The organism is Burkholderia multivorans ATCC BAA-247 (assembly GCF_000959525.1).
Lineage (GTDB): Bacteria > Pseudomonadota > Gammaproteobacteria > Burkholderiales > Burkholderiaceae > Burkholderia > Burkholderia multivorans.
Window position 1 is genome coordinate 683924 of sequence record NZ_CP009831.1, and the last position, 112938, is coordinate 796861.

The 112938-nt window shown below is 66.8% G+C and carries 107 protein-coding genes, 1 tRNA gene and 1 pseudogene (2 of these 109 only partly in view); 64 read left to right on the top strand and 45 right to left on the bottom strand.

Features of this window, described 5'->3' with window-relative positions; genetic code table 11:
* The 3 genes from NP80_RS05355 to NP80_RS05365 form a co-directional block, all read right to left on the bottom strand.
* Positions 1-144, bottom strand: partial view of an MFS transporter gene (locus NP80_RS05355; protein ID WP_035947079.1) — the 5' portion only. It extends 1290 nt beyond the left edge of the window; 144 of the gene's 1434 nt are visible here — the first part of the coding sequence; its start codon is at positions 142-144; the stop codon falls past the left edge of the window.
* A gap of 170 nt (positions 145-314) precedes the next feature.
* Positions 315-1085: an AraC family transcriptional regulator gene (locus NP80_RS05360; protein ID WP_035947081.1), complete on the bottom strand. Its 771-nt coding sequence runs from the start codon at positions 1083-1085 to the stop codon at positions 315-317.
* A 31-nt stretch (positions 1086-1116) separates the two neighbouring features.
* A complete protein-coding gene (locus NP80_RS05365; RefSeq protein ID WP_012217466.1) occupies positions 1117-1458 on the bottom strand; it encodes an FKBP-type peptidyl-prolyl cis-trans isomerase in 342 nt (113 codons plus the stop codon).
* Positions 1459-2026: 568 nt separating this feature from the next.
* Here NP80_RS05365 and NP80_RS05370 point away from each other — a divergent pair.
* Both NP80_RS05370 and NP80_RS05375 read left to right on the top strand, forming a co-directional pair.
* Positions 2027-2938: a metal-dependent hydrolase gene (locus NP80_RS05370; protein ID WP_035947086.1), complete on the top strand. Its 912-nt coding sequence runs from the start codon at positions 2027-2029 to the stop codon at positions 2936-2938.
* Positions 2939-3371: 433 nt separating this feature from the next.
* Complete coding sequence (locus NP80_RS05375; RefSeq protein WP_035487925.1) at positions 3372-4853, top strand: sigma-54 dependent transcriptional regulator; 1482 nt, start codon at positions 3372-3374, stop codon at positions 4851-4853.
* An 812-nt stretch (positions 4854-5665) separates the two neighbouring features.
* Here the strand turns inward: NP80_RS05375 and NP80_RS05385 are convergent.
* Positions 5666-6448: an ABC transporter substrate-binding protein gene (locus NP80_RS05385; RefSeq protein WP_006410400.1), complete on the bottom strand. Its 783-nt coding sequence runs from the start codon at positions 6446-6448 to the stop codon at positions 5666-5668.
* A gap of 246 nt (positions 6449-6694) precedes the next feature.
* Here NP80_RS05385 and NP80_RS05390 point away from each other — a divergent pair, with 246 nt between their 5' ends.
* On the top strand, positions 6695-7114 hold the full coding sequence (locus tag NP80_RS05390) for an MbcA/ParS/Xre antitoxin family protein (RefSeq protein ID WP_006399412.1): 420 nt from the start codon (positions 6695-6697) through the stop codon (positions 7112-7114).
* Entirely contained in the window at positions 7111-7812 is a 702-nt protein-coding gene (locus NP80_RS05395) for an RES family NAD+ phosphorylase (RefSeq protein ID WP_006404160.1), read from the top strand. Before NP80_RS05390 ends, NP80_RS05395 begins: the two co-directional genes overlap by 4 nt.
* Before the next feature lie 82 nt (positions 7813-7894).
* On the opposite strand, the gene NP80_RS05400 is transcribed toward NP80_RS05395, so the two are convergent.
* Positions 7895-8626, bottom strand: coding sequence for a metallophosphoesterase (locus NP80_RS05400; RefSeq protein ID WP_006410393.1), 732 nt, complete (start codon positions 8624-8626; stop codon positions 7895-7897).
* 358 nt (positions 8627-8984) lie between these two features.
* On the opposite strand from NP80_RS05400, the gene NP80_RS05405 reads away from it, so the two are divergent.
* Complete coding sequence (locus NP80_RS05405) at positions 8985-9638, top strand: DUF1345 domain-containing protein (protein WP_012467817.1); 654 nt, start codon at positions 8985-8987, stop codon at positions 9636-9638.
* Between the two features lie 42 nt (positions 9639-9680).
* Here the strand turns inward: NP80_RS05405 and NP80_RS05410 are convergent, their stop codons facing one another.
* Complete coding sequence (locus NP80_RS05410) at positions 9681-10385, bottom strand: class I SAM-dependent methyltransferase (RefSeq protein ID WP_006410294.1); 705 nt, start codon at positions 10383-10385, stop codon at positions 9681-9683.
* A 450-nt stretch (positions 10386-10835) separates the two neighbouring features.
* Here NP80_RS05410 and NP80_RS05415 point away from each other — a divergent pair, with 450 nt between their 5' ends.
* On the top strand, positions 10836-12479 hold the full coding sequence (locus NP80_RS05415; protein WP_035946950.1) for a DUF3459 domain-containing protein: 1644 nt from the start codon (positions 10836-10838) through the stop codon (positions 12477-12479).
* A 51-nt stretch (positions 12480-12530) separates the two neighbouring features.
* Here NP80_RS05415 and NP80_RS05420 read toward each other — a convergent pair whose 3' ends face one another.
* The 5 genes from NP80_RS05420 to NP80_RS05440 all read right to left on the bottom strand — a co-directional run bounded on the left by NP80_RS05420 (position 12531) and on the right by NP80_RS05440 (position 17238).
* Positions 12531-13115: a thiamine phosphate synthase gene (locus NP80_RS05420; protein ID WP_006410292.1), complete on the bottom strand. Its 585-nt coding sequence runs from the start codon at positions 13113-13115 to the stop codon at positions 12531-12533.
* Between the two features lie 22 nt (positions 13116-13137).
* Positions 13138-14481, bottom strand: coding sequence for a hemolysin family protein (locus tag NP80_RS05425; RefSeq protein ID WP_006410293.1), 1344 nt, complete (start codon positions 14479-14481; stop codon positions 13138-13140).
* 78 nt (positions 14482-14559) lie between these two features.
* On the bottom strand, positions 14560-15336 hold the full coding sequence (locus NP80_RS05430) for a sensor histidine kinase (RefSeq protein WP_006410289.1): 777 nt from the start codon (positions 15334-15336) through the stop codon (positions 14560-14562).
* Positions 15337-15407: 71 nt separating this feature from the next.
* On the bottom strand, positions 15408-16331 hold the full coding sequence (locus tag NP80_RS05435; RefSeq protein ID WP_006410288.1) for a DMT family transporter: 924 nt from the start codon (positions 16329-16331) through the stop codon (positions 15408-15410).
* Between the two features lie 49 nt (positions 16332-16380).
* Positions 16381-17238, bottom strand: coding sequence for a LysR family transcriptional regulator (locus NP80_RS05440; protein WP_006399423.1), 858 nt, complete (start codon positions 17236-17238; stop codon positions 16381-16383).
* Between the two features lie 110 nt (positions 17239-17348).
* Between NP80_RS05440 and NP80_RS05445 the strand changes: the two genes are divergently transcribed.
* The 3 genes from NP80_RS05445 to NP80_RS05455 all read left to right on the top strand — a co-directional run bounded on the left by NP80_RS05445 (position 17349) and on the right by NP80_RS05455 (position 20502).
* Positions 17349-17732: a tautomerase family protein gene (locus tag NP80_RS05445; RefSeq protein WP_006404148.1), complete on the top strand. Its 384-nt coding sequence runs from the start codon at positions 17349-17351 to the stop codon at positions 17730-17732.
* A 121-nt stretch (positions 17733-17853) separates the two neighbouring features.
* Positions 17854-19620: a CHAD domain-containing protein gene (locus tag NP80_RS05450; protein ID WP_006408778.1), complete on the top strand. Its 1767-nt coding sequence runs from the start codon at positions 17854-17856 to the stop codon at positions 19618-19620.
* 45 nt (positions 19621-19665) lie between these two features.
* Positions 19666-20502: a TOBE domain-containing protein gene (locus tag NP80_RS05455; protein ID WP_006408770.1), complete on the top strand. Its 837-nt coding sequence runs from the start codon at positions 19666-19668 to the stop codon at positions 20500-20502.
* A 122-nt stretch (positions 20503-20624) separates the two neighbouring features.
* Here the strand turns inward: NP80_RS05455 and NP80_RS05460 are convergent, their stop codons facing one another.
* The 4 genes from NP80_RS05460 to NP80_RS05475 all read right to left on the bottom strand — a co-directional run bounded on the left by NP80_RS05460 (position 20625) and on the right by NP80_RS05475 (position 23717).
* The gene (locus NP80_RS05460; RefSeq protein ID WP_006408771.1) at positions 20625-21326 is read right to left on the bottom strand and encodes a sulfate/molybdate ABC transporter ATP-binding protein; all 702 of its coding nucleotides are present in this window, start codon (positions 21324-21326) and stop codon (positions 20625-20627) included.
* Positions 21327-21408: 82 nt separating this feature from the next.
* Positions 21409-22086 carry a molybdate ABC transporter permease subunit gene (gene modB, locus NP80_RS05465; protein WP_006399428.1) on the bottom strand — a complete coding sequence of 226 codons (678 nt, stop codon included), beginning with the start codon at positions 22084-22086 and terminating at the stop codon, positions 21409-21411.
* A 10-nt stretch (positions 22087-22096) separates the two neighbouring features.
* Positions 22097-22897, bottom strand: coding sequence for a molybdate ABC transporter substrate-binding protein (gene modA, locus NP80_RS05470; protein ID WP_006408776.1), 801 nt, complete (start codon positions 22895-22897; stop codon positions 22097-22099).
* Positions 22898-23018: 121 nt separating this feature from the next.
* Entirely contained in the window at positions 23019-23717 is a 699-nt protein-coding gene (locus NP80_RS05475) for a phosphatase PAP2 family protein (protein WP_006408775.1), read from the bottom strand.
* Positions 23718-23964: 247 nt separating this feature from the next.
* Here NP80_RS05475 and NP80_RS05480 point away from each other — a divergent pair, with 247 nt between their 5' ends.
* Positions 23965-25074 carry an extracellular catalytic domain type 1 short-chain-length polyhydroxyalkanoate depolymerase gene (locus NP80_RS05480; protein WP_006404142.1) on the top strand — a complete coding sequence of 370 codons (1110 nt, stop codon included), beginning with the start codon at positions 23965-23967 and terminating at the stop codon, positions 25072-25074.
* 72 nt (positions 25075-25146) lie between these two features.
* The gene (locus NP80_RS28865) at positions 25147-25323 is read left to right on the top strand and encodes a DUF3563 family protein (RefSeq protein WP_006399432.1); all 177 of its coding nucleotides are present in this window, start codon (positions 25147-25149) and stop codon (positions 25321-25323) included.
* A gap of 104 nt (positions 25324-25427) precedes the next feature.
* Here NP80_RS28865 and NP80_RS05485 read toward each other — a convergent pair whose 3' ends face one another.
* From NP80_RS05485 to NP80_RS05505, 5 genes are all read right to left on the bottom strand, one after another.
* Positions 25428-25847, bottom strand: coding sequence for an organic hydroperoxide resistance protein (locus tag NP80_RS05485; protein ID WP_006399433.1), 420 nt, complete (start codon positions 25845-25847; stop codon positions 25428-25430).
* 149 nt (positions 25848-25996) lie between these two features.
* Positions 25997-26449 (bottom strand): MarR family winged helix-turn-helix transcriptional regulator, encoded by a 453-nt coding sequence (locus tag NP80_RS05490; protein WP_006408772.1) that lies wholly within the window; start codon positions 26447-26449, stop codon positions 25997-25999.
* Positions 26450-26659: 210 nt separating this feature from the next.
* Entirely contained in the window at positions 26660-27466 is an 807-nt protein-coding gene (locus tag NP80_RS05495; protein WP_006404140.1) for a BPSS1780 family membrane protein, read from the bottom strand.
* A complete protein-coding gene (locus NP80_RS05500; RefSeq protein WP_006399436.1) occupies positions 27457-28455 on the bottom strand; it encodes a homoserine kinase in 999 nt (332 codons plus the stop codon). The genes NP80_RS05495 and NP80_RS05500 overlap by 10 nt, the downstream gene beginning before the upstream one ends.
* Before the next feature lie 105 nt (positions 28456-28560).
* Positions 28561-28956, bottom strand: coding sequence for a hypothetical protein (locus NP80_RS05505; protein WP_006399437.1), 396 nt, complete (start codon positions 28954-28956; stop codon positions 28561-28563).
* 129 nt (positions 28957-29085) lie between these two features.
* Here NP80_RS05505 and NP80_RS05510 point away from each other — a divergent pair, with 129 nt between their 5' ends.
* Together NP80_RS05510 and NP80_RS05515 are read left to right on the top strand one after the other, a co-directional pair.
* Entirely contained in the window at positions 29086-30612 is a 1527-nt protein-coding gene (locus NP80_RS05510; protein WP_035945715.1) for an AMP nucleosidase, read from the top strand.
* Positions 30609-31211, top strand: coding sequence for a CHAT domain-containing protein (locus NP80_RS05515; protein ID WP_006408779.1), 603 nt, complete (start codon positions 30609-30611; stop codon positions 31209-31211). Before NP80_RS05510 ends, NP80_RS05515 begins: the two co-directional genes overlap by 4 nt.
* Before the next feature lie 115 nt (positions 31212-31326).
* On the opposite strand, the gene NP80_RS05520 is transcribed toward NP80_RS05515, so the two are convergent.
* From NP80_RS05520 to NP80_RS05530, 3 genes are all read right to left on the bottom strand, one after another.
* Complete coding sequence (locus NP80_RS05520; RefSeq protein WP_045593188.1) at positions 31327-31818, bottom strand: 2-thiouracil desulfurase family protein; 492 nt, start codon at positions 31816-31818, stop codon at positions 31327-31329.
* Between the two features lie 249 nt (positions 31819-32067).
* Complete coding sequence (locus tag NP80_RS28870) at positions 32068-32337, bottom strand: hypothetical protein (protein WP_006404136.1); 270 nt, start codon at positions 32335-32337, stop codon at positions 32068-32070.
* A 356-nt stretch (positions 32338-32693) separates the two neighbouring features.
* Complete coding sequence (locus tag NP80_RS05530) at positions 32694-33452, bottom strand: LOG family protein (protein ID WP_035946257.1); 759 nt, start codon at positions 33450-33452, stop codon at positions 32694-32696.
* Between the two features lies 1 nt (position 33453).
* Here NP80_RS05530 and polA point away from each other — a divergent pair, with 1 nt between their 5' ends.
* From polA to NP80_RS05545, 3 genes are all read left to right on the top strand, one after another.
* Positions 33454-36207, top strand: coding sequence for a DNA polymerase I (polA, locus tag NP80_RS05535; RefSeq protein WP_035946255.1), 2754 nt, complete (start codon positions 33454-33456; stop codon positions 36205-36207).
* Between the two features lie 282 nt (positions 36208-36489).
* Entirely contained in the window at positions 36490-37824 is a 1335-nt protein-coding gene (locus NP80_RS05540; protein ID WP_006404131.1) for an NAD(P)/FAD-dependent oxidoreductase, read from the top strand.
* Positions 37825-38052: 228 nt separating this feature from the next.
* The gene (locus tag NP80_RS05545) at positions 38053-38928 is read left to right on the top strand and encodes a dienelactone hydrolase family protein (protein ID WP_006409474.1); all 876 of its coding nucleotides are present in this window, start codon (positions 38053-38055) and stop codon (positions 38926-38928) included.
* A 55-nt stretch (positions 38929-38983) separates the two neighbouring features.
* Here the strand turns inward: NP80_RS05545 and NP80_RS05550 are convergent, their stop codons facing one another.
* Positions 38984-39853, bottom strand: coding sequence for a sulfurtransferase (locus tag NP80_RS05550; RefSeq protein WP_006404128.1), 870 nt, complete (start codon positions 39851-39853; stop codon positions 38984-38986).
* Between the two features lie 103 nt (positions 39854-39956).
* Complete coding sequence (locus tag NP80_RS05555; RefSeq protein ID WP_006399450.1) at positions 39957-41063, bottom strand: aromatic ring-hydroxylating oxygenase subunit alpha; 1107 nt, start codon at positions 41061-41063, stop codon at positions 39957-39959.
* Between the two features lie 270 nt (positions 41064-41333).
* Between NP80_RS05555 and NP80_RS05560 the strand changes: the two genes are divergently transcribed.
* From NP80_RS05560 to folE2, 4 genes are all read left to right on the top strand, one after another.
* The gene (locus NP80_RS05560; RefSeq protein WP_006399451.1) at positions 41334-41615 is read left to right on the top strand and encodes an exodeoxyribonuclease VII small subunit; all 282 of its coding nucleotides are present in this window, start codon (positions 41334-41336) and stop codon (positions 41613-41615) included.
* Positions 41612-42496, top strand: coding sequence for a polyprenyl synthetase family protein (locus NP80_RS05565; RefSeq protein WP_006399452.1), 885 nt, complete (start codon positions 41612-41614; stop codon positions 42494-42496). The genes NP80_RS05560 and NP80_RS05565 overlap by 4 nt, the downstream gene beginning before the upstream one ends.
* Positions 42497-42578: 82 nt before the next feature.
* Positions 42579-44483 (top strand): 1-deoxy-D-xylulose-5-phosphate synthase, encoded by a 1905-nt coding sequence (gene dxs / locus NP80_RS05570; RefSeq protein ID WP_006399453.1) that lies wholly within the window; start codon positions 42579-42581, stop codon positions 44481-44483.
* Positions 44484-44638: 155 nt separating this feature from the next.
* Complete coding sequence (gene folE2, locus NP80_RS05575) at positions 44639-45448, top strand: GTP cyclohydrolase FolE2 (protein WP_035487909.1); 810 nt, start codon at positions 44639-44641, stop codon at positions 45446-45448.
* Positions 45449-45553: 105 nt separating this feature from the next.
* Here the strand turns inward: folE2 and tsaD are convergent, their stop codons facing one another.
* A complete protein-coding gene (gene tsaD / locus NP80_RS05580) occupies positions 45554-46594 on the bottom strand; it encodes a tRNA (adenosine(37)-N6)-threonylcarbamoyltransferase complex transferase subunit TsaD (RefSeq protein WP_006404126.1) in 1041 nt (346 codons plus the stop codon).
* 130 nt (positions 46595-46724) lie between these two features.
* On the opposite strand from tsaD, the gene NP80_RS05585 reads away from it, so the two are divergent.
* The 8 genes and pseudogenes from NP80_RS05585 to NP80_RS31665 form a co-directional block, all read left to right on the top strand.
* Entirely contained in the window at positions 46725-47945 is a 1221-nt protein-coding gene (locus NP80_RS05585; protein ID WP_006404125.1) for a BaiN/RdsA family NAD(P)/FAD-dependent oxidoreductase, read from the top strand.
* A 75-nt stretch (positions 47946-48020) separates the two neighbouring features.
* Positions 48021-48233 carry a 30S ribosomal protein S21 gene (gene rpsU, locus NP80_RS05590; RefSeq protein WP_004190342.1) on the top strand — a complete coding sequence of 71 codons (213 nt, stop codon included), beginning with the start codon at positions 48021-48023 and terminating at the stop codon, positions 48231-48233.
* A 172-nt stretch (positions 48234-48405) separates the two neighbouring features.
* Positions 48406-48852, top strand: coding sequence for a GatB/YqeY domain-containing protein (locus NP80_RS05595; protein WP_006404124.1), 447 nt, complete (start codon positions 48406-48408; stop codon positions 48850-48852).
* Between the two features lie 67 nt (positions 48853-48919).
* Complete coding sequence (dnaG, locus tag NP80_RS05600) at positions 48920-50785, top strand: DNA primase (RefSeq protein WP_006404123.1); 1866 nt, start codon at positions 48920-48922, stop codon at positions 50783-50785.
* 89 nt (positions 50786-50874) lie between these two features.
* Positions 50875-53289: an RNA polymerase sigma factor RpoD gene (gene rpoD / locus NP80_RS05605; protein ID WP_080596176.1), complete on the top strand. Its 2415-nt coding sequence runs from the start codon at positions 50875-50877 to the stop codon at positions 53287-53289.
* A gap of 129 nt (positions 53290-53418) precedes the next feature.
* Positions 53419-53494: transfer RNA gene (locus tag NP80_RS05610), tRNA-Ile, on the top strand.
* Between the two features lie 767 nt (positions 53495-54261).
* Positions 54262-54708 carry a MerR family transcriptional regulator gene (locus tag NP80_RS05615; protein ID WP_035946253.1) on the top strand — a complete coding sequence of 149 codons (447 nt, stop codon included), beginning with the start codon at positions 54262-54264 and terminating at the stop codon, positions 54706-54708.
* 1 nt (position 54709) lies between these two features.
* Positions 54710-54912 (top strand): annotated as a pseudogene (locus tag NP80_RS31665) (acetoacetate decarboxylase); the annotation flags it as partial.
* Positions 54913-54946: 34 nt separating this feature from the next.
* Here the strand turns inward: NP80_RS31665 and NP80_RS05620 are convergent.
* Positions 54947-55855 carry a LysR family transcriptional regulator gene (locus NP80_RS05620; protein ID WP_035487900.1) on the bottom strand — a complete coding sequence of 303 codons (909 nt, stop codon included), beginning with the start codon at positions 55853-55855 and terminating at the stop codon, positions 54947-54949.
* An 86-nt stretch (positions 55856-55941) separates the two neighbouring features.
* Here NP80_RS05620 and NP80_RS05625 point away from each other — a divergent pair, with 86 nt between their 5' ends.
* From NP80_RS05625 to NP80_RS05705, 17 genes are all read left to right on the top strand, one after another.
* Positions 55942-57564 carry an ATP-dependent acyl-CoA ligase gene (locus NP80_RS05625; RefSeq protein ID WP_035487898.1) on the top strand — a complete coding sequence of 541 codons (1623 nt, stop codon included), beginning with the start codon at positions 55942-55944 and terminating at the stop codon, positions 57562-57564.
* A 111-nt stretch (positions 57565-57675) separates the two neighbouring features.
* Positions 57676-59031, top strand: a complete 1356-nt coding sequence (locus NP80_RS05630) for an MFS transporter (protein ID WP_006404116.1) — start codon at positions 57676-57678, stop codon at positions 59029-59031.
* Positions 59032-59055: 24 nt separating this feature from the next.
* Positions 59056-60222: a thiolase family protein gene (locus NP80_RS05635; protein WP_006404115.1), complete on the top strand. Its 1167-nt coding sequence runs from the start codon at positions 59056-59058 to the stop codon at positions 60220-60222.
* Between the two features lie 38 nt (positions 60223-60260).
* Positions 60261-60524: a PhlB family protein gene (locus tag NP80_RS05640; RefSeq protein ID WP_236698870.1), complete on the top strand. Its 264-nt coding sequence runs from the start codon at positions 60261-60263 to the stop codon at positions 60522-60524.
* A gap of 117 nt (positions 60525-60641) precedes the next feature.
* Positions 60642-62132 carry a 2-hydroxymuconic semialdehyde dehydrogenase gene (locus NP80_RS05645; protein WP_006409483.1) on the top strand — a complete coding sequence of 497 codons (1491 nt, stop codon included), beginning with the start codon at positions 60642-60644 and terminating at the stop codon, positions 62130-62132.
* Positions 62129-62554 (top strand): RidA family protein, encoded by a 426-nt coding sequence (locus NP80_RS05650; protein WP_006404112.1) that lies wholly within the window; start codon positions 62129-62131, stop codon positions 62552-62554. The genes NP80_RS05645 and NP80_RS05650 overlap by 4 nt, the downstream gene beginning before the upstream one ends.
* 48 nt (positions 62555-62602) lie before the next feature.
* Positions 62603-63136 carry a 3-hydroxyanthranilate 3,4-dioxygenase gene (locus tag NP80_RS05655; RefSeq protein WP_006409478.1) on the top strand — a complete coding sequence of 178 codons (534 nt, stop codon included), beginning with the start codon at positions 62603-62605 and terminating at the stop codon, positions 63134-63136.
* Positions 63137-63161: 25 nt separating this feature from the next.
* Positions 63162-64196: an amidohydrolase family protein gene (locus NP80_RS05660; protein ID WP_035946250.1), complete on the top strand. Its 1035-nt coding sequence runs from the start codon at positions 63162-63164 to the stop codon at positions 64194-64196.
* Positions 64186-64899 carry an SDR family NAD(P)-dependent oxidoreductase gene (locus NP80_RS05665; protein ID WP_006409489.1) on the top strand — a complete coding sequence of 238 codons (714 nt, stop codon included), beginning with the start codon at positions 64186-64188 and terminating at the stop codon, positions 64897-64899. Before NP80_RS05660 ends, NP80_RS05665 begins: the two co-directional genes overlap by 11 nt.
* A 52-nt stretch (positions 64900-64951) precedes the next feature.
* Complete coding sequence (locus NP80_RS05670) at positions 64952-66190, top strand: dienelactone hydrolase family protein (RefSeq protein WP_006409479.1); 1239 nt, start codon at positions 64952-64954, stop codon at positions 66188-66190.
* Positions 66191-66342: 152 nt separating this feature from the next.
* Positions 66343-67428, top strand: a complete 1086-nt coding sequence (locus tag NP80_RS05675) for a porin (protein WP_035946264.1) — start codon at positions 66343-66345, stop codon at positions 67426-67428.
* A gap of 154 nt (positions 67429-67582) precedes the next feature.
* Positions 67583-68368 (top strand): indole-3-glycerol phosphate synthase TrpC, encoded by a 786-nt coding sequence (gene trpC, locus NP80_RS05680; protein WP_035946248.1) that lies wholly within the window; start codon positions 67583-67585, stop codon positions 68366-68368.
* A 62-nt stretch (positions 68369-68430) separates the two neighbouring features.
* A complete protein-coding gene (locus NP80_RS05685; protein ID WP_006409470.1) occupies positions 68431-69228 on the top strand; it encodes a 2-keto-4-pentenoate hydratase in 798 nt (265 codons plus the stop codon).
* Positions 69225-69992: a 2-keto-4-pentenoate hydratase gene (locus NP80_RS05690; protein ID WP_006404104.1), complete on the top strand. Its 768-nt coding sequence runs from the start codon at positions 69225-69227 to the stop codon at positions 69990-69992. The genes NP80_RS05685 and NP80_RS05690 overlap by 4 nt, the downstream gene beginning before the upstream one ends.
* Before the next feature lie 133 nt (positions 69993-70125).
* Entirely contained in the window at positions 70126-71088 is a 963-nt protein-coding gene (locus NP80_RS05695) for an acetaldehyde dehydrogenase (acetylating) (RefSeq protein ID WP_035946244.1), read from the top strand.
* Positions 71085-72128: a 4-hydroxy-2-oxovalerate aldolase gene (gene dmpG / locus NP80_RS05700; protein ID WP_006409488.1), complete on the top strand. Its 1044-nt coding sequence runs from the start codon at positions 71085-71087 to the stop codon at positions 72126-72128. The genes NP80_RS05695 and dmpG overlap by 4 nt, the downstream gene beginning before the upstream one ends.
* A gap of 79 nt (positions 72129-72207) precedes the next feature.
* Positions 72208-73146 carry an MBL fold metallo-hydrolase gene (locus NP80_RS05705; protein WP_006404101.1) on the top strand — a complete coding sequence of 313 codons (939 nt, stop codon included), beginning with the start codon at positions 72208-72210 and terminating at the stop codon, positions 73144-73146.
* A 215-nt stretch (positions 73147-73361) separates the two neighbouring features.
* Here NP80_RS05705 and NP80_RS05710 read toward each other — a convergent pair whose 3' ends face one another.
* The 6 genes from NP80_RS05710 to NP80_RS05730 all read right to left on the bottom strand — a co-directional run bounded on the left by NP80_RS05710 (position 73362) and on the right by NP80_RS05730 (position 79432).
* Positions 73362-75011, bottom strand: a complete 1650-nt coding sequence (locus NP80_RS05710) for an ATP-binding protein (protein WP_006404099.1) — start codon at positions 75009-75011, stop codon at positions 73362-73364.
* Between the two features lie 330 nt (positions 75012-75341).
* On the bottom strand, positions 75342-75590 hold the full coding sequence (locus NP80_RS05715; protein WP_006404097.1) for a hypothetical protein: 249 nt from the start codon (positions 75588-75590) through the stop codon (positions 75342-75344).
* 239 nt (positions 75591-75829) lie between these two features.
* Positions 75830-77260 (bottom strand): cryptochrome/photolyase family protein, encoded by a 1431-nt coding sequence (locus NP80_RS05720; protein WP_006404096.1) that lies wholly within the window; start codon positions 77258-77260, stop codon positions 75830-75832.
* Positions 77261-77265: 5 nt separating this feature from the next.
* Positions 77266-77502: a hypothetical protein gene (locus tag NP80_RS28890; protein WP_006404095.1), complete on the bottom strand. Its 237-nt coding sequence runs from the start codon at positions 77500-77502 to the stop codon at positions 77266-77268.
* Positions 77503-77517: 15 nt separating this feature from the next.
* A complete protein-coding gene (locus NP80_RS05725; RefSeq protein ID WP_006404093.1) occupies positions 77518-78687 on the bottom strand; it encodes a zinc-dependent alcohol dehydrogenase in 1170 nt (389 codons plus the stop codon).
* An 85-nt stretch (positions 78688-78772) separates the two neighbouring features.
* Positions 78773-79432 carry an O-methyltransferase gene (locus tag NP80_RS05730; protein WP_006409468.1) on the bottom strand — a complete coding sequence of 220 codons (660 nt, stop codon included), beginning with the start codon at positions 79430-79432 and terminating at the stop codon, positions 78773-78775.
* A 332-nt stretch (positions 79433-79764) separates the two neighbouring features.
* Between NP80_RS05730 and NP80_RS05735 the strand changes: the two genes are divergently transcribed.
* From NP80_RS05735 to NP80_RS05750, 4 genes are all read left to right on the top strand, one after another.
* Positions 79765-80496 carry a TetR/AcrR family transcriptional regulator gene (locus NP80_RS05735; protein WP_006409486.1) on the top strand — a complete coding sequence of 244 codons (732 nt, stop codon included), beginning with the start codon at positions 79765-79767 and terminating at the stop codon, positions 80494-80496.
* Between the two features lie 163 nt (positions 80497-80659).
* Positions 80660-80899, top strand: coding sequence for a hypothetical protein (locus tag NP80_RS05740; protein WP_006404087.1), 240 nt, complete (start codon positions 80660-80662; stop codon positions 80897-80899).
* A gap of 199 nt (positions 80900-81098) precedes the next feature.
* On the top strand, positions 81099-81284 hold the full coding sequence (locus NP80_RS31670) for a hypothetical protein (RefSeq protein WP_223852662.1): 186 nt from the start codon (positions 81099-81101) through the stop codon (positions 81282-81284).
* A 190-nt stretch (positions 81285-81474) separates the two neighbouring features.
* Positions 81475-81687: a hypothetical protein gene (locus NP80_RS05750; RefSeq protein WP_006404084.1), complete on the top strand. Its 213-nt coding sequence runs from the start codon at positions 81475-81477 to the stop codon at positions 81685-81687.
* Between the two features lie 13 nt (positions 81688-81700).
* Here NP80_RS05750 and NP80_RS31675 read toward each other — a convergent pair whose 3' ends face one another.
* Positions 81701-82000, bottom strand: a complete 300-nt coding sequence (locus tag NP80_RS31675; RefSeq protein WP_035946240.1) for a hypothetical protein — start codon at positions 81998-82000, stop codon at positions 81701-81703.
* 180 nt (positions 82001-82180) lie between these two features.
* Between NP80_RS31675 and NP80_RS05760 the strand changes: the two genes are divergently transcribed.
* Entirely contained in the window at positions 82181-83152 is a 972-nt protein-coding gene (locus tag NP80_RS05760; RefSeq protein ID WP_035946262.1) for a chromate resistance protein ChrB domain-containing protein, read from the top strand.
* A gap of 13 nt (positions 83153-83165) precedes the next feature.
* Entirely contained in the window at positions 83166-84380 is a 1215-nt protein-coding gene (locus NP80_RS05765; protein ID WP_006409471.1) for a chromate transporter, read from the top strand.
* Between the two features lie 258 nt (positions 84381-84638).
* Here NP80_RS05765 and NP80_RS05770 read toward each other — a convergent pair whose 3' ends face one another.
* The 3 genes from NP80_RS05770 to NP80_RS31680 form a co-directional block, all read right to left on the bottom strand.
* Positions 84639-85790, bottom strand: a complete 1152-nt coding sequence (locus NP80_RS05770; protein WP_006409473.1) for a DUF4382 domain-containing protein — start codon at positions 85788-85790, stop codon at positions 84639-84641.
* A 175-nt stretch (positions 85791-85965) separates the two neighbouring features.
* Positions 85966-86919: a LysR family transcriptional regulator gene (locus tag NP80_RS05775; RefSeq protein WP_006404078.1), complete on the bottom strand. Its 954-nt coding sequence runs from the start codon at positions 86917-86919 to the stop codon at positions 85966-85968.
* 169 nt (positions 86920-87088) lie between these two features.
* The gene (locus NP80_RS31680; RefSeq protein ID WP_226823163.1) at positions 87089-87454 is read right to left on the bottom strand and encodes a pirin family protein; all 366 of its coding nucleotides are present in this window, start codon (positions 87452-87454) and stop codon (positions 87089-87091) included.
* A gap of 444 nt (positions 87455-87898) precedes the next feature.
* Here NP80_RS31680 and NP80_RS05785 point away from each other — a divergent pair, with 444 nt between their 5' ends.
* On the top strand, positions 87899-88801 hold the full coding sequence (locus tag NP80_RS05785; protein WP_006404075.1) for a LysR family transcriptional regulator: 903 nt from the start codon (positions 87899-87901) through the stop codon (positions 88799-88801).
* A gap of 241 nt (positions 88802-89042) precedes the next feature.
* Here NP80_RS05785 and NP80_RS05790 read toward each other — a convergent pair whose 3' ends face one another.
* The 3 genes from NP80_RS05790 to NP80_RS05800 are packed head-to-tail and all read right to left on the bottom strand — an operon-like array spanning position 89043 to position 93235.
* Entirely contained in the window at positions 89043-90527 is a 1485-nt protein-coding gene (locus NP80_RS05790; protein ID WP_006404074.1) for an efflux transporter outer membrane subunit, read from the bottom strand.
* 7 nt (positions 90528-90534) lie between these two features.
* Complete coding sequence (locus NP80_RS05795; RefSeq protein ID WP_006404073.1) at positions 90535-92124, bottom strand: MDR family MFS transporter; 1590 nt, start codon at positions 92122-92124, stop codon at positions 90535-90537.
* On the bottom strand, positions 92117-93235 hold the full coding sequence (locus tag NP80_RS05800) for an HlyD family secretion protein (protein WP_006404072.1): 1119 nt from the start codon (positions 93233-93235) through the stop codon (positions 92117-92119). The genes NP80_RS05795 and NP80_RS05800 overlap by 8 nt, the downstream gene beginning before the upstream one ends.
* A 91-nt stretch (positions 93236-93326) precedes the next feature.
* Here NP80_RS05800 and NP80_RS05805 point away from each other — a divergent pair, with 91 nt between their 5' ends.
* The gene (locus NP80_RS05805) at positions 93327-94157 is read left to right on the top strand and encodes a CerR family C-terminal domain-containing protein (RefSeq protein ID WP_006404071.1); all 831 of its coding nucleotides are present in this window, start codon (positions 93327-93329) and stop codon (positions 94155-94157) included.
* 43 nt (positions 94158-94200) lie between these two features.
* On the opposite strand, the gene NP80_RS05810 is transcribed toward NP80_RS05805, so the two are convergent.
* Entirely contained in the window at positions 94201-96684 is a 2484-nt protein-coding gene (locus NP80_RS05810) for a mechanosensitive ion channel domain-containing protein (protein ID WP_006404070.1), read from the bottom strand.
* Positions 96685-96963: 279 nt separating this feature from the next.
* Entirely contained in the window at positions 96964-97923 is a 960-nt protein-coding gene (locus NP80_RS05815; protein ID WP_006404068.1) for an LLM class oxidoreductase, read from the bottom strand.
* Positions 97924-99122: 1199 nt separating this feature from the next.
* On the opposite strand from NP80_RS05815, the gene NP80_RS05820 reads away from it, so the two are divergent.
* The 4 genes from NP80_RS05820 to NP80_RS05835 all read left to right on the top strand — a co-directional run bounded on the left by NP80_RS05820 (position 99123) and on the right by NP80_RS05835 (position 102715).
* Complete coding sequence (locus NP80_RS05820; RefSeq protein ID WP_172488730.1) at positions 99123-100025, top strand: NAD-dependent protein deacetylase; 903 nt, start codon at positions 99123-99125, stop codon at positions 100023-100025.
* Positions 100022-100663, top strand: coding sequence for a DUF938 domain-containing protein (locus tag NP80_RS05825; protein WP_006404065.1), 642 nt, complete (start codon positions 100022-100024; stop codon positions 100661-100663). The genes NP80_RS05820 and NP80_RS05825 overlap by 4 nt, the downstream gene beginning before the upstream one ends.
* A gap of 95 nt (positions 100664-100758) precedes the next feature.
* Positions 100759-102171, top strand: coding sequence for an NADP-dependent phosphogluconate dehydrogenase (gndA, locus tag NP80_RS05830; protein WP_006404064.1), 1413 nt, complete (start codon positions 100759-100761; stop codon positions 102169-102171).
* A gap of 199 nt (positions 102172-102370) precedes the next feature.
* On the top strand, positions 102371-102715 hold the full coding sequence (locus NP80_RS05835; RefSeq protein ID WP_006404063.1) for a DUF4148 domain-containing protein: 345 nt from the start codon (positions 102371-102373) through the stop codon (positions 102713-102715).
* A 96-nt stretch (positions 102716-102811) separates the two neighbouring features.
* Here NP80_RS05835 and NP80_RS05840 read toward each other — a convergent pair whose 3' ends face one another.
* Positions 102812-103132, bottom strand: coding sequence for a hypothetical protein (locus tag NP80_RS05840; RefSeq protein ID WP_006404062.1), 321 nt, complete (start codon positions 103130-103132; stop codon positions 102812-102814).
* Positions 103133-103489: 357 nt separating this feature from the next.
* Between NP80_RS05840 and NP80_RS05845 the strand changes: the two genes are divergently transcribed.
* Positions 103490-104230, top strand: coding sequence for a peptidoglycan DD-metalloendopeptidase family protein (locus tag NP80_RS05845; protein ID WP_006404061.1), 741 nt, complete (start codon positions 103490-103492; stop codon positions 104228-104230).
* 49 nt (positions 104231-104279) lie between these two features.
* On the opposite strand, the gene NP80_RS05850 is transcribed toward NP80_RS05845, so the two are convergent.
* On the bottom strand, positions 104280-104918 hold the full coding sequence (locus NP80_RS05850; RefSeq protein WP_006404060.1) for a Pr6Pr family membrane protein: 639 nt from the start codon (positions 104916-104918) through the stop codon (positions 104280-104282).
* 212 nt (positions 104919-105130) lie between these two features.
* On the opposite strand from NP80_RS05850, the gene NP80_RS05855 reads away from it, so the two are divergent.
* The 5 genes from NP80_RS05855 (at position 105131) to NP80_RS05875 (ending at position 110796) form a co-directional block, all read left to right on the top strand.
* Positions 105131-105667, top strand: a complete 537-nt coding sequence (locus NP80_RS05855; protein ID WP_012217332.1) for a cytochrome b — start codon at positions 105131-105133, stop codon at positions 105665-105667.
* A gap of 176 nt (positions 105668-105843) precedes the next feature.
* On the top strand, positions 105844-106212 hold the full coding sequence (locus NP80_RS05860) for a DUF2946 domain-containing protein (RefSeq protein WP_006404058.1): 369 nt from the start codon (positions 105844-105846) through the stop codon (positions 106210-106212).
* A gap of 81 nt (positions 106213-106293) precedes the next feature.
* A complete protein-coding gene (locus tag NP80_RS05865) occupies positions 106294-108426 on the top strand; it encodes a TonB-dependent copper receptor (RefSeq protein WP_006404056.1) in 2133 nt (710 codons plus the stop codon).
* A gap of 219 nt (positions 108427-108645) precedes the next feature.
* The gene (locus NP80_RS05870) at positions 108646-109740 is read left to right on the top strand and encodes an esterase/lipase family protein (RefSeq protein ID WP_035487881.1); all 1095 of its coding nucleotides are present in this window, start codon (positions 108646-108648) and stop codon (positions 109738-109740) included.
* A 3-nt stretch (positions 109741-109743) separates the two neighbouring features.
* The gene (locus NP80_RS05875) at positions 109744-110796 is read left to right on the top strand and encodes a lipase secretion chaperone (protein WP_035487878.1); all 1053 of its coding nucleotides are present in this window, start codon (positions 109744-109746) and stop codon (positions 110794-110796) included.
* 24 nt (positions 110797-110820) lie between these two features.
* Here the strand turns inward: NP80_RS05875 and pdxR are convergent, their stop codons facing one another.
* Positions 110821-112356, bottom strand: coding sequence for a MocR-like pyridoxine biosynthesis transcription factor PdxR (gene pdxR, locus NP80_RS05880; protein WP_006404053.1), 1536 nt, complete (start codon positions 112354-112356; stop codon positions 110821-110823).
* A gap of 109 nt (positions 112357-112465) precedes the next feature.
* Between pdxR and NP80_RS05885 the strand changes: the two genes are divergently transcribed.
* Positions 112466-112938, top strand: partial view of an ABC transporter ATP-binding protein gene (locus tag NP80_RS05885; protein WP_035487876.1) — the 5' end (the start) only. Its footprint extends 682 nt past the window's final position; only the first 473 of its 1155 coding nucleotides appear in the window; the start codon lies at positions 112466-112468; the stop codon falls past the right edge of the window.

Consider the following 112938-nt stretch of genomic DNA (forward strand, 5'->3'; position numbering starts at 1 on the left):
GACCGACAGATGCAGCGCGGCGGCCATGTGCGCGAGCGCGATATTGACGATCGTCACGTCGAGCTGCGTGACGACGAAGCCGACGCTGACGGTCGCGACGATGCGCGCGAGTGCGCGAGGAAAGGCAGGTGTGGCAGTGTCCATGCGTTCATCGTAAGCGGCAGCGTGCACGGACGTTTCAGCGCTACGCGAAGCGTCGATGCGGCGCGTGTCGTGCGAGGCGATGGACGGGAAGTGTGAAGGGCCGATTGAAGCGATGCGTGCCGCACCGGGGCGTCGAATACGATGCGTGCCGCGGCCCGCCCGTTCGTCGCTTAATGCCGTTCGCCGCGCCAGCGGCCCGGCGCGACGCCGAAGCGCTTCGTGAACGCGTGCGTGAACGTGCTCTGATCGGCGAAGCCGACGAGGCCGGCAATATCGACGAGCGGATGACGGCCGTCTGCGAGCAGCACGACCGCGGTATCGAGCCGCAGCCGCAGCAGATAGCGATGCGGCGTTTCGCCGAATGCCTCGACGAACAGTTGATGAAAGCGCCGCATCCCGTAGCCGCAATGCGCGGCGAGATCGGCGATGCGCAGCGGCTCGGCGAGCCGTGCGCGCAGCCACCGGTCGATGCGCGCGAAATCGAGGCCCGACGCGGGCGCGCCGATGTCGGCATCGTCGAGCAGCGCGTCGCACAGCCGTGCGGCGGCCTGCCATTGGAAGCGACGGGCGTGTTGCGCGTCGGCGGCTGGCGCGTCGTCGAGCTGCGCGGCGGCCGCCGCCACGCGCGCGACGAGCGCGCTCAGCGACGGATCGATCGCAACGGCGCGTGCACGATCGAACAGCCGCTGCGGCACCGCGAGCGATGCGGCAGGCAGATCGAGCACGAGCTGCCGATTGTCGCCGAGGCCTGCATAGTCGTGGCGCGCGCCGGCCGGGATCAGCCACGCCGCATGACGATCGATGCGCCGGCCGACGCCGTCGACGGCCATCACCATCGCGCCGTCGACGCCGAGCACGATCTGATGGAAGTCGTGCACGTCCGACGCTTCGCACGCATCGTAGCGGCGCAGCGACACGGCGGGCGAGGCGATGCGTTCCATCGTCACGGAGCGGCGGCCGGCGGCGCGTGCGTCAGACGGCGAGCAGTTCGACTTCGAACACGAGCGTCGCGTTCGGCGGAATCACGCCGCCCGCGCCGCGCACGCCGTAGCCGAGTTGCGGCGGAATCGTCAGGCGACGCACGCCGCCGACCTTCATGCCTTGCACGCCTTCGTCCCAGCCCTTGATGACCATGCCGCCGCCGAGCACGAACGCGAACGGATCGTTGCGGTCCTTGCTCGAATCGAATTTCTGACCGTCGGTGAGCCAGCCCGTGTAGTGGACGCTGACGGTCTGGCCCGCTTGCGCTTCCGCGCCGGTGCCTTCGGTCAGGTCTTCGTATTTGAGGCCCGATGCGGTCGTGATCACAGACATGACTTCTCCTGAAAAGGGATGGGATAAAGCCGATATTGTAGGCGAGCGCGGCGTGCGCCGTCGCACGCCGCCGGCGGCGCGGGCGGCGACGATCGCCCGCGTGCATCCGACGCCGGCCCGTTGCACGCGACACCACCGATGGAACGCGCGTTTGAATCGCGCGTCGGCGATGCGCGCGCGTGGCGCTCGCTTCAGCGCATCCTCCGTATGATTCGGCACGGCAGCCGCGCTCGGCCGCGTACCGGGCGATGCATCGCCGATGGCGCAGAGGCCCGACGCACCGGGCTTCGGCGCGGTCAGGCGGATCGCGGGGCCGCGCGCCGACGTCGTTCCCGCACGCGCGTTCGCGTTCGAATCGATGCGATGCGCACCGCTGTTCCAACGGCTTTTTTTCCGCGTTTTCGACCGTGCCCCGTTTGGAAGCGCGCGTCTACCGCGCCGCTTGCGCGCGCAGATGCGCGGCACCTATCTTTACAGTTATCGATGTCAGGATTCGGGCGCCACGGGCGCGTGCGTGCGGCCGTCCCGCGCGTGGCGCCGAACGCCGTGCTGCAAGGAGAACGATGAAATGAAGTCAGCCGCTGCCGCGATCGCCGCCGACGTGATGCCGGTGCGCCGCGACCTGCGCTTCGACCTGCCGGTCGAACGCGCGAAGGACTGGCATGGCCTCGGGTCGCACGTGACCCACTTTTTCAACGCGCTGTCGCTGCTGTTTCCGGCCGGCGAGCGCTTTTTCATGGATTCGGTACGCCACTACCGCGACCGGATCGACGATCCGGTGCTGAAGCGTCAGGTGCTCGGCTTCATCGGCCAGGAAGCGATGCATACGCGCGAGCACGTCGAATACAACGAACTGATGCAGGCGAACCGGCTGCCCGCGCGCAAGCTCGACCGGCGCGTCTGGAAGGTGCTCGGCTTCATGAAGCGCGTGCTGCCGCACTCGGTGCAGCTCGCGCATACGGTCGCGGCCGAGCATTACACGGCGATGCTCGCGGACTGGATCCTGCGCGATCCGACACGTCTCGACGGTTCGGTCGACGGCTACCGCCAGATGTGGATCTGGCATGCGCTCGAGGAAACCGAGCACAAGGCCGTGTCGTTCGACGTGTGGAACAGCGTGATGGCGCCCGGCCTGCGGCGCTACCTGATCCGCATCGGCGTGTACCTCGTCACGACGCTGACGTTCTGGCCGACCGTGTTCCTGATGCACGTGACGCTGCTCTGGCGCGACCGCGCCGCTCCGCATCCGCTGCGCGGCCTGCTGCGGACGATCGCGTTCCTGTACGGGCCGCGGTACGGCCTCTTTCCGCGCATCGCCGGCGAATGGCTCAGCTATTTCCGCCCCGCGTTCCATCCGTGGGATCACGACAATCGCCATCATCTCGCCCGCGTCGACGCGCTCGTCGCCGCGTACGGCGACCACGACCGCGCGGCAGCCGGGCGCGGCCGGACGGCCGCGCTGGCTTCGGCGGCCCGCTGACGCCCACCCGCGACACCGCTGTCGCGCGCGTACGTCGCGTCATGTCGTCTGACGATTGACCATCGTCAACCGGAACCGGTTGCGCACGCGTAGCGCGCCGATCCGGCACGCCGGCCGCGCCGTTGTCGCCGCATCGAATGTCGCGTCCCTCCGTCGCGTACGCAGGCCGCCGGCCTGCACCGGCGCGGCTTCGCGAGCCGTCGAGCGTTTTCGCGCGTCCGTGCGTCGCGCGCGCCACAGGGATAACACCCAGCTAGCGGTGCGCGCGCGGCCTCGCTATACCGTTGAAACAAAGGCGCCGTACCCGTCGCGCGATTGCTGCGCGAGGGGATTCTATTCGGACTGAAATGCGGCCATTATGTCGGTTCGATCGAGGTCCGCCGTGCGCGGCGACGAGCCGGCGCGCGATACCAACGCCAAGCGGGGAACAACGATGGTTGCAAGGTCACCCGATGCAAACCGGAACGCGGAGCCGGACATGCCGCCGGTCTCCGTTACCGCCCCGGAGGCCGGCCGCAGGCTGTTCGCGATCATGCGCACGCCCGACGAGCCGTTGCTCGCGCAACTGCGCGGGCTCGGCTGGGAGGTGTCGGTCGCGAAGACGGCCGGCGCCGCGCAGAACATGACGTCCGGCGTCGGCATCGCGGCCGGGCTGATCGATTTCTCGGGGTTCACGTCGCGCGACTATCCGGCACTGAAAGCGTGCCTGAGCCAGCCCGCGATCGGCTGGATCTCGATCGCGCAGGCCGGCGTGACGATCGGGCCGGCCGTGCGCGAACTGATCCGCAGCTACTGTTTCGATTACGTGACGCTGCCGCTGCCGTACGAATGGATTTCGCACGTGCTCGGCCATGCGCGCGGGATGGCTGCGCTCGATCGCGTCGACGGCGCCGCTTATGCGGCGTCGATCGGCGAGCACGGGATGATCGGCAACTGCGAGGCGATGCAGCAGCTGTTCAGCACGATCCGCAAGGTCGCGAAGACCGACGCGAGCGTGTTCATCTCCGGCGAATCGGGCACCGGCAAGGAGCTGACCGCGCTCGCGATCCACGAGCGCTCCGGCCGCGGCAAGGGCCCGTTCGTCGCGATCAACTGCGGCGCGATTCCGCATCATCTGCTGCAGTCGGAGCTGTTCGGCTACGAGCGCGGCGCGTTTACCGGCGCGACGCAGCGACGCGCGGGCCGCATCGAATCCGCGAACGGCGGCACGCTGTTTCTCGACGAAATCGGCGACATGCCGGTCGAAAGCCAGGCGAGCCTGCTGCGCTTCCTGCAGGAAGGCCGGATCGAACGGCTAGGCGGGCACGAGTCGATCGCGGTCGACGTGCGGATCATCTCGGCGACGCACGTCGATCTCGACGGCGCGGTCGAGGCCGGCCGCTTCCGCGCCGACCTCTATCACCGGCTGTGCGTGCTGCGCATCCACGAGCCGCCGCTGCGCGCGCGCGGCAAGGACATCGACATCCTCGCGCACTACGTGCTGCAGAAGTACAAGGCCGACAGCGGCCGCAAGATCAGCGGCTTCACGTCGGCCGCGCTCGACGCGATGCGGCGCTACGAATGGCCGGGTAACGTGCGCGAGCTGATCAACCGCGTGCGGCGCGCGATCGTGATGGCGGAGAGCCGGCTGCTGACGCCGCACGACCTCGGGCTCGACACGCCGGGCGAAACCGAACCGGTGACGCTCGAGCAGGCGCGCGCGCTTGCCGAGCGCGTCGCGATCGAGAATGCGCTGCTGCGCAACGATCATCGCATCAACAAGGCCGCGGCCGAGCTCGGCATCTCGCGTGTGACGCTGTACCGCATGATGATCGAACACGGGCTCAACGATCACGACAACGCCGTCGATCACGGCGAGAACGGCGGTAAGGACGCGACGCCGCCGGACGACGCCGGTCATTGCCGCGTCGGCTGAACGGTGCGGGCGCCGCAGCGGGGCGCCGCAGCGGCGGGCCGCCGCGCGCATGTAAAGCCGATGAAACATTTCCTGCAGGCACAGGCGCGCGTTCGCTTCGTCGTCGCATGAAACGCGCGGCGAACGCGCGCGCCAAATGGGCGCGAACCGGCTGCCCGCCTTGTCGCACAACGCGCGCCCGCTGTACGCGCGGCGCGCGCCGCCCGGTCGATGTTTCAGATCCGCAACCTTCCGCGCAGGCGAGCGATGCTCGCCGTGCGCCGTGTCGCGCGCACCCTTGTGCGCACGGCCGCGCGCGGCGCTGGCCCGCTCCTTGCAGCGATGGGCGTGCGAAAGTCGACGACGCGCCGCGCGTCCGGTCCGGCAGCGAACGCTGCCGTGCCGGGCCGCGCAGGTCCGCGGGGATGCGCGTCGGGCGCGGCGAAGCCGCCGCGTCCGGCCGACACGGACCGTCGTCGGGCGATCGTCGGAGCGCCGGCATCGTATCGAGCCGGTCGCCGCAACAAGCCAGAGACCAGAACGGGGTAGAAAAATGAACGATCGCCACACGCCGCGGCCGGCAGGCCGCGATCGCAGTGAGTCGGGGCATCGCCGGTCGGCCGTGCGTGTGGCGGCCGGCCGGCATGCGCCGACGGGCCATCTGTCCGCACCGCGTGCGAGGCGGATCCGGCTGAGCGCCGGTCATCCGCGGCGGGGCGGCGCTTTTCCGTTCGCGAGCCGGCTCCGCAAGGGGATGTGCGCGCGGGCGCCGATGCCGAGGCGCCCGCTCTTCGCGTACTGACGCCGTCGCGACGCGCGGCGGCGGCTGCGCGTCAGCCGCCGTAGATATCGAAGTCGAAGTACTTCGACGCGAGCCGCTTGTACGTGCCGTCCTTGACCATGTCGAGGATCGCGCGGTCGATCTTCGCCTTCAGGTCGGTGTCCTCCTTGCGCAGGCCGATGCCCGCGCCGATGCCGAGCACCTTCTCGTCGACGAGCTCGGGCCCGACGAACTGGTAGCCCGCACCGCGCGGCGACTTCAGAAAGCCGATCGCGGCCTGCACCTCGTCCTGCAGCGCGGCGTCGAGGCGGCCGGCCGTCAGGTCCGCGTAGACGCCGTCCTGGTTCTGGTACGACACGACGTTCGCGCCTTGCTTCGCCCAGTACGCCTTCGCATACGCTTCCTGCGTCGTCCCCTGTTCGACGCCGATCGACTTGCCCTTCAGCGATTCGGCCGTCGGCAGCAGCGGCGAGCCCTTCTTGACGACGAGCCGCGTCGGCTGGTTGTAGATCTTCGTCGTGAAGCCGATCTGCTGCGCACGCTGCGGCGTGATCGACATCGACGACAGCACCGCGTCGAACTTCTTCGCCTTCAGCGCGGGGATCATTCCGTCGAAATCGTTCTCGAGCCAGACGCACTTCGCCTTCAGGCGCGCACAGATCTCGTTGCCGAGGTCGATGTCGAAGCCGACGAGCTTGCCGTCGGGCGCCTTCGATTCGAACGGCGCGTAGCTGGCGTCGGTGCCGAAGCGGATCGTGGTCCAGTCCTTCGCGACGGCGGGGCCTGCGGATGCCGCGAGCAGGGCGATCGAAACGGCGGCAATCAGTCTCTTCATGATGGTTCCTTCACGGGGTCCTTCCGGTTCGGGGCGACACGGTTTCCGCGGACCGGCGCCGCATTGCCGGCGCGTGATCCGTGCGGCCATTAACGCAGAAAATAAAATCCGAGTCCAGAATGGACAAAAAATATCGTCTACATGTGCGACCGCTCGACGCTGCGCGGTCGCGCGCGGGTCTCGACCCTTGCAAAAATACGAAAATGGACTAGTCTTGTTAGTGAATTCGTTTTGAGACTAACGATCATGTCACAACCCGCGTACGATCCGCATTCCGCGTTGCCCCAAGCGTCCGTCGCGCAGATGTCCGCCGCCGGCCTGCGTGCGTTTTTCAACATCGCGCGCGACTGGGGGCTGACGATCGACGAGCAGATCGTGCTGCTCGGCTCGCCCGGCCGCTCGACGTTCTTCAAGTGGAAGTCCGCACCGGACGCCGCGCGCGTGCCGCGCGATACGCTCGAGCGGCTGTCGCTGCTGCTCGGCATCTACAAGTCGCTGCAGATCCTGCTGCCGCAGCCGGCCGCGGCCGATGCGTGGGTCAAGCGGCCGAACGACGCCGCGCCGTTCGGCGGCAAGCGCGCGCTCGACCGGATGCTGGCGGGCAATGTCGGCGATCTGGTCGCGGTCCGGCAGTATCTCGACGCGATGCGGGGTGGCTGGGCGTGACGAGCGCGACGGACACGACAACCTGGCCGACGACCACGCTCGACTGGGCGCCCGCCTATCGCGTGATTCCCACGCGCTTTCCCGCGATCAACCTGTTCGACCGCGTCGCCTCGGCCGAAGACTTCGACGCGCTGTACGCGCTCGAATCGCTGACGAACGACCGCATCCGCAACGAAGTCGGCACGCTCGAGCTCGTGCCGCCCGGCGAACGCCGCTACGGGCAGGGCTGGGGGCCGATCATGGCCGCGTTCACGCATCTGAATCCGCAAGGCAGCCGCTTTTCGGACGGCAGCTACGGCGTGTTTTACTGCGCGCGCGGACGCGACACCGCGATCGCGGAAACGCGCTATCACAGCGCGCTGTTCCTCGCGGCGACGAAGGAGCCGCCGATGCGTCAGCAGATGCGGCTGTACACGGTGATCGCGCGCGGCGACGTGGTGGACGTGCGCACCTGGCCGCAGCGCGATCCCGCCTTGCTCGATCCGCTCGACTACAGCGCGGGGCAGGCGCTCGGGCGCGCGGTGCGCCGCGCGGGCGGGCTCGGGATCGTCTATCCGTCGGTGCGCGATCCGCACGGCGAATGCCTGGCGGCATTTCGCACGACGCTGCTGCGCGACTGCCATCACGCGGCGTATCTCGAGTACAACTGGAACGGCTCCGCGATCGACGCGGTGTTCGAGCTGAATCAGGTCGGGTAGGTGCGAGCATGCGGACGTCGCGCCGCCCGTGCATTCGATGCGGTGTGCGCGTCGCGGTGTCCGGCCGGGCAGCCTGCGGCCGTCACGGCAGCGGCCACGCGGCGGCGCCGCGTTCGCGTGCGGCGGCCTGCGTGATCGACCACGTCTGTCCCGTGCGCGGCTCTGCGAGCGTCAGTCGGCCGGCCGGTGCGAACGCACCCGTATCGATGAACCATTGCGCGCCGATCCGCTGCGGCGCGCGCACCGGCGTATGGCCGCTGCAGGTCAGCGACAGGCCGGCCTGCCAGCCGGGATCGACGAGTCCCTGCACGAGATCGCGGCCCCAGATCAGCCGCTCGCGCACGTCGGGCGGATAGTCGCCGGTATCGAGATCGGCGTCGGAGCCGAAGAATTCCGCATGCAGCACGTTGAAGCGCGTCGCGCCTTCGCCGATCACGCGCACGAGCGGCAGCGCGTCGACGCGCGCCGCATATGCGCGCAGCCGCTCGGGCGGCAGATCGGCGCCCCAGTCGCCGCCGATGCCGCGCCATGCGTCGGCCGGCAGCTTGCCGCGCGCGACGAGGCTCAGCACTTCTTCGTGATTGCCGCGCACGACGTGACACCACGGGCGATCGAGCAGTTCGAGCGCGATCTCGGATGCCGGCCCGCGGTCGACCAGATCGCCGACCGAGAACAGCCGGTCGCGCGCCGGATCGAAACGCACGTCGCGCAGCAGCGCGCGCAGCGCATCGACGCAGCCGTGCAGGTCGCCCACGACGAAGTCGCGGCCCGCGATGTTGGCCGGATGACGGTGGAGGAGGGCGGAAGCGCTCATGCCTTTATCTTAGGGCGTGTTTACGGATGGCACGCACACGCGAATGCCCGAAATCGGTCGTAGTGCAAGTCGTGAGGCGTGCCGTTTCGTCGTGCCGAAGAGGCAGCGGGCGACGTCGCCGTACGGGCGATCACCGGCATTCTCGTGGAATGAGGTTCGAGTCAGGCGTTGCCGCGAGAACGGCCGCTCGCCGCGTCGCGCCACGCGAGCGACCGTTCGCCTCGCAACGCATGCGCGTTCCAGATGAAAACAGACCGCGGGCGCAGACGGTCATCGCCACGTCGCGGCGGAATGGCGATAATCGGGGACGGCCGGCGACCCGCGCGGCTCCCTTTCCGTTCGCTTTCGCTCTCGCATGATGACGCTCTATCCGCAGGTATTGCGCAACCGGCCGCGGCTCGTATCGGCCTTCGTCGCCGGTGCGCTGGCCGCGCTCGTGCTGCCCGCTTCGACGCGACCCACCGCACGCGCGCTGATCGGCTGGGACTGTGCGATCTGGCTGTATCTGCTGCTGATGTGGGGGCGCATGGTGACCGCGCATCATCACAAGGTGCGCGAGATCGCGATCCGCGAGGATCAGAGCGCGACGACCGTACTGACCGTCATCTGTCTCGCGACGGTCGCGAGCGTCGCCGCGATCGCGATCGAGCTCGCGACCGTGAAGAGCGTCGGCTTTCGCGCGGGCCTCGGCCACTACGCGGTCACGGCCGCGACGCTGTTCGGCGCGTGGTTTCTGATTCCGACGATCTTCACGCTGCACTATGCGCGGCTCTATTACGGCTCGCCGAGCGGCGACCGCGTGCTGCGCTTTCCGGACCGCAGCATCGAGCCCGACTACTGGGATTTCCTGTACTTCTCGTTCACGATCGCAGTCGCATCGCAGACGGCCGACATCTCGCTCGCCGGCCGCTCCGCACGCCGCGCGGTGCTTGCGCAGTCGATCCTGTCGTTCTACTTCAACATGGCCGTGCTCGGGCTGTCGATCAACGTCGCGGCCGGTCTGCTGAGCTGACGCGCGCAACCGTCGCGACGCCGCCGCGCGTGCGTCGCCGGTTCAGCGCCGGATCGCGACCCACGCGCCCCAGAACAGGCTCGCAAAGAAGCGCACCGGCGCATCGAAGCCCGCCTCGCGCAGCAGATCGAACACGGCGTCCTCGGACGCGGGCGGATCGGCACCCTGCAAGATCTTCGCGAGCTGCGCGCGCACCGTGTCAGGCGCCGCGCCATTCATGCGCCAGCGCTGCTGCCACGCGTCGAGCAGCTGCGGATGATCTGCATAGCGGCGGTAGTTGCCGGCGATCGCGAGCGGTGCGCCGGGCTTCAGCCGGCGCGCGATCGCGCGCAGCAGCGCCGCTTTGGCCGCGTCGCCGGGCACGTGGTGCAGCACGCCGATCAGCGTCGCGCCGTCGAACGCGGGCGTATCGGGCAATGTGTCGACGCCGTCTTCGACGAACTGCGTGCGAGCGGCGAATCCTGCCGCGTCGACGTTCGTGCGTGCAAGCGCGAGCATCGGCGCGGACGGATCGACCGCGGTGAAGCGCCAGTGCGGCTCGAGCGCGGCCGTCACGCAGATTTCCTGGCCCGTACCGCCTGCGCCGGCGACGAGGATATGCGCATCGCGTGCGCCGATCGTCGCGGCGAGCACGCACGCGGCCAGTTCGTGGCATGCGTCGTAGCCGGCGAGCGCGATGCGCGATTGCGTGGCGTATTCGTGGGCGCGGGCCGGGTCGAATTTGGCGGCGCTGGCGGGAAGCGACATGGCGGGTCCTTTTCGTCGGGAGCGGCGCGCGCGGATGCGCGCACGGTCCGTGAAGCGTACGGACGCGCGGTGCGGGCAACAAGGCGTGCCGCGATTCCGGTATGCGGACTACCCGACTCGCACGGCGCGCGCGAGCATGAGCGTGCCCCGCGCCGCGCACGCTCATGCTCGCGGCATCGCCTGCTTCAGCATCGCCCGCTCCCAGCGTCGCCCGCTCCCAGCGTCGCCCGCCTCCCAGCGTCGCCCGCCTCCCAGCGTCGCCCGCCTCCCAGCGTCGCCCGCCTCTACAGGGTCGATTCGCATTTAAAAATGTGCTCGGTCGATACGTCGCCTGCACGAAATCGGCGCATACTTTTTTCTCTTCCCTCCGGCCCGGCCGTCGCATGCCGGGCCTCGTTGCGCCGCGCCGACGGCGCCGTCCTGCCGCTCGGCATGCGCGAGGAGCGCACGATGTCCGATTGTCCGCACGATCCGTATGCGCAGCATTACAGCTACTGCCTGCCGTTCGGCGCGCAACCCTGCGGTGTCGGCTGTACCGCGCCGCGCACGCACTTTCGCGTCTGGGCGCCGGGCAGCACGCACGTCGATCTCGAACTCGATACCGGCAGCGGCCCGACCACGATCCCGATGAACGCGGCCGGCCGCGGCTGGTTCGAGATTTTCGCCGCCTGCGGCGCCGGCGCGCGCTATCGCTATCGGCTCGACGGACGACTGTCGATTCCCGATCCCGCGTCGCGTTCGCAACCGGACGGGCTCAACGGCCCGAGCGAGGTGGTCGATCCGCGTGCATTCACGTGGCGCAATGCGTTCTGGCACGGGCGCGCATGGGAGGACATCGCGCTGTACGCGATCCGTCCGCACGCGGTGGGCGGCTTCGACGGCGTGCGACGTCGTCTGCCGGCGCTCGCGCGTCTCGGCGTGACGGCGCTGGAGCTGCTCGCGTCGCCGCACGACAGCCTGCCGTTCGCGCCGCTCGCGGCCGAAGGCGGGCCCGACGCGCTGAAGGCGCTGATCGATGCGGCCCACGGTTTCGGGCTCGCGGTCCTATTGGAGCTCGACTATGCGCGCTTCGGCAGCGGCACCGACGCACTGCGCCATTACGCGGCGCCGTTCTTCCATCGGCGCGACGATCCGCGCGAGGCGCCGCCGCTCGCGCTCGATCATCCGGACGTCTGCGACTTCTTCTGCGACAACGCCCTGTACTGGATCCACGAATATCGCTGCGACGGATTGCGGCTGCGCGATGCGGACCGGATCGGCACGTCGTGGCTGTGCGAGATCGCCGACCGCGTGCGCGCGGCCGTGCCTGCCGACCGGCTGATCCATCTCGTGCTCGGCAGCGAGCGGCATCCGGTGCACCTCGCGGACACGCATTTCGATGCGCAGTGGAACAGTTGCGGCGAACGTGCGCTGCATCGCCTGACGGGCGGCGACGTGCCGCATCACGAAGGCATCTCGACGCATCAGTCGATCCATACGCTCGCGCGCGCGCTGACGGCGGCGGGCGCGGCGTTCCAGCCGCGTCCGTCCGGCGAGGCGATGGCGGGCGACGGATTGTCGCTGACGTCGCTCGTGCTGTCGGACGGCGCATGGCGGCACGGCGAATCGGAGCGCGCGGCGGGGCTGGCCGCGCTCGGGCTGTCGCTGCTGACGCCGCAGATCCCGCTGATCTTCGACGAAACCGCGCGCGACGCGGAGCGCGCGCATTTCGTGCAGTCCGCGCTCGCGGTGCGCGCGAAGCTGATCGCGCCGCGGCTCTCGGACTGCCGGCCGCAGTTCGCGCGTGCGCTGCGCTCGGGCAGCAGCGGCGACGCGGACGCGCTGCTCGCCTCGTGGCGGCTCGCGGACGACGAGACGCTGAGCCTCGCGCTGAACCTGTCGCCCGATCCGGTGCCGTTCGACGCGCCGGCCGGGCAGGTCGTGTTCGAGACGCCGCCCCGTGCGCGCGACCGGATCGACGAAGGCGAACTGCCGCCGTATTCGCTCGTCGCATGGCTGACCGGCGACGTGAACCGCTACGCGCTGACGCACGATGCGAGACGCATCGACTTCGGCATGACGGTGCGTGCGCCGCGTGCCGGCCTGAATGCGTGAGCCGATGATAGGACGTCGAACGGGCGGCCCTTGTGCGGGGCCGTGTATTGCTTACCAGAAGCCGCGAATACCCGCGATTCCGTATGCGTGATGGCGGCGCGCTTCGTCGAGATGCGCGTGCGTCATGCCGCCGAGCGCGTAGACCGGCATCGCGGCGTGAGCGGCCCACGCGCCGAACTGCGCCCAGCCGAGCGTCGGTGCGCCCGGATGGCTGAGCGTCGGCAATACCGGCGACAGCGTGACGAAGTCGGCGCCCGCGCCTGCGGCGAGCCGCAGATCGCCTGCGTCATGACAGGCGGCGGATAGCAGCCGCTCGGCCGGCAGCGGCCGCTGCTGCGTCGCACGCAGCGTCGCGCCGTCGAGATGCCAGCCGGCCCGTTCGAACCGCAGCACGCCCTGCGCGTCGATCGGCCCGTTCAGCATCAGCTGCGCGCCGGCGGCCTCGCAGCGCGCGAGCGCGTCGGCCGCGAGCCGCGCGAACGTCGCCGCATCGAACGACTTCACGCGCAGTTGCACGAGCGTGTCGCCGCGCGCGAGCACGGCGGACAGCCGATCGAGAAATGCGTCGCAATCGGCCGCCGACGCGGAAGCCGGCTCCGGCGTGATGACGTAGCGGCGCGGCAGCGCGGGCTTCATCGCGCGCGGCGCTGCGAGGCCGTCATTCGTCGGCCTCCTTCGCGACCTTCGGATACACGCGCACGAGCACGATGCGCGGCCCGTTCATCTTCTTCACGACGACGTCGAAGCGGTCGAACGACACGCGCTGCCCTTCCGACGGCAGGTCGTTCAGCGCCTGGATCACGAGACCGCCGACCGACTCCGCGCGCCCTTCGTCGATGTCGATGCCGAGCGCCTGCTCGAGCGACACGACGGGCAGGCTGCCTTTGCCCATCAGCGTGCCGTCGTCGAGGCGCGTCCAGTCCGCATCGCCCTGACGGAACTCGTCGTGGATTTGCCCGACGAGCGCGCCGAGCAGGTTGTCGAGCGTCAGAAAGCCGATCGGCTTCTCGCCCTTGTTGCCGACCAGCGCGAAGTGCGGTGCGCCCCTGCGGAAGCGGCGGAACAGATCGAGCGCGGGCATGTCGGGCTGCACGTACTGAACCGGCCGCACATAGTCGGACAGATCGTCGAGCGCCGCGCCCGCGTGCCGCGCGAGCAGCAGGTCCTTCAGATGGATCAGCCCCGACACGCGTTCGCGCGACGCGTCGGTGAACAGCGGATAGCGGCTGAAGCGGTGCCGCGCGACGATCTCCATGTTGTCGGGCAGCGGCAGATCGCGGCGCAGGCCGATCATCTCGTGGGCGGGCCGCATCAGGTCGGACACCGTCATCGACGAGAAATCGAGCGAGTGCGCGAGCGTATTCCACTCGTCGTTGCTGTACGCGCCGCGCCCGGGTTGCGCGGAATTGCCGGCCGTGCTGCGGCGGCTGCGCAGGATCAGCTTCAGCTCGTCGGTCGAGTAGTGCGCATCGCCGCCGTGATCGGCCGACAGGCCGGCCAGTCGCAGCACCGCGTTCGCGCTGGTGTTGAGCAGCCAGATCGCCGGATACATCGCCCAGTAGAACGCGTAGAGCGGCAGCGCGACCCACAGTCCGACCTTTTCGGCCTGGCGGATCGCCATCGACTTCGGCGCGAGTTCGCCGACGACGATATGCAGGAACGAGATCAGCGAGAACGCGAACACGAGCGAGATCAGGTGCACGACGCGCTCGGAATGTACGCCGAGCACGTCGAGCAGCGGACCGATGAGCTGCGCGAACGCCGGTTCGCCGATCCAGCCGAGGCCGAGCGAGGCGAGCGTGATGCCGAGCTGGCAGGCGGACAGATACGCATCGAGGCGGCCGTGCACGACGCCGAGGATGCGGCCGCGCAGGCCGTGCTTGCGCGCCAGCGTCTTGACGCGCGTCGCGCGGAGTTTGACGAGGCCGAATTCGGCCGCGACGAAAAAGCCGTTGAGGGCTACCAGGAACAACGCGCCGATCAGCGCGAAGATCTGTAACAAGGAATCGCTCCGGTTGTGTCAGGCCCGTCAGTATAGAGCCTGAAAGGCAAGCGTAATGTGTCGGGCGCGCCGCTTCGCTCAGGCCGGCGTGCCGGCGCGCAGGCCGAGCGTGATCGCGACGGTCGCGCCGTCGACGAACGGATCGTGCGCGAACGTGCCGTCGTGCGCGAGCGCGACGCGCTGACAGATCGCGAGCGTCCACGCGACGCGCTTCGCATCGCGCTCGCGCAGCATCTCGCGGCGCGCGAACGATTCGAGCATGTGCGGCAGCGCCGGATCGACGAGTGCGGCCGCGTCGACGCTGCCCAGCACGCGCACGACGTAGTGCGCGCCTTCGCGCGTGCACGCGAACGTCACGCGGCTGCCGGCCGCGCTCGCTTCGACGGCGACCGTCAGCATCGTCCAGAGCGCCTGCGCGATGCGTTCGCGATCGGCGCACAGCGACGGCGCGTCGTCTGGCAGCGTCGCGTCGATCGTCACGCCGCGCGCATCGGCGAGCGCGAAGCGAACGAGCGCGAGCGTATCGTCGAGCAGCGGCCGCAGCGCGAACGTTTGCGGTGAAACGGCGAGCGTGCGCGTTTCGGCGCGCGGCGCATCGAGCACGTCGTCGATCAGCTTCACCTGCTGCTCGATGCCGGTGCGGATGCCGGCGAGTGCGCGCTGCAGATTCGGATCGGCATTCGCGAGCTGGCGCTCGAGCACGTATCCCCAGCTGTGCATCGCGTTGAGCGGGCTGCGCAGATCGTGCGACGCGGTGGACAACGCCTGGTCGCGCAGGAACAGCGCGGCCTGCGCGGCGTAGTGCGCTGCGCGTTCGCGCAGCAGGTCGGCAACGGGATCGACTGAAACGGACATGAACGGGGCAGACCTGTCGGAAGCGGTGAGCGGGGACATCCCGCAAAGCGTCATTATAGGGACGGTGTTTTTCATGCCGGCAGCGCGTCTTCGTCCTTTTTGCGCGCATCGCCGTTCGGCAGAAGCTGGCACGCGAGCAGCCCGGCGAGCATCAGCGCGCAGCCGACGAGCGCGCGCAGCGTCAGCGTTTCGCCGAGCGCGGCCCAGCCGGCGACGGCCGCGAACACGCCTTCCATGCTGAAGATCACCGCCGCGTGCGCGGGCGCCGCGTCGCGCTGCGCGACGACCTGCAGCGTGTAGCCGACGCCGACCGACAGCAGCCCGCCGTAGAGCACCGTCGGCAGCGCGCCGCGCAGCATCGCGACGCTGACGGGCTCGACCGCGAGGCCGACCGCGAGGCACAGCGCGCCGCACACGACGAACTGGAGGAAGGCGAGCACGAGCGGATCGTGCCGCTTCGCGAGATGGCCGACGGCCATCACGTGCGCGGCGATGATCACCGCGCCGGCGAGCTGGAACCAGTCGCCGTACAGCACCGAGAAATGTTCGTCGATGCTGAGGAAATACAGGCCGATCGCGGCGAGCAACGCACCGAACCACGTGCCGACGCCGATCCGGTGCCGCGCGAACACGCCCATCAGCGGGACGATCACGACGTACAGCGAACTGATGAAGCCGGCATTGGCGATCCGCGTGTACTGCAGCCCGATCTGCTGCAGCGAGATCGATACCGCGAGCAGCGCGCCGAGCGCGACGCCCGGCAGCAGCAACGCCGGGTCGCGCCGGATCGCCGCGAGCTGCGCGCGCGAGGCCGCATTGAAGTTCAGCAGCGGGACGAGCACCAGCGCGCCGAGCAGGAAGCGCAGCCCGGTGAACAGGAACGGCCCGATCACGTCGAGGCTCAGCCGCTGCGCGACAAATGCCGAGCCCCAGATCGCGGCGGCGGCGAGCATCAGCAGGTTGGCGCGGAGGTGCTGGCGGGTTTCGGGCTTCATGGGATCGGGTTTGGGGTCGGGACGCCCGCAACGGGCGGAACCCGCTAGTTTACGCCGGGATTGCAAGACTGTCGGCGAAGCGGCGCAGCGCGGCCGCCGTGCGCGGGTCGCGCACGCGCGAATACAGCACGACCTGCGAGCGCGGCAGCGGCGGCAGCCCGAACTTCGCGCCGACGTCGACGAGCGTGCGCGGTGCGACGCGGCGCGCGAGCGGACACACCGCGAGACCGGCCGCCGCGGCCGCCGCGACGGCGGCGACGCCGCCGCCCGTGAAGCGTTCGCGCCACGGCAGCCCGGCCTGATCGAGCGCGCGCAGCGCGGCGGCGCGCACGCCGCACGGGCCGGCCAGCACCGCGAGCGGCAGCGGCTCGTCGGCGCGCGGCGCCCAGTCGGGCGCGGCGAGCCAGGCGAGCGGTTCGGTGAAGAGCGGCACGCCGTCGTCGCGCGGCGGGTCCTCGCCCGGTTCGTGACGCACGATCGCCGCGTCGAAGCGGCGTTCGTCGTACTGCGCGAGCAGGTTCGACGACGAGCCGAGATGCATTTCGAGCGACAGCCCCGGATCCTGCCGGTGCAGGCTCGTCAGTACGGCCGGCAGGTCGGGCACCGCGACGTGCTCGCTGACGCCGAGCGACAGCCGCCGCGTGCCCGCCGCAATCGCGCCGAGCGCGCGATCGTGCGCGTCGAGCAACGCGCGCGCGGCCGGCAGGAAGGTTTCGCCGTCGACCGCGAGCTTCACGACGCGCGGCGTGCGCGCGAGCAACGACTTGCCGAGATGCGCTTCGAGCCGCTTCAGCTTCAGGCTGACGGCCGATTGCGTGATGCCGAGCGCGTCGGCGGCGCGCGTGAAGCTCGCGAGATCGGCGACCAGCACGAACGCGCGCACCGCATCGAGGTCGAGGACTTTCATTTCAGATGCAAATGGATGAAATATTCATCGATGACTGTTCATTATAGTTCGGCGGTTCTAACCTGACGTCGCGTTTCCCGTTCTTCAACGTCACCGACAGGAGCAGGACCATGCCATTCACCCGTATTGCCGTGCGCGAAGGCAAACCGGCCGCGTATCGCGCGGCGCTCGTCGACGGCGTGCATCGCGCGCTGATGCACACGTTCAACGTGCCCGAGGACGACATCTTCATGGTCGTCACCGAGCATGCGGCCGAGAACTTCGTGTTCGGCCGCCACTACTACGACATCGAACGCAGCGACGATCTGGTGATGATCCAGATCACCGCGAACAACACGCGCACGCTCGAGCAGAAGCGGGCGCTCTACCGGACGATCGCGGAGAACCTCGCGGCGCAGCCGGGCGTGCGGCCGCAGGACGTCTTCGTCAGCCTCGTCGAAGTGCTGAAGGAGGACTGGTCGTTCGGCAACGGCATCGCGCAGTACGCCGTTTGACCGGCAGCATGCGCGACGGCCGCCGGATGCCGCTCGGCGTGACGGCCGTGTACCATGGACGCTTCACCGGACGCGCCGGCGTCGAACCTGCGCCGGCGCGGCATGCTTTGCGGGAGCTTCCATGTCGCGTGTGCTGGAAATCGCGTTGTGCCTGTCGCTCGAAGGATGGCCGATGGCCGCGTCGAACCGCGCGCGCGGCGCGCCGCGCGACTTCGGCGCGGAACTCGTGCGCGCATGGCGGATTTGTCCGCAGGTGCGGATGCGGCGCGGGCACGAGCGCGTGACGATCGAGCCGTGCCGCGTCGTCGAGGCCGAGCCGAGCGCCGGCGCGAGCTGGTGGACCTGGGTCGAATCGAATGGGCAGGGCACGCGCGTCGTCGCCGCGCGCACGCAGGCGTTCGCGCCGGGCGTCACGCAGCGCGAACTGTTCGATGCCGAACATGCGGGCATCGCCGTGTCCGCATGCGGCGACGGTTCGGCATCGTCCGACGACGCAGCCGTCGAGCCGGCGCCCGATCCGCAGCCGAACGCCGCCGCCAAAGCGCAACGCCGATCGGTCGCGAAGGCGCGCAACGCCGCGTGCACGACGTCGGCCGCACGAACCGAAACACAGGTGCAAGGCAAGGGCGCATCGGCTGCGGCCGCAACGACCGGCGACGGCGCGCGCGCCGCGCCGAACGCCGACGGGCCTGCCGGCATGCGGCCCGACACGCACGGCGTGACGCTCGTCAGCGAACGGCGGCGCGGGCGCTGGGCCGACGACAGCGGCGTCGTCGTCGAGATGACGCTCGACGACATCGCCGTGCACGACGGCGATGCGCGGCCGCGCCGCTATGTCGAACTGCGGCTCGCGGCGCCCGACTGGGACACGCCGGAAGCCCGCACGGCCGCACTGCGCGCGCTGTTTGCCGCCGCGCGCGAGCTGAGCGGCGCATGGCCGGCCTTCGTGCAGCTGACGAGCGTGATCGACCGCGCGTGCGCGGGCGAGCTTGGCGCCGCGGTGCCGATCAAGGCGCGGCTCGTCGAACTGACCGGCATCCGCTCGCAGCGCGCCGCGCTGTTCGCGCTGTCCGGCAACATCGCCGCGCAATGGCTCGGCAACGAAGGCGGCGTGCTCGATCGCGACGATCCCGAATTCGTGCACCAGATGCGCGTCGCGCTGCGGCGGCTGCGTACGCTGATGCGGTTCTTTCCGCACTTCGCGGATCGGCACTGGAAGGACACGTTCGGCGTCGACTTGCGCTGGCTCGCCGGTCTGCTCGGCACGGTGCGCGACTGGGACGTGTTCGCGACCGAAACCTTGCCCGCGCTGATCGCGGCCGACGGCGGCAGCGCCGACTGGAGCGGCACGCTCGACGTCGCACGTGCGCAGAGCGCGACGGCGCGTGTCGAGCTGCGGCAGGCGCTGCATTCGGCGCGCTACGCGCGGCTGACGCTCGGCTGGCTCGAATGGCTGAGCACGCTCGCGTTTCCGTCGGCGGCCGACGACGAGATGACGCCGCTGCCCCGTCATGCGGCCAAGCGCGTACGGCAGCTGTTCGGTCATCTGTACGCGGTGCCGTCGCTGGCGTCGCTCGACACGGCCGCGCGGCATCGCGTGCGGATCGACGCGAAACGGCTGCGCTACGCACTCGAGTTCTTTGCGTCGCTCGCGTCGCGGCGCACGCGCGGCGAGACCGCGAAGACGCTCGCCCGTGTGCAGAGCGTGCTCGGCGAAGCGAACGATACGAGCGTCGCGCTCCATCATCTCGAGCAGCTCGGCGCACCGCCATACCAGATCGGTTTCGTGCGCGGCTACGGCGCGGCGCTCGAACGGCGTGCCGCACACGATGCGGAGGCGCTGCTCGCGAGCCTGCGTCCGCCTAAGCTGCGCGGCAAATCGGCGTGAACGCGCGCCGACTATAATGGCCGCCCGTTTTTCCGGTACCGATCGATGAGCGACGCCCCGTCTTCTCCGTCTTCCGCCGAACCGCTCGCGCTGAGCGGCGAACTATGGCTGCGCGCGGGCGAGCAGACGCTCGGCGGCGCGACGCGCATCGCGCTGCTCGCGGCGATCGGCGACACGGGATCGATCACGCGCGCGGCGAAGGCCGTCGGCTTGAGCTACAAGGCCGCGTGGGACGCGATCGACACGATGAACAACCTCGCGGGCGAGCCGCTCGTCGTGCGCTCGACCGGCGGCAAGGGCGGCGGCGGCACGACGCTCACGCCGCGCGCGACGTCGCTGATCGCCGCCTTCCGCACGATCGAGCGCGAGCATCGCCGCTTCATTGCGGCCGCCAGCGCGGCGGTCGCCGGGTTCGACGTCGACTGGGCGCTGCTCGGCCGGATCGGGATGAAGACGAGCGCGCGGAACCAGTGGGTCGGGAAGGTGGAGTCGATCGTGCGCGGCACCGTCAACGACGAAGTGACGCTGATGCTGCCCGGCGGCCAGGCGATCGTCGCGGTGCTCACGCACGACGGCGCGCAGACGCTCGGGCTGCACGCCGGCGCACACGCGTGCGCGCTCGTCAACGCATCGTCGGTCGTGCTCGCGGCCGACGACGGCGGGCCGGCGCCGAAGGTGTCCGCGCGCAACCGGTTGCGCGGAACGGTCGAGTCGGTCGATGGCGGGGCGGTCAACAGCGAGATGACGCTCGCGCTCGACGGCGGCGGCACGCTGACGGCCGTCGTCACGAACGACAGCGTCGAGGCGCTGCAGCTCGTCGCCGGACGCCGCGCGTTCGCGCTGTTCAAGGCATCGAGCGTGCTGCTCGCGATGACGGAATAGCGCCGCGGCACGGTCGCGATGCGCATGCGGTCGCGCCGCATGCACATCGTTTCCGCTTCGCTTTCTTCGATACCGCTTTCTCGCGGCTTCTCTCAGGTCGTACGGCTATCGTGCGCGCCCGCTTACATCACGCGGGTCGGCCATCCGGCATGCGGCGCGGCCGGCTGGACGCGTCCGTCGTTCAGTTGCACGACCTGGTCGCCGAAGGCGGCGACGTCGTCCGGGTCGTGCGAGATCAGCACCATTGGAATGTCGAGCCGCGCCTGCAGTTCGGCCAGCTCGTGACGCATGCGCTGACGCAACGCGCCGTCGAGCGCCGCGAACGGCTCGTCGAGCAGCAGGATGCGCGGCTGCGCGACGAGCGCGCGCGCAAGCGCGACGCGTTGCTTCTGTCCGCCGGACAATTGCGACGGATACTGCGCGGCCAGCGGTTCGAGATCGAACGCGCGCAGCCAGTACGCGACCTCGGGCGGCAACGCTGTCGCGCGCGGGTTGCGCAGGCCGGTCGTGAGTCCGAACGCGATGTTCTGGCGCACGTTCAGGTGCGGGAACAGCGCATAGTCCTGGAACAGATAGGCGACGCGGCGCGCGCGCGTCGGCACGTCGATGCGGCGTGCCGCATCGAACAGCGGCTCGCCGTTCAGCGCGATCGTCCCTGCGTCGGGCGCGAGCAGCCCGGCGATCGCCTGCAGCGTCATGCTCTTGCCGGCGCCGGAGGGCCCGAACAGCACGACGCGCTGCGTCGTCGCGGTAAACGACACGTCGAGCGTGAAGCGGCGCTCCGCGGTCGCGTACGTCTTGCGAATGTCGACGACGAGACTCATCTGCCGCTCCTGCGATGCCGTTGCACCGCGCTGCGGCGCGCTGCATGCGCCGCGGTCGTCCGACAGGTGTGCACGACGTCGGTCATGTCGGCTGACTCCTTCTCGCCCGCGACGGCACGAGCCACCCGGTCGCGAGCAGCACGAGCACGCAGGTAATCGACGTGACGAGCACGAGGAAGTTGGCCGTGCTGTCGTCGCCGGCCTGCACGGCCGCGTAGATCGCGACGGACAGCGTCTGCGTGCGCCCCGGCAGATTGCCGGCGATCATCAGCGTCGCGCCGAATTCGCCGAGCGCGCGTGCGAACGCGAGCAGCGCGCCCGCGAGAATGCCGCGCGCGGCGAGCGGTAGCGTCACGCGAAAGAACACGGCCGCTTCGCCGAGCCCGAGCGTGCGCGCCGCGCGTTCGAGATGCGGATCGACGCCCTCGAACGCCGCGCGCGCCGATTTCAGGATCAGCGGAAACGCGACGACCATCGACGCGATCACGGCGCCCTGCCACGTGAACACGAGCTCGATGCCGAGCCGGTCGAGCCATGCGCCGAACACGCCACGCCGCCCGAGCAGCACGAGCAGGTAGTAGCCGAGCACCGTCGGCGGCAGCACGAGCGGCAGCGTCAGCAGCGAATCGACGACGTCGCGCAGCGGCGAGCGCCAGCGCGCGAGCGCGAACGCGGCCGCGACGCCGAGCACGACGTCGAGCGCGGTCGCCCAGCCGGCCACCTTCAGTGACAGCAGCAGCGGAATCCAGGCGTCCTGCATCGCACGACGCTCACTTGCCGGCCGTCGGCTTGAAGCCGAACTTCGCGAGCACTGCCTGGCCCTGCGGCGACGCGACGAAGTCGACGAACGACTGCGCCTGCGCCGCGTGGCGGCTGTCCTTGACGATCGCGATCGGATACGTGATCGCGGTCTGCGTCGGCACCGTCAGCGCGACTTTCACGCGGCCCGGCATGATGGCCGCATCGGTGCCGAACACGAAGCCCGCGTCGACCTCGCCGCGCGCGACGTAGTCGAGGCTTTGCCGCACGTTCGCGGCCAGCACGCCTTTCGCGCTGACGGCGTCCCACACGCCGGCCGCGCGCAGCGCACCTTCGGTGTAGCGGCCGACCGGCACCGACGCCGGATCGCCGTACGCGATGCGCTTCACGCCGGGCGCGGTCAGGTCGCGCAGCGACGCCGGCGGCGCCGCGTGGCTGTCCGCCGGTACGATCAGCACGAGCGAGTTCGCCGCAAAGTCGCGGCGCGTGCCCGGCACGATCACCTTTTCGTCGGCCGCGCGGTCCATCGCCTTCTGATCGGCCGAGGCAAACACGTCGGCCGGTGCGCCCTTCGCGATCTGCTGCATCAGCACGTCAGAGGCGCCGAAGTTGAACAGCACCTTCGTGCCCGGATGCTGCTGCTCGTACGCATCGCCGACGGCCTTGAACGCGTTCGTCAGGCTGGCGGCGGCCGAGACGACGAGCTCGTCGGCGGCCGACGCAGGCGCGCTGAACGCGATCCCCGCGCCAAGCGCGGCGATCGGCAGCAGACGGAGCAGGGTGCGGCGAAGCGGACGGACGGAGGAGCGCATGGCGATTCGTTCGAGTGGTGAAAACCGTAATCGTAATATAGGGCGGGTTATAACGCTTGGCATACCGCACATGCGACGGCAGGCATGATCGGGTTCGGCCGGGAAACGGGGCGCGGCGTGCTTAGGTGTGCAGCGTCTGCTGGACCGATTCGGTGCGCTGCAGCGACGACGGCTGCGATGCCGGATGGTAGTTCGGGTTCGCCTTCCAGCGCGCGCGGACGAACGGGCGCTCGTGCCCGGACAGATGCAGCGCGACCTGCGTGACCCAGCGGTGCGACGGCACGGTGATGCCGTGCAGCGCGACGGTGACGAGCGCGAGGCTCGCGACGACGGCCGGCACCGACCAGCGGTGCGGCACCGCACGCCACGATGCGGCGATGAAGACGAGCGCCGCAGCGGCGCCGACGATGCAGCCGGTGACCGATTCGGACGGCGAATGCGCGTCGAGCGCGACACGCGACACGCCGACCGCGACGCCCGCCGCGAGCCCGAGCGCGATGCCGGCCACGCGCACCGGCGTGCGGGCGCGAATCAGCGCGAGGAAGATGGCGACCGGATAGACGGCCGTCGACAGCATCGCGTGTCCGCTGAACCCGGTGAAATCCCACGCGCGCACGCCGATGCCCCAGCCGAGGAACGCGATCTTGGTCAGCGCGACCACGCCGATCGCGGTCGCGAGCACCGCGAGCCAGCCGGCGGCGCGCTGCCACGAATAGCCGAGCACGAGCCAGATCGCGATCGTGATCGCGAGCGGCAGCGTGAGTCCCGCGCCACCGAACGCGGTAATCGTGATCCACAGACGGGGCGGGAGGTCGAACATCGGAAGGGGCACGAACGGAAACGGGACGAATGCTTAAATCAACGCGCGAGCCGGGAAGAACGACTACAACGGATACAAGCGGCGAACCACGAGTATAGCGCCGCGCGTGCGCGGGGCCCGCTCCGTACGCGACGGGGAACCATCGGCGAGCAGGAAAGATCCCACGAAGAGTGCTATTGTGCATTGCACAAATACAGACGATACGCCTTGCGAGGCGTCCCCATTTTCCTGACCGCGAGTCCGATCGATGACCAAAAGTCTGACGAAAATGTGGCTGGGGGGCATGAAACGCGTGCTGTCTCCGGCCGCGAAGCGTGCCGCGCGTGATGCCCGTCGGCTCACGCGCGACGTGCTTGACGCCGCCGCGTCCCCGGTTGCATCCGAAGTATCCATGCCGCGCGAATCGCGCGTGCGTCCGCGCGCGGCCGCGTGGGCGGCGGGCGAGTGGACGCGCGGCGAACATCCGATGGCGCCTGCGCTTGGGCGCCTGGTCCAGCAGCTCGCCTACGCGCTTTACGTGCCGCCCGGGCACCGGCGCGAAGCGATGCCGCTCGTCGTGATGCTGCACGGCTGCCAGCAGACCGCCGATGCGTTCGCGCAGGGCACGCGGATGAACCTGCTCGCCGACAAGCACGGCTTTGCGGTGCTATACCCCGAGCAGTCGATGCGCGCGCATTCGCACGGCTGCTGGCACTGGTATGAAGATACCGACCGTGCGGGCCGCGGCGAAGCCGATGCGGTCGCGTCGCTCGTCGACGCGCTCGTCGACGAGCACGGCTTCGATGCGTCACGCGTCTACGTCGCGGGACTGTCGGCCGGCGCCGGGCTCGCGTCGCTGCTGGCGCTGCACCACGCCGACCGGTTCGCGGCGGTCGCGCTGCATTCGGGCCCCGCGCTCGGCGAAGCGAATTCCGGCATCTCGGCGATGGACGTGATGCGGCGCGGGCTGCGCGAGAACCCGGCGGCCGTGGTCGATGCGCTGATCGATGCCGACAGCTATCCCGGAATGCCGGCGCTGATCCTGCAGGGCGACGGCGATCGCGTCGTCGCACCGAAGAACGCAGACGAACTGGCCGTGCAGTTCATGCGCCTGAACGGGCTCGCAGACAGCCGCGGCGCGCTGCGCGGCGGCGAGCGCGTGGAGACGCGACAAGCCGGGGCGCGGATCGTCGACGTGCGGCGCGACGGCGAATCGGTCGTGCGGCTCTGTCATGTGAAGGGGCTCGAACACGCATGGTCGGGCGGCGACGAAGCGGTGCCGTTCCATGCCGCCGTCGGTCCCGATGCGAGCGCGATGGTCTGGTCCTTTTTCGAAACGCATCGGCGCACTGTGGCAACCGAACGACGCACCGACTGATTGACACTGGCATTCGACTAGGGTTTTCCCTATAATCAGGGAAAACCCTAGTCCACGAATGCGAGATCGATCATGTACCTGCTGAGCCACCTCTTCCTGATGCTGACCAAGAACGCCGAGCAAGCCGCGAAGGAGCGTGCCGAGGCGTACCTGTCCGAAGCGACCGACATCTACGACCTGGAATTCCGGATGCGCAAGATCGACCGTGAAGCGGCGATGAACCGTCCGTATTCGTTCGGCGCACGATAAGCATCGAACGCCGAAGCGACGGCCCGCTTCGGTACGACATGGAAGAAGGGCGCGTGCGGCATCGAGCCGCACGCGCCCTTTTTGCATTCGCCGCCGGGCGCGCGTCAGACGACCGTCAGCCGTACCGGCACGTTGTTGCGCGTCGCGTTCGAGTACGGGCAGACCTGGTGCGCCTTTTCGACGAGCGCCTGCGCGTCCGCTTTGTCGATGCCCGGCAGCGACACGCGCAGCTCGATGTCGAGCGCGAAGCCGCCGGCGTCGTTCGGACCGAGCCCGACCTGGGCAGTCACTTGCGTGTCGGCCGGCAGGGTCTGCTTGCTCTGGCCGGCGACGAACTTCATCGCGCTCAGAAAGCACGCCGAATAGCCGGCGGCGAAGAGCTGTTCGGGATTCGTGCCTTCCGCACCGGTGCCGCCGAGCTCACGCGGCGCGGCGAGCTTGACCTCCAGCTTGTGATCTTCGGACACCGCGCGGCCGTCGCGGCCGCCCGTGCTCGTGGCGCTCGTCTTGTACAAAATGTTCATCGTGCTGCTCCTGTCAGAGAAGGGGAAGCGGTCCGGGTCGACTCGGTCGCCGGCCACGGGGTAAATATAGAACTAAAAATTAGTGTGCAAATTAATTTGACCGAGCCCGTTGAACGGGAAGCGCGGACTCGCGCCGGCAGCGCTGACGGTCAGCGCTCGTTCGCCGCCGACAGCGCGTCGCGCAATTGCTGCAGATCGCCGCGCAGGCGGATCAGGAATTCAGGCGTCTGCTGCATTGCGCAGAACAGTTCGGCAGGTACCGAGCGCGCCTGCTCTTTCAACGCCCGTCCGGCGGCCGTTACGCGAACGTTCACGATACGCTCGTCCGCCGCGCTGCGCACGCGCTCGACGTAGCCGAGCGCCTCGAGGCGCTTGAGCAGCGGCGTGACGGTCGCCGGATCGAGATCGAGCCGGGCCGCGACGTCCTTCACCGCGAGGTCGTCACGCTCCCACAGCACGAGCATCGCCAGATATTGCGGATAGGTCAGCGACAGCTTGTCGAGCAGCGGCTTGTACGCCTTCGTCATCGCGTGCGACGTCGAGTACAGCGCGAAGCAGAGTTGCTCGTCGAGCGTTTGCGGCAGTGTCGGAAGGCGATCCATGGTGTCGGCGCATCGAAACATGCGCTAAAGATTAGTGTGCGAATTATTCTGCGCGCAAAAGATCGCATTGAACAGCGCCAATGACGGGCTGTCCGGCTCGGGCGATGGACTGCCGAGCGCGGGCGCGGTTGCTGGCAGGCGCCGCCATGCGCGCTGAACGGATGGAAAAGAAGGCGGCCGGCACACGCATGCCGGCCGATTGCGGGGCGGTCAGCGGCCCGAGGTGGTCGCCGCGCCGGGCTCCTGCACGCCGAAACAGCCGCGATACGTGGCGTAGAACGAGCAGTACAGCATCGTCACGATGATGATCGTCACCGGCATCATGATCGTGAGGGCGTAGGCGGCCGCACCGAGCGCCTGCAGCAGCAGCGAGAGCCCGAGCGACGTGCCGAGCGCGACGCCGAACCAGAGCAGGCCGTACACGAGGAATGCGCCGCGATTGCGCCAGCAGCTGACGATGCTGAAGAACAGCGCCTTCGCCGGCGGGATGTCGTGCCATGCGATCAGCACCGGCGCGAACCAGAACAGCATCGCGACGGGCACGTAGAGCAGCGTCGCGAACAGCAGCGCGCCGAGCGTGCCTTGCGCGGCCAGCGCTTCGGGCGCCGGGTTCGCGTCGCCGGTCGCGCCCATCATCAGATGAAACAGCACGCCGCCGTCCATCACCGACGATGCCGCGAACACCAGGATCATCGACACGACGTAGATGACGCCGAGCACCAGCAGCCGCTGCGTCGCGACGCTGCCGTACGAGCGGAAGCCGTCGACGAGAATCGTCGGCATCACCGATTTGCCGGCCACTGTGTCGCGGCACGCGGCCATGAAGCCGACCGCAATGCCCGGAATGAACAGCAGCGGCAGCGCCGCGCCGACGATCGGCACCATCGACACCAGCGTGATCGCGAGCAGATAGGTGAAGAACAGCGTGATGAACGCGAGCGGATTCCGGCGGAACAGCCAGATGCCTTGTCGGAACCAGACATAGCCCGTTTTCGCGGGCACTTCGATCAGTTGCATGCGGTTTGGATCTCGGGAAGCGCCGGCGTATGGGCGATACGCTCGCGCAGAATGCGTTCGAAATGGCCGGGATCGTGCGGCTTCAGCATCTCGGCCGCACGCGGCAGGTAGAAGTCGTACAGACGCGACACCCAGAAGCGGTACGCGCCCGCCCGCAGCATGTCGCTCCAGTGACGGCGCTCCTCGGCCGTGAACGGCCGGACCGTCTGGTAGGCGCGCAGCAGCGCGTCGGCGCGCGCGGTGTCGAGCACGCCGGTCGCGAGGTCGACGCACCAGTCGTTGACCGTGACCGCTACGTCGAACAGCCACTTGTCGCAGCCGGCGAAATAGAAGTCGAAGAAGCCGCCGAGCCGCACCGCGTGCCCCGTGTCGGGCGCCGCGTGTGCGAACAGCACGTTGTCTCGGAACAGATCGCAGTGGCACGGGCCGCCCGGCAGTGCCGCGTAATCTTCAGAGCCGAAGAAGCGCGCTTGATGCGCGAGTTCGCCTTCGAGCAGCGCGCGCTGCGCGTCGGTCACGAACGGCACGATCGCCGGCACGTTCTCCTGCCACCACGGCAGGCTGCGCAGGTTCGGCTGCCGGCGCGGATAGTCGCGCCCCGCCAGATGCATGCGCGCCAGCATCTGGCCGACCTCGATGCAGTGTTCGACCCCCGGCGCGAGTTCGGCCGCACCGTCGAGCTTCGTGACGATCGCGGCCGGCTTGCCGTGCAGCGTGCCGAACAGCGCGCCGTCGTCGCGCGGCACCGGATCGGGGACCGGCACGCCGTGGCCGGCGAGATGGCGCATCAGGTCGAGGTAGAACGGCAACTGCTCCGCCGTCAGCTTTTCGAAGATCGTCAGCACGTACTCGCCGCGCGTCGTCGTCAGGAAGAAGTTGCTGTTCTCGATGCCGGACGGAATGCCGCGGAACGCAACGACGTCGCCCAGTGCGTAGTGGCGCATCCATTGCGCGAGATCGGAGTCGGAAACAGCGGTGAAAACGGCCATGCGAGATGCGTGTGGTCAGTGTGCCGGCGCGCGCAGTGCGCGCGTCGCGACGGGAGTGGAGAGAGGCGGGCGCGCCGTGCCGGGAGCGACGCGGCGCGGCCCCGGTCAGTAGCGCAGGTTGACCGACGGCAGGCGCGTGATCGGCACGCCGGCATCGTGCGGCTTCGGCGACGTGTCGGGCGTCGAGCTCATCTGATAGCGCGTGCCGAAGTTCGACTTCACGTCGATCTCGACCGGCTTGCCGCGGTCGCGGTACTCGGTGACCTCGGTGCCGTTCTTGCTTTTTTCGTGGAAGCTCGGCGTGCGGCGGATATCGCTGAAATCGACTTTCGACGTGACCTCTGCGGCCGGCCGGTTGATCTGCCGGAGATCGGGCAGGCCGGCGGCTTCGTTGGCTTCGGCCTGCGCCTGCGCGTCCGCGCTCGGCGTGCCGCCGGCGGCGAAAGCGGCGCTGGCGGCGACAAACGCGGCAGCAGCGGCGACGAGAATGAGCGGCTTCATGATGAGTCTCCAGTGAACCCGCCGATTTTAGCAAATACTGCGCGCCATCCGGCCCCTGCGTGCGCGTGGGCAGCCATGAGCGTGACCGGGTTCCGTGGTAATGTCGTCGGATCAGACGAGGTGATGAAAATGAAGAACGATTTGAGCCGCGGGCACCGGATGCTGACGCCCGAGAGCCCGCCGGTCGAAGCTTTCGACGACCCGATCGCCGCCGTCGCGCGGCTGTCCGCCATCTACGACACCAACACCGGTTTCCTGCGCGACGCGTTCGCGCGCTATCGTCGCCACGAAACGATCGCCGAGCACGTGCGCGCGTGCTATCCGTTCGTGCGGATTCGCACCGACGTGAACACCAATGTCGACTCGCGGCGCTCGTACGGTTTCGTCGCGGGCCCCGGCGTGTTCGAAACAACGGTCACGCGCCCGGATCTTTTCGCGAACTACTATCGCGAGCAGCTGCGTCTGCTGGCGAAGAACCACCACGTGAAGATCGAGGTCGGCGTGTCGTCGCAGCCGATTCCGGTTCACTTCGCGTTTCCGGAAGGCATCCATCTCGAAGGCGAACTCGACCGCGACAGCCTGCTCGCGATGCGCGACATCTTCGATACGCCGGACCTCTCGTATCTCGACGACCGGATCGTGAACGGCACGTTCGAGCCGGCGCCCGGCGAGCCGCATCCGCTGGCGCTGTTTACTGCCGCGCGCGTCGATTTCTCGCTGCATCGGCTGCGCCACTACACCGCGACGTCGCCGACGCATTTCCAGAACTACGTGCTCTACACGAACTATCAGTTCTATATCGACGAGTTCGTGAAGCTCGGCCGCACGATGATGACCGAGAGCGACGATCCCGACGTGCGCGCGTATCGCAGCCAGTACAGCGCGTTCGTCGAGCCGGGCGATGTCGTTACGTACAACGCGAACCTCGGCAGCGAGGCGGCCGAAGGCGCCGCGCCGCCGCGCCTGCCGCAGATGCCCGCGTATCACCTGAAGCGGGCCGACGGCAGCGGTATCACGATGGTCAACATCGGCGTCGGTCCGTCGAACGCGAAGACGATCACCGACCACATCGCCGTGCTGCGGCCGCATGCATGGGTGATGCTCGGCCACTGCGCGGGGCTGCGCAACACGCAGCGCCTCGGCGACTACGTGCTCGCACACGGTTACGTGCGCGAGGATCATGTGCTCGACGCCGATTTGCCCCTGTGGGTGCCGATTCCGGCGCTCGCCGAAGTGCAGCTCGCGCTCGAGCGCGCGGTGGCGGACGTCACACAGCTCGAAGGCGCGGAGCTGAAGCGCGTGATGCGCACGGGTACGGTCGCGAGCGTCGACAACCGCAACTGGGAATTGCGCGATCATCGCGAGCCCGTGCAGCGTTTGTCGCAGAGTCGCGCGATCGCGCTCGACATGGAAAGCGCGACGATCGCCGCGAACGGCTTCCGCTTCCGCGTGCCGTACGGGACGCTGCTGTGTGTGTCGGACAAGCCGCTGCACGGCGAGCTGAAACTGCCGGGCATGGCCGATCAGTTCTATCGTGCACAAGTCGATCAGCATCTGCAGATCGGCGTGAGGGCGATGGAGATCCTGCGCACGAACGGGCTCGACAAGCTGCATAGCCGCAAGCTCAGGAGTTTTGCGGAAGTGGCGTTTCAGTGACACGACCGTTCGGCGTCGACGGACCGGCGGTGCGCATGATCGACGAGCAGTTCCGCTTTCCGCGCGTGCACGTTTGCGTGGCCGCGATCGGCGACAGCGGCGAAGCGCTGCTGATTCGCGGCCTGCTCGAAAGCCTCGGTGCGTCCGTGAGCCTGCATTGGGTCGTCGTACCGCAGGACCTCTTGCTCGTGCTGAACGATCCGGCGCCGCCGGGCCGGTATCTGATCCTCAGCGGTCACGGCGACGCGTCGGGCATCGTGTTCGGCGAGTATTCGGAGGACATCGATACCTCGCTGCTGTCGGACGGGCGGCTGCCTGCTGCGGCGTTGTGCGGCAAGGTTCGACTGCCGGGCAGGATCGTGATCAGCACCGCGTGCGAGACGGGGTCGCCCGACTTCGGCCGTAAGTTCGCGGGCGGCGGCGCGACAGCGTATATCGCGCCGACCGGATTGCCCGACGGTGCGGACGCCGTGTTGTTCGTTCATCGGCTGTTCCATCTGATCCTGACGCGCGGCCTGCCGATCGACGAAGCGCTACGGCATGCGCGCGCGTACGACGAAGAGAGCCTCATGTTCGTCGGTTACGGAGAAGCGGTCTGACCACGTGTTGCGCTGTCGCGGCTCGACACCGGGACGAGAAGGCCATGCCGTGGACTGCCGTGTCCCGGCTCGGTCGGCCCGCTCCGGTGCAGGCCTGCAAGCGCGCGCTTCGACCTTAGCCGTCGCGCTCGATCAACGCCGCGAGTTCCGCCAGCCGCGACGGCGCGAACACCCGAATGCCATGCCGTTCGAGCAGCGCGGTAGTGACACCGACGCCTGCATGCCGGTTTCCCGAGAAGGTGCCGTCGTGGATGAAGCTGCTGCCGCATGACGGACTGCCGTCCGCGAGCAGTGCATAGCGGCACCCGTGCGCGGCTGCCTGACGGAGCGCGTGGTGCGCGCCGTCGATGAACATCGCGGTGACGTCCGTGCCCGCGTCGTCGCAGATCGACGCCGCGCCGGCCAACACGTCGCCGCCGCTGCGATGCAGGGGGATCTCGGCGGGCCGGCGCGGCGTGCCGAAGCCGGCGGCGACCTCGGGGCATACGACGACGAGGCGGCCCTCGTCGCGCCACGTTTGCAGCAGCGCATCCGCGACCGTCTTCGCCGAACCGTCGTAACGCACGGGCAGCCCCGCAAGGCAGGCGCTGACGAGAATCCTGTTCATGAGTGGATGAGGGGAGAGTGGCCGTTTGCGCGGCCGATACTACCACTCGCGTTTCCAAGGGCGCGTGCGAGGGCGGCAGGCCCGCTCATGCGCATCGACGCGTAGCCGGCGAACCCGTCGGCAAGCGCGTATGTCGTTCGACGCAGCGGGCGCTACGCTCGTGAGGCGAAACGCGCCGCCATCAACGACAAGGCCGCCCGGCGCCGAAGCGCGCGGGCGGCCTTGTCTGCCGAGGTCGTGCCGAGTCGTTCAGCACTCACCCTTCTTCGCGTGTCCCGGCGGGCAGTGATAGCGACCGGGGCCATGACGGTGCTGATGCTCTTCCCATTCACGGCGTTCCCAGTAGCGATGGCCGTCCCAGTAGCGGTCGCCGTGCCAGCCGACGACGACGACGGGCGCAGGTGCCACGACCACCGGCGCGGGCGTGCCGATGTTGACGTCGACGTTGACGGCGTGGGCGAGACCGGACAGCGAAAGGCCGAGGCCGGCGAAGGCAAGGGCGATCAGTGAGCGTTTCATGGCGTGTTCCGTAATGTTGTTCTGAAGGGTCGGCGCGGCGCAGTGGAGTCGATCACGCGTTGCGAATCGGCCCCAAGGGGGGATCGCCGACGCCGACATACGCAGTGTGCAGAGACGCGACGCAAAACGCGAGCGGCGTTTGTTACCGTGGATTGTGCGCGGTATGCAGGCCCGCGCACGGCATGCGCGGCCCGATTTGACAATGGCGCTCGACGGATGCGCCGCATTGCGCGGAGCGGTGCAGTGTGCGCGGCGCGGATTTGACATTCGCGCGCGCCACGCGGCGGCGCGCGATTAACGAAGCGTTACAAAACGGCGCGCGGCGCACCGGCGCACCGGCGCGACGGCCGCTGCAATCACAGATAGAACATCCGGTCTTCTTCGGGGCGCGGCGGATGATCGTCGCTGCTTTCACCTTCCTCTTCGCCGCTGTCCTCGTAGAACGCGAGCACCGCATCGAGCACCTGGTCGGGATCGTCGATCACCTGCATCAGATCCATGTCTTCGGGATTGATGAGGCCCATCGGAATGAGCTGATCGCGGAACCACTGCAGCAGCCCTTTCCAGAATTCGCTGCCGACGAGGATGATCGGCACGAGGCGCGACTTCTTCGTCTGGATCAGCGTGAGCACTTCGGACAGTTCGTCGAGCGTGCCGAAGCCGCCCGGCATCACGATCACCGCGTCGGAGTTCTTCACGAACGTGACCTTGCGCGTGAAGAAGTGACGGAAGCGCAGCGAGATGTCCTGATAGTGGTTGCCGGCCTGCTCGTGCGGCAGCTCGATGTTCAGGCCGACCGACGGCGCCTTGCCTGCATGCGCGCCCTTGTTCGCGGCTTCCATGATGCCGGGGCCGCCGCCGGAGATGACGGCGAAGCCGGCGTCGGACAGCTTGCGCGCGATCTGCACGGCGAGCTTGTAGTGCGGCGTGTCGGGCTTCAGACGGGCAGAACCGTAGATGCTGACGGCCGGGCGGATCTCCGACAGGTACTCGGTCGCCTCGATAAACTCTGCCATAATCGTGAACATCTGCCACGATGCGCGGGCCTTCTTGGCCGTCGCGCGTTCTTGATCTGCGAGCGAACGCAGACTCGGAATCACTTTTCTCTTGTTCATAATGCCTGAAGAACGAAATCTGGAAGGTAAGACCCTGCTATTGGTTGACGGTTCGAGCTATCTGTATCGGGCTTACCATGCGATGCCTGATTTGCGTGGCCCTGGCGGGGAGCCGACCGGAGCGCTCTACGGAATCATCAACATGCTGCGCCGTATGCGCAAGGAAGTCAGTGCAGAGTATAGCGCTTGCGTGTTCGATGCAAAGGGCAAGACGTTTCGCGACGACCTTTATGCCGACTATAAGGCAAACCGTCCGTCGATGCCGCCCGATCTCGCGCTGCAGGTCGAACCGATTCACGGCGCCGTGCGCGCGCTCGGCTGGCCGCTGCTGATGGTCGAAGGCGTCGAGGCCGACGACGTGATCGGCACGCTCGCGCGCGAAGCGGAGCGACGCGGGATGAACGTGATCGTGTCGACGGGCGACAAGGATCTCGCGCAGCTCGTCAGCGATCGCGTCACGCTCGTCAACACGATGACGAACGAGACGCTCGATCGCGACGGCGTGCTCGCGAAGTTCGGCGTGCCGCCCGAGCGCATCGTCGATTACCTCGCGCTGATCGGCGATACGGTCGACAACGTGCCGGGCGTCGAGAAGTGCGGCCCGAAAACAGCCGTGAAATGGCTCACGCAGTACGGCAGCCTCGACGGCGTGATCGAGCATGCGGGCGAGATCAAGGGCGTCGTCGGCGACAACCTGCGCCGCGCGCTCGACTTCCTGCCGCTCGGCCGCAAGCTCGTCACGGTCGAAACGGCATGCGATCTCGCGCCGCATCTCGAGTCGATCGATGCGTCGCTCAAGAGCGACGGCGAAGCGCGCGATCTGCTGCGCGACATCTTCGCGCGTTACGGTTTCAAGACCTGGCTGCGCGAAGTCGACAGCGCGCCCGCGGAAGGCGGCGGCGCCGATGCGCCGGACGGCGAGCCGGCACCGGTGATCGCCGTCGACACGCCGCGCGAATACGAGACGATCCAGACCTGGGAACAATTCGATGCGTGGTTCGCGAAGCTCGAAGCGGCCGAGCTGACCGCGTTCGATACCGAGACGACGGCGCTCGACCCGATGGTCGCGCGGCTCGTCGGCCTGTCCTTCGCGGTCGAGCCCGGCAAGGCCGCGTATCTGCCGGTCGCGCATCGCGGCCCGGACATGCCCGAGCAGTTGCCGCTCGACGACGTGCTCGCACGCCTGAAGCCGTGGCTCGAATCGCCCGATCGCAAGAAGGTCGGCCAGCATCTGAAGTACGACGCGCAGGTGCTCGCCAACTACGGGATCGAACTGAACGGCATCGAGCATGACACGCTGCTCGAATCGTACGTGCTCGAATCGCATCGCACGCACGACATGGACAGCCTCGCGCTGCGTCATCTGGGCATCAAGACGATCAAGTATGAAGATGTCGCGGGCAAGGGCGCGAAGCAGATCGGCTTCGACGAAGTCGCGCTCGCGCAGGCGGCCGAATACGCGGCCGAGGATGCCGACATCACGCTGCAGCTGCATCGCGCGCTGTATCCGCAGATCGCGCGCGAACCGGGCCTCGAGCGCGTGTATCGCGAGATCGAGATGCCGGTGTCGCTCGTGCTGCGCAAGATGGAGCGCAACGGCGTACTGATCGACGATGCGCGGCTGCAGGCGCAGAGCAACGAGATCGCGACGCGCCTCGTCGATCTCGAGGCACAGGCCTACGCGCTTGCGGGCGGCGAATTCAATCTCGGTTCGCCGAAGCAGATCGGGCAGATCTTCTTCGAGAAGCTGCAATTGCCGGTCGTGAAAAAGACGCCGAGCGGCGCGCCGTCCACCGACGAAGAAGTGCTGCAGAAGCTCGCCGAGGACTATCCGCTGCCGAAACTATTGCTCGAGCACCGCGGGCTGTCGAAGCTGAAGTCCACCTACACCGACAAGCTGCCGCGCATGGTGAATCCGTCGACCGGCCGCGTGCATACGAACTACGCGCAGGCGGTCGCGGTCACGGGCCGCCTCGCATCCAACGATCCCAATCTTCAGAACATTCCGGTGCGGACGGCCGAAGGCCGGCGCATTCGGGAGGCCTTCATCGCGGCGCCGGGGCACCGGATCGTGTCGGCCGACTATTCGCAGATCGAGCTGCGGATCATGGCGCACATCTCGGGCGACGCCTCGCTGCTGCGTGCGTTCTCGCAGGGCGAGGACATTCACCGCGCGACGGCGGCCGAAGTGTTCGGCGTGACGCCGCTGGAAGTCAACGCCGACCAGCGCCGGATCGCGAAGGTGATCAACTTCGGCCTGATCTACGGGATGAGCGCATTCGGTCTCGCGTCGAATCTCGGCATCACGCGCGATGCGGCGAAGCTCTATATCGACCGCTATTTCGCGCGCTATCCGGGCGTCGCGCAGTACATGGAAGACACGCGCGCGAGCGCAAAGGAACGCGGCTACGTCGAAACGGTATTCGGCCGCCGCCTGTGGCTGCCGGAAATCAACGGCGGCAACGGCCCGCGCCGTCAGGCGGCCGAGCGGGCGGCGATCAATGCCCCGATGCAGGGCACCGCGGCGGACCTGATCAAGCTGTCGATGATCGCCGTGGACGGCTGGCTGACGCGCGACAAGCTCGCCTCGCGGATGATCATGCAGGTGCACGACGAACTGGTGCTCGAGGTGCCCGACGACGAGCTGTCGCTCGTGCGCGAGAAGCTGCCCGAAATGATGTGCGGCGTCGCGAAGCTGAAGGTGCCGCTGGTGGCCGAGGTCGGCGCCGGTGCGAACTGGGAGGAGGCGCACTGACGATTCCCGGTGCGCGATACCTGCCTGCTGCGGCATATTGTTGCAGGGATGTCGAATATCGAACTGGTTTGCTTGTCGTCAACACGCAAGCTCCCGGACAATGCATGTCGTTCATGTCATTGACGCGGGGCTGCGCGTCCCGCGTTCCCGGAACGCGCGTCGCCGAGGTGCTTCGAACTGCACATCGATGATGTCCGAACCGGTTAATCGACGCGACGGTGCACGGATGAAGCCCGCATCGTCCGGCGGCAACAGGTTTCGAATCGCAAAGGGGGGAATCAGATGCATCGGATCATCATCGTAGGCGGCGGCGCGGGCGGCCTGGAACTGGCGACGCGGCTCGGCGACCGCTACGGCGCCCGCGGCAATCGTCCCGCGCGCGCACTCGTCACACTCGTCGACCGCAATCCGACCCACATCTGGAAACCGCTGCTGCACGAAGTCGCGGCCGGCAGCATGGACCCGTTCACGCAGGAACTCGAATACGCGGCACAGGCGCGCTGGCATGGCTTCGAGTTTCAGCAGGGCGAGCTCGCCGGGCTGAATCGTGCCGCGAAGCGCATCACGCTGTCGCCCGTCAACGACAGCGACGGCGCCGAGCTGCTGCCCGCCCGCGAACTCGAATACGACACGCTCGTGATCGCGATCGGCAGCACGACGCACTTCTTCGGCGTGCAGGGCGCCCCGGAAAATGCGATCGCACTCGATACCGTCGGCGAGGCCGAACGCTTCCGCAAGCGGCTGATCGCCGCGTGCATGCGTGCCGAGCATCAGGCGCCGGCGGCGGTTGCACCCGGCGAGCCGGCCGAGCCGCGTATCCAGGTCGTCATCGTCGGCGGCGGCGCGACGGGCGTCGAGCTGTCCGCCGAACTGCGCAACACCGCGCAGGTGCTGTCGGTGTACGGGCTGCACAAGCTCGATCCGCGCCACGACGTCGGCATCGTGCTGATCGAATCGGGGCCGCGCATTCTGCCGGCGCTGCCGGAGCGCGTGTCGTCCGCGACCGCCGGGCTGCTCGAGAAGCTCGGCGTGCGGCTGATGCTCGGCGAGCGCGTGACGGAAGTCGCGCCCGGCGCCGTGCATACGGCGAGCGGCAAGGCCGTGCGCGCCGATCTCACGGTCTGGGCGGCCGGCATCAAGGCGCCGGCCGTACTCGCGCATCTCGATGGGCTGCAAGTCAACAAGCTCGGTCAGCTCGACGTGCGCCGCACGCTGCAGACGGTTACCGACGACAACGTCTTTGCCCTCGGCGATTGCGCGGCATGCGCGTGGCCCGGCAGCGAACGCAACGTGCCGCCGCGCGCGCAGGCCGCGCACCAGCAGGCGAGCTTTCTGCTGAAAGCGATCGCGTGCCGGCTCGACGGGCGGCCGCTTCCCGAGTTCACGTATCGCGACTTCGGGTCGCTCGTCTCGCTCGGTCACTTCAGCGCCGTCGGCAACCTGATGGGCGGCCTGATCGGCGGCAACATGCTGATCGAAGGGCTGTTCGCGCGCTTCATGTACATGTCGCTGTACCGGCTGCATATCGCGGCGCTGCACGGCTATCCGCGGATGATCCTCGATACGGTCGCGCACTGGCTGCGTCGCACGACGCTGCCGCGCGTGAAGCTGCACTGAACGCGTTCGGCGCGCGCGGCACGGCGGTCGACGCAGCGGCGGCCGCCGTCTGTCATCGAGTCTTACATATCGGACAGTTGACGCGACAACGGATTATTGGGCATCTTGTGCGGGTTTTCGTTTGCGGCGGCGTGCCACCCGTCGCAATCTTCGCACCGGGCGACGGTGCGATGCCGTGTCGCGTCGAATCCGTGGCGTGACGGCGGCGCCCAATCGAGGAGTGCATTCATGTTGAAACCCGAAGTCGACAGCCTGGTTCCCCACGTTCCGTTCTCGCGCCGCAAGTTCATGCAGGCGGCGCTGGGCGGCACTTTCGCGGCGGCCGTGCTGCCGGTGTCCGCGCAGACGATCACGACCGACAGCGCCGGCCTCGACGTCGACACCGTCGAGATCCGCTCCGGCGACGCAAGCGTGCCGGCGTATCGTGCGCAGCCGGTCGACAAGACGAACCTGCCGGTCGTCATCGTGATCCACGAGATCTTCGGCGTGCATGCGCACATCGCCGACGTCTGCCGCCGCTTCGCGAAGCTCGGCTATCTCGCGATCGCGCCCGACCTGTTCGCGCGGCAGGGCAACGCGTCGAAGTATTCGACGATCAAGGACCTGTACGACAACATCATCAACAAGGTTCCCGACCGGCAGGTCACCGAGGATCTCGATGCGACGGTCGCATGGGCGGGCAAGAACGGCGGCGACCTGACGCGCGTGGGCGTGACGGGGTTCTGCTGGGGCGGCCGTCAGGCGTGGCTCTACGCCGAGCACAATCCGCACGTGCGGGCGGCCGTCGCCTGGTACGGCTTTGTCGAAGGCAAGACCGACGAGATGACGCCGTTCAATCCGGTCGATCATGCGTCGCTGCTGAAGGTGCCCGTGCTCGGGTTGTACGGCGAGAAGGATCAGAACATCACGCAGGCGTCGCTCGCCGACATGCGCAAGGCGATCCAGACGAGCGACTCGAAGCTCGCGCGCGAGTCGGAAATCGTCGTCTATCCGGATGCCGGCCACGCGTTTTTCGCCGACTACCGGCCGAGCTACGTGAAGGCCGATGCCGAGGACGGATGGAAGCGCGCGATCGCGTGGTTCCACAAGTACGGCGTGATGTAAACGACGAAGCGGCGGCCGAGGCCGCCGCCTGGCTATCGCGCCGTACGCGCGTGCGTCACGGTGTCGCGCCGGTCGCGATCGGCCGCGACGGATCGGCGCTCCATTCGCTCCACGAGCCCGGATACAGCGACGCGCCATGCAGGCCGGCCACTTCCATCGCGAGCGCGTTGTGGCAGGCGGTCACGCCGGAGCCGCACTGCAGGATCACGCGGTTCGGCTCGGTGCCGGCGAGCAGCGCGGTGAACGTCTCGCGCAGCTCGTGGCCGGTCTTGAAGCGGCCGTCGGCCGTCAGGTTGTCCTTGAAGAACCGGTTGCGCGCGCCCGGGATATGGCCGCCGACGCGATCGATCGTTTCGTTTTCTCCGCGATACCGGTCGGGCGCGCGTGCGTCGATCACGACGCGCGTCGGCGTACTCAGGTTCGCGAGTACCGTCGCCGCATCGACGGTCGATTCGAGCGGCGCCGCCGCGCGGAAATCGCCGGGAGCCGGCTTGGGGACGTCCGTCGTCAGCGGCTGGCCGGCCGCCTGCCAGGCCTGCAGCCCGCCGTCGAGCACGGCGACCGAATCGTGCCCGAGCCAGCGCAGCAGCCACCAGAGCCGCGCGGCATAGGCGCCGCCTTGCGCGTCGTACGCGACGACCTGCTGCCCCTGTTTCAGCCCGCGGCTCGCGAGCAGCGTGGCCAGCGCGTCGCGCGTCGGCAGCGGATGGCGGCCGTTCGTGCCGGTCTTGCGGCCGGACAGGTCGCGGTCGAGATGCAGGTATTGCGCGCCGGCGATATGGCCGGCGGCGTACGCGGCTTCGCCCGCATCGGGATCGACGAGATCGAAGCGGCAGTCGAACAGCGCGACGCTGCCGGGCGCGGCAGCGAGCCGTTCGGCAAGATTGGCCGCGGAAATCAGTGTGGTGTAGTGAGTGTGAGGCATGACGGCTCCCTGGCGTGCAAACGGCCCGATATGCCAAGTCTAAACAAAAAAAGACGGGCCGAAGCCCGTCTTTTCGTCATGCGGATGCCGCAGCGTGCGCGGCTTACAGATCGCCGAGCTGGCGGCGCAGGAACTCGTGGAAGTGCTGCATGCCGTCTTCCATCGGGCTCTGGTACGGGCCGACCTGCGACTCGCCGCGCTCCATCAGCGCGCGGCGGCCGGCGTCCATCCGCATCGCGATTTCGTCGTCCTCGACCGCCGTTTCCATGTACGCCGCGCGTTCGGCCTCGACGAACTCGCGTTCGAACAGCGCGATTTCCTCGGGGTAGTAGAACTCGACGATGTTGGTCGTCTTTTGCGGGCCGCGCGGAATCAGCCACGACACGACGAGCACGTGCGGATACCACTCGATCATCAGGCCCGGATAGTAAACCATCCAGATCGCGCCGAACTCCGGCGGCACGCCGTCGCGGAACTTCAGCACCTGTTCGTGCCACTTGCGGTACGTCGCGCTGCCGGGCTTCGCCAGCGCGTTGTGCACGCCGACCGTCTGCACGCTGTACCAGTCGCCGAACTCCCATTTCAGATCGTCGCACGACACGAAATTGCCGAGGCCCGGGTGGAACGGGACGACGTGGTAATCCTCGAGGTACACCTCGATGAACGTCTTCCAGTTGTAATCGCACTCGTGCACTTCGACGTGATCGAACTGGTACTCGGAAAAATCGAAGTGATGCTTCGTGCCGAGGTTCGCCAGATCGCGCGCGACGTTGCGGCCTTCGGCCTCGAACAGCAGCCCCTGCCAGTTCTGCAGCGGCGTCTTGCCGAGGTTCAGGCACGGCTTGTCGGGGAAGTGCGGCGCGCCCAGCAGCTGGCCTTCCAGATCGTACGTCCAGCGGTGCAGCGGGCACACGATGTTCTGCGTATGGCCGCGGCCGTTCAGCATGATCGCCTGCCGGTGGCGGCAGACGTTCGACAGCAGCTCGATTTCGTTCGCCTGATTGCGCACGAGCACGCGGCCTTCCTTCTCGGACGGCAGCGCAAAATAGTCGCCCGCCTCGGGCACCATCAGTTCGTGCCCGACGTAACGCGGTCCTTTCTTGAAGAGGGTTTCGATCTCGCGCGCAAGCAGCGCCTCATCGAAGTATGCAGTGACTGGAAGCTGGCTGTGAGCCGACTTCAACTGAAGCGCATCGCTCAGATTGGACATTCCCACTCCCGGTGATAGCGTGAAAGCAGTGAACAACCCAACCATCGAAAAATCGATTTAGGGAAACGGAGAATTATACCCGGTTCGCCCCGTAAGGCCAGCATTAAGTGCCTGATTTGTGTCAATTTTTTGTCCGGCGACGTGGGGCGGGCGCACAATGTGGGCCGAAGGCGGGGCCGGAGTCCGGCCCGCGCGCCCAAGTCCGCAGGTCGGAAAATTCTCTTTTGCCGTAGAATGTCCGACTTGTTTTGAAATTTGACACCCTCGTCCATGGCGAAAACCGCATCCCCAGGCGCGACGCCGCCCGGCAACGGCGCCGAACCGTTGCCGGACAATTACGAGACAGCGCTTGCGGAGCTCGAGACGCTGGTTGCGCGGATGGAAGGCGGCGCGCTGAGCCTCGAGGATTCGCTGGCGGCGTATCGCCGCGGCGCAGCCCTTGTTGCGTTTTGCCAACAGCAGCTCGAGAAAGTGGAGCAGCAGGTTCGCGTGCTCGACGGCGCGACGCTGAAGCCGGCGGCCGCCACGGACGGCGAAGACGACGATCTATGACATTCGAACAATGGATGCGGTCCGTGCTAGACCGCGTCGAGGACGCACTCGGCCACTATCTGCCGGCTGACACCGTGGTGCCCGCACGACTCCACGAAGCGATGCGCTATGCGGTCCTCGGCGGCGGCAAGCGCGTTCGCCCGCTGCTGTGCCATGCGGCAGGCGAACTGACCGGTGCGACGGAGGCGGCGCGCAATGCGGCGGCGGCGGCGCTGGAGATGATCCACGTCTACTCGCTCGTGCACGACGACATGCCGTGCATGGACGACGACGCGCTGCGTCGCGGCAAGCCGACCGTGCACGTGCAGTACGACGAGCCGACTGCCCTGCTGGTCGGCGACGCGCTGCAGTCGCAGGCGTTCGTCGCGCTGACCGACGCGGCTGCCCTGTCGCCGGTGCAGCAGGCGGCGCTCGTGCGCGAGCTCGCGCTCGCGAGCGGCTCGCTCGGGATGGCGGGCGGCCAGGCGATCGATCTCGCGAGCGTCGGCATCAAGCTGACGCGCGAGCAGCTCGAAACGATGCACCGGATGAAGACGGGCGCGCTGCTGCGCGCGGCGGTGCGGATGGGCGCGCTGGCCGGCGAGACGCCGTCGGCCGACACGATGGCTGCACTCGACGTCTATGCGGGGGCCGTGGGTCTGGCCTTCCAGGTCGTCGACGACATTCTCGACGTCACGACCGATTCGGCGACGCTCGGCAAGACGGCCGGCAAGGACGCGGCGAACGACAAGCCGACCTACGTATCGATCCTCGGCCTCGATGCGTCGCGCGAACTCGCCGCGCAGTTGCGCGCCGAAGCGCACGATGCGCTGAAACCGTTCGGCGCACGCGCGCAGCGTCTCGCCGAACTTGCCGACCTGGTAGTGAACCGGGTCAGCTGACGCGAAAGCCCGCCGCCGCGCACACGCTACGGGTGCGTGCAACAGAATGCGGGCGCGTTTGATTTCCTACAATGGAACGACGATGTACGACTTGCTGAAAACCATCGACGACCCGGCGGACCTGCGCCGCCTCGATCGTCGCCAACTGCAACCGCTCGCGGATGAACTGCGTGCGTTCGTGCTCGACAGCGTGTCGAAGACGGGCGGCCATTTGTCGTCCAACCTCGGGACGGTCGAGCTGACGATCGCGCTGCACTACGTGTTCAACACGCCGAACGATCGCATCGTCTGGGACGTGGGGCACCAGACCTACCCGCACAAGATCCTGACCGGCCGCCGCGACGAAATGCCGACGCTGCGCCAGCTCGGCGGCATCTCGGGCTTCCCGCGCCGCTCCGAATCCGAATACGACACCTTCGGCACCGCGCATTCGAGCACGTCGATCTCGGCCGCGCTCGGCATGGCGATCGGCAGCCAGCTGAACGGCGACGACCGTTTCTCGATCGCCGTGATCGGCGACGGCGCGATGACGGCCGGCATGGCGTTCGAGGCGATGAACAACGCCGGCGTGTCCGAGGACGCGAAACTGCTCGTGATCCTGAACGACAACGACATGTCGATTTCGCCGCCGGTCGGCGCGCTGAACCGCCATCTCGCGCGTCTGATGTCGGGTCGCTTCTACGCGGCCGCGCGTGCGGGCGTCGAGCGCGTGCTGAGCGTCGCGCCGCCCGTGCTCGAACTCGCGCGCAAGCTCGAGGAGCATGCGAAGGGCATGGTCGTGCCGGCCACGCTGTTCGAGGAATTCGGCTTCAACTACATCGGCCCGATCGACGGTCACGATCTCGATTCGCTGATCCCCACGCTGCAGAACATCCGCGAGCTGCGCGGCCCGCAGTTCCTGCACGTCGTCACGAAGAAAGGGCAGGGCTACAAGCTCGCCGAAGCCGATCCGGTGCTCTATCACGGCCCCGGCAAGTTCAATCCGGCCGAAGGCATCAAACCGTCCGCGACGCCCGCGAAGAAGACGTACACGCAGGTGTTCGGCGAGTGGCTGTGCGACGAGGCCGAGCGCGATTCGCGCGTCGTCGGCATCACGCCCGCGATGCGCGAAGGCTCCGGCATGGTCGAGTTCGAGAAGCGCTTCAAAGATCGCTACTACGACGTCGGCATCGCCGAACAGCACGCGGTGACGTTCGCCGGCGGCCTCGCGACCGAAGGGCTGAAGCCGGTCGTCGCGATCTATTCGACGTTCCTGCAGCGCGCGTACGACCAGCTGATCCACGACGTCGCGCTGCAGAACCTGCCGGTCGTGTTCGCGATCGACCGCGCGGGCCTCGTCGGCGCCGACGGTGCGACGCATGCGGGCGCGTACGATCTCGCGTTCATGCGCTGCATTCCGAACATGACGATCATGGCGGCATCCGACGAGAACGAATGCCGTCAGATGTTGCACACCGCGCTGCAGCAGCCGAACCCGACCGCGGTCCGTTATCCGCGCGGCGCGGGCACCGGCGTCGCGACGGTGAAGGAATTCACCGAGCTGCCGATCGGCAAGGGCGAGGTGCGCCGCCGCACGTCGCAGCCGGAAGGCAAGCGCATCGCGATCCTCGCGTTCGGTACGATGGTCGCGCCGTCGCTCGCGGCGGCCGAAGAGCTCGATGCAACCGTCGCGAACATGCGTTTCGTGAAGCCGCTCGACGCGGCGCTCGTGCGCGAGCTCGCGGAGACGCACGACTTCCTCGTCACCGCCGAAGAAGGCTGTGTGATGGGCGGGGCAGGCTCGGCCTGCGTCGAAGCCCTGATGGAGAGTGGGGTTATCCGACCCGTACTACAATTGGGCCTCCCTGACCAGTTCATCGATCACGGCGACCCCGCGAAGCTGCTGTCGCTCTGCGGCCTCGACGGCGCGGGTATCGCGAAATCGATTCGCGAACGCTTCCTGAACCCGGCAACCGGCGTTGCCGGTCAGGCAAAGCGCGTCGCCTGAGCCGGCGCCGCCCGAGGGCGGCATCGGCGCGACTGGCGCAACCGGTCTTCATTGATGCGGAAAAACATGGGCCTGCGGGCCCATGTTGCTTTTCCGGCTGCCGCATGATGCGGCGTGCGCGTCGTCGAACGCGCGGCTTACAAGGATTGAACAAGATGAACCAGATGAATCCCGCCTTCGTGATGCCCGACGTGCAGAGCACGGTGGATACCCGTCAGATTCCGATTCAGCGCGTGGGCGTGAAGGCGGTCCGGCATCCGTTGACGGTGCTCACCGAAAGCGGCGACGTGCAGCCGACGGTCGGCGTCTGGAATCTCGACGTTCGTTTGCCGGCCGAGCAGAAGGGCACGCACATGTCGCGGTTCGTCGCGCTGCTCGAGGAGAACCGCGCGCCGCTGACGATCGAGCGCTTCCGCGCGATGATCGCGTCGATGCTCGAGAAGCTCGAGGCGGAAGCCGGCCGCATCGAAGTGACGTTCCCGTACTTCGTCAACAAGACCGCGCCGGTGTCGGGCGTGCAGAGTCTGCTGGACTACGAAGTGACGCTCGCAGGCGAAAGCCGCAACGGCGAGACCCGTCTGTTCCTGAAGGTGCTCGTGCCCGTGACGAGCCTGTGCCCGTGCTCGAAGAAGATCTCGCAGTACGGTGCGCACAACCAGCGCTCGCACGTGACGATCGACGCCGAACTCGCGGCCGACGTGCCGGTCGAGGCGCTGATCCGCATCGCGGAAGAAGAGGCGTCGTGCGAGCTGTGGGGGCTGCTGAAGCGGCCGGACGAGAAGTTCGTCACCGAGCGTGCGTACGAGAATCCGAAGTTCGTCGAGGACCTCGTGCGCGACGTCGCGGCGCGTCTCGATGCGGACGCACGCATCGTCGCGTATGTGCTCGAAGCGGAGAACTTCGAGTCGATTCACAATCACAGCGCGTATGCGCTGATCGAGCGCGACAAGCGGCACGCCGCGTAACGCGCGGCTGACTACGCGCCCGCTTCGGCGCGGCGCGAGCGTCGAATTAAGAAGGCCGCAGCAGCAGCGGCCTTTTTCATGTGCGCGAATCGTGCGGCGCGCGCTTCAGCGTGCGAGCGACGCGAGATCCCAGCGCGGCTTCACCGTGAATGCATAGTCGACGTTGGCCTGGTCGGGCCAGCGCGCGAGCCGCAGCGCGCCTGCCAGCGCGATCATCGCGCCGTTGTCGGTGCACAGCGCGAGATCGGGATAGTGCACGTCGAAACCGCGCTTCGCGGCCGCAGCCGACAACGCGGCGCGCAACTGACGGTTCGCGCCCACGCCGCCCGCGACGACAAGCCGCTTCAGATTGGTCTTTTTCAGCGCGGCGAGCGATTTGGCGACGAGCACGTCGACGGCCGCATCGACGAAGCCGCGTGCGAGATCGGCCTTCGCGCGCGCCAGCGCGTCGCCCGACAGCTGCGCCGCTTCGAACTTCTTCATCTGCGTGAGCACGGCCGTTTTCAAGCCGCTGAAGCTGAAATCAAGATCGCCCGAATGCAGCATCGGGCGCGGCAGCACGACGGCGCCCGGCGTGCCGGTTTCCGCGAGCTTCGATACTTCCGGGCCGCCCGGATAGCCGAGGCCGATCAGTTTCGCCGTCTTGTCGAATGCTTCGCCGGCCGCGTCGTCGAGCGTTTCGCCGAGCGTCTCGTACACGCCGACGTCGGTCACGCGCATCAGTTGCGTATGTCCGCCCGACACGAGCAGCGCGACGAACGGGAACGGCGGCGGCTCGGCGACGAGCAGCGGCGACAACAGATGGCCTTCGAGATGGTGGATGCCGACCGTCGGCTTGTTCCATGCGAGGGCGAGCGCGTTCGCGATGCTCGCGCCGACCAGCAGCGCGCCGGCGAGCCCCGGGCCTTGCGTGAACGCGATCGCGTCGATGTCTTCACGGCGCGTGCCGCTTTTCGCGATCACTTCCTCGAGCAGCGGCAGCGCGCGCCGGATGTGATCGCGCGAGGCGAGCTCGGGCACGACGCCGCCATAGTCGCGGTGCATCGCGATCTGCGAATGAAGCGCGTGCGCGAGCAGGCCGCGCTGCGTGTCGTAGAGCGCGAGACCGGTTTCGTCGCAGGAGCTTTCGATGCCGAGAACGAGCATGGGTGCGGGCGCGGCGGGCTGCGTCGAGCGCGCCGCAGGAATATCGAGTAACCGGAAAGTATAGCAGGCTAGGGCCGGCCGCCGCTCGCGCCGGGCCCGGACGCGGTGCCGCGCGGGTACAATCCGCGCCATGGAAACTTACGACATCGCCGTGATCGGCGCGGGCGCGGCCGGCATGATGAGCGCCGCGGTGGCCGGGCAACTCGGTCGCCGCGTGGTGCTGATCGACCACGCGCCGCGGCTCGCCGAGAAAATCCGCATCTCGGGCGGCGGCCGCTGCAACTTCACGAATCTCCATGCGGGCCCGGACAACTATCTGTCGGCCAATCCGCACTTCGCGCGCTCGGCGCTTGCACGCTACACGCCGCGCGACTTCCTCGCGCTGCTCAAGCAGCATCGCGTGACGTGGCACGAGAAGCACAAGGGCCAGCTGTTCTGCGATCACGGCAGCGACGCGATCATCGACATGCTCAAGCACGAATGCGACGCAGGCGGCATCGCATGGCGCCGGGCGGTCGTCGTCGACGCCGTGCGTCACGCCGCGGACGACGGCTTCACGCTCGACACGCAGCAGGCGGGCGCGATCCGTGCGCGCGCGCTGATCGTCGCGACCGGCGGCCTGTCGATCCCGAAGATCGGCGCGACCGACTTCGGCTATCGGCTCGCGAAGCAGTTCGGCCACAAGCTCGTCGATACGCGGCCCGCGCTCGTGCCACTGACGTTCGCGCAGCAGGACTGGGCGCCGTTCGCGGCGCTGTCCGGCGTGTCGCTCGAGGTGCGCGTGTCGACCGGCGACAAGAAGCGCGGCGGCGAATTCGTCGAGGATCTGCTGCTGACGCATCGCGGGCTGTCGGGACCCGGCATCTTGCAGATTTCGAGCTACTGGCACCCCGGCGAGCCGATCCGGATCGACCTGGTGCCGCAGCGCGACGCCGTGGCCGAACTGCTCGAGGCGAAGCGCACGTCGAAGCGGCAGATCGGCTCGCTGCTCGCGGACTGGGTGCCGTCGCGGCTCGCGCACGTGTGGCTCGACACGCACCGCGTGGCCGCCGACGCGCGCCTCGCAGATCTGCCCGACAAGGTGCTGCGCCAGATCGGCGACGCGCTCGCCGGCTGGACGCTGACGCCGAACGGCACCGAAGGCTACAAGAAGGCCGAAGTGACGAAGGGCGGTGTCGATACGCGCGAGCTGTCGTCGGCGACGATGATGAGCGCACGCGTGCCGGGGCTGTTCTTCGTCGGCGAGGCGGTCGACGTGACGGGCTGGCTCGGCGGCTACAACTTCCAGTGGGCGTGGGCATCCGGGCAGGCCGCCGGCAAGGCCGCCGCGGAGTTCGCTCGCGGTGCTTGACGTCGTAGTGCCTTTGTGCAAAGCCTCTGCTATACTCGTTAATCTTTCCCTGCAAACCTTTATTCGTGTCGGATCATGACGATCATTCGCGTTAAAGAAAACGAGCCGTTCGAAGTTGCCATGCGTCGCTTCAAGCGCACGATCGAGAAGAACGGTCTGCTGACCGAGCTTCGTGCGCGCGAGTTCTACGAGAAGCCGACGGCCGAGCGCAAGCGCAAGAAGGCTGCGGCGGTGAAGCGTCACTACAAGCGGATCCGCAGCCAGATGCTGCCGAAAAAGCTGTACTGAACGATTGGGCGCCGCGCGGTTGGCCGAGCGGCGCACCGGCGAAACCCGCGCGACCGGGCAGCGAGTCGCCGATGCCGGATTCGAGCAACCCGCTTGAGACACTGTCCAAGCGGGTTTTTGTGTTGACGCCCATTGGCGGGCGTCGCGTCCACGTTTCCATCTCGGGTGAAAGATGAGTTTGAAAGAGCAGATCAGCGATGACATGAAGACCGCGATGCGCGCGAAGGAAAGCGAGCGTCTCGCGACGATCCGCCTGCTGATGGCTGCCATCAAGCAGCGCGAAGTCGACGATCAGGTCACCCTCGACGACGCCGGCATCACGGCCGTGATCGACAAGATGATCAAGCAGCGCAAGGACTCGATCAGCCAGTTCCAGGCCGCCGGCCGCGACGACCTCGTCGCGAAGGAGCAGGCCGAGCTGACGGTGCTGAGCGCTTATATGCCCGCGCAACTGTCGGACGCCGAAGTGGCTGCCGAAGTGCAGGCGGCGGTCGCGCAGACGGGCGCAGCCGGCCCGCAGGACATGGGCAAGGTGATGGGCGTGCTGAAGGGCAAGCTCGCGGGTCGCGCCGACATGACGGCCGTGTCCGCGCAGGTCAAGGCCGCGCTGTCGAAGTAAGTCGCGTTATCCGGCGCGCGGCAGCGTGCGTCGGGCGTCGTATCGTCCTCTTTCGCTCGATCCCACGGTGATTCCGCATTCGTTCCTGCAGGATTTGCTGAACCGCGTCGATATCGTCGACGTGGTGGGCCGGTACGTGCAGCTCAAGAAGGGCGGCGCGAACTTCATGGGGCTGTGCCCGTTCCATAACGAGAAGAGCCCGTCGTTTACGGTCAGCCCGACGAAGCAGTTCTATCACTGCTTCGGCTGCGGCGCGCACGGCACGGCGATCGGCTTTCTGATGGAACACGCGGGGCTGACGTTCCCGGAAGCCGTGCAGGAACTCGCGCAGTCGGTCGGTCTGACCGTGCCGCACGAGCCGTCGACGCGCGGCGGCGGCGGGGGCAGCGACTATCCGGCGCCCGTATCGAAATCGGTGGCGACGGCGCTCTCCGACGTGATGGCGACCGCGTGCGACTACTACCGCAAGCAGTTGCGCGGCGCGCCGGCCGCGATCCAGTATCTGAAGAACCGGGGCCTGACCGGCGAGATCGCCGCGCGCTTCGGGCTCGGCTACGCGCCGGACGGCTGGCAGAACCTCGAGGCCGCGTTCCCGGACTACCGCGACGATGCGCTCGTCGAGTCCGGACTCGTGATCGTCAGCGAGAAAACCGACGCGCAGGGCGCCGCGCGCCGCTACGACCGGTTCCGCGAGCGGATCATGTTCCCGATCCGCAACGTGAAGGGGCAGGTGATCGGCTTCGGCGGCCGCGTGCTCGGCAGCGGCGAACCGAAGTATCTGAACTCGCCCGAAACGCCGCTGTTCAACAAGGGCAGCGAACTGTACGGGCTGTTCGAGGCGCGGCTCGCGATCCGCGAACGCAAGTACGTGCTGGTCGTCGAAGGCTATATGGACGTCGTTGCGCTGGCGCAGCTCGGTTTTCCGAATGCGGTCGCGACGCTCGGCACCGCGTGCACGCCGATTCACGTGCAGAAGCTGTTGCGGCAGACCGATACGGTGATTTTCAGCTTCGACGGCGATTCGGCCGGCCGGCGCGCCGCGCGTCGCGCGCTGGAGGCCTGCCTGCCGCACGCGGCGGACAATCGGACGATCCGATTCCTTTTTCTGCCGCCCGAGCACGATCCGGACAGCTATGTGCGGGAGTTCGGCGCGGATGCGTTCTCGGACCAGGTCGAGCGTGCGATGCCGCTGTCGCAATTTCTGTTGAACGAAGCAATTGCGGGCAAGGCGCTCGACCAGCCCGAAGGCCGCGCGAAGGCGCTGTTCGACGCGAAGCCGCTGCTGCAGGCGCTGCCCGCGAATGCGTTGCGCGCGCAGATCATGCACATGATCGCAGATCGCCTCGATATTCCGTTCGAGGAAGTGGCGGCGCTGTCGGAAGTCGATGCGCGGATCGCGGCTGCACCGCGGCAGGCGCCGGCGCGCAGCGATCGCCGGCGCGTGACGGAGAGCGAAAAGCGCGCGTTGCGCACGCTGGTCATGCATCCGCGTATCGCGCTGGCGCTCGACGACGAGCAGGTCTCGACGCTGCGCGCGCTGCCGCGCATCGGCGAACTCTTTGCGGAAGTCGTCGACCACGCGCGCGCGCTCGGCGACGGCGCGGAGTTCCGGCTGCTGTCCGACGTGCTGCGTACGTCGCCGAACAGCGCGACGTACGAGGAAATTTTCCGCGAAATTCTGGACTATGATGAAAACGTCCGCGATTTGCTGTTACAGAATCCGGACGACGAGGCGGTGGCCGAGCGGCAGCGCGAACAGGAACGGATCGCCGGGGAGGAACTGCAGGCGGCCGTGCTGAAGATGCGCTACGACGCGTGCTGCGACCGGCTCGATCGGCTGGCGCGGCAATCCACGTTCACCCCCGAGGAATTGGCCGAATTGACGGAATTGAACCGGCAGCGAACCGACATGAAACGTCGGCTCGGGCTGTAGGCAGCCGGGGCGCCAGGAGAGAGGCTCCCCAGCGTGCTATAATATAAGGTTTCCAGCGGTTTGTTTTCTAAGCAGAGGCGAGATTCGCGATGGCAAAGACGACAGGCGGAAAGAAAGCAACGGGCAAGGGCTCGACGGAGCCGACCAAGAAGGTCACAGCGGCCAAGTCTGCTTCTTCCGCCAGGACGACGTCTTCGGCTACATCAACCCCTGCAGGAAAGAAAACCGCGGCCGGCACTGCTCAAGCTGCGCCGGCGCCGGCAGCCAGAACACGGGCTGCCGCCAGACCCGACTCCGGGCCGGCCAAGCCGGCGGCGAAGCGGGCAAGTGCGAAAAGCGCAAGGGACGCGGCTGCCGCGGCGGACGAAACGGCAGTACGTACTACTCATGCACCCACGGTTCAACCGGCTGTCGTCCAGCAGCCGCGAGTCGATATAGCCGGTACGGCGAACTCCATGACGAAAAAGCTGAACGAAGTATCCGTCGATGACGACGCAAATCAGAGCGACGAGCAGCCCGCAGCGGCGGCTGCGCCGGGCAAGTCCAAGGCGCGCGACCGCCGCGCCAAGGAAAAGGCGCTGCTGAAGGAAGCGTTCGCGACGAGCACGCCCGGCACGGCCGAGGAGCTCGAAGAGCGCCGCGTGAAGCTGCGCGCGCTGATCAAGCTCGGCAAGGAGCGCGGCTTCCTCACGTACGCCGAAATCAACGACCACCTGCCGGACAACTTCACCGAGACCGAAGCCCTCGAAGGCATCATCGGCACGTTCAACGACATGGGCGTGGCGGTTTACGAGCAGGCGCCGGACGCGGAAACGCTGCTCCTGAACGACAACGCGCCGGCCGCGTCGTCGGACGACGAAGTCGAAGAGGAAGCGGAAGTTGCGCTGTCCACCGTCGATTCCGAATTCGGCCGCACGACCGATCCTGTGCGGATGTACATGCGCGAGATGGGCACCGTCGAGCTGCTCACGCGTGAAGGTGAAATCGAGATCGCGAAGCGTATCGAAGACGGCCTGCGTCACATGGTAATGGCCATCTCTGCATGCCCGACGACGATCGCCGACATCCTCGCGATGGCGGAGCGCGTCGCGAACGACGAGATTCGCGTCGACGAGCTCGTCGACGGCCTGCTCGATCCGAACGCTTCGGACACCGACACGGACGGTTTCTCCGCGAAGGAAGCGGAGGAGATCGAGAACGAGGACGAAGAGGTCGAAGAGGAAGAGGAAGAAGAGGAAGAGGAGGACGATGACGGCGCCGCGCAGGCGACCGCCAACGCCGCCCAGCTCGAAGCGCTGAAGCGTGCCTCGCTCGAGAAGTTCGCGCTGATCAGCGAGTGGTTCGACAAGATGCGCCGCGCGTTCGAGAAGGAAGGCTACAAGTCGAAGTCCTACCTGAAGGCGCAGGAAACGATCCAGAGCGAGCTGATGACGATCCGCTTCACCGCGCGTACGGTCGAGCGCCTCTGCGACACGCTGCGTGCGCAGGTGGACGAAGTGCGCCAGGTCGAGCGTCAGATCCTGCACATCGTCGTCGACAAGTGCGGGATGCCGCGTTCGGAATTCATCGCGCGCTTCCCGGGCAACGAGACGGACCTCGACTGGGCCGAGAAGATTGCGGCCGAAGGTCATTCGTACAGCGCGATCCTGTCGCGCAACATCCCGGCGATCCGCGAACAGCAGCAGCGCCTGCTCGATCTGCAGGCGCGCGTCGTGCTGCCGCTGAAGGACCTGAAGGAAACCAACCGCCAGATGGCGGCCGGCGAACTGAAGGCGCGTCAGGCGAAGCGCGAAATGACCGAGGCGAACCTGCGTCTCGTGATCTCGATCGCGAAGAAGTACACGAACCGCGGCCTGCAGTTCCTCGACCTGATCCAGGAAGGCAACATCGGCCTGATGAAGGCGGTGGACAAGTTCGAATACCGTCGCGGCTACAAGTTCTCGACGTATGCGACGTGGTGGATTCGTCAGGCCATCACGCGCTCGATCGCGGACCAGGCGCGCACGATCCGTATTCCGGTTCACATGATCGAGACGATCAACAAGATGAACCGCATCTCGCGGCAGATTCTGCAGGAAACCGGTCTCGAGCCGGATCCGGCGACGCTGGCCGAGAAGATGGAGATGCCGGAAGACAAGATCCGCAAGATCATGAAGATCGCGAAGGAGCCGATCTCGATGGAAACGCCGATCGGCGACGACGACGATTCCCATCTCGGCGACTTCATCGAGGACACCAACACGGTCGCGCCGGCGGATGCCGCGCTGCATGCGAGCATGCGCGACGTCGTGAAGGACGTGCTCGATTCGCTGACGCCGCGCGAGGCGAAGGTGCTGCGGATGCGTTTCGGTATCGAAATGAGCACCGATCACACGCTCGAGGAAGTCGGCAAGCAGTTCGACGTCACGCGCGAGCGGATCCGTCAGATCGAGGCCAAGGCGCTGCGCAAGCTGCGTCACCCGAGCCGTTCGGACAAGCTGAAGTCGTTCCTCGAAGGGAACTGATTTTCGGCTTCTTCCTGTCGAACGCCGCCGGCATTCATCGGATGCCGGTGGCGTTTGTTCCCTTTGTTGTTACAATGCCGGCCCGGCGTCTCTGCCGGTGGCGTATGTAGCACGCTCCGCATTCCTCCAGGGCCTGTAGCTCAGCGGTTAGAGCAGTCGACTCATAATCGATTGGTCGCGGGTTCGAACCCCGCCGGGCCCACCAAATTCGCTTCGAAGGTTATCCAAGGAAATTGTGCCGTTAAGCATAAGTTGTCCACGACCTGGACACGTTATGCTTTATCGGTGACTGGCTATACGTTTGAGGTTTGGTTCGCGGTGGCAACCGACCGCAATTCGACGCGAAAAAAGCCGACCCGGTGGGTCGGCTTTTTCGTTTCTGATGGCCGGTGCCTAGTCGGTCCGAGCGCCTCCTTGCCTCTCTGGTGTCCGTCTATGACACCTCAAAATGCGGTCACGACTTCGTGAAGCGACCTACTACGACTGGGGACCTGCTGTCCCGAAAGTAGCAAGCCCGCGAGCCGAGTGCGAAGCGGTCCAAGTGTTGAGGACCGAACGCGCGTTGGGTTCCCGGGCCTGAGGGCTGGTAGGGATTTCGCGGTCGCTGTTCCACTACGAGTCGTGCCGTCGAGATGACGACGAAGCGTTGACGGGTCCCATGATCAACACTCCTGTTCAATATTCAAGTTGACAACCCGTTACGTGCGCGGCGATCGTTGCTGCTCGGTAGCGGGCGACTCCTCTTGTGACGGCGACTGACGAAACGGCAACATGACTATCGCGCTGGGATCCCGCCACTCTGCCGGCGACGCGCAGGCCACCGGCGTCACCATTTGCGGCCGGAGTGAGACAATGCTCTCCGTTTGTCGAGACAAGTTGAAATGCCCGGTAGGTCGCGAGGTGGTCGCTAGTCACCGGTCAACTTTAGGATTAAAGTCAACGTTGATTCCAATAGTTTTTTTGGGGTGTGGCGTGAAAATCGGAGAGTTGGCGAAGCGCAGTGGTCTGACGGCCTCACGTATTCGTTTCTATGAGGCAGAGGGATTGATCAGGGTGGAGCGCCAAGCGAATGGCTATCGGGAGTATCCCCCGGAGGCGGGAATTCTCCTGGGGTTGATCTCGATCGCGCAGCAGGCGGGATTTACGCTCGAGCAGATTCGGCAACTGCTACCGGTCGGCCCGGGCGCATGGGACCATGGCGCATTGCTGGATGCACTCAAGCAGAAGGTGGATGAGATCGACACCATTCGCAAGCGTCTCGACCATACCCGAGCCCAACTTGTCGTCGCGATCGAGAGTATCGAGGACAGGCCGGACGGAATTGAATGTGTCGACAACAAGAAGCGCGTGCTGGACCGTCTCCGTGAAGCAGGGATTACGCCGGATCTAGGCAAACTCGACGGTTCCACCACCGGCTGAGGTGCGTGCCGGCGGCCACTACGACCGTTACCGAATGAACCCGGACCTCGACGAGGTGGCGAGAGATCCTGCCGCAGGAAACATCGATTTTTTGCAGGATTCCGAAACTGATCGCCACATCCCGCGGTTGGTCCGAAGTGGGCGCCAAACTTCTACTACCGCTCAAGTAACGTTCAGCTGCTGTTCCCGGCACCTGCCGAGCGCTGAAGTGTGTTGCGCTCTGTTTTTCGATATGCAGTCAATCGTGATGCAGCGTCTCGATGACGAGCTCGCGGAACCAGCGGATCCCTTCGTCATTGTCGAAGTTGCGATGCCAATGGACGGTGGATTCAATCTCTGGAATTTCCGCCGGCATCGGATAGATCGAGAACTGGCCCGTTTCATTGAACATGAGCGCCGCGCCTTTATGAAGCGTCACCATCCAGTTCGTGCGCTGCAGGATCTGCGGAACCACCGTGAAGTGGGGCACGCGTAGCGCAATCCGTCGGTGCAAACCCTGCGTGCGCAAGATATCGTCGATCGCAAGGTGGCTGCTGTCGCTGGTCGTCACGCTCACATGCAGAAACTCCAGAAATTTCTGCCGCGACAACTTCCGGGCCGGTAGCCCGTCGCGCTTGCGCGTCATGCACACAAACTCGTCGCGAAACAGCAGCGCGTGATTGGTGACCGGCAGGAGCGACGGAAGATTGCCGATAGCGAGATCGATCTGCCCGAGTCGCAATTTCTCCTCGACCTCGCGCAGCGGCACTTGCTCGGCGGCCAACCGCACCTCCGGCGCAATGCGCTGCAATTTCTCGCAGATGCGCGGCAGAAAAACGTGTTCGCCAATGTCGGACATGGCCAGCCGAAACTCGCGCGTACTCGTCGCGGGATCGAACTCTTCGCTTTGCCGCAATGCTTCGCGGATCGACGCGATGGCGTTGCTAAGCGGGACAGCCAATCTTTCCGCGGTCGCCGTGGGCAACATTCCATCAGGCGTCCGAACGAAAAGCGGATCGTCGAACAGTGAGCGCAGACGCCCCAGCGAATAACTGATCGTGGGCTGCGACAAATGAAGCCGCTGCGCCGCGCGCGTGAGGCTGCGCTCTTCGAGAATCACCTGGAAGACGCGCAGCAGGTTCAGGTCGATGCTATGAAAATTGATCACGTCTATGTACACAAGAAAATTGATCGATTTGACCGATATCTTAGCCGAACCTAGACTGGCCTCACACATAGGAGAGGCAAGTGTTCATGGAACTGACAGATACGATCGTCGAACAGTGTGCAGACGAACCAGCGGTTGTCTCGTTGCGCACTTTGCCGGCCTTGCTGGCAGCGCGCGTTGCCCGAAACGCCGAGGGACCGCTTTTTTCAGACGGAACCACGGTATGGAGCGGCGCCGATGCCATCGAGATCGCGGCGCGCCGAGCCGGCACACTGGCCGCACATGGCATCAAGCGCGGTGATCGCGTCGCATTGCTCTGCGGAAACCGTGCGGAATTCATGGAAGTCGTCCTCGGCTGCGGCTGGCTCGGCGCGGTGGTCGTGCCGATCAACACCGCGTCGCGCGGTCCGCAGCTCGAGCATATCCTGCGTAACTCCGGCGCGCGCTTGCTGGTCGCCGAAGCGCATCTTGTGGATGTCGTGCACGCGCTCGATGCGCGAGATCTCCCGCTCGAGCACATCTGGCTTATCGACGAACCGGCGTCGAATTCGCTGGCGCCCCGTTACAGCACGACGCCGCTTCCGCGAGCAACCGAGTCGATTCCGGCCGCGGACGTCGACGAAGGCGATGCTTTTGCCGTGCTCTATACCTCCGGAACGTCGGGGTTGTCCAAAGGCGTGATCTGCCCGCATGCGCAGTTCTACTGGTGGGGATACAACACTGCGCGCGATCTGGGCGTTGTCGCCGGCGACATCTTGTACACGTGCTTGCCGCTGTTTCATACGAACGCGCTGAACAGTTTTTTCCAGGCCATGTTGCACGATGCTCAACTGGTCGTAGGCCGGCGTTTCTCTGCCAGCGGCTTCTTCGACGCGCTGGTGGCCACGCAAGCCACCGTCACGTTCGTTCTCGGTGCGATGGTGCCCATTCTGCTCGGCAGGCCGATCACGGCGAACGAGCGTAAGCATCGGGTACGTGTGGCACTCGCACCGGGCGTGCCGGGACATTTCCAGGAAGAATTCACGGCGCGCTGCGGCATCGCGTTGATCGACGGGTACGGCTCGACGGAAACCAATGCCGTGATCGGCGGCGTCGCGAGCGTTCAACGCCCGGGATATATGGGCAGGCTGGCTGAAGGCTTCGAAGCGCGCGTCGTCGACGAGCACGATCGGCCGGTCCCGGACGGCCAGCCCGGCGAGCTGATCCTGCGAGCGAGCGAGCCGTTTTCCTTTGCCAACGGCTATCTGGGCATGCCGGCCGAAACGGTGAAGGCCTGGCGCAATCTGTGGTTTCACACCGGCGACCGCGTCATACGCGAAGCCGACGGCTATTTCCGTTTCGTCGATCGTCAGAAGGATGCGATTCGCCGCCGCGGCGAGAACATCTCGTCGTACGAGGTCGAGCAGGTGCTGTTGAGCCATCCGTCGGTCGAGACCGCAGCGGTATTTGCCGTGAAGTCCACGCTCGCCGAAGACGAGGTGATGGCCGTCATCGGCCTGCGAGACGGCGAGGCGCTGGAGCCACTCGATCTGATCCGCTACTGCGAACCGCGATTGCCCTACTTCGCCGTGCCGCGCTATCTGGACTTCGAGCAAGAGCTGCCGAAGACGGAAAACGGAAAGATCCAGAAGTTCAAGTTACGGGAAACCGGCGTGACTGCGACGACGTGGGATCTGGAAATGTCGGGATACCAGCTCAAGCGTCGATGACGCGAAGGTCGCTATTTTCCTGAAGGCGCGGCGGACAGGTTCGCGACAGGGCGATCCGCTTCAACGCTTGGCAACTGAGACAGCAGCAATGAGTACATCTCGAATGTACACATGGAGCCTCCCATGACTAGCATGAGAACGTTTTCTGCCGCGAGCACGCCCCCTCAAGTGGCGCCCGAGCTCCCGACGGCGTCTGTCGACGAAAGGTCCCTGCGGCGAATCGTGTTCGCGTCCGTCGCGGGGAACGCGCTCGAGTGGTATGACTTTTTCCTGTACAGCACGGCCGCAGCGCTCGTTTTCGGCGAGCTGTTCTTTCCGAAAGGAACCGATCCGCTCGTGGGCACGCTGGTCGCATTCGCGGGCTTTTCCGTCGGGTTCGCCGCTCGTCCGTTGGGTGGCGCGCTGTTCGGGCACATCGGCGACCGCTACGGTCGAAAGAGCGCCCTCGTGTGGACGCTGTCGATCATGGGAGGCGCGACGTTCCTGATCGGCTTCCTGCCGACTTATCCGCAGGTCGGCCTGTGGGCGCCGGTGCTGCTGATGGTCCTGCGTATCCTGCAAGGCATCGCGGCCGGCGGGGAATGGGGGGGCGCAGTGCTGATGATCAGCGAGTCTGCGCCGCCCGAGCGGCGTGGATTTTACGCGTCGATGAGCCAGATCGGCGTCGGCGGCGGCTTCGTGCTGTCGGCCAGTGTTTTCTTCGTCGTGCAGATGTTGCCGAAGGACGCGTTCATGGCGTGGGGCTGGCGCATTCCGTTTCTGCTGTCGATCGCGATTTTCGGTGTGGGCGTCTATATCCGTTCGAGGTTGCCCGAGAGCGCCGAGTTCGCGAAGGCCGAGGCCGAAGGCAGACGGGCGCGGATGCCCGTGCTCGATGTGATCCGCAAGCATCCGAAGGAAGTGCTGATGGCAATGGGGCTGCGCGTGGCGGAAAACGGCGCGTCATACATCGTCATTGCGTTCGCGCTCGTTTATGGGAAGTTCATCGGCGTACCGAACCAGATCATGCTCGCTGGCGTGATCGTCTCGATGGCTGTCGAACTGATCACGCTGATGTTGTGGGGCCGCCTGTCCGATCGCCTGGGCCGCAAGCCCGTGTACATGATCGGTGCCGTCGGCGTCGTGATCATCGCGTTCCCGTTTTTCTGGCTCCTCGATACGAAGGTCCCGGCGCTCATCTGGCTGGCCTTCCTGCTCGGCAATGCCGTGTGTCACGGCGCGATGCTCGGCACGCAACCGGCCTTGATGGGCGAGCTGTTCAGCACGGAGGTGCGTTACTCGGGGATGGCGCTCGGTCACGAGGTGTCGTCGGTCTTCGCAGGCGGCTTGTCGCCGATGCTGGCGACGGCGCTGCTCGCGCACTACCACGCAGCGTGGCCGGTGGCATTGCTGATGGCGGCCCTGGGGATGATCACCGTGATCTCGCTGTTGTTCACCCATGAGACGGTTGCCCGTCGCGAGCGTTGAGCGTCGCACGCAAGGAGATCGAATATGACACTCGAGCAATGCGACGACGTGCTGCTGACCGCCGCGGTGGAAGTACCGTACCAGCGACACGCGCCGTCGGATTCCACTGGCGACCTGCTGGCCCGCGCGTTTGCCGCTGCCCTTGATGACTCGGGGTTTTCGGCGAAAGACATCGACGGTCTCGGCGTCGCGTCTTTTACGCTGGCTCCGGACCATGCGATCGACCTTGCGTGGCGGCTCGGGATCAGCCCGCGCTGGAGCATGGACGATTGTCACGGTGGAGCAAGCGCGATCAACATGCTGCAGCACGCGATACGCGCGATTCAGCATGGTGACGCGAAGGTGATTGCGCTGGTGTCCGGCGATCGGTTCGAGCCGGCCGACTTCAAGCAGCTCGTCGATCACTACAACCTGACGACGCGCACCTGGCTGCGGCCGCTCGAGCTCGGCGGGCCGAACGGACTGTTCGCGATGCTCACGCAACGTCACGCGCAGCATCATGGCCTGACCCGCCGCGACTATGGGGCGCTTTGCGTCGCGCAACGTGCGTGGGCGGCACTGAATCCGAACGCCGTCTATCGCACGCCGCTGACGATCGAAGACTATCTCGACGCGCCGATCGTCGCCGATCCGTTGGGACGATTCGATTGCGTCCCCGTTGTCAGCGGCGCCGACGCGGTGATCGTCGCGCGCGCCGATCTCGTGCGCCAGGCCAGGAACGTCCGTGTGCGATCGCTGCAATGCCTTTACAACAGCGACCACCAGACGGGCGACGGCACTCGCACTTCACTGGCTGCGATCGCCGGCGAATTGTGGCGACAGGCAGGCGTCACGCCCGACGACATCGACATGGTCTCGGTCTACGACGACTACCCGGTGATGGCGATTGCGCAACTGGACGATCTCGGCTTCGCGCCCGACGGCGACTTGCGCGCGATGATCGCGCGCATCGAATCGCGCGCGCTGCCGGCGAATACATCCGGTGGTCAACTGTCCGCCGGGCAGGCAGGCGCCGCGGGCGGCATGCATGGGCTCGTCGAGGCGATCACCCAGCTGCGCGGACGGGCAGGCGAGCGGCAGGTGCCGAATGCCCGGCTGGCGGTCGTCAGTGGCTACGGCATGGTCGAGTATCGCTACGGCATGTGTGCGAATGCCGTCGTGCTGGAAGCGGTTGAGCGGGGTGCGCAATGAAACTCGAGGTATTCCAGTGCAAGCAATGCGGTTCGACGGTGTTTCCGGCGCGCTATTTCTGTTTTGAATGCGGCGGCGCCGAGTGGCGCGAGCGAGCGGTCGAACACGGCCGTGTCGGCGAATTGACGACCGTGCGCCGTCGCGTCGGCGCACAAGACGGCGGCGACGTGCTTCTTGCCAGCGTGACGACGGATGCCGGCCCGACCGTCATCGCGCGGCTCGAAGGCGCGGTGCGAACGGGCGACCGCGTCCGCGTTGCAGTCGACGAACAGAACCGCGTTGTGGTACTGCCGATCGCCTGACCCACGCGGAAATGTGTTCGTCGAACGAGGCCGGTCGCACCGGCGGGTAGGCGTCGGGATCCGGGCACGCTCGGACATGTGCACGGAACGGCAAAATTTATCAAGCAGGAGAAGGGTGTGACATCTCAATTGACTTCGACCTTGCGCGACCCGCAGCTGTTGCGCCATTACATCAACGGTGAGTTTGTGGCGAGCGACACACGCTTTCCCAACCTGAGTCCGATCGACGGTCGCAAGCTGGCCGACGTCTGCGAAGCAGATGCCGCGCTCGTCGATAGCGCCGTCCGTGCGGCTCACGCGGCGCAAAAGGCGGGCTGGCGCGACACGACGCCCGCGCAACGGGCGGCATGGCTGCATAAGATCGCGGACGGCATCGAGGCCCGCTTCGACGAGTTCGTCGCGGCCGAAGTTGCCGATACCGGCCGGCCCGTCGCGCAGGCCCGCACCCTCGACATCGCACGCGGCATTGCCAATTTTCGGACCTTTGCCGATCTTGTCCGCACCGCAAACGGCGAGTATTTCGAAACCCATACGGCAGACGGCGGCGAGCTGATCAACTATGTGACGCGCAAGCCGCTCGGCGTGATCGGCATCATATCGCCGTGGAATCTGCCGCTGCTATTGCTCACATGGAAGGTGGCACCGGCGCTGGCGATGGGCAACTGCGTGGTCGCCAAGCCCTCCGAGGAGACGCCCAGCTCTGCAACGTTGCTCGCCGAAGTCATGCACGAGGTCGGCTTGCCGCCGGGCGTCTTCAACCTGATTCATGGGCACGGGCAGAACGCGGCCGGCGAATTCCTGACGCGTCATCCGGGTATCAGCGCAATCACGTTCACCGGCGAGTCGCGCACCGGCAGCACGATCATGAAGGCCGTTGCGGACGGCGTGAAAGAGGTGTCGTTCGAGCTGGGCGGCAAGAACGCGGCTGTCGTGTTCGCGGACGCCGACTTCGATGCGGCGGTGGCCGGTGTGCTTCGATCCAGTTTCACCAACGCCGGTCAGGTCTGCCTGTGCAGCGAGCGCGTTTATGTGGAGCGGCCGATCTTCGAGCGCTTTGTCGCGGCGCTCAAGGAACAGGCGGAAGGATTGCGCGTTGGCGCGCCGGAAGATCCCACCACGACGATGGGGCCGCTCATTTCGCGCGGCCATCGCGACAAGGTGATGTCGTATTTCCGTCTTGCGGTCGAAGAAGGCGCGACTGTCGTGACCGGAGGCCGTGCACCGAGCTTTGGCGACGCACGGGACGACGGTGCGTTCGTGATGCCGACCATCTGGACTGGTTTGCCGGATTCCGCCCGGTGCGTCCGGGAAGAGATCTTCGGCCCGGTGTGCCACATCGCGCCGTTCGACGACGAAGACGAGGTCGTGAAGCGCGTCAACGACAGCGCTTATGGCCTGGCTGCCAGCATCTGGACGACTCAGCTTGCGCGCGGCCATCGGGTCGCGAGGCAGATCGAGACGGGCATCGTGTGGGTCAATGCGTGGTTCGTTCGCGATCTGCGCACGCCCTTCGGCGGCACCAAACTGTCGGGGCTGGGACGCGAGGGCGGCCGCCATTCGCTCGACTTCTATTCCGAATTGACGAACGTCTGCGTGAGGATCGCATGAATCCGACTACTTCAGCGCGCGTCGTGCCGGGCAAGGCCACGCCGCGCGGGCGCTTCCCGCATATCACGCGAGCCGGCGACTTTCTGTTCGTGTCCGGCACCAGTTCGCGACGTCCGGACAACACGATCGATGGCGCATCGGCCGACGAATTCGGCACGGCCACGCTCGATATCCGGCGCCAGACGCGCGCCGTGATCGAGAACCTGCGCGACATATTGAAGAGCGAGGGGGCGGACTTGTCGAACCTCGTTGAGATCTCGGCATTCCTCGTGAACATGAGCGATTTTGGCGGCTACAACGAAGTGTATGCGGCGTATTTCGACGAGTCGGGCCCGGCACGAACGACTGTCGCGGTTCACCAGCTGCCTCATCCGCATCTGCTCATCGAGATGAAGGCAGTGGCATACGTTCCCGCGCGCTGAAATGCGAACCGCGGAATCAACATGGCGATCCCTTTGAGTGAGACAAGCATGCTGAGTTATGGAAAGCCGTTCAACTTCCAGCGTTGGATCGACGAACACGCGCATTTATTGAAGCCGCCGGTCGGCAACCAGCAGATATGGCAGGACAGCGATTTCATCGTCACGGTGGTGGGTGGGCCGAATCATCGGACCGATTATCACGACGATCCGCTCGAGGAGTTTTTCTATCAACTGCGCGGCAACGCATATCTGAATCTGTGGATCGACGGCAAGCGCGAGCGCGTTGAACTGAACGAAGGCGACGTGTTTTTGTTGCCCCCGCATGTCCGTCACTCGCCGCAGCGGCCGGAGTCGGGCAGCGCGTGCCTCGTGATAGAGCGTCAACGTCCGGAAGGCGTCGTGGACGGATTCGAGTGGTATTGCGATGCATGCGGCGAGCGCGTTTACCGTGTCGAACTGCAGCTCAAGAGCATCGTCCGCGATCTGCCACCGCTCTTCGATGCGTTTTACGCATCGGAGGAGCAGCGCCGCTGTCCGCGCTGCGGCGTCGTCCATCCGGGCAAGCCAGGCCGAACCGATTAACCGAACCCGTCCAGGGCAAACCAACATGACAGTGCGAATCGACATGCATGCCCACTTTTTTCCGCGTATTTCGCGGGAAGAAGCACGGGCGCTCGATCCCGAGCATGCGCCGTGGCTCCGGGTCGATCCGGACGGCGACACCGGGACGATCATGACCGGAGAGCGCGATTTCCGGCCCGTCTATCGGGCCTTATGGGATCCCGCGACGCGGATCGCCGAAATGGACCGATGCGGCGTGGACATCCAGTTGATGTGCGCGACGCCCGTGATGTTCGGCTACCGGTACGACGCGGTAGCGGCGCATGAATGGGCCGCGCGAATGAACGATCGCGCGCTGGAATTCTGTTCGTACGCACCGGCGCGCCTGATGCCGCTGGCTCAAGTGCCGCTGCAGGACGTCGAACTGGCCTGTCGGGAAGCGTCGCGTGCCCGCCGCGCCGGCCATCGTGGCGTGCAGATCGGCAATCACCTCGGCGCGCGCGATCTCGACGACGAACAGCTGGTGACGTTTCTGACGCATTGCGCGCACGACGACATACCGGTGCTCGTCCATCCGTGGGACATGATGACCGACGGCCGCATGAAAAAGTGGATGTTGCCGTGGCTCGTCGCGATGCCGGCCGAAACACAGTTGAGCATCTTGTCGCTGATTCTTTCCGGGGCGTTCGAGCGCATTCCGACGACGCTCAAGCTTTGCTTCGCGCATGGCGGCGGCAGCTTTGCATTCCTGCTGGGGCGCGTGCAGAACGCGTGGGAGCAGCGAGACATCGTCCGCGAGAACTGCCCGAACCCGCCAATTTCGTACGTCGATCGTTTCCATGTCGATAGTGCCGTGTTCAGCGACGGCGCGTTGCGGTTGCTCGTGGAGACGATGGGCGAAGACCGTGTGTTGCTCGGCTCCGACTATCCGTTCCCGCTCGGCGAGCAGGTCGTCGGCGAACTGGTGGCGAACCATCCGCAACTGGGCGAAGCAGCGAAGGAGAAAATCCTCGGCGTCAATGCGCAACGCTTTTTCAATCTGGTGGATGACGCCAGCTCCGGAGATCGTCATGCAAATTGAAGGCTGCGTCGCATGTGTGACGGGCGCCGACCGCGGGCTCGGTGCGGGACTGCTTGAAGCGTTGCTGGCGCGGGGCGCGCGCAAGGTCTATGCGGGCGTCAGGCAAGCCGGCCGGCTTGCCGGCGATGATCCGCGCGTCGTGCCGGTCGAGCTGGACATCACGAACGTCGAGCAGGTGGCGACGGCGGCGGCGAGTGCCACGGACATCACGCTCTTGATCAACAACGCAGGGCTGAACCGGATGCAGCCGGTCCTGGAAGCCCATGACGCCGAAGCGGCGCGTGCCGAAATGGAAGTGAATTACTTCGGGACGTTGAACATGATGCGTGCGTTCTCGCCGGCACTCAAAACGAACGGCGGCGCCATCGTCAACATCCTGTCGATACTCGCGCGCGTCGCGCTGCCGTCCATGGCGTCGCTGAGCGCATCGAAGGCCGCGGCGCTTCGAATGACGGAAGGCGCACGAGCCGAGCTCGCGCCGCATCACGTCCGCGTTATCTCCGTGCTGCCCGGACCGATCGACACGGAAATGAGCCGGGACGTTCCGCCGCCGAAGATCGCGGTACGGGAAGCAGTCGACGCCGTGCTCGCAGCATTGGAAGGCGAAGCGGACGAGGTCTACCTGGGCGCGATGGCGCAAGACATCGCACGTGCGCTCGCGGCGGATCGTCAGGCACTGCACGCGCGCCTTTTGACGCTTTGAGCGACCGCGGAAATCGTAACTACGTTGCATTGAGCAAAGGACGAAACAGATCATGAACGGTGAATACATCGACATCGACGCCGGTAACGGCCAAGCCTTCTCTGCGTACCTCGCGCGGCCCCGTCAAGGGTCCGGGCCGGGTCTGGTCCTGTTGCAGGAGATCTTCGGCATCAACGACTACATGAAGGAAACGGCCGATCGGTTTGCCGAAGAAGGGTATGTCGTGCTGGTGCCCGACCTGTTCTGGCGCATGAAGCGCGGCGTCAACCTCGGCTACACCGGCGAGGACTTCGCGACGGCGCTGCGATATAACGACGAGTTCGATGTCGATCTGGCAATCACCGACATCGCATCGACGATCAAGACGCTCCGCTCGCTCGACCAGCATGCTGGAAAGGTCGGCGCCGTAGGCTATTGCCTGGGCGGCAAGCTCGCGATGCTGGCGGCTGCCCGCACTGATATCGACTGCGCGGTGAGTTACTACGGTGTGGGGCTCGATGCCTATCTGGACGATATTCCCTCGATCCGATGCCCGATGGTGTTTCATTTCGCCGGTAATGACGCGCTGTGCCCCGAGGCAACGCGCGAGACGATCCAGTCAGCGCTTTGCGCGCTGCCTGCGGTCGAGCAATACGTGTATCCCGGGTGCGATCACGCGTTCGCGACGCCGAAGCGCGAGCATTTCGACAAGCCGGCGGCGATGATGGCCTATTCGCGCACCATCGCACTGTTGCGTAAAGTGCTCGGGCCCGTCTATGACCTGAATGCGCTGTGGGAACTGCACTGCTATCACGAATTCGATTCGCGCGATGTCGATTCGATCTTGCCGACCATGGTTTCCGCGCCGTACGTCAATCATGTGCCGACCATGACGGGAGGCGTCGGTCACGACGATCTCAAACGCTTCTACAAGTATCACTTCGTTCACGCGAATCCGAAGGACACGCATTTCATTCCGATCTCGCGCACCATCGGCGCGGACCGCATCGTCGATGAATTCATTTTCTGCGCCACCCACGATCGCGAGATCGACTGGATGCTGCCCGGACTCGCCCCCACCGGCAAGTACATCGAGATTCCGATGCTGGCCGTCATCTGCTTCCGCGGCGACAAGCTGTACAACGAGCATATTTACTGGGACCAGGCTTCGGTTCTGGTGCAGATCGGCGTGCTCGATCCGACGGGACTTCCGGTTGCCGGCATCCGTACGGCGAAGAAGCTGATAGACGAGACGTTGCCGAGCAACGAGTTGATGAGGAACTGGGCGTCGAGCGAAGGCAAGCCGATCTAAGGTTTTTCAGACCGCGGGAGCGTCATCGTCCGCGCGAGCCGGATCCGCCAGCCGGGCTTTGTTCTCAAAAGAAAATCGCGCCGCCGTTGCGGCGCATCAACCATACAGGTTCCATCATGAAGCTAAAGTTAGGGGTGCTGGCGGTCGCGGTGATGGCGTCGACCTCGGCGTTGGCACAAAGCTCGGTGACCCTATACGGGATCATCTCGAACGGGCTCGGCTATGTCAGCAATCAGGGCGGCCACAGCAACTGGACGATGATAAGCGGCTCCAACCAGAACAATCGCCTGGGATTCAAGGTGACGGAAGATCTGGGCGGCGGCCTGTCAGCGGTCGGAATCCTGGAGAACGGCTTCGACAGCAACAGCGGCAAACTCGGGCAAGGCGGGCGGATGTTTGGACGGCAGGTATTTGTCGGCTTGTCGAGCCGGACGTACGGGACAATTACGTTCGGTCGACAGTACGACGTGCTGTGGGACTACCTGGACCGCATCGAACCCCAGGCGATGGGCCCCGGTCTTGGCGTCAGTGTCGGCAGCAACGACAACATCGAAGGCAATTTCCGCTACAGCAACGCCATCAAGTATGCAAGCCCGGTCTGGGGCGGCTTCGGATTCGAATCGCTGTACGCGTTCAGCAACAAGGCCGGCAGCTTCCAGCAAAACCGCGCGTTCAGTGCGGGCGTCAATTTCGACCGGCATACGCAGCGATATGCGCTGGTCTACGTCGAAATCGACCATCCGGGCACGGCCAATCCGAACGGTGCGGTGAGCGACGACTATGCCGGCGCGCCATTCCAGCTATTTCATACCAGCCCGCTCAGTTCGTCGGTGGGCGTACGGAAACAGCGCGTCATCGCGGGAGGCGCCGAGTACGCGTTCGAGAAACTCCGCGTCGGAGGCATCGTTTCCGATGTGCGCTACAACTATCTCGATAGCACGAGCCTGCATCTGGACAACCTTAGCGTTGTCGGTGTGTACCAGTTGACGCCGGCCCTGTTCGTATCGGCTGCGTACTTGTATACGCACGGCAGCTACGGTGGCGTCGTCTCGAACCCGCACTGGAACCAGGGGCAGGTGAGTGTCGACTATTTCCTGTCGAAGCGAACGGACGTCTATGCGTACGCCAACTACATCCGAGCGTCGGGATCCAACGCTCCCGCCGTGTTGTTCCTCTCGTCAAAATCGAGCACGAACGCGCAAACGGCTGTCGTGGTGGGGGTGCGTCACAAATTCTGAGATCGGGATCAGGTCGGTCGAGCGTCGACAAGCCGGGCGGTTGGACGGCCATGTCCGGCACGCAAGCGAGCGAGACCGACGCAGCAATCGATCACCGCGAATAGTACGTTGAGTATCGGGCTCTATCAGGCTGGTCAATAGTTTGGATAACGGAATGAAAACGATTCTCGACCGGATTGTCGAGTGCAAGACTCGTGAAGTGCGGCTGGCAGCCGAGCGTGTGCCACAACCCGTGCTTCGAGAGATCGCAGCGACGGTCGACTCCGGAGATTTTATCGCTGCGCTTCGCGACAAGGCGGGACAGGGCTTACCGGGCGTCATTGCCGAGGTGAAAATGGCGAGCCCGTCCGAAGGGATCTTGCGGCCGGACTTCGACCCGGCGTCGATCGCGGCCTCGTACGAGGAAGCGGGCGCGGCCTGTCTGTCGGTGCTGACCGATCGGACGTTCTTCAACGGAAGCGCGTCGGACCTTCGCGCCGCGCGCGGTGCATCGAGCCTGCCGGTGCTTCGCAAGGACTTCATCGTAGACGCGTACCAGGTGTGGGAGGCACGTGCGATGGGCGCCGACTGCATCCTGCTGATAGCGGCGGTCCTCGATGGCAGCGCGATGCGCGAACTCGAAAGCCTCGCGTTCGAACTGGGCATGGCCGTGATCGTGGAAATCCACAGCGCGGATGAGCTGGACGCGGCACTCACGTTGAATACGCCGCTGATCGGCGTGAACAACCGCGATCTTGCGACGTTCTCCACAAATATTGAAACAACGCTTGCGATGCGCCGCCTGATCCCCGCCGACAGGATGGTCATTTCGGAATCGGGAATTCGGAGTGCGGACGATGTAAGAAGGCTCCGTTCGATAGGCGTCGATCATTTTCTGGTCGGCGAAGCATTGATTCGCGCCGAGCACCCCGGTGTTGCGCTCAAGCAGATGTTCTATTAGGCCGCGCTCCACAGTATCGATCGATATTTTCTCGCACTAACAGCTGAGAGGTCATGAAAGCCATGCGAATTCAAGAGGCGGCTGCCGCGCTGCGTGATGCAGCAAAGACCCGCAAAACCATCCCGCCGTTGCGCGAGACATACGAGCAACTGAGCATCGACGACGCGTATGCGATTCAGCGGATCAATACGGATCGGCATCTGGCCGATGGTCGCCGCCTCGTCGGCTGCAAGATTGGCCTGACGTCGGTCGCGGTACAGAAGCAACTCGGCGTCGATCAGCCTGACTTCGGCATGTTGTTCGATCACATGGGCTATGGCGACAGCGAACCCATTCCCGCTGAAATCCTTACTCAGCCGAAAATCGAAGCCGAAATCGCGTTCGTCATCGGTCGCGATATCACGGTGAAGAATCCCGGTCATCTGGACGTGCTCGGCGCCATCGAGTACGCGCTGCCGGCGCTGGAAATTGTCGGCAGCCGCATCGCAGACTGGAACATTCGCATCGCGGACACGATTGCCGATAACGCATCGTCGTGCGCGTACGTTCTGGGCACCCGCCCGCGCAAGCTGTCGAGCTTCGACCTGCGTCTGTGCGGGATGGCGATGGAGCGGTGCGGGGAACTCGTCTCGGTGGGGGCCGGCGCCGCGTGCCTCGGCAATCCGCTCAACGCGGTCGTATGGCTTGCGCGAACGATGACGACGCTCGGCACGCCGCTCAAGGCCGGCGACTTGGTGTTGTCGGGAGCGTTGGGGCCGATGGTGGCCGTCCGCCCCGGCGACGTTTTCGACGCACGCATAAACGGGCTTGGCTCCGTCCGTGCAGTTTTTGACCACGATCGAAGCGAGGCACGCCAATGATCACGACGATGGAATACGCGCGGTTGCTCGACGACGCCGCAGTCAATGCGACCGAGGTGGCCCAGTTCGATCCGGAAAGCCGGCTGTCGCTCGATACGGCGTATGCGATTCAGGCCGCGTCGATACAACGGCGTGTCGAACGCGGCCACCGTCGCGTCGGTGTCAAGATGGGCTTTACCAGCCGCGCGAAGATGCTGCAAATGGGCCTGTCGGATGTGATCTGGGGACGCTTGACGGCCGACATGCAGCTCGAGGAAGGCACGGCGATCGATTTTGCGCGATTCGTGCATCCGCGCGTCGAGCCCGAAATTGCCTTCGTTCTGAAGCGATCGCTCGACGGCGACGTGACGGCGCCACAGGCGTTGGCCGCTGTCGAGGCCGTCGCGCCTGCGCTCGAAATCATCGACTCGCGCTACAAGGACTTCAAGTTCACGTTGCCGGAAGTGATAGCGGACAACGCGTCGTCGAGCGGCTTTGTCATCGGTCCGTGGTGCGATCCTCATGTCGACCTGTCGAATCTTGGCCTCACGCTGAATTTGGATGGACGCGTCGTGCAGGTGGGATCGACCGCGGCATTGCTCGGCCATCCGTTGCGTTCGCTGGTTGCCGCTGCCCGGCTTTCAGCGCGAGCGGGCGAACCGCTGCAAGCCGGATGGGTCGTGATGGCCGGCGGCGCGACGCCGGCCGAATGGATCAAGCCGGGACAGCATGTGTCGGTCGATATCGAACGACTCGGCAGTGCGTGCTTCGACGTCAGGAACTGACGCGGCGCAGGCGTTCTCGCGCACGCTTGCGGATAGTCGAATTGAGCATCCGGTGCGGCTGGCGTGTCGCCGCCCGCACTACCTGCGGACAGCGCCGTTCGGTTGGCCGTGCAGTCACATTGGGGAGTCGCAGATGAATGACAGGGTGAAGGTCGCGATCATCGGTCCCGGCAATATCGGCACCGATCTGATGATCAAGATAATGCGAAACAGCAGGCATCTGAAAATGGGCGCCATGGTCGGCGTCGATCCGAATTCGGAAGGGTTGGCGCGGGCGGCGCGCATGGACGTGGCGACGACGGCGGATGGCATCGACGGCTTGCTGCGGCTGGATGTATTCAAGGAAATCGATATCGTTTTCGATGCGACGTCGGCGGGCGCGCACGGACGTCACAATGAACTGCTGCAGGCGCACGGGGTTCAGGTGATCGACCTGACGCCTGCCGCGATCGGCCCGTATGTGATCCCGTCGATCAATCTGGAAGCAGAAAACGCGACAAACATGAACATGGTCACCTGCGGCGGGCAGGCCACGATTCCGATCGTCGCCGCTGTTTCGCGCGTGGCCAAGGTGCACTACGCGGAGATCGTCGCGTCGATCTCCAGCCGGTCCGCCGGCCCGGGAACGCGCGCGAATATCGACGAATTCACCGAAACGACGCGGGCCGCGATCGAAAAGCTCGGCGGCGCCGAGCGCGGTAAGGCGATTATCGTTCTCAATCCGGCGGAGCCGCCGTTGATCATGCGCGACACCGTGTTCGTGCTGTCGGACAACGCGGAGCCGGCGGCTGTCGAGGCCAGTATCGCCGAGATGGTCGGACGCGTGCAGGAATACGTCCCGGGTTATCGCCTGAAGCAGTCGGTGCAATTCGACGTGGTGCCGCCGGACAGGCCGCTCAACGTGCCGGGCATCGGGCCGCGGCACGGCTTGAAGACATCGGTGTTTCTCGAGGTGGAAGGCGCTGCGCACTATTTGCCTTCGTATGCAGGCAACCTCGACATCATGACGTCGGCGGCACTCGCCTGCGGCGACATGATGGCCCGGCGCCGGATGGCCGCCGGCATCGCTCGCGGCTTCAAGGAGACGACGCAATGACTTCAGCAGAAAAGAAGCTTTACATCTCGGACGTGACGCTGCGCGACGGCAGCCATGCGATCCGTCATCAATACGGCATCGACCATGTCAGGGCGATTGCCGCAGCGCTCGACGATGCCGGCGTCGACAGCATCGAGGTCGCTCACGGCGATGGCCTCCAGGGATCGAGCTTCAACTACGGATTCGGCGCCCATACCGACGTCGAGTGGATTGCAGCCGCTGCGGAAAGCGTCAAGCGGGCGAAGATCGCCACGCTGCTGATTCCCGGCATCGGAACCACCCATGATCTACGGCAGGCGTTCGATGCAGGCGCACGCGTCGTGCGCGTGGCAACGCATTGCACGGAAGCCGATGTATCGCGCCAGCATCTCGACTTTGCGCGCGAACTCGGTATGGACGCGGTGGGTTTTCTGATGATGAGCCACATGACGACCCCGCAGAAGCTCGCTGAGCAGGCGAAAATGATGGAAACGTTCGGCGCCACCTGCGTTTATGTGGTCGATTCCGGTGGTGCGCTCGGCATGAACGAGATCCGCGACAGGTTCCGTGCCCTCAAAGCGGTATTGAAAGCCGACACGCAAACCGGAATGCACGCGCATCACAACCTGAGCCTCGGCGTGGCCAACTCGCTGGTTGCCGTGGAGGAGGGATGCGATCGCATCGATGCGAGCCTGGCCGGCATGGGCGCAGGCGCGGGCAATGCGCCGCTCGAAGTATTCATTGCGGCGGCACAGCGACAGGGCTGGAATCATGGCTGCGATTTGTACCGGCTCATGGACGCGGCCGACGATCTTGTCCGGCCGCTTCAGGATCGGCCGGTACGTGTCGACCGCGAAACGCTTGCGCTCGGTTTCGCCGGCGTTTATTCGAGCTTCCTGCGTCATGCGGAAGTCGCCGCCAGCAAATACGGGCTGAAGACCGTCGACATTCTGGTCGAACTGGGCAGACGCAAGATGGTCGGCGGCCAGGAAGACATGATCGTCGATGTCGCGCTGGATCTGTTAAAGCGGCGACAGCCGGCCACGAGCGATGCGCAGTGAGCCGTCGTGGCGGCGGCGTTGCCTTGTGTTTCTTCCACAGTCGCAGCGAGTGACTGCGACTCGATTCTGGTGAATCACCATGCGAACCCTGTCGGCTTCTCGTCAGCATCAACCGCTGGTCTATCGGTTGAATATCGGTGCAGTCAAAGTGACCGTCATCGCCGAGTCGGTCGCGCCGCTGCTGCGATGGCAAGAACTCTATCCCGACGCGACGGAGCAGTCCGTATCGGCATCCGTCTTTAGCACCGATCGCAAGCTCTACGACGTCGGCAGCGAGCGGCTGGTCATCGCTATCCAGGGCTTTCTGATCGAAAGCGACGGTACCACGCTGATGGTCGACACTTGCGTCGGGGACTGCAAGGCCAGGGCGCGAGTCGAATTCAATGAAGCCCGTTTCGGCTGGCTGAGCCGGCTGCAGGCGGCCGGCATCCGCGTCGAGGACGTCGACAGGGTGCTTTCCACACATCTGCACGTCGATCATGTCGGCTGCAACACCTACTACGCTGACGGCAGGTGGCGCCCCACGTTTCCCAACGCGCGCTACCTGTTCGTCAACGAGGAATTCGAGTTTTGGTCGAGCGAGCTGGCGAGATCGCCGCTGGAGAGAACCGGCGACTACATCGGCGACAGCGTATTGCCGCTTTTCGACGCCGGACTCGCCGATATGGTCGATTCGCGACATGTCATCGATTCGTCCATTCGCTTGATTCCTCTGCCCGGACATACGCCCGGTCATGTCGGCGTCTGCATCGAAAGCAATCGCGAGCGAGCGATTATTTCCGGCGACCTGTTTCATACGGCGCTGCAATTCGAAAATCCGGACTGGAGCACGAGGTTTTGTGTCGATCCCGAACAATCGCGTCGATCCAGGCGAGCGTTCTTCGAAGCCCATGCCGACACCGATACGCTGATTTTGCCGGCGCACTTTCCCTATCCGTGTGCGGGGTTCATTTGCCGCGAGGGGCGTGGCTACGCATTTCGATTTATCGGTTCAGAGAAGATATCGACAGTACTCTAGCCCGGCGCGGTGTTGTTCGATGAACTGGACGCGGAGCGGCGGTGTCGATGCGCAACGGCCGACATGGCCGACCGGCTCCGTCGATCGACACGCACGCATCATGCGCGGGCCGATACAGGACGTCGATGGCGCCGCCGCTGCGTGGCCGCCACCATCGACCTGTATTGCCGGCGAGCAGCCGGCGGATGCCGAGGACGTAGCTCCGCGTCGGCTGGCTATCTGCCCCGCCCCAGAGACAGCTTTTCCAGCAGCACCTTCACGTCCACCGGCTTCGGCAAATGATCGTCGAAGCCGGCGGCAATTGCGGCGTCCCGATCGTGTATCGACGCGAGGCCCGTCAGGGCCAGCGCGTAGATGCGCCGTCGGCCGCCTTCGCGACTGCGCACGTCGCGCAGCAGTGCATGGCCGTCGGCGCCGGGCATGGCGAGATCGCTGACGAGAATATCGAAAGAGCCGGCAGCGAGACAAGCGAGCGCTTCTTTCGCACCGGAAGCGATCTGCACTTGCGCGCCGAGCCCGCGCAGCAAGTGCGCCAACGGCTCCTGGGCCGGCACGTCGTCGTCGACGAGCAGCACCGACAGGCCGTCGAGCCGTGCCGATTCCGCGGGTGCAGCAGCGACGGTTCCCTCTTCGGTCGCGGCGGTCTGCAGCAACGGTATGCGAACCGTCAGCCTGGTACCGCGACCTTCGCCCTCGCTGCTGGCGGTCACCGTGCCCCCGTGCGCCGTCACCAGATGCTTGACGATCGAGAGGCCCAGGCCAAGGCCGCCATACTGGCGCGTGCGACTGGTGTCGGACTGCATGAAACGGTCGAACAGACGCGGCAGCAATTCCGGTTTGACGCCGATGCCGTTGTCGGCGACCGAGAGCTCGATGAGTGCACCGAGACGCGTCAGCGCGACCTCCACGCGGCCGCCTTGCGGCGTGAACTTCAGCGCATTGCCGATCAGGTTGGAGGCGACCTGCTGCAGACGACGCGCGTCGCCGCTGACGACCGCCTGGCTTTGCAATCCCGACGTCGCGAGCATGATGTCCTTTTTGGCCGCCACCGGGCGATGGCTTTCCACCACGGTGCGTACGGCCGCTGCAAAGTCGACCGGCTTCGAATCGAGCGAGAACCGTCCCGACGAGATGCGCGAGACGTCCAGCAAATCGTCGATCAGTTCGGCCTGCAGCTGACAATGCCGCAGAATGGTCGTGACCGCGCGCTGACTCATTTGCTCGTCGGTCGGCATGCCGCGCTCGCTTGCCGTCATGAGCACGGCCGCCCAGCTGGAGATCACGTTCAGCGGCGCGCGCAGCTCGTGCGATACGAGGGCGAGAAAGTTGTCCTTCGCGGTATTGGCCCGTTCCGCATCGAGTTGCGCGGACTGCGCGGTGCCGAGCGCGCTTTTGAGCTGATGGATGTCCTGGAAGGCGAGTACGGCGCCGTCGATGCGATCGTCGGCCGTGCGATAGGCACGCACGTTGACGAGCCACCATCGGCCTTCGCTGTCCTGATACTCGTGCTCTACATCCGCCAATCCCTGCACGGCCGACTGCACGACGCGTTCGAGGTCGACCGCCGAGAACAGGCTGTTCAACTGCGCCAGCGGTTGTCCTACGCTGTCGTCCGGCAATCCGAACAGCGCTTGCGCCTGCGGCGAAAAATGCCGAAGGCGCAACTGCCGATCCAGCACGACGACCGGTAGCGGGATGCCTTCGACCAGGTTGCTCAGATCGTCGTTGACGCGGTCGAGTTGCTCGTTGCGCGATTTCAGCTCGTCGTTCAGCGACGCAAGCTCCTGATTGGCCGACTCGAGTTCCTGCTTGGCCAGCAGCAGTTCCTCGTTCGCGCTTTGCAGCTCTTCGTTGGTGCTGAGCATTTCCTCGTTGGCCGTACGCAGTTCCTCATTGGCCGATTCGAATTCGGCGACGACCGTCTTGAGCTGCGCTTGCGTGGCCTCGAGTTCGTCGGACAGTCGCGCGATTCGATATCGAAGAAATGTTTCCGATGTCGCGCGATAACGTCATCTTTTGATAGATTTTCGCGAGCCCGATTATGACCCGAAGTATCGGCGCGATCTGGCGTTTCCCGCGCGTCACGGGAACGCGTCGGGCCGCGACAACGCGCCGGGCACGGGGGCGTTACGGTTTTCCGGGTCGGCTTCGAATCGTTTGGCGCGGCGACGAAAACGGCGCCGACGAGGGCGCGTTCAGGAGGACGAGGCGGAGCCGAGCGACGCCTGAAGGCGTTGTGCGTCGGTCGCGTAACTTTGTTCGAACCCTTCGGCACCGAGCTCGGTCATGAGGCAGCGCCACAGGTCGAATGCGCCGATGGCCGCGCCGAGATGCAGATCGGCCGCGTGACTGCCGCGCGGACGCGTGGCCGCCGCCATCAGATGATGCTGTATCTCCCGTTCGGCGCAGGCGGTGACCTGAACATAGCTCAGACGATTTTCCATGATGACCAAGTCGGATAATGACCGGACGAGACTTCAGCAACTCGATGACTGACGCCGATATTATCCGCCGGTGATCGTATCGCGATGTTAAAAGTCGTGACGCACGGCGAGCGCAAGCCGAAGAAACGGCGAGCCCGGCCGGGGCTGCCAAAGTCTACCAGCGGCCGCGCGGGCCGGCGGCGATTTTCGCGATCGGGGTTTGCCCGCGCAGTGCCCGCGCGACGGCCACAACGACGGCGTCACGCGCCGCCGCGTGGCCTTGAAAGCCGCGCATACGCCGCCAGCGCGGCTTGTCGCGAAGCGGCAAGGTCGACCATGGACGCGGGATAGCCGCAGGCTGACAGCGCGGCCGGATGCTTCCACGGCTGATGCAGCACGTTGGCCGGCAGCGCCGACAACTCCGGGAGCCAGCGCTTGAGATACGCGGCGTCGGGGTCGAACTTGGCGGCTTGCAGATACGGATTGAATACGCGGAAGTACGGTGCGGCATCGGCCCCGCAGCCGGCCACCCATTGCCAGCCCAGCGTGTTGTTCGCCAGGTCTGCATCGACGAGCGTGTCCCAGAACCATCGCGCGCCGTGCCGCCAGTGCCGGCGGAGGTTCTTGGTCAGAAAGCTCGCGACCACCATTCTCACGCGATTGTGCATCCAGCCGGTCTGCCAAAGCTGCCGCATGCCGGCATCGACGAGCGGAATGCCGGTACGCCCCTGCTGCCAACGCGCCAAGTCATCATTGTCGTCGGGCGCCCACGCAAAGGTGTCGAACCGTGCATCGAAGTTGGCGTCGGTCGTGTGCGGGAAATGGTAGAGCAGATGATGCGCAAACTCGCGCCAGCCGAGCTCCCGCAGAAACGGCTCCAGGTCGGGCCGATCGCGGTCGGTCGTCCGCGACGCGCGTTCTTGCAGCGTTCGTAGAATCTGCGTCGGCGTGATCTCGCCGTAATGCAGGTGTGCAGAAAGCCGCGAGGTACCCATGCGGGCCGGCGCGTCGCGCGCGTCGCCGTATTCGGCCAGCGCTTCGTCGACGAACTCCGCCAGACGTTCCCACGCGCCCGCTTCGCCGGGGCGCCACGCCTCGGCCAGTCCCGCGTCCCATCGGACGCGCGGCAGCAGGCCGATCGCCTCGACGGCAGTCGAATCGTCCGTCGTCATCCATCGGCGAGGCCGTGCTGCCGGTAGCGGATGGCAGTCGGACAAGCTCGTGCGCAGCTTGCGCCAGAAAGGTGTGAAGACGCGATAGGGCTGCCCGGAGTCGGTCGCGACTTTCCAGGGTTCCTGCCAGAGCGTGCCGGGGTAGCTCTGCGCGGCGACGCCTTGCGCGCGCAACGCGCTTTTCAGCGCCGCATCGCACGCGATGGCAGCCGGCTCGTAGCGGCGCGTCCAGTACACGCACTGTGCGCCGACCGCGCGTGCGAGCGCCGGCACGGCGATCGTCGGATCGTTCTGCATCACGAGCAATCGCCCGCCTTGCTGCCGAAGTGCTCGATCGAGCGACGTCAGGCTGTGGTGCAGCCACCAGCGGCTCGCCGCACCCGGCGACCAGATCGCGTCCTCATCCGGCGTGTGTACGTAGACGGGCAGCACGGCATCGTGCCGCGCGCATGCCGCCGACAACGCGGGATGATCGGAAAGCCGCAGGTCGCGGCGAAACAGTACGATTGCGACAGACATTCGGATCAGCCGCGCATCATGCCTGCCGTCGAGGCGTTGTCGCCCGGCGGCTGTTCGCTAACGATGCCGTTTTTCCCTTTCGGAGCAGGTTCTGATCGGACCATGATCGAGACATTGTCGTATCGGTTGAGCGCGCAGTTTACCGGGCGTCGCGCGACACGGCGCAGGCATGCGTTCGCGCCGGTCTGCCGCTCGATACGATCGAAGCGGCCGCACGGTGTCGGTGTCGAGCGCGCGGCCAACGCCGTTCACTGCACCTACGGCTTCATGACCACCTTGATGCAGCCGTCTAGCTTGTCGCGAAACACCTTGTACATGTCCGGCCCTTTCTCGAGCGGGACGGTATGCGTGATGACGAACGACGGATCGAACTGACCGGACCGTATGCGCTCGAGCAGATCGTCGGTCCAGCGGTTGACGTGCGTCTGTCCCATGCGGAATGTCAGTCCCTTGTTCATCGCGGCGCCGAACGGGATCTTGTCGAGCACGCCCGCATACACGCCCGGTATCGAGAGAATGCCCGCCGGGCGGCACACGTAGATCATCTCGCGCAGCACGTGCGGCCGGTCCGTTTCGAGCATCATCGCCTGCTTGACGCGGTCGTAGATCGCGTCCGCGGACCGCGTCGCATGCGACTCCATCCCGACCGCATCGATGCATTTTTCGGGGCCCTTGCCGTGCGTGAGCTCGCCGAGCCGGTCGAGCACGCTTTCCTGCTCGAAATGAATCGGAATCGCGCCGCTTCGCTTTGCCATCTCGAGCCGTTCGGCAACGCGATCGATTACCACCACTTGCCTGGCGCCCAGCAGCAGCGCGCTGCGGATCGCCATCTGGCCGACCGGACCGGCGCCCCACACGGCGACCGTGTCGGTCGGCTCGATCTCGCAATTCACCGCCGCCTGCCAGCCGGTCGGCAGAATATCGCCGAGGAACAGGACTTGTTCGTCGGTCAGGCCGTCCGGTATCCGGATGTGTGTGCGATCCGCAAACGGCACGCGCACGTATTCGGCCTGGCCGCCGGGATAGCCGCCGGTCAGGTGCGAATACCCGAACAGCCCGGCCGTCGTGTGGCCGAACACGCGATCGGCATCGCTTCGGTTGCGATTCGTGCGTTCGCAAACCGAGAAATTGCCGCGGCGACACTGATCGCATTCGCCGCAGAAAATCGTAAACGGCACGACCACGCGATCGCCGATCTTCAGCGATGCGTTGTCCTTGCCGACCTCGACGACTTCGCCCATGAACTCGTGGCCGAGAATGTCGCCGTGCTTCATTGACGGCATCAGGCCATCGAACAGGTGAAGGTCGGATCCGCAGATCGCGCATGCGGACACCTTGACGATCGCATCGCGGCCGCTTTCGATGATCGGGTCGGGAACGGTATCGCAGCGCACGTCGTGCTTGCCATGCCAGCGCAGTGCTCTCATGTTTTCTCCAATGACGGCGGAGCGGAAGCGCCGCCTCGGATGCGCACTCAGCAACGATCGTTCCCTGGGCGATGCCCGACGGATTTCACACCGACCGCATCGACAGTTCGACGTCCGCACCGAACGGCACGGACAGATAGCCGTTGTGCGGATCGCGTACGCGCGCCAGATAGTCCGGGCAGTAGTCGGCGTTGTCCGCGACGATCAGCGCACCGGCGCGCAATCGACTTTCGACGAGATCCAGCACGTCGTTGTAGAGCGCCTTCGCGCCGTCGAGCAGCAGCAGGTCGATCGATTCCGGCAGGTCGCCGGCCAACGTCTGCAGCGCGTCGCCTTCGCGGATTTCGACCAGATCGGCGACACCGCCCGCCGCCAGATGCGCGCGCGCCTTCGCGACCTTCGACGGTTCGAACTCGCTGCCGATCAGCCTGCCGCCGCCGTTGTCGCGCAGCGCCGCGGCCAGGTACAGGGTCGAGAGTCCGAACGACGTGCCGAATTCGACGATATGGCGCGCGTTCGTGCTGCGTGCAAGCTGATACAGCAGCACGCCGGTCTCGCGCGAGACCGGCAGCCACAAATCCTTGAGCTGGCCATAGAGGCTGCGATACTCGGTCTTGCTGCGCATCAGGCGTTCGCGTTCGTCCCGCGAAATGTTCAGTACGGCATGGCTGCCGTCGGCTTGGGCCTGCGCGAACAGGCTGTCGAGCAGCGGAGCGAGCGGTGCGGTGGTGAGAGTCGTCGTCATGAATGTCCTGCGTGAAAGGTTGGGGTTGGCTCGGGGCAGAAAAACGCGAAGGATCATTCGCGTTGAGCAAAGAATATGACGAACCATTCGCATTGGAAATTCGCATTGGGATTCGCATTTGCGGCGTGACGGGTCACGCGTTGAGATCGCGAAAAATCCGCGCAATACGCCGTTTCAGCGTAGTTCGCGTGCAGCGCGCGACGTGAAGCAGAGGCGAAGGCTCAGGTTTTTGGTCAGGAAATCCGGGGCGGTGTTGCCGGCAAAGCGCGATGAGGCAACGCCGAGGCGTCTGCTTGACGGACGATTGAGCAGGAAACCGATACCGCGCTAGTATGCGAACAATCATTCGCATTCGCGGACGCGCCACACCGTCCGATATCGACGCCCCGCGCGATGCACTCACGCACACGACGATCATGACCACACGCCGACGCACGCAAATCGCCTTTCGCAAGCAGCCGCAGCAAGCGCGTTCGACGGAACTCGTCGGCGCGATCCTGCAAGCGGCGACACAGGTTCTCGCGAAGGAGGGCGCCGCACGTTTCACCACCGCGCGTGTGGCGGAGAAGGCGGGCGTCAGCGTCGGCTCTGTCTATCAGTACTTTCCGAACAAGGCGTCGATCCTGTTTCGCCTGCAGGCCGACGAATGGATGCAGACGACGCGGATGCTCGGCGACATTCTGCAGGACACGCGTACGCCGCCGTTCGATCGGCTGCGCACGCTCGTGCATGCGTTCCTGCGCTCGGAGTGCGACGAGGCGGAGGTTCGCAGCGCGCTCAACGACGCGGCGCCGCTCTATCGGGACAGTCCCGAGGCGCGCAGCGCGCGGGCCGAAGGCAACCGGATGATCGATGCGTTCATGGCCGAAGTGCTGCCGGCCGTGCCGGATGCGACGCGCACGCTGGCGACGGACCTGATTTCGACGACGCTCGGTTCGGTCGGCAGCAATTTTTCGCGCGTGCGCCGCACGCGTGCGGAGATCCATGCCTATGCGGACGAACTCGCCGACATGCTGTGCGCCTACCTTCGCGCGCTTCGGCGCACGCACAAGCCGCGGGCTTGAGCGTCGCATGCGTCGAGCGTTCGGCCGCAGGCACGCCCCGTAGAAAGCCCCTATTGCGATCTATTGTTTCCAATTAATAATGAATGGCCGGGAAGGTTGTCAAACTGCTTCCCGAAACTATCATTGTCATTCGAGAACGCGGCAACGGAAACGGAGATCCGATATGTCCACCCTGTGCATGCAGGCGCTCGTCCGCGGTAAAACTGTCCAGGTCGTCGTACTGCCCGACGAATCGACGGCAAAGATTTACATCGTCGACGAAGATCATCGTTCGCACCGTCCGAGAACGATGAGTATTCGGCAGTACGTGGAATCGGGAATGTCCGACGAGGACATCGCCCAGCACGTCGTCGACGTCGTGTCGACGTCGATCGAGCAGCTCGAGCGGCTGCGATCTCGCTGATCGACCGAACGCAAACGGCATTGCGCCGCAAATCGGGACATCCCCCGAGCTTTCTTGTAGAACGCCCGTGCTACGCTCCGATGGAGGAGGGCCGGGGATGCCACGTATTCTTGCAATCGGGATATACAGAGTCTTCATTACCGCGATCGCGGTTCGACACGAAACCGGAGAAGTCGCGGGCTATGTCGGACGCATGCGCGTGACGACGCGTTCGGGTGTCGGCAGTGCGGTCGACGTCGCGTATCTGGATTCGATCCGGCATGCGAACGGGCAGTCGTTCGATTCGGAACTGTCCGCGTGCGACTACGTCGAGGAGCTGGCCGTCGCGCGCTACGGCGCGTGCAGTCCGGCGCCGTCGGCAAGCGTTCGGCAACCCGAAGTCTGACGGACCGCGCGACGCGATCCATACCTGCGTCGTCGCGCGGCGCCGGTGCATGACGACCGCAACCATTCGCAATCCGTTATTGGGAAAAGCACTTAACCGCGGCCGATTGGTTAGCGGATATAGTGGATCCGATCACGGCGGTGCGCCGCTCACGAGCGCGCTGCCGCTAACGTTTGCCGATGGATGTCGTATGAAAAATATAAACGAGAAAGCTACGGGTGCCGCGTGGGGTGTGGCCGCAGGATTGCTGCTCGCAGGTGTCGGATTGAGTCTCGACCTGTTCCAGCGCGCGCTGCACGGCGCGGCCGCCGGCAACGACTTCGTCGCGTCCGGTGTCGCGATGCTCGGCATCTTCCTGTCGGTCTATTCCACACACGAATTGCGGCGAAAGCGCCAGCACTGAGCGACGCGGCAGTTCAGCCGCGTGCCGCTCTATCGGCGGCGCACGTGCCGATCAGCAAGTCGTCGACGAGGATCTCGCCCGCGCGGCGGCCCGCGCGGAGCGCCGCGAGGCTGTCCGTGAACAATCGGCCGCCGTCGTCGGCGAGCCGGATCGGCGCCAGCACGCGCGACGGCGTGTCGACGGCGCGTACCTGGACGACCGCGACGAAACCGAATCGCGCGTCGTCCATCGTGTCGGCGTCCGGCGTTTCGTCGAGCCTGAACTCGCAGTCGACATCGATCGTGTAGCCGCGGTACGTGTAGGCACGGGTCATCTGTGCTCCTCGTTCGAGTGGAGGGAGGCGCCGGCGATGCGTACGCGCATCATATCGGTATGTGCCCGGATGCGGATCAGGGAAGCTACCGATGCGCACGCCGCGCCGGCCGGCGCGGCGCAAAAACGTAGCGATCTCTACACGATTGAAGCGGTCGCGACGTGCGACTATGCTGCGGCCATGAACGTTGCCCTCGATTCGTGGCTGCTGCTGATCGTCAGCCTGCCGACCTCCGGTGCGACCGCGCGGATGCGAATCTGGCGCGCGTTGAAGGCCATCGGTTGCGCCGCGCTGCGTGACGGCGCGTACCTGCTGCCGGCGCATGTGGAGCAGGCGTCGCAGCTTCGCGCGCTTGCCGACGATGCGCGCCGCGAAGGCGGACAGTCGTGGCTGCTCGACATCGTCGCCCGCGATGCCGAGCAGAACCGCGCGTTGCGTGCGCTGTTCGATCGCCGCGCGGATTTTGCCGCATGGCGCGCCGAACTCGAGAACGCGCACGACATGCTCGCGAACCTCGGCGCGGACGATCTCGCGCGCCTGAAGCGGCGCCATGCGCGCAGCTATCGCGCGATATGCGAGATCGATTTCTTTCCCGACGACGCGGCCGGCGCCGCCGATGTGCAGTGGCGACACTTTTCCGCCGCGATCGAAACCCGTCTGTCGGCCGGTGAACCGCATCCGGCGGCGGGCGCGATCGCGCGCCGCGACCGTTCGCGCCATCAGGGGCAGCGTTGGGCGACGCGCCGGCGTCTGTGGGCCGACCGCGTCGCATGCGCATGGCTGATTCAGCGATTCATCGATCCGCACGCGCGCTTTCTGTGGCTGGACGATCCGGCCGACTGCCCGGCGGATGCGCTGGGCTTCGACTTCGACGGCGCGACGTTTACGCATGTCGGCGGCCTCGTGTCGTTCGAAGTGCTGCTCGCGAGCTTCGGACTCGACGACGATCGCGCGCTCAACCGCATCGCGGCGCTCGTGCATGCGCTGGACGTCGGCGGGACGACCGCGCCGGAAGCGGGCGGCTTCGAGGCGATTCTCGCCGGCGCGCGCATGCGGCTGCCCGACGACGACGCGCTGCTGCGCGAAATGAGTACGGTGCTCGACTCGCTGTATGCGCACCATGCGCACGGCACGCGCGCTTCATCGACATGACGGGCAGGCTTCCATGAACAGGCTTCCGAAAATCGACGCGTGCGACGCGCCGCCGGCTCCGGCCCCCCATGACCGCCCGGCGTACACGCTGGCGCAGATGATCGGCTATTTCGTGCGGCTCGGCACGTTCGGTTTCGGCGGCCCGGTCGCGCTCGTCGGTTACATGCGGCGCGACCTCGTCGACACGCGGCAATGGCTCGCGGAAGCCGACTACAAGGAAGGGCTGGCGCTTGCGCAACTGGCGCCGGGGCCGCTCGCCGCGCAGCTCGCGATCTACCTCGGCTATGTGCATTACCGCATTCTCGGCGCGACGCTCGTCGGCCTCGCGTTCGTGCTGCCGTCGTTCCTGATGGTCGTCGCGCTCGGCTGGGCGTACGCGACGTTCGGCGGCATTGCGTGGATGCATGCCGTGTTCTACGGCGTCGGCGCGGCTGTCGTCGGGATCATCGCGGTCAGTGCGCGCAAGCTCGCGGCCAAATGCGTCGGCCGCGACGTGCTGCTCTGGGCGATCTATCTGATCACGGCCGCGGTGACGGTCGTGACCGAATCGGAGGCGGCATGGCTGTTCGTCGCGGCGGGCGTCGTCGTGTGGCTGCGGCGCGCGCCGCCGCGGTGGTTGCGCGACCGCTCCGCGGGCATCGTGTCGGCCGCCGTGCTACCGGGCGCCGCCGGCGCGACCGCGATGGTCGGCTGGCCGCTGCTGATGCAGCTGGGCGCGTTCTTCGCGAAAGCAGGGGCGTTCGTGTTCGGTTCCGGGCTCGCGATCGTCCCGTTTCTGTATGGCGGTGTCGTGACCGACCATCACTGGCTCAGCGAGCGGCAATTCGTCGACGCGGTCGCCGTCGCGATGATCACGCCGGGGCCCGTCGTGATCACGGTCGGCTTCATCGGCTATCTCGTCGCGGGACTGCCGGGCGCCTGTGTCGCGGCGGCCGCCACATTCCTGCCGTGCTATCTGTTCACGATCCTGCCCGCGCCTTACTTCAAGAAGTACGGGAAGCTGCCGTCGATCCTCGCGTTCGTCGACGGCGTGACGGCCGCGGCGGTCGGTGCGATTACGGGGGCGGTGATCGTGCTTGCGCGCCGGTCGATCTACGATGTGCCGACCGTACTGCTTGCGCTCGCGACGGTTGCGCTGCTGGTCGGCTTCCGCAAGCTGCCCGAGCCGGCGATCGTTGCGGGCGCAGCGGTCATTGGACTTGTCGTCTATCCGCTGCTTCACCCGTGAAAGCAGAAGGCCCGCGGCATGCGGGCCTTCTAGCGTTCAGCAATTGCCTTTCTTTGCCTGTCCCGGCGGACAGAAACCGTTCCCCGGGCCGCCTTGCGGCGCAACGACAACGGGCGGCCCCGGCACATATGCGACGCAGCCGGCGAGCAGGCCTGCCACGGTCGCTGCGGCAAGCAGCGCGATGATCTGTTTTTTCACTTCGTTCTCCGGTGAAGATCGGAAGGGCCGCGCGGCCCTTCCGACAATGAGGCAGAGTCGTCAGAAAGAAAAGTTGACGTTCGATGGATTCGCCGTCGCATCGACGTTCGCCGACTGCGTCGCGCCGGACTCCGCGTCCGCTTCGATCGTATATCGTGCGGCGGCGGTCGGTGCGGCGGCAAGCGCGACCGGCAGCGAACCCGTGTAGGTGCCGACGACGGGCGCCGCGGTCGGTACCGACAGTGAGTACGCGCCGGTATCCTGGTTTGCGTTGATCGACGTGATTTCGTATGCGTTCGCATCGATCGTCTGGAGCGCGCGCACGAACGCGTTGGCGCTCGGCGTGGCCGTTCCGCTGACGGCGCCCATCGTCGACGCCGGCAGCGCGATCGGCGCGTCCGATGCCGATACGGCCGTGGTCGTCTTCACGACGACCGGCACCGAGCGCACGATGCCCGATGCGAAATTGCTCCGCACGATCACGACGTCGTAGTTGCCCTGAGTCGAACTCTGGATCAGCGGCGACAGCACGAACTTCCCGGAACTGTCGGCAACCGTCCCGCGGACGACCTTGCCGCCCTGTTCGGCGTACACGGTTGCACCGGCTTCGGCCGCCGCGACGTAGCCGGAGATCGCGCCGCTCACGACGGTCGGAATCGCGGTGACGACTGGCTTCAGCGCATACGAACCATTGCCGCGCTGGACGATCGACTTGCACGCGTTGAAGTCGAGCACGAGATCGACGAGCGTGTTGGGCTGCACGGTGAACGGCTGGATGATCTTGTAACCGCTTTGCGTCGCGCTCGGCGTCGCGAGCGCCTGCTCGGTGCCGCCGCTCGGTACGACCGAGTTCGCGAGGCTATTGCCCTGGTTCTGCGCGAGCACGAGACGCACTTGCTGATATTGGCCGGCGGGCAGCGCCGTCTGACCGAGATCGGCGAGGACGCCGTTGGTCAGCGATAGCAGATCGATCTTCTGCGGCGTCGCGAGCGAAATCGTCGACCAGCCTGCATCGTTGTCGTTCGCATTCGGATTCGCGTTGACGCGGACTTGCGAGACGGTCACGTAGACGTGTTCGAACCCGCACGAAGGCGCGTCCGTCATTGCGACATGCAGCGTGCCGGTCTGCGGGCCGTTGTCGTCGCCGCCGCACCCGGCCAGTGCGACGGGGATCAGTGCTGCGCACAGCGTGGCTTTCGAGAGGCCGTTCATCGGGTTGTTCCCCCGTTCGACGTTATTGTGGGTGGATCGAAGCATAGCGCCGTCGCTCGGGTCGAGGTGGTCAGGTTTGCAACCGGGCGTAACTTTTGCATCGAACGGTAAGCGCACGCCACTGCACGCGCGTGGCTGCGACGTATGCGCCGCGCGCACGACGCGCACTGCGCCGTCAAACCATGTCGACAGGCGCGATGTTCGCGGGGGCGTCGTTATCGTCGCGGCGGCCCCACGGCGGATCGAGCAACGCGATGCGTGCGTGCTCGATGAACTGCTTCAGCTTGTTGCTCGTGAACGGGCTGCGCGGATAGACCGCATAAACGACCTCGTCCTGCGGCGCCTCGTGCGCAAGCACGCGCACGAGGCGCCCGTCGCGCAGCGCTTCGTCCGCGATGTATATCGGCAGCATCGCGATGCCGATTCCCTCAACTGCTGCGTCGCGCAGCGTTTCGCCGTTGTTCGACAGGAACACGCTGCGCGGGCTGACCACGCGCGGTTTTCCCGTGGCGCCGCTCGCCCTGAACGACCACGTGACGGATGGCGCCGCTGTGCTGTAGTTCAGGCACCTGTGCCCGACCAGCTGCTCGATCGAATGCGGTTCGCCGTACTGTGCGCGGTAATCCGGACTGCATACGACGACGCGCGCACACGACCCGATCCGCCGTGCGATCAGCGTGCTGTCCGGCAGGCGCGCCGCGCGGATCGCGACGTCGAAGCGCTCGGTCTCGATGTTGACCACGCGATCGTCGGTTTCGACCGTCACACGCAGGTGCGGATGCGCTGCCGCGAATTTGGCAATCGCTGGGCCGAGCCAGAGCCGCGTGAGGCTCACGGGAGACGTGATGCGCAGTTCGCCGCACAGTCCGTGCGAGCGCTCGGCGACGTCTTCCGCGACTTCGAGCAGGCGGCGCATCGATTCCGACGCAGCTTCGTAGAAGATCTGGCCGGCTTCGGTCGGAACGACGTTGCGGGTCGAGCGCATCAGCAACTGCACGCCGAGCAGGCGTTCGAGATCGCTGATCCGTTTGCTGATCACCGATTTCGACAGGCCGAGCCGGCGGGCGGCCTCTGTGATGCTCTGCTGTTCGACCGCGAGGAGGAACGCGTGGATGTCGTCGTTGTTCAAGGACTTCATGAGTGGCTCTGGCAAGGATGGTTGGGCTGCGCAACGACGCGCGTCGACGATCGAACGTGCCGGATCGCGCAACCCGCGCATGCGGGAGCGGACCATCGCGACATGTCGCAGCGCATCACGTGAAGCGGCGGTACGGCCGAAATCCCACGTCCTCGTGGATTCATCGTAGGTTCTCCGCGCCGCTTGTCCAAGCGCCGTTTCGTGCCGGGCGGGCGGAACGGACACGGAGGAACACCAGCGTCGACGGCGCGAGTGCGTCGATGCTCGCGTCATGGCCCGCACGGGCGAACACGACCAGATGCATCGGATGGACGTCGAGCTCCCCGTTGATACGAACGCGTCCGTCGACGACCGCGATCGCCGCACGATCGCCGGCGTCGGCCGGAAGCGGCATGCTCGCGCGAAGCGGCAGCGCGATGTCCCATATGTCGGCGGCGCCGACGCACGTGACCGGTCCGGTCCGCCCGCGACACGCGCCGGCGATCACGCCGATGCGGCCGCCGCCGGGCAGCGGCACGATCGGCACCGCGGCGCGCTCGATGCGTGCGTCGCGACGACCGGTAGCGCCGTTCGGCGTTGCGGACTCGAACGTCAGCGTGAGCAGCGGTGCCGACGTTGCGACATCGCGCGCATCGGTGGCACTCGGGTACCAGCTCACGCTTGCCGGCGCCGGCGCCGGTGCGGCGTGCCGGCGTGCTGCGGGCGGCTCGCCGGAACGCATGCAGTCGAGCCGGCCGAAGGGCCGCAGATGGCCGCCGAGCGAGCGCGACGAGAAAAACGTCTGCACCTGTCGGCCCGACGCATCGACGGACGGAACGCTGCAGCTGAATACGGCAAGAACGGGTTTGATCATCGGCGCGACACGACCGTAGAGGTTCGACACGGCGTAAGCGTAGACGCGGCGGTTTTGCGCCGGTAGACGGTGCGCGTTATCCTCACTGTCCCGTTTATGGAACGATGGGCGCGGCCGATGCAGGACCTCAACGATCTCTATTTCTTCGCGCAGGTAGTGGACTACAAGGGTTTCGCGCCGGCGAGCCGCGCGCTCGGCATCCCGAAATCGACGCTCAGCCGCCGCATCGCGATGCTCGAAGCGCGGCTCGGCGTGCGGCTCGTGCAGCGCTCGACGCGGCGGTTCTCGATTACCGAAGTCGGCCAGCGCTATTACACGCACTGCAAGGCGATGCTCGTCGAGGTCGAGGCCGCGCAGCAGGCGATCGACCGGATCACCGGCGAGCCGCAGGGGATCGTGCGCGTTACGTGCCCTGTCGCGATGCTGCACGCGCGAATCGGCGCGATGCTTGCCGAGTTCATGGCCGCGACGCCGCGCGTGACCGTGCATCTCGAAGCGACGAACCGTGTCGTCGACGTGGTCGGCGAAGGCATCGATCTCGCGATTCGCGTGCGGCCGCCGCCGCTGCAGGACAGCGATCTCGTGATGCGCGTGCTCGGCGAGCGCGCGTGGTGCCTGCTCGCGAGCCCGGCGCTGATCGGGGATCGCACCGTCGCGATGCCGGCCGATCTCGACGGTTGGCCGAGCCTCGATTTCGGGCCGGCGCAGCCGCAGCATACGTGGCAGCTCGACGGGCCCGACGGCGTGCACGCGGCGGTACGCCATACGCCGCGCTTCGTAACCGACGACATGATCTCGCTGCGGCACGCGGCTGTGGCCGGCGCCGGGATCGTGCAACTGCCGCTGATGATGGTCGCGGACGAACTGCGCCGCGGCGAGCTGGTTCGTGTGCTGCCCGAATGGGCGCCGAAGAGCGGCATCATTCACGCGGTGTTTCCGTCGCGTCGCGGACTGCTGCCTGCGGTGCGCGCGCTCGTCGATTTTCTTGCGGACGCGTTCGAGCGGATCGACGAACCGTGACGCGACGCGCGCGTCGTCTTCGCCTTTAACGTCAGACGATTGATCGATCGCTGCGCGTCGGGGCTGTCAGCTTATGCGAAGCGCCCCGCGTTGCTAGCATGCATGGATCGAACGCACTGTTCTGGCTCGGCGAACGAAAAGACGGGCGCAGGCGAGAGGAACCGCGCCGTGCCGGATCCGCGCGGCCATGTCGACGCGGGTCGTGCCGTGACCGGCGTACGACGCGCGCGCGACCGATGCGCTACGCGTCGCCCGCCTCCCAGCCGAGCCCGAGACTTTTCTGCACCGACACGTAGTCCTTGATCAGCTCCGCCTGCGCCGCGATCACGTTCTGCTGCGCCGCGAGCGATTCGCGCTGCGTATCGAGCAGATCGATCATCGACGCGACGCCCGCGCGATAGCGCTCGGTCATCAGCGTCGCCGAATGCGTGGCCGATGCCTGCACCTTGGTCAGTGCGACGACATGGTCGCGCTGGTGCCCGTAGCGCTGCAGCGCGGTATTCGCGTCCTGCAGCGCGCCGAGCACGGCCTTCCGATAGTTTGCATCGGCTTCGTCGCGCGCCGCTTCGGCCGCACGCACGGCGCCGCGCGTGCGGCCGAAATCGAGAATGTTCCACTGCAGATACGGCGCGCCGATCCACGACGCATTCTGCTTGCGGAACAGATGGGCGGGATCGGTCGCGCTGAAGCCGAGATCGCCGAGCAGCGTCACCTTGGGAAAGTAGTCGGCGACATGCTCGCCGATCTGCGCGTTGCTCGACGCGAGCCGCCGCTCGGCCGCGCGAATGTCCGGGCGGCGCTTGAGCAGCGCGGCCGGATCGCCGACCGGCACCGACGCGGGCAGCGTCGGCAACGATGCTGCCTCGGTCGACAGCTCGGCATCGAGTGTGCCCGGCTCACGGCCGGTCAGGATCGCGAGGCGGTCGAGCGATTCGGTGACCTGCGCATCGAGCGGAATCAGCGACGCGCGTGTGTTCTCGACCTGCGTGGTGAGCCGCTCGATGTCTGCGTCGGCCGCGACACCGCGCGCACGGCGCTGCTGCGTGAGCTGGAGCATCTGCTGCTGCAGTTCGGCGGTGCGGCGCGACAGCGCGAGACGCTGCTGGCGGTCGCGCAGATCGACGTACGCGGTTGCGACTTCGGCCGCGATCGACACCTGCGTGTCGGCCAGATCCGCGTCGACCGCGTCGGCCTGCGCGGACGCCGCCTCGATCGCGCGCCGCGTGCCGCCGAACAGATCGATTTCCCAGGTCGCGTCGAAGCCGGCCGAATAGAGCTGCAGCGGGCCCGTGCCGAGCGTCGCCGGTGCGCTGCCCGACTGGCCCGATCCGTTCGACGGCAACAGCGCGCCGAGTGTACTGACGTCGGGCTCGCGCATGCGGATCGCCGCGACCGTGGCGGACGCCTTCGGCAGTTCGGCCGCGCGCTGCTGCGCGAGCTGTGCGCGCGCGGCGCGCAATCTCGCCTGTGCGGCATGCAGATCCGGATTGTGCGCGAGCGCGGCGGCGATCAGCGCGTCGAGCCGACGATCGTGCAGCGCATGCCACCATGCGCTCGGCACGGGCGTGCCCGCGTCGATGCCGGTTGCCGGCGCGCGGACGAAGGTCGGCGTGTCGGGCGCGGCGGGCGCACCGCGGTAGTCGGGGCCGACCGTGCAGCCGGCGAGCAGGCACGCGGCAGCACACAGCGCGAGCGCAGGGCGGCGGGGCGGGAAGAGAGGCTTCATCGCGGGTTCAGTGGCCGGACGACATCGGCTGCGGCGTGCGCGGCGTCTTCAGCAGCAGCGCGAGCGGCACGCAGGCGAGCAGCGCGAGTCCCAGCAGGTAGAAGGTTTCGGAATAGGTCATCACGACGGCCTGTATCTGGATCTGCTGCGCGAGCTGGCCGAGCGCGCGCATTTTGGAATAGGCGAGGTCGCCGGTCTGCGCGAACCAGTTCGCTGCGTACGCCGACAATCGCTCCTGCCCGATCGACGCGTTGGCGGTGATCGACTCGCGCAGCGCGGCCGTATGGAACGTCGTGCGCCGGTCGATCACGGTGCCGATGATCGCGAGCCCGATCGAGCCGCCGAGATTGCGCGCCATGTTGTAGAGGCCCGCCGCGTCGCCCGAGTCCTCGCGCGCGACGGCCGCCATCGACGCCTGGTTCAGCGGCATCATCGCGAGCATCTGCGCGACGCCGCGAATCAGCTGCGACCAGACGAAATCGTGGCCGACGCTCTGCGCGGTCAGATCGATGTCGAGCATGCAGCTCAGACAGAACAGCAGCAGCCCGGAGATTACGAGGATGCGGAAGTCGACCTTGCCGAGCAGCCGCGGCAGGATCGGCATCACGAGAAAGGCGGGCAGCCCCGACAGCAGCATGATCGAGCCGGCCTGTTCCGCGTTGTAGCCGGCGACGATCGCAAGGAACTGCGGTAGCAGATACGAGACGCCGTACAGCCCCGCGCCGACCGCCGACACGATCACGATCACGCTCGCGTAGCGCGGATTGCGCATCAGCGACAGCCGCATGATCGGCCGCTTCGCGAAACGCTGCGACAGCGCGATCAGGATCATCCCCGCGAGCGACACGTAGCTCAGCGTGACGATCATCTGCGATTCGAACCAGCGTTCGCGCTGGCCTTCCTCGAGCACGACCGTCAGCGAGCTCAACCCGATCGCGAGGCCCGCGATGCCGAGCCAGTCGGCGTTGAAGAACGTGCTCCACTGCGGCCGGTCCGACGGCAGCCCGAACACGAGCAGCGCCATCAGCAGCAGGCATACCGGCAGATTCAGAAAGAAGCACCAGCTCCAGCTCACGTTCTCCGCGAGCCAGCCGCCGAGCACGGGGCCGAACAGCGGGCCGAGCAGCACGATCAGGCCGAACAGCGTCATCCCGACCGGCAGTTGCGACAGCGGCAGCCGCGTGCGGATGATCGTCTGCGCCGTCGGGATCAACGCGCCGCCGGTGAAGCCCTGGCCGATCCGGCCGACGATCATCATCGCGAGCGAATGCGACCAGCCGCACATCATCGAGAACGCGATGAACAGCGCGGAGTTCACGAGCAGGAAGTTACGCAGCCCGAATACGCGCGTGAGCCACGCGGCGAGCGGGATCATCACGATCTCGGACATCAGGTAGCCGGTCGAGATCCACGTGCCCTCGGTGCCCGTCGCGCCGATTTCGCCCTGGATCTGCGGCAGCGCGGAGTTCGTGATCGAGATGTCGAGCGTCGCCATCAACGCACCGAGCGCGCCGGCCGCGACGGCGATCCAGTCGGTCACGCTCGCGCGGCCTTCATGCGGCGGCGCGGGCGGTACGGTGGCAGTCGGCTCAGCCATGACGGTTCTCGTTGCGCGCCGAGCGCGTGTCGACGTCGACCGTCACCGACAGCCCCGGCAGCAGCATGTGCCGCGCACGCTCGTCCGGTGCGATGCGGATGCGCACCGGCACGCGCTGCACGATCTTCGTGAAGTTGCCGGTCGCGTTCTCCGGCGGCAGCAGCGCGAACTGCGCGCCGGTGCCCGGCGCGAAGCTGTCGACGACGCCCGACAGCGTATCGTCCGGCAGCGCATCGACGTGCAGTTCGACCGGCTGGCCGACACGCATGCGGCCGATCTGCGTTTCCTTGAAGTTCGCGACGAGGTAGATCGCATCGACCGGCACGACCGTCAGCAGCCGCGTGCCGGGCTGCACGTACTGGCCGACGCGTACCGTACGGTCGCCGACGCGCCCGTCGAGCGTTGCGCGCACGGTCGTGTTGTCGAGGTCGAGCCGCGACTGCGCAGCGCTCGCCTGCGCGGCCTCGAGCTGCGCGCGCGCCTGCTGCAGCTGCGCGCCGAACGACGCGATCTGCGTGCGCGCGGCGGCGATCGCGGCGTTGTTGGCGGCGAGCGTCGCGAGCGCCTGGTCGCGCGTGCTCTTCAGCTCGGCGACGCGCTCGCGCGTTTCCGCACCGGTCGCCGCGAGCGGCGCATAGCGCGCGTATTCGTCGCTCGCATGCCGTGCGTTGATCTGCGAGACCTTCGCCTGCGCTTGCGCCTGTTCGAGATTCGCGCGCTGCTGGCTGATCTCGGCCTCGGCGCGCGCGATGTCGGCGCGGCGCGCATCGACGGTTGCGTTCGCCTGATCGAGCGCGACCTGGTAAGGGCGGACGTCGAGCCGCACGAGCGGATCGCCGGCCTTCACCGGCTGGTTGTCGCGCACGTATACGTCGGTCACGTAGCCGGCGACTTTCGGTGCGGCGGTCATGCTGTCCGCCTGCAGATAGGCGTCGTTCGTGCTTTCGATGAAGCGGCCGACGGTCCACCAGCGGGCGAACCATACGGCGCCGCCGATTGCCGCGAGCACGGCGATCGCGAGCAGGATGCGCCGCTTCGAGACGCCGTTGCGCGGCGTTGTTCCGTTTTCCTGACGATCTGCTTTCTGTGGCGGGTCTTGCGGCGTCGACATGTAGGATCCAATTTATTCCGAGCGGAAGAATTATTCCAGTTGATAAAAATGTGTCAAGTAGAATGTCGTTCGATCGAGTGACGAGGAAGGCATGAGCGAAGCGAAGAAGCTGCGGCGTACGTCGACCGGCGGGTATGCGCGCGGCGACGAAACGCGTCAGCGGATCATCGAGGCAGCGATCGAACTGTTCGGCGAGCGCGGATTCGCGGGCGCATCGACGCGGGACATCGCCGCGAAGGCCGGCGTGAACGCGCCCGCGCTGCAGTACTACTTCGAGAACAAGGAAGGCGTGTACCGCGCGTGCGTGGAATCGATCGCCGAACTCGGCTGGGCGGTGTTCGGGCCCGCCGTCGCGCAGGCGCGCGCGGCGCTCGACGCCGATGCGGACGCCGACACGCTGATCGACGCGTTCGTCGACATCCTGACCGTGCTGGCGCAGCGGATGTTCACGGTGCCCAAGACGCTGAACCAGCGGATGTTCTTCGCGCGCGAACAAAGCGGTCAGGAGCCGGCGAGCGCGAGCGAGATCCTGCTGAAGCGCATGCGCAAGCCGCTGCACGACGTGACGACCGAACTGATCGCGCGGATTTCGGGACGGCCCGTCGACGATCCCGTGACGCGCCTGCGCGCACTGAGCCTGTTCGGCCAGCTGACGGTGTTCCATGTCGCGCAGCGCTCGGCGCTGCAACTGCTTGGGTGGGAGTCGTTCGATGCGCCGCGTGCGGCGCTGCTCGGCGAGACGGTGGCCGACCAGACGCGTTTGCTGCTGCAGCAGTGGCATGCGCAGCGCGGCGCGAACGACCGGCGTACGCGCACGCCGGCGAAGCGTACGGGAAAGCATGACGCCGCCGCGCCGGCCGCAGCCGACGCGCCGCGTGCCCCGACGCGTGCGCGGCGCGCGAAGAAGCCGGACGCGACGTAACGCGCGCTGCGCCGGCGCGCGGCCGGCGCACTAGCGGGCCGCGCTATTGCGCCGGCTTGGGCGCCGACGTCGACGAATCGACCGGCGGCTGTCCGGTCGCGCCGTCGGGCGCGGCGCGTTCGCCGCCGCCGTTTTCATCGCTGCGTTGCCGATCGACGCCGCCATCGCCTTCATCTTCACGCCGCGAACCTGCTGCATACGCGACGAGGCTGCGCTGCGGATCGGCAATGCGGATCCCGCGTTCGCGGAACAGCTGCGCGATGCGGCGATTGAATTCGCGCTGCACGCCCCAGCGCGCGGAATCTCGGCACTGCATCTGCCCGGCCAGCGCGATCGCTGCACCGTCGACCTGATCGACGCCCCAGTAGCTGAAGTCCGACAGAATGCCGTCGCGATACTGCGGATCGTCGCGCAGCGCGGCGCCGATTTCCTTCAGCGTCGCGACCGCGCGGTCGATGTCCTCGCCGTACGCGATGCTGACCTTGACGGCCGCGTTGCCGAGCCCGCGATTCGTGTTGTTCACCGTCGTGACCGAGCTGAACGGAATCGTATAGAGCGACCCGTCGCCGCCGCGCAGCCGCACCGTGCGAATCGACAGGTATTCGACCGTGCCCGACACGCCGGCGAGCGTCACCCAGTCGCCGACCTGCATCGCGTTCTCCATCAGCAGAAAGATGCCGGTGATGAAGTCCTGCACGAGCTTTTGCGAGCCGAAGCCGAGCGCGACGCCGAAGATGCTCGCGCCGGCGAGCAGCGGCCCGACGTTGACGCCGATCTCGCTGAGGCCCGTCAGCACGACGACGAGCGCGATCATCACGAACAGCAGCGTGCGCAGCATGGGCAGCAGCGTGCGCAGCCGCGCGGCGCGCACGAGGTTGCCCTCTCGCGTCCAGCGCTGCAGCCGCCGCTCGATCGCGATGTTCGCCGCTTCCCAGATGACGAGCGCGACCGCGGCCGCGATCGCGATCGTCGCGAGCGCCGACGCGAGCCGATGGCCGATCGTGCCGCTCTCGAACGCGCGGAATACCGGCACGCCCCACACTTGCAGCAGCAGCGCAACCGTCACGATGGCGATGACGGCCGACACGATGCGGCGCAGCAGCGGGTAGTAGCGGTACGCATGCAGATGGACGAGCGTGCGATCGTCGTCGCGTTCGTGGAACAGCCGCGCGAGCGCGCCGAACACGACGATCGACACCATCCGCATGCCGATCAGCACCGCGATCGAGCGGCCGCCGAGCGCGATCAGCACGCGATAGCCGTTATGGACGTCGAGCGCCCACACGAACCACAGCGCCATCACGATGAATACCGCGACGGGCGCCCACGCGTCGGCGAGCGCATTGCAGACGGCCGCGAGCGTCGGCCGGTCGCTCGCGATCGCGCGGATGCGCGCCGCAACGGGGCGACGGCACTGCAGGATCAGCACCGAGATCATCACGTGCGCGACGAGCGCGACCGCCTTCTGCAGCGCGACGTGACCGGCTTCGGTGAGGCCGAGGTTCGCGGCGATCTCGACCGCGGCCGTGCAGGCGCCGACGACGATCACGATCCGCGCGATCGAGCGCTGCGCGAAGGCGGCCCACGCGTCGCTGATGTGCAGCAGCCGCAGCTGATGCGCGTCGGGCTGGAAGAACAGGCGGCTCACGATCGTCACGAGCCGGCCGATCGCGTAGATATCGATCAGCGCGCCGAGCGCGGCCTCGACCGGCGTGCCGTCGTCGGTGACGAACGACATCATCAGCCCGGCGATGCCGACGAACACGAGCAGCGGCACCGAGCGCAGCAAGAGACTTACGATCGCGCGCGGCATCCGGTGCAGCAGCGTCGTGTGACGGCGCGCGTGGCCGCGCCCGCGCGACGACGACGGTGCGGCGTCCGCTGCATCGGGTGGCGGCGTGTCGTGCGGCGGCGCTGCGTCGTCGGGGCGTGCATCGTCGTCCGACGCAGTCTCGCGCGGCGCACCGGCGCGGCGCGCGGCCAACGCGGCGAGCGCGCGGCGCAGCAGCCGTCGCACGAGCCATTCGCCGACGAGTGCCGGGACGAGCACCGCGACGATCAGCCCTAGCGAGCGTGCGAGATCGGCGCGCGCATCGGCACGCCCGAGCGTCTCCTGCCACCACCGGCCGACCGATCCGACCTCGAGCAACGAGCGCAGCGAGTCCCGCAGCGCGTTGCCGATGCCGACGGCCCAGCGCGAACCCTGCCGCACGAGCATCGACGCGAGACCGTTCGACGTCAGCGCGACCGGCGCGGCCGCCGAGGACGCGGCGCTCGCCGGCGCCGCTGCGCTGGCCGGGACGGCCGGCGCGCTCAGTGCGCCGACCGCGGCGATCGCGCGCAGTGTCGTTTCGACCTGTTCGCGCTCGCGCGGACTTTCGAGCACCGCGAGCGCCTGGCGCGCCTGCTGCGGGGTCAGTGCCGGTGCGGCAGCAGATGCCGCCGACGCGGCGGCGGGAGTGGGCGTGGCGGCCTGTGCGGCCGTGACGAAGGCCGCGAGCAGCCAGCCGAGGAGCAAATGTCGCATGAGTGGCATGCGGGCGCGCATCGGCACGCAGCCCGCCGAGCTGGACGATGGACGGAAGTTAACATGATCGCGATCGGAACCGAATAGTTCCGGCGCGCAACGGTCGCAAGACGCGGTCCTGCGGCGTGCGATTCCGAGTCCGCGCGCGATGCGGGGCGGCGTTGCGCTCGATCAAGCCGCGAACGATGTGCACAGAGCGCTGCATTCGCTACGGCAACGGCACATCTGCGATCCGTCGTGGAGCGCTGCACGAAGCGCGGCGAACGGCGCGCCGCACGGTCACCGCTGCGCGTCGTGAAAGACCGGCAGCACGTGCGCCGCGAGTTCCTCCATCACGTCGCGCACCGCGCGTTCGGCGCCGAGATTCAGCGTCACATGATGAACGCCGGCCGCGCGCATGGCTTGCAGGATGCCCGTCAGAGCGTGTCGGCCCGTCGAATAGCCGAGCGGCAGCGCGGCGGGTTGCGCGTCGGGATTCGCGTCGAGCGCGAGCCGCATCGACACGCCGAAGGCACGGAAGGCGGGCGTCGGCAGCCGATCGACGGCCGCGCGCCACATCGAATGACGTGCATGCTGCGTGTCGGGGTCGCGGTGATACGTCATCCAGCCGATCGAATGCCGCGCGATCCAGTCGACGCTTTGTCCGCCCGAGCCGACCGCGAGCAGCGGTACAGGATCGGCGCGATGCGGCAGCAGCTCGAACTCGGGTGCATCGGGCGCGGCGATGTCGGGCAGTACGCGCGACGGCGTTCGGAGCGCCGCCGCGACGACTTCCCAATGTCGGCGATAGCGTTCGCGCCGCGTGTCGGTATCGACGCCGAACGCCGCATATTCGGGCGGCCGGTCGCCGGAGCCGAGCCCGAGGATGAAGCGGCCGTGCGACAGCGTGGCCACCGACAACGCGCCTTTCGCGATATGCAGCGGATGGCGCAGCGGCAGCACGATCGCGCCGCTCGCGAGCGCGATGTCGCGCGTGCGGGACGCGAGGGCGCCGAGCAAGACCCACGGATCGAGATGGCCGACCGGATCCGGATAGTCGGCGCTGTTCAGCGGCACGTCGCGCACCCAGAGCGCGCGAAAGCCGAGCGTGTCGGCGAGCGCGGCCAGTTCGACCTGCTCGTTGAAGTCCGCGACGATATCGCCGCTGCGCAGCAGCGGCAGCGTCAGGCCGATCGACAGCCGTTCCGCGGCGAAGACGCGTGACGCGATGTCGGGGCGGGCGCGGGCGGTCGTAGTCATGGCGTTTCCTCGTTGGCGGCGGGCGGGCGGGCGGGCGAGCGAGCGCAGCGCGTGTGCGTGCGGCACTTATGGTGAGGCGTCGCGCGCGTCGCACGTGTCGGCATGCGCTGCGCCGTCGCCGAATGCTAACGTGTTGCGCGTCGATGCGCAGGCGCCGCATGGCGTCGCGCCCGGCGTCGTGTGGACGGGCATCCGTTCGCGGCATGTCGATGCGTCGTCCGTTGAGGCGGCTGATCGAAATGTGCAGGTCCGCGCGGCGCAATGCGAGAAGCGGGTCCGCTGCCGTGCGCCGTGTCGGCCGATCGTAAGGAAATCGATCGCCGTGCATCGATGCAACGTCGATTGGCCGCCCGTGCGGTGCCGTCGCGCGACGCCGCGGCTTCCGCGGACCGCCCGTTGCACATCGAACCGGCGTCTCGCACGTTTCAGTTTCGTAACGTTCGCGAGCCGCTTGGCCGTGCGATGGCCGCGGCATGCCGCTGCGTACGCCGCACCGCCTTGTGCGGCCGCGCATGGTGCGCTCCTTGCGTGTCGATACGAGCCGCAAGCGCGATCGCCGCCGCACTGTCGACGGCGGCCGCTTCAGGAGGTCGGACGCATCTGAGACGGGGACAACAGAATGAAAACAGATCGCATCGCCACGTACCGTGTCGCAAACATGAATCGCCGACCTGCCCGCGCCTTCGTCTCGCCGCCGATCGCGGCAACGTAGCGCGGCCTTTCGTTCCATCCGGACCGACGGGTTCGTTCTGAACGTGCACGTGTGACGCACGAGGCCGACGGGTGCCGGTCGGCCGTCGGGGACGACCCGCAGGAACGGCCATGGCCGCGCGTACCTCCACAACCGTCATTCCCGCGCGTGCTGCGCGCGCCGCGCGCGCGTGCGCCTGTCATCGCCGCACCTGCCGTTTCCCGGACTCGTCGACGCAGCGTCCGCGTCGCGCAGATCGGCGAGCCGCCGCGCGCGCCGCCGCTCGCTCACCGGCGCGCGCATCGCGCGCGCGATCCCGTCGCAAGGCCAATTGATCCACTACCCCGATGGATCAATTGTTGAAGCGCCCATCCGCCTCCGGCGAATGGGCGTCTTTTTTTGCGGCGGCGCGGCCTGCCCGATCGCGCGGCGTTCGGTATCATGTGCTGGCGCGCCGGCCGATCGCGCCGGTCCACGGCCTGCCGACGCGCGATCCGCCGCCGCCGTCATGAACGATACCGCCTTCCCCGATCCCTCCGTCACCGCCCCCGAGCCGGCCGCGGTCGATGCGCTGCATGCGTTCGTCGAACGTCATCCGCGCCTGCTCGTGCTGACCGGCGCGGGCATCAGTACCGATTCGGGCATTCCCGGCTATCGCGACCGCAACGGCCAGTGGACGCGCTCGCCGCCGATCCAGCTGCACGAATTCCTCGGCTCGGACGTCGCGCGGCGCCGCTACTGGGCGCGCAGCATGATCGGCTGGCCGGTCGTCGGCCGCGCGCAGCCGAACCGCTCGCACACGGCGCTCGCCCGGCTCGGCCGCGCGGGCCGGATCGAACGCCTCGTCACGCAGAACGTCGACGGCCTGCATCAGCGCGCGGGCAGCGTGGACGTGATCGAGCTGCACGGCGGCATTCACGGCGTCACGTGCATCGACTGCGGCGCGCATCACGCGCGCGCGGCGATCCAGGCGCAGCTCGAAGCGGACAATCCGGCGCTGCTCGGCGTACAGGCCGACCCGGCCGCGGACGGCGACGCGCATCTCGAATGGTCGGCACTCGACACGTTTCGCGTCCCCGCGTGCGCGACGTGCGGCGGACTGCTGAAACCGGCCGTGGTGTTTTTCGGCGAAAACGTGCCGCGCGAGCGCGTCGCGCTTGCATCGCAGGCGCTCGATGCGGCCGATGCGCTGCTCGTCGTCGGCTCGTCGCTGATGGTGTATTCCGGCTATCGCTTCTGCCTGTGGGCGCAGGCGCAGCACAAGCCGATCGCCGCGCTGAACCTCGGCCGCACGCGCGCCGATCCGATGCTCGCGCTTAAGGTCGAAGCGCGCTGCGCGCCGGCACTCGAGGCGCTGACCGCGCGGCTCGGGCTGGGGCTGGCGCACGACGACGCGGAGCACGCATCGTGAGCGCGCCGAACCCCGCGACGAATCCGTCCGCCCGACGGTCGGCGCCGGCGGCCGAGCGCAATCGCGGCCCGATCCTCGACGTGCTGCGCCGCGTGCTGCCGGCGCGCGGCCGCGTGCTCGAAGTCGCGAGCGGCACCGGTCAGCACGTCGTCCATTTCGCGCAAGCCTTGCCGGCGCTGCGCTGGCAGCCGAGCGATCCGGACCCGCTCGCGCGCGAGTCGATCGCCGCGTGGATCGCGCACACGGGCGTCGCGAACGTCGACGCGCCACTCGACTTCGACGTGCGCGACCCATCGTGGCCGGCCGCACCGATCGACGCGATCGTCTGCATCAACATGATCCACATCTCGCCGTGGGCGAGCGCGCAGGCGCTGTTTGCCGGCGCCGCGCGCGTGCTGCGGCCGGCCGGCGTACTGTATCTGTATGGTCCGTACCGGCGCGACGGTCGCCACACGGCACCGTCGAACGACGCGTTCGACCTCCAGTTGCGCAGCCGCGACCCGTCCTGGGGCGTCCGCGATCTCGAAACGGTCGTGGCGCTCGGCGCCGATCTCGGCCTCGACTGCACCGAGGTGGTCGAGATGCCGGCCAACAATCTGAGCGTCGTGTTCCGGCGCGTGCCGTGTGCCGACCAATGATGGGCAAGCGCGCACCGCTGCCGGGTTTCCACTATGCTCTCGCCTGTGCGCGATCCGGCTTGGGTCGCGCCCCGTTTTTTCCGGAGAATTGACTAATGGGCAAACAAGCAATCGGTGTGATCGGGCTCGCGGTGATGGGCCGCAATCTCGCACTCAATATCGAGAGCCGCGGTTACGCGGTATCGGTGTACAACCGCAGCCGCGAGAAAACCGACGAACTGATCGCCGAATTCCCCGGCCGCAATCTGGTACCGACCTACACGCTCGAAGAATTCGTCGCGTCGCTCGAAACGCCGCGCCGGATCCTGATGATGGTCAAGGCCGGCGAAGCGACCGATGCGACGATCGCATCGCTGAAGCCGCTGCTCGAGAAGGGCGACGTGCTGATCGACGGCGGCAACACGCACTTTACCGACACGATCCGCCGCAACCAGGAGCTCGCGCAATCGGGTCTGCACTTCATCGGCACCGGCGTGTCGGGCGGCGAGGAAGGCGCGCTGCGCGGCCCGTCGATCATGCCGGGCGGCCAGCGCGACGCGTACGACCTCGTCGAGCCGATCCTCAAGCAGATCGCCGCGAAGGCGCCGTCGGACGGCGAGCCTTGCGTCGCGTACATGGGCCCGGACGGTGCGGGCCACTACGTGAAGATGGTCCACAACGGCATCGAATACGGCGACATGCAGCTGATCGCCGAGAGCTACGCGGTGCTCAAGCACGTCGCGGGCCTCACCAACGACGAGCTCGGCGCGGTGTACACCGAGTGGAACCAGGGCGAACTCGACAGCTATCTGATCGAGATCACGTCGAAGATCTTCGGCAAGAAGGACGACGAAACCGGCCAGCATCTCGTCGACGTGATCCTCGATCGCGCCGCGCAGAAGGGTACCGGCAAGTGGACGAGCCAGAACGCGCTCGATCTCGGCGTGCCGCTGCCGCTGATCACCGAGTCGGTGTTCGCGCGCGTGCTGTCGTCGCTGAAGACGGAGCGCGTCGCGGCGAGCAAGATCCTGTCGGGCCCGGCCGCCGCGCCGTTCGACGGCGATCGCGCCGCGTTCATCGAAGCGGTGCGCCGCGCGCTGTATCTGAGCAAGGTGATCTCGTATGCGCAGGGCTTCGCGCAGCTGCGCACCGCGTCCGAGGAATACGGCTGGAATCTCGACCTCGGGACGATCGCGAAGATCTTCCGCGCGGGCTGCATCATCCGCGCGCGCTTCCTGCAGAAGATCACCGACGCGTACGCGAAGGACCCGGCGCTCGCGAACCTGCTGCTCGACCCGTACTTCCGCGGCATCGCCGAGCAATACCAGGCATCGCTGCGCGAGGTGGTCGTCGCCGCGGTGAAGGCCGGCGTGCCGGTGCCGGCATTTGCGTCGGCGGTCGCGTACTTCGACAGCTATCGTTCCGAACGGCTGCCCGCGAACCTCGTGCAGGCGCAGCGAGACTTCTTCGGCGCGCACACGTTCGAGCGTACCGACAAGCCGGGCAGCTTCCACGCGAACTGGTCGTAACGCGCGGCGAGGGCGGCATTATTGCAAAATTCTATTCCCTGAATAGGGTTTTTCGATCTCGAATCCCGGGATTGTTGGTTCCCGGGAAACAGTGTTTTCGTTCATTCATGGTTTTCCCTAGGTGATCGCGGGACTAAACTCTGTTCCATCGCTGCAGACATGGTGTGTGCGGCGGAGCAAAAAAATCCCGGAGGTCATCATGAAATCGCTGATTGCAACGTTCGCCGCAGCTGCCGTCCTCGCTGTTCCCGCCGTGTCGTTCGCCCAACAAAACGCGCCGGTCACGCGCGCGCAGGTCAAGGCCGAGCTGGCCCAGATCCAGCAGGCCGGCTACAAGCTGGGCAGCGACCGCACCACCTATCCGGAAGGCATCCAGGCTGCGGAAGCGCGTCTGAACCCGCAACAGTCGGTCGCGGCGGCCGACACGACCGGTTACGGCGCACAGCCGGCCGCCCAGCAAGAGTCGGGCGCACCGGCAGCGGCGAAGACCGGCTGGCAGGTCAAGCGCATCGCCGACGGCGCACCGGTTTACAAGGGTCGCTAAGCACAGGGCCGGTCGACGGGACGATCCGTCCGCGGTTCGCAACAGCCCCGGTTCCACCATGGAACCGGGGCTGTTTTCATTGGGGCGCGCGCCGCGTCAGTGCAGCGGCCGGCGTCCGCGCGCGGGGTCGATGAACGGCGCGGCGGCCGGCTCCAGCACGCGCAGCCACGATTCGTCATACCCGCTCAGCGTGTCGAGCGCATCGCGCAGCCGCTCGATCGCCACGGCCGGCAGCTCGACACTGTGGCGCGGCCCGGCCGTCAGGCGGGCGACACTCGCGAGCTGGACGAGGGCGTCGGCCGCCTCGGCCACGTCGGTGGCGGACAGCAGATGGCGGTTCAGTCGTTCGACGATGCCGGTCGCACCGGCGAAATCGTCGGCGTTCAGCTGAACGGACAGAAAGGTCGCGTTATTCATCCTGATCTCCTCGTTGTCGTACGACGGCCTATCGCAGTATAGGCCGTGCGGGCGGCTGGCCGGCGCGGCGCTGCGATCGCGCGGCGGCCGCCGCCGCTCTCCGACGCGCGCCGGCGACCTCGCCGAATCGTCGCGGAACGGCGCGCTGTCGCGGGGCCGACCTCGACAAATGGTATCTTTGCCGCTCGGGACGACGCGAAACAGGCTCCGCTGGCCCGTTCGGCGCAACGTCCCGGAGTGGAAACCGATCGCTGAGAGCGCGGTCGGATACTGGTTGGTTCGGCCCGTCGGCCGGACATCGCGCGTCGCGCGCCGGAGGGCGGCGCGCGGCGCGACGACGCAAATCCGGGAGGTACCTTGAGAAAAACGATTCCCATCCACGATTCCGCGGTGCGCTGGCTGCAGCACGCCGCCTTCCTCGCGGCGGCCGTCGCGCTCGGCGGCTGCACGATGACGCCGTGGACCGACACCTGGCAACCGGCACCGCGGGCGTCGACACCGGCGTCGGTCGCGACGCCCGGCGTGCTGGCCGGCTACTACCGCGTGAACCCGGGCGATACGCTGGCTAGCATCGCCGGCGCGTACGGGCAACGCGTGCAGGACGTCGCGAGCTGGAATCACATGGCCGCGACCGACGCGGTGACGCCCGGTCAGGTACTGCGCGTCGCGCCGCCGCCGGCCGCCACGTCGATCTCGCCGCCGCCGTCCGCGGCCGTCGCGCAGCCGGGCACGCTCGCGTGGCCCGCGACCGGCGTCGTGACGACGCCGTTTACGACCGGCAAGACGCGCGGCATCGTGATCGCCGCATCGGGGCCCGACCATACGGTGCGCGCGGCCGCGAACGGCCGCGTCGTCTACGCCGGTTCGGGCGTGAAGGCCTACGGGCCGCTCGTGATCCTGAAGCACGACAACGGGCTCATCACGGCCTACGGGCACAACGACAAGCTGCTCGTCAACGAAGGCGACGCGGTGCGCGTCGGGCAGCCGGTCGCCGAAATGGGCACCGACGCGAGCGGTCGCGCGACGTTCGAGTTCGAAGTCCGGCAGAACGGCAAGGTCGTCGATCCGATGGGCTTCCTGCCGCGCAACGGCGGCTGAGCGGCCGCCGCGTCGTGTGCGCCGCGCGGCGCACACGTGCGGTTGCGCATCATCCGCTCTTCAGCGTCGCCGCGCCGGACTGGCGCGCGTGATTGCCGACCCAGCGGATGCCGAGCGCGAGCGCAGCCGCGCCGAGCGCGATCAGCGAGCACTGGATCGCGACCGGCAGATAACCGTGCGGCCGCGGATCGACGAACGGATAGGGATACCAGTCTTCGACCGCGCCGCGCACGAGCGTATAGCCGAGATAGACGATCGGAAAGCCGAGCCAGAGGAACGCGCTGCGGCGCGCGATCGGCGAGCGCGGCTCGACGTACAGCCAGTCGCACAGCATCACGAACGGCACGATCCGGTGCAGCACCCAGTTGTTGAACGGTGGCGTTACGTGGCGCAGCGCGTCCATACGCGCGAGCAGCAGCTCGTAGACGATCGCGGTGATCAGCACGTAGAGCACGGCGGCGCCGCGCATCGATTCGTAGCGCGGCGAGCCGGGCCGCGCGATGTGCCCGAGCCCGACGGCCAGCATCGCGGCCGCGTACAGGCTGCTCAATTGCGTGAAATAGCTGAGGTAGTTGCCGAGATGAAAGCTCGGCAGGTGCCAGTAGTCGGCGATGCTGTGCGCGGTAGTGGACACCGCAAGCAATGCGGCGATCAGCCGGTAGGCCGCAACGAAGAACGCTTTGCTCATGATGCGCGCACGACGTCGACATCAAAGCTCCATCCTGCCACAGCGCACCGCGCACGGGATGCGGATTTTCCATAGGCGGGGCGCGCAGAACCTGCGCGATATTTGACACGATCGTGCGAAACCGCGCACGCGTGCGGCTACAATCATGCCAGCGCGGCGGCACCGTGCCGGCCGCCGCCTTCATCGATCCCCGCCATCACACCGAGACGAGCATGAGAAACATCCTCGCGCAACAGGTGCGCTACAACAAGCCCGCGATCTTCTTCCACTGGGTCATCTTCGTGCTCGTCGCGCTCGCGTATCTCGCGATCGAAATCCGCGGACCGAAAGGCAGCGACAGCCGCGCGTTCTGGATGAACGTGCATTTCACCGCGGGCACGCTGGTGCTCGCGCTGTCGGTGCTGCGCGTGCTGTGGCGCGCGATCGGCCGCACGCCGGCACCCGTCCCGCAGCCGGCGCTGCTGAAGTGGCTCGCGACGCTCGCGCATATCGCGCTCTACGTGTTCATCATCGCGCAGCCGCTGCTCGGGATCATGATGGTGAATCTCGGCGGCAAGCCCGTGTCACTCGACTGGCTCGGCGTGTCGTTCACGCTGTTCGGGCCGGACAAGGCGCTGAGGCCGACGATCAAGGAAGCGCACGAGCTGATCGGCAATGCGTTCTACTTCGTGATCGGCCTGCATGCGCTGGCCGCGCTCTATCACCATTTCATCAAGCGCGACGACGTGCTGCGGCGCATGGCGCCCTGATCCGTCCGCGCCGTACGCGCAAGCTTCCGACGGGGCGCATCGTTGCGTTGACAACGATGCGCCCCCGCTGCGTTAACGGCCCGGCGCGGCCCGGAGCGGCCCGGCGCGGCTGGCCATCGACGCCGACATTCGGTAACATCCGGTGTCTTTACATTCCGCTTACTCGCTCGCCGCGCATGCTGCACCGACACCGTCACCTGACCGCCTGGCTCGGCGTATTCGCGATCTGGTTCGCGATCGCCGCGCCGCTGGTGTCGCAGTGGCGCGTCGCGCAGGCAAGCGCGGTCGACGCCGCGATCTGCAGCGCCGAGCACGGTGCGCATCGGTCGTCCGATGCAGGCGGCGCGCATGCGCATGGCGCGTCGCTCGACGCATGCGGCTACTGCGGATTCTTCGCGCATAGTCCCGCGATCGGCGGCGCGTCGGCCGCCTCGTTCGCTCACGTTCCCGTTTCGTCCGTTTTCGTCGCCGCGCCGCAGGCCGATGCGACGCATCCGGACCGCTATCCGCGCGCCTATCCGCGCGCACCGCCCGAGCGCGCCTGACGCGCACGTTCCGTTTTTCTTTCCGCCGAATCCGTGCGGCCCGCTGCGGCCGCGTGGAGGGCGCTACTCGGGCTTTCGATCATGACCATTTTTTCGTTGCGCACGCCGCCGGCGTCGCGCAGTGCCTGCGCGCGGCCCGCGCCGCGCATGCTGAAACTTGCCGTTCCCGCGCTGACTGCCGGCGTGCTGAGCGCGACGGCTGCGGCGGCCGACGCCGCACGTCGCGCCGAAGCGTCTCCCGACGAGTCGGGCATGCTGTTGCCGCCCGTCGAAGTCGTCGCGTCGCCATTGTCGACGCCGCTCGTCGTCGTCACCGATCCGAAGGCGCCGCGCCAGCCGCTGCCCGCGAGCGACGGCGCCGACTATCTGAAGACGATCCCCGGCTTCACGTCGATCCGCAGCGGCGGAACGAACGGCGACCCCGTACTGCGCGGCATGTTCGGCTCGCGGCTCAACGTGCTCGCGAACGGGATGCCGACGCTCGGCGCGTGTCCGAACCGGATGGACGCGCCGACGTCCTATATCGCACCGGAAAGCTACGACAAGGTGACGGTCGTGAAAGGGCCGCAGACGGTGCTGTACGGCCCCGGCGCCTCGGCCGGCACCGTGCTGTTCGAGCGCACGACGCCGCGTTTCGAGCGGCCCGGCATGCGCTTCGACGGCAGCGTCGTCGGCGGGTCGTTCGGCCGCAACGACCAGAACGTCGACGTGACGGCCGGCACGCCCGATTTCTACGGCCGCGTCATCGCGAATCACGCGCATGCGCAGGACTACCGCGACGGCAACGGCCGCACGGTGCCGTCGCAATGGGACAAATGGAACGCCGATGCCGCGCTCGGCTGGACGCCCGACGCGCACACGCGCGTCGAGCTGACGGCCGGCACCGGCGACGGCTACGCGCGCTATGCGGGGCGCGGGATGGACGGCGCGCACTTCCGCCGCGACACGTTCGGCCTGTCGTTCGACAAGCGGCATCTCGGCGACGTGCTCGACCGGATCGAAGCGCGCGTCTACTACAACGAAGCCGATCACGTGATGGACAACTACACGCTGCGGCAGCCCGATCCGGCGAGCAGCATGCCGATGCGGATGGCGTCCGAGGTGCGGCGGCGGACGGTCGGCGCGCGTGCGGCCGCGACGTGGCGATTCGGCAACGCGTTCAAGCTCGTGACGGGCGTCGACGCGCAATCGAACCGGCTCGATTCGCGCGCCGCGATGGGGCGGCAGAACTATGGCGACCAGCCGTGGGACGCGCAGGCGACGATGTGGAACGCCGGCGCGTTCGGCGAACTCACGTGGTACGCGACGGAGGCTGCGCGAGTGATCGGCGGCGCGCGTGTCGACTATGCGAGCGCGCGTGACAAGCGCGCGACGACGGGCGGCATGATGACGAGCCGGCCGAACCCGACGTTCGACGACGATCGTGCGCGCGTGCTGCCGAGCGGCTTCGTGCGCTACGAGCGCGACCTGGCGTCGCTGCCCGTGACCTGGTATGCGGGCATCGGCCATGCCGAGCGCTATCCGGACTACTGGGAGCTGTTTTCCGCGAAACGCGGGCCGGCCGGTTCGGTCAACGCGTTCTCGGCCGTGCAGCCCGAGAAGACGACGCAGCTCGACATCGGCGCGCAGTACAAGAGCGATCGGCTCGACGCGTGGGTATCCGCGTATGCGGGCTATGTGCAGGACTTCATCCTGTTCGACTACGCGAGCGGCACGATGGGCTCGACCACGCGGGCGAGCAACGTGAACGCGCAGATCATGGGCGGCGAAGCCGGCGTCGGCTGGCGGCCGATCGCACCGCTGCGCATCGAGACCTCGGTCGCGTACGCGTGGGGGCGCAATGCGACGAGCGGCGATCCGTTGCCGCAGATGCCGCCGCTCGAGGCGCGCGTCGGGCTCGAGTACACGCGCGGCGCGTGGTCGGCCGGCGGGTTGTGGCGGGTCGTTGCGCCGCAGCATCGCTATGCGCTGAACGAGGGCAACGTGGTCGGCAAGGACTTCGGACCGAGCGCGGGATTCGGCGTGCTGTCGCTGCATGCGCAGTACAACCTGAGCAAGACCGTGCAGATCTCGGTCGGCGTCGACAACCTGCTGAACAAGGCCTATGCCGAGCATCTGAACCTCGCCGGCAATGCGGGCTTCGGCTATCCGGCGAACGCGCCCGTCAACGAGCCGGGCCGCACTGCCTGGGTGCGCGTCAGCGCGAAGCTGTAGTGTGCGGCCCGCGTGTGCGAACGCAGCATGCGCGGGCTGCGGCGTGCCCCCGCCCGCGTGCGCCGTGCGCGTCAAGCGATTAGAGAACCGTATCTAGTCGGCACGCAAACGTTCCCGAGTCGTGATTCACTCCGGCATTCGATGCGCGGCGCGTTTGGGCGCGCTCTGCATCGCTTCGATTCCGTTCGAACCGGCAGCACGATAATCAGGAGAACATGCATGGCCAGATCGATGCGTTCCAGGGTGGTGGCAGCAGCAGTGGCGTGCGCGATGAGCGCCGCGCCGTTCGCGGGGACGACCGCGTTGATGACGCTCGCGACGACGCGCACGGCGCTCGCCGCGATCGCGCCGGCCGACGATTACGCGGCGACGCGCTATCCGATCGTCCTCGTGCACGGACTCACGGGCACCGACAAATACGCGGGCGTGCTCGAGTACTGGTACGGCATCCAGGAAGACCTGCAGCGGCACGGCGCGACGGTGTACGTCGCGAACCTGTCGGGATTCCAGAGCGACGACGGTCCGAACGGACGCGGCGAACAATTGCTGGCATACGTCAAGCAGGTGCTCGCCGCGACCGGCGCGACGAAGGTCAATCTGATCGGCCATAGCCAGGGCGGTCTCACGTCGCGCTACGTGGCGGCCGTCGCGCCGGATCTCGTCGCGTCGGTGACGACGATCGGCACCCCGCATCGCGGCTCGGAGTTCGCGGACTTCGTGCAGAGCGTGCTTGCGTACGACCCGACCGGGTTGTCGTCGTCGGCGATCGCCGCACTCGTCAACGTGTTCGGCATCCTGACGAGCAGCAGTCACAACACGAACCAGGACGCGCTCGCCGCACTGACGACGCTGACGACCGCGCAGGCCGCGACCTACAACCGGAACTTCCCGAGCGCGGGTCTCGGTGCACCCGGCAGCTGCACGACCGGTGCGTCGACGGAGACGGTCGGCGGCAATACGCATCTGCTGTACTCGTGGGCCGGCACCGCGATTCAGCCGACGAATGCCGCGTTCGGCGTCACGGGCGCGAGCGACACGAGCACGATTCCGGTCGTCGATCCGGCGAATGCACTGGATGCGTCGACGCTCGCGCTGCTCGGCACGGGTACCGTGATGATCAATCGCGGCTCGGGGCAGAACGACGGACTCGTGTCGAAGTGCAGCGCGCTGTACGGACAGGTGCTCGGCACGAACTTCAAATGGAATCATCTCGACGAGATCAACCAGCTGCTCGGCGTGCGCGGTGCGTATGCGGAAGATCCGGTCGCAATGATTCGCACGCACGCGAACCGGTTGAAACTCGCGGGCGTCTGACGGATGGCCGCCCGTGACGGGCACGCGTCGCCAATGCGGCGCGTCGCCGTGTATGCAGTAGCCGGTTGTGCGGCTGTGGCCGCCGTCGTGCTGTGGCGCGGCGCGGCGCCGCCGCGCGGCATCGAAGTCGCGCACGCCGGATCGCAGGCGGGCGAACGCAGCGCGATTGCATTGCCATCGCCGGCGGCGCAGCCGGCCGGTGCAAGCGCGCCCGCGCCGCTGGCCGGATCGAGCGCGCCGCGCTTGCCGCTCGATCCGGGCGGCCATCTGGCGAAGTCGCGCGCGGTGCGTGATTTCTTCGACTATTGCCTGACTGCACAGAGCGAGATCGACGCCGCCGCGCTCGATGCGCTCGTCGCCCGCGAGATCGCCGCGCAGCTCGACGGCACGGTCGCGCAGGCGGAAGCGCTCGACGTCTGGCATCGGTATCGCGCCTATCGCGACGCGCTTGCAAAGCTGCCCGACGCGGGCGCCGTCACCGACAAGTCCGATCTCGGCGCGCTGCAGCTCGCGCTCGACCGGCGCGCGTCGGTTGCGTACCGGACGCTCGGCGACTGGAGCGAACCGTTTTTCGGTGCGGAGCAGTGGCGGCAGCGCTACGACCTCGCGCGGCTGCGCATCATGCAGGACCGCACGCTGACCGATGCGCAGAAGGCCGAGCGGCTCGCGGCGCTCGATCAGCAGATGCCGGCCGACGAGCGTGCGGCGCAGCAGCGCGCGAACGCGCAGCAGGCCGCGATCGACCGGATCGCGCAGTGGCAGAAGAGCGGGGCGGCGCCCGACGCGACACGCGCGGCACTGGCGCAGACGCTCGGTGCGGACGTCGCCGCGCGTGTCGCGCAGCTGCAGCAGGACGACGCGTCGTGGCAAAGCCGCTATGCCGATTACGCGGTGCAGCGCGCGCAGATCGAAGCCGCCGGTCTGTCGCCGCAGGATCGCGACGCGCAGATCGCCGCGCTGCGGCAGCGCGTGTTTACGAAACCGGGCGAAGCGGTGCGCGCGGCGTCGCTCGATCGCGGTGCGGCCGCTGCGGCTACGGCGGGCACCGCGCAGTAACGGCCCGCACGCGCGGCCGTCGGCTCACGCGGCGCGCGTCACGTGCCGCGGCAGGTGCTGCTCGATGATCGCTGCCAGCGTGTCGAAGGCCGGCCCGATCCCTTCATGCGCGACGCACGCATAGCCGAGCAGCAGCCCGCGTTGCGCGGTGTCGGCGCGACTGTAATAGCTGGTCAGCGGCCGCACGATCACGCCCGCTTCGAATGCGCTCTGCGTGACCGCGCGATCGTCGCATGCGTCGGGCAGCCCGAGCACGAGATGCAGGCCGGCTTCGTCGCCCATCACCGGCAACGTGTCGCCGAAGCGCGCGCGGATCGCATCGATCAGCAGTTGACGGCGCTCGCCGTATAGCGTGCGCATCCGTCTCACGTGCGAGGTCAGATGGCCGTCCATGATGAACTCGGCGAGCACCGCCTGCTGCATCAGCTGTCCTTCGCGGTACAGCTCCGACAGGCCGGTGCGGAACGTGTCGACGAGATGCTCGGGCACGACCATGTAGCCCATCCGCAGGCCGGGAAACAGCATCTTGCCGAGGCTGCCGACGTAGATCACGCGGCCGCCGTCGTCGAGCCCCTGCAGCGACGCGAGCGGGCGGCTGCCGTAACGGAATTCGCTGTCGTAGTCGTCCTCGATGATCCAGCAGCGATGCTGCCGCGCGTATTCGAGCAGCATGCGCCGCCGCGCGAGACTCATCACCATCCCGAGCGGATACTGATGCGATGGCGTGACGAGCACGAGCCGCGGCGGGTGCTGCATGTCGTTCGCGCTCGGCGCGAGCCCTTCCTGATCGACGGGCACGGGCGCGAGCGTGAGGCCGGCCGCCTGCAGCACACTGCGCACGCCCCAGTAGCACGGCTCCTCGACCCACGCGCGATCGCCGATGTCGGACAGCAGCCGCACCGCGAGATCAATCGACTGATGAATGCCGGTCGTGATGATGACCTGATCCGGCGAGCATTTGACCGAGCGCGCGACGCGCAGATAGTCGGCGAGCGCGCGACGCAGCGGCCGGTAGCCGCCGCCCGGCGCGTATGTGAGCAGTTCGGGGTTCGCTTCCTTCCAGAGCCGCGCCTGCAGGCGGCTCCACGTGCGGCTCGGAAATTCGGAGACGTCCGGCACGCCCGGCATGAACGCGCCCCACTGACGGCGCGACACGCCCGCATGCTCGATCAGCTGCCGGCCGCGCATCGACAACCCGCCTTGTGCGTCGGCCGCCGCGGTTGCGGCCGTTGCCGCCCCGCCGTCGGAACGCGCCGCGCCCGCGCCGTGCGCGCGCATCGCGGCGGCGTCGGGCCGCGTGTCGGCGACATAGGTGCCGCTGCCGGTCGTCGTCAGGACGTAGCCTTCGGCCGTCAGCTGGTCGTACACGTGCAGCACCGTATTGCGGGCGATCGACAGGTCAGCGGCCAGCGTGCGCGAACTCGGCAGCTTCGTCCCCGGCCCTAATTCACCGGTCAGGATGGCCTGCTGCATCAGCTGCAGCAGCTGCCGGTACATCGGCTCGGACGAAGTCCGGTCGAGACGGGCGGACAGCCAGTCGGCGACGATCACGGTATCCAAAGTGGTCCTACTGGGAATATTGAAATGGTTCCCTATTGTAGAACCGTGCGCGCCGTATAGTGGCTCGCATCTCGATAAAGATCGTTGCGCAGCAAAGGGGACAGCCACGATGAAGTCCGATGATGTGATCGTCAGTTTTCGCGGCGTGCGAAAGACCTACGACGGCGAGACGCTCGTCGTCAAATCGCTGGATCTCGACATTCGCCGCGGCGAATTCCTGACGCTGCTCGGGCCGTCCGGCTCGGGCAAGACCACGTGCCTGATGATGCTGGCGGGCTTCGAATTCCCGACCGGCGGCGAAATCCGCCTCGACGGCGAGCTGCTCAATCACGTGCCGCCGCACAAGCGCAACATCGGCATGGTGTTCCAGAACTACGCGCTGTTTCCGCATCTGACGGTGGAGCAGAACGTCGCCTATCCGCTGACGGTGCGCAAGCTGCCGGCGGGCGAGCGCGCCGAGCGTGTCGCGCATGCGCTGAAGATGGTGCAGATGGAGCGCTTCGCGAAGCGCTATCCGGCGCAGCTGTCGGGCGGCCAGCAGCAGCGCATTGCGCTCGCGCGTGCGCTGGTGTTCGAGCCGAA

Excerpts from the sequence above, each read along its gene's own strand:
- NP80_RS05360 (WP_035947081.1), bottom strand. The coding sequence starts at position 1,085 with ATGGAACGCATCGCCTCGCCCGCCGTGTCGCTGCGCCGCTACGATGCG.
- NP80_RS05365 (WP_012217466.1), bottom strand. The coding sequence starts at position 1,458 with ATGTCTGTGATCACGACCGCATCGGGCCTCAAATACGAAGACCTGACC.
- NP80_RS05370 (WP_035947086.1), top strand. The coding sequence starts at position 2,027 with ATGAAGTCAGCCGCTGCCGCGATCGCCGCCGACGTGATGCCGGTGCGC.
- NP80_RS05375 (WP_035487925.1), top strand. The coding sequence starts at position 3,372 with ATGGTTGCAAGGTCACCCGATGCAAACCGGAACGCGGAGCCGGACATG.
- NP80_RS05385 (WP_006410400.1), bottom strand. The coding sequence starts at position 6,448 with ATGAAGAGACTGATTGCCGCCGTTTCGATCGCCCTGCTCGCGGCATCC.
- NP80_RS05390 (WP_006399412.1), top strand. The coding sequence starts at position 6,695 with ATGTCACAACCCGCGTACGATCCGCATTCCGCGTTGCCCCAAGCGTCC.
- NP80_RS05400 (WP_006410393.1), bottom strand. The coding sequence starts at position 8,626 with ATGAGCGCTTCCGCCCTCCTCCACCGTCATCCGGCCAACATCGCGGGC.
- NP80_RS05405 (WP_012467817.1), top strand. The coding sequence starts at position 8,985 with ATGACGCTCTATCCGCAGGTATTGCGCAACCGGCCGCGGCTCGTATCG.
- NP80_RS05410 (WP_006410294.1), bottom strand. The coding sequence starts at position 10,385 with ATGTCGCTTCCCGCCAGCGCCGCCAAATTCGACCCGGCCCGCGCCCAC.
- NP80_RS05415 (WP_035946950.1), top strand. The coding sequence starts at position 10,836 with ATGTCCGATTGTCCGCACGATCCGTATGCGCAGCATTACAGCTACTGC.
- NP80_RS05420 (WP_006410292.1), bottom strand. The coding sequence starts at position 13,115 with ATGAAGCCCGCGCTGCCGCGCCGCTACGTCATCACGCCGGAGCCGGCT.
- NP80_RS05430 (WP_006410289.1), bottom strand. The coding sequence starts at position 15,336 with ATGTCCGTTTCAGTCGATCCCGTTGCCGACCTGCTGCGCGAACGCGCA.
- NP80_RS05435 (WP_006410288.1), bottom strand. The coding sequence starts at position 16,331 with ATGAAGCCCGAAACCCGCCAGCACCTCCGCGCCAACCTGCTGATGCTC.
- NP80_RS05440 (WP_006399423.1), bottom strand. The coding sequence starts at position 17,238 with ATGAAAGTCCTCGACCTCGATGCGGTGCGCGCGTTCGTGCTGGTCGCC.
- NP80_RS05445 (WP_006404148.1), top strand. The coding sequence starts at position 17,349 with ATGCCATTCACCCGTATTGCCGTGCGCGAAGGCAAACCGGCCGCGTAT.
- NP80_RS05450 (WP_006408778.1), top strand. The coding sequence starts at position 17,854 with ATGTCGCGTGTGCTGGAAATCGCGTTGTGCCTGTCGCTCGAAGGATGG.
- NP80_RS05455 (WP_006408770.1), top strand. The coding sequence starts at position 19,666 with ATGAGCGACGCCCCGTCTTCTCCGTCTTCCGCCGAACCGCTCGCGCTG.
- NP80_RS05460 (WP_006408771.1), bottom strand. The coding sequence starts at position 21,326 with ATGAGTCTCGTCGTCGACATTCGCAAGACGTACGCGACCGCGGAGCGC.
- modB (WP_006399428.1), bottom strand. The coding sequence starts at position 22,086 with ATGCAGGACGCCTGGATTCCGCTGCTGCTGTCACTGAAGGTGGCCGGC.
- modA (WP_006408776.1), bottom strand. The coding sequence starts at position 22,897 with ATGCGCTCCTCCGTCCGTCCGCTTCGCCGCACCCTGCTCCGTCTGCTG.
- NP80_RS05475 (WP_006408775.1), bottom strand. The coding sequence starts at position 23,717 with ATGTTCGACCTCCCGCCCCGTCTGTGGATCACGATTACCGCGTTCGGT.
- NP80_RS05480 (WP_006404142.1), top strand. The coding sequence starts at position 23,965 with ATGACCAAAAGTCTGACGAAAATGTGGCTGGGGGGCATGAAACGCGTG.
- NP80_RS28865 (WP_006399432.1), top strand. The coding sequence starts at position 25,147 with ATGTACCTGCTGAGCCACCTCTTCCTGATGCTGACCAAGAACGCCGAG.
- NP80_RS05485 (WP_006399433.1), bottom strand. The coding sequence starts at position 25,847 with ATGAACATTTTGTACAAGACGAGCGCCACGAGCACGGGCGGCCGCGAC.
- NP80_RS05490 (WP_006408772.1), bottom strand. The coding sequence starts at position 26,449 with ATGGATCGCCTTCCGACACTGCCGCAAACGCTCGACGAGCAACTCTGC.
- NP80_RS05495 (WP_006404140.1), bottom strand. The coding sequence starts at position 27,466 with ATGCAACTGATCGAAGTGCCCGCGAAAACGGGCTATGTCTGGTTCCGA.
- NP80_RS05500 (WP_006399436.1), bottom strand. The coding sequence starts at position 28,455 with ATGGCCGTTTTCACCGCTGTTTCCGACTCCGATCTCGCGCAATGGATG.
- NP80_RS05505 (WP_006399437.1), bottom strand. The coding sequence starts at position 28,956 with ATGAAGCCGCTCATTCTCGTCGCCGCTGCTGCCGCGTTTGTCGCCGCC.
- NP80_RS05510 (WP_035945715.1), top strand. The coding sequence starts at position 29,086 with ATGAAGAACGATTTGAGCCGCGGGCACCGGATGCTGACGCCCGAGAGC.
- NP80_RS05520 (WP_045593188.1), bottom strand. The coding sequence starts at position 31,818 with ATGAACAGGATTCTCGTCAGCGCCTGCCTTGCGGGGCTGCCCGTGCGT.
- NP80_RS28870 (WP_006404136.1), bottom strand. The coding sequence starts at position 32,337 with ATGAAACGCTCACTGATCGCCCTTGCCTTCGCCGGCCTCGGCCTTTCG.
- NP80_RS05530 (WP_035946257.1), bottom strand. The coding sequence starts at position 33,452 with ATGAACAAGAGAAAAGTGATTCCGAGTCTGCGTTCGCTCGCAGATCAA.
- polA (WP_035946255.1), top strand. The coding sequence starts at position 33,454 with ATGCCTGAAGAACGAAATCTGGAAGGTAAGACCCTGCTATTGGTTGAC.
- NP80_RS05540 (WP_006404131.1), top strand. The coding sequence starts at position 36,490 with ATGCATCGGATCATCATCGTAGGCGGCGGCGCGGGCGGCCTGGAACTG.
- NP80_RS05545 (WP_006409474.1), top strand. The coding sequence starts at position 38,053 with ATGTTGAAACCCGAAGTCGACAGCCTGGTTCCCCACGTTCCGTTCTCG.
- NP80_RS05550 (WP_006404128.1), bottom strand. The coding sequence starts at position 39,853 with ATGCCTCACACTCACTACACCACACTGATTTCCGCGGCCAATCTTGCC.
- NP80_RS05555 (WP_006399450.1), bottom strand. The coding sequence starts at position 41,063 with ATGTCCAATCTGAGCGATGCGCTTCAGTTGAAGTCGGCTCACAGCCAG.
- NP80_RS05560 (WP_006399451.1), top strand. The coding sequence starts at position 41,334 with ATGGCGAAAACCGCATCCCCAGGCGCGACGCCGCCCGGCAACGGCGCC.
- NP80_RS05565 (WP_006399452.1), top strand. The coding sequence starts at position 41,612 with ATGACATTCGAACAATGGATGCGGTCCGTGCTAGACCGCGTCGAGGAC.
- dxs (WP_006399453.1), top strand. The coding sequence starts at position 42,579 with ATGTACGACTTGCTGAAAACCATCGACGACCCGGCGGACCTGCGCCGC.
- folE2 (WP_035487909.1), top strand. The coding sequence starts at position 44,639 with ATGAACCAGATGAATCCCGCCTTCGTGATGCCCGACGTGCAGAGCACG.
- tsaD (WP_006404126.1), bottom strand. The coding sequence starts at position 46,594 with ATGCTCGTTCTCGGCATCGAAAGCTCCTGCGACGAAACCGGTCTCGCG.
- NP80_RS05585 (WP_006404125.1), top strand. The coding sequence starts at position 46,725 with ATGGAAACTTACGACATCGCCGTGATCGGCGCGGGCGCGGCCGGCATG.
- rpsU (WP_004190342.1), top strand. The coding sequence starts at position 48,021 with ATGACGATCATTCGCGTTAAAGAAAACGAGCCGTTCGAAGTTGCCATG.
- NP80_RS05595 (WP_006404124.1), top strand. The coding sequence starts at position 48,406 with ATGAGTTTGAAAGAGCAGATCAGCGATGACATGAAGACCGCGATGCGC.
- rpoD (WP_080596176.1), top strand. The coding sequence starts at position 50,875 with ATGGCAAAGACGACAGGCGGAAAGAAAGCAACGGGCAAGGGCTCGACG.
- NP80_RS05625 (WP_035487898.1), top strand. The coding sequence starts at position 55,942 with ATGGAACTGACAGATACGATCGTCGAACAGTGTGCAGACGAACCAGCG.
- NP80_RS05630 (WP_006404116.1), top strand. The coding sequence starts at position 57,676 with ATGGAGCCTCCCATGACTAGCATGAGAACGTTTTCTGCCGCGAGCACG.
- NP80_RS05635 (WP_006404115.1), top strand. The coding sequence starts at position 59,056 with ATGACACTCGAGCAATGCGACGACGTGCTGCTGACCGCCGCGGTGGAA.
- NP80_RS05650 (WP_006404112.1), top strand. The coding sequence starts at position 62,129 with ATGAATCCGACTACTTCAGCGCGCGTCGTGCCGGGCAAGGCCACGCCG.
- NP80_RS05655 (WP_006409478.1), top strand. The coding sequence starts at position 62,603 with ATGCTGAGTTATGGAAAGCCGTTCAACTTCCAGCGTTGGATCGACGAA.
- NP80_RS05660 (WP_035946250.1), top strand. The coding sequence starts at position 63,162 with ATGACAGTGCGAATCGACATGCATGCCCACTTTTTTCCGCGTATTTCG.
- NP80_RS05665 (WP_006409489.1), top strand. The coding sequence starts at position 64,186 with ATGCAAATTGAAGGCTGCGTCGCATGTGTGACGGGCGCCGACCGCGGG.
- NP80_RS05670 (WP_006409479.1), top strand. The coding sequence starts at position 64,952 with ATGAACGGTGAATACATCGACATCGACGCCGGTAACGGCCAAGCCTTC.
- NP80_RS05675 (WP_035946264.1), top strand. The coding sequence starts at position 66,343 with ATGGCGTCGACCTCGGCGTTGGCACAAAGCTCGGTGACCCTATACGGG.
- trpC (WP_035946248.1), top strand. The coding sequence starts at position 67,583 with ATGAAAACGATTCTCGACCGGATTGTCGAGTGCAAGACTCGTGAAGTG.
- NP80_RS05685 (WP_006409470.1), top strand. The coding sequence starts at position 68,431 with ATGCGAATTCAAGAGGCGGCTGCCGCGCTGCGTGATGCAGCAAAGACC.
- NP80_RS05690 (WP_006404104.1), top strand. The coding sequence starts at position 69,225 with ATGATCACGACGATGGAATACGCGCGGTTGCTCGACGACGCCGCAGTC.
- NP80_RS05695 (WP_035946244.1), top strand. The coding sequence starts at position 70,126 with ATGAATGACAGGGTGAAGGTCGCGATCATCGGTCCCGGCAATATCGGC.
- dmpG (WP_006409488.1), top strand. The coding sequence starts at position 71,085 with ATGACTTCAGCAGAAAAGAAGCTTTACATCTCGGACGTGACGCTGCGC.
- NP80_RS05705 (WP_006404101.1), top strand. The coding sequence starts at position 72,208 with ATGCGAACCCTGTCGGCTTCTCGTCAGCATCAACCGCTGGTCTATCGG.
- NP80_RS05710 (WP_006404099.1), bottom strand. The coding sequence starts at position 75,011 with ATGCTCAGCACCAACGAAGAGCTGCAAAGCGCGAACGAGGAACTGCTG.
- NP80_RS05715 (WP_006404097.1), bottom strand. The coding sequence starts at position 75,590 with ATGGAAAATCGTCTGAGCTATGTTCAGGTCACCGCCTGCGCCGAACGG.
- NP80_RS05720 (WP_006404096.1), bottom strand. The coding sequence starts at position 77,260 with ATGTCTGTCGCAATCGTACTGTTTCGCCGCGACCTGCGGCTTTCCGAT.
- NP80_RS05725 (WP_006404093.1), bottom strand. The coding sequence starts at position 78,687 with ATGAGAGCACTGCGCTGGCATGGCAAGCACGACGTGCGCTGCGATACC.
- NP80_RS05730 (WP_006409468.1), bottom strand. The coding sequence starts at position 79,432 with ATGACGACGACTCTCACCACCGCACCGCTCGCTCCGCTGCTCGACAGC.
- NP80_RS05735 (WP_006409486.1), top strand. The coding sequence starts at position 79,765 with ATGCGAACAATCATTCGCATTCGCGGACGCGCCACACCGTCCGATATC.
- NP80_RS05740 (WP_006404087.1), top strand. The coding sequence starts at position 80,660 with ATGTCCACCCTGTGCATGCAGGCGCTCGTCCGCGGTAAAACTGTCCAG.
- NP80_RS05750 (WP_006404084.1), top strand. The coding sequence starts at position 81,475 with ATGAAAAATATAAACGAGAAAGCTACGGGTGCCGCGTGGGGTGTGGCC.
- NP80_RS31675 (WP_035946240.1), bottom strand. The coding sequence starts at position 82,000 with ATGACCCGTGCCTACACGTACCGCGGCTACACGATCGATGTCGACTGC.
- NP80_RS05760 (WP_035946262.1), top strand. The coding sequence starts at position 82,181 with ATGAACGTTGCCCTCGATTCGTGGCTGCTGCTGATCGTCAGCCTGCCG.
- NP80_RS05765 (WP_006409471.1), top strand. The coding sequence starts at position 83,166 with ATGAACAGGCTTCCGAAAATCGACGCGTGCGACGCGCCGCCGGCTCCG.
- NP80_RS05770 (WP_006409473.1), bottom strand. The coding sequence starts at position 85,790 with ATGAACGGCCTCTCGAAAGCCACGCTGTGCGCAGCACTGATCCCCGTC.
- NP80_RS05785 (WP_006404075.1), top strand. The coding sequence starts at position 87,899 with ATGCAGGACCTCAACGATCTCTATTTCTTCGCGCAGGTAGTGGACTAC.
- NP80_RS05790 (WP_006404074.1), bottom strand. The coding sequence starts at position 90,527 with ATGAAGCCTCTCTTCCCGCCCCGCCGCCCTGCGCTCGCGCTGTGTGCT.
- NP80_RS05795 (WP_006404073.1), bottom strand. The coding sequence starts at position 92,124 with ATGGCTGAGCCGACTGCCACCGTACCGCCCGCGCCGCCGCATGAAGGC.
- NP80_RS05800 (WP_006404072.1), bottom strand. The coding sequence starts at position 93,235 with ATGTCGACGCCGCAAGACCCGCCACAGAAAGCAGATCGTCAGGAAAAC.
- NP80_RS05805 (WP_006404071.1), top strand. The coding sequence starts at position 93,327 with ATGAGCGAAGCGAAGAAGCTGCGGCGTACGTCGACCGGCGGGTATGCG.
- NP80_RS05810 (WP_006404070.1), bottom strand. The coding sequence starts at position 96,684 with ATGCGACATTTGCTCCTCGGCTGGCTGCTCGCGGCCTTCGTCACGGCC.
- NP80_RS05815 (WP_006404068.1), bottom strand. The coding sequence starts at position 97,923 with ATGACTACGACCGCCCGCGCCCGCCCCGACATCGCGTCACGCGTCTTC.
- NP80_RS05820 (WP_172488730.1), top strand. The coding sequence starts at position 99,123 with ATGAACGATACCGCCTTCCCCGATCCCTCCGTCACCGCCCCCGAGCCG.
- gndA (WP_006404064.1), top strand. The coding sequence starts at position 100,759 with ATGGGCAAACAAGCAATCGGTGTGATCGGGCTCGCGGTGATGGGCCGC.
- NP80_RS05835 (WP_006404063.1), top strand. The coding sequence starts at position 102,371 with ATGAAATCGCTGATTGCAACGTTCGCCGCAGCTGCCGTCCTCGCTGTT.
- NP80_RS05840 (WP_006404062.1), bottom strand. The coding sequence starts at position 103,132 with ATGAATAACGCGACCTTTCTGTCCGTTCAGCTGAACGCCGACGATTTC.
- NP80_RS05850 (WP_006404060.1), bottom strand. The coding sequence starts at position 104,918 with ATGAGCAAAGCGTTCTTCGTTGCGGCCTACCGGCTGATCGCCGCATTG.
- NP80_RS05855 (WP_012217332.1), top strand. The coding sequence starts at position 105,131 with ATGAGAAACATCCTCGCGCAACAGGTGCGCTACAACAAGCCCGCGATC.
- NP80_RS05860 (WP_006404058.1), top strand. The coding sequence starts at position 105,844 with ATGCTGCACCGACACCGTCACCTGACCGCCTGGCTCGGCGTATTCGCG.
- NP80_RS05865 (WP_006404056.1), top strand. The coding sequence starts at position 106,294 with ATGACCATTTTTTCGTTGCGCACGCCGCCGGCGTCGCGCAGTGCCTGC.
- NP80_RS05870 (WP_035487881.1), top strand. The coding sequence starts at position 108,646 with ATGGCCAGATCGATGCGTTCCAGGGTGGTGGCAGCAGCAGTGGCGTGC.
- NP80_RS05875 (WP_035487878.1), top strand. The coding sequence starts at position 109,744 with ATGGCCGCCCGTGACGGGCACGCGTCGCCAATGCGGCGCGTCGCCGTG.